This is a genomic window from Saccharothrix coeruleofusca (genome assembly GCF_017876325.1).
Lineage (GTDB): Bacteria > Actinomycetota > Actinomycetes > Mycobacteriales > Pseudonocardiaceae > Actinosynnema > Actinosynnema coeruleofuscum.
The window spans coordinates 1,776,761-1,892,103 of the sequence record NZ_JAGINV010000001.1 but is presented as its reverse complement, the minus strand read 5'-3'; the positions used below and the strand labels follow the sequence as shown (position 1 = coordinate 1,892,103).

The 115,343-nt window shown below is 73.0% G+C and carries 95 protein-coding genes (2 of these 95 running past the window's edge); 49 read left to right on the top strand and 46 right to left on the bottom strand.

Annotated elements, in window-relative coordinates; genetic code table 11:
- The 3 genes in view from JOF41_RS36790 to JOF41_RS08860 are tightly spaced (at most 31 nt apart) and all read left to right on the top strand, a layout consistent with a single transcriptional unit that may run on beyond the window.
- Nucleotides 1–1,277: the 3' portion of an aminotransferase class I/II-fold pyridoxal phosphate-dependent enzyme gene (locus JOF41_RS36790; RefSeq protein ID WP_229796256.1), read on the top strand. The gene continues 706 nt to the left of window position 1, outside the view; the window shows 1,277 of its 1,983 coding nt (coding positions 707–1,983); its start codon lies off the left edge, out of view; its stop codon occupies nt 1,275–1,277.
- Between the two features lie 2 nt (nt 1,278–1,279).
- On the top strand, nt 1,280–2,263 hold the full coding sequence (locus JOF41_RS08865; protein WP_229796257.1) for a UbiA family prenyltransferase: 984 nt from the start codon (nt 1,280–1,282) through the stop codon (nt 2,261–2,263).
- Nucleotides 2,264–2,294: 31 nt separating this feature from the next.
- Nucleotides 2,295–3,554: an FAD-dependent oxidoreductase gene (locus JOF41_RS08860; protein ID WP_307867326.1), complete on the top strand. Its 1,260-nt coding sequence runs from the start codon at nt 2,295–2,297 to the stop codon at nt 3,552–3,554.
- Nucleotides 3,555–3,724: 170 nt separating this feature from the next.
- Here JOF41_RS08860 and JOF41_RS08855 read toward each other — a convergent pair whose 3' ends face one another.
- Nucleotides 3,725–4,717 carry a methyltransferase gene (locus tag JOF41_RS08855; protein ID WP_209617669.1) on the bottom strand — a complete coding sequence of 331 codons (993 nt, stop codon included), beginning with the start codon at nt 4,715–4,717 and terminating at the stop codon, nt 3,725–3,727.
- A gap of 169 nt (nt 4,718–4,886) precedes the next feature.
- On the opposite strand from JOF41_RS08855, the gene JOF41_RS08850 reads away from it, so the two are divergent.
- Nucleotides 4,887–5,720 (top strand): TauD/TfdA dioxygenase family protein, encoded by an 834-nt coding sequence (locus JOF41_RS08850; RefSeq protein WP_189226846.1) that lies wholly within the window; start codon nt 4,887–4,889, stop codon nt 5,718–5,720.
- 42 nt (nt 5,721–5,762) lie between these two features.
- Here the strand turns inward: JOF41_RS08850 and JOF41_RS08845 are convergent, their stop codons facing one another.
- The 3 genes from JOF41_RS08845 to JOF41_RS08835 all read right to left on the bottom strand — a co-directional run bounded on the left by JOF41_RS08845 (nt 5,763) and on the right by JOF41_RS08835 (nt 9,815).
- Nucleotides 5,763–7,022, bottom strand: a complete 1,260-nt coding sequence (locus JOF41_RS08845; RefSeq protein ID WP_307867324.1) for a cytochrome P450 family protein — start codon at nt 7,020–7,022, stop codon at nt 5,763–5,765.
- On the bottom strand, nt 7,019–8,713 hold the full coding sequence (locus JOF41_RS08840; protein ID WP_209617667.1) for a prenyltransferase/squalene oxidase repeat-containing protein: 1,695 nt from the start codon (nt 8,711–8,713) through the stop codon (nt 7,019–7,021). The genes JOF41_RS08845 and JOF41_RS08840 overlap by 4 nt, the downstream gene beginning before the upstream one ends.
- Nucleotides 8,714–8,777: 64 nt before the next feature.
- On the bottom strand, nt 8,778–9,815 hold the full coding sequence (locus JOF41_RS08835; protein WP_189226848.1) for an aminotransferase class I/II-fold pyridoxal phosphate-dependent enzyme: 1,038 nt from the start codon (nt 9,813–9,815) through the stop codon (nt 8,778–8,780).
- A gap of 369 nt (nt 9,816–10,184) precedes the next feature.
- Between JOF41_RS08835 and JOF41_RS08830 the strand changes: the two genes are divergently transcribed.
- From JOF41_RS08830 to JOF41_RS08790, 9 genes are all read left to right on the top strand, one after another.
- Complete coding sequence (locus JOF41_RS08830; protein ID WP_209617665.1) at nt 10,185–11,474, top strand: MFS transporter; 1,290 nt, start codon at nt 10,185–10,187, stop codon at nt 11,472–11,474.
- 125 nt (nt 11,475–11,599) lie between these two features.
- The gene (locus tag JOF41_RS08825) at nt 11,600–12,616 is read left to right on the top strand and encodes an alpha/beta fold hydrolase (RefSeq protein ID WP_209617664.1); all 1,017 of its coding nucleotides are present in this window, start codon (nt 11,600–11,602) and stop codon (nt 12,614–12,616) included.
- 327 nt (nt 12,617–12,943) lie between these two features.
- Nucleotides 12,944–15,232: a hydrogen gas-evolving membrane-bound hydrogenase subunit E gene (gene mbhE, locus JOF41_RS08820; protein ID WP_209617647.1), complete on the top strand. Its 2,289-nt coding sequence runs from the start codon at nt 12,944–12,946 to the stop codon at nt 15,230–15,232.
- Nucleotides 15,229–15,693 carry an MnhB domain-containing protein gene (locus tag JOF41_RS08815; protein WP_229796260.1) on the top strand — a complete coding sequence of 155 codons (465 nt, stop codon included), beginning with the start codon at nt 15,229–15,231 and terminating at the stop codon, nt 15,691–15,693. Before mbhE ends, JOF41_RS08815 begins: the two co-directional genes overlap by 4 nt.
- Nucleotides 15,690–16,136, top strand: a complete 447-nt coding sequence (locus JOF41_RS08810; protein ID WP_189226852.1) for an NADH-quinone oxidoreductase subunit K — start codon at nt 15,690–15,692, stop codon at nt 16,134–16,136. The genes JOF41_RS08815 and JOF41_RS08810 overlap by 4 nt, the downstream gene beginning before the upstream one ends.
- Complete coding sequence (locus tag JOF41_RS08805; RefSeq protein WP_244989544.1) at nt 16,136–17,518, top strand: complex I subunit 5 family protein; 1,383 nt, start codon at nt 16,136–16,138, stop codon at nt 17,516–17,518. The genes JOF41_RS08810 and JOF41_RS08805 overlap by 1 nt, the downstream gene beginning before the upstream one ends.
- Nucleotides 17,519–17,531: 13 nt before the next feature.
- Complete coding sequence (locus JOF41_RS08800; RefSeq protein WP_189226854.1) at nt 17,532–18,020, top strand: Na+/H+ antiporter subunit E; 489 nt, start codon at nt 17,532–17,534, stop codon at nt 18,018–18,020.
- Nucleotides 18,021–18,025: 5 nt separating this feature from the next.
- Nucleotides 18,026–18,295, top strand: coding sequence for an MrpF/PhaF family protein (locus JOF41_RS08795; RefSeq protein ID WP_229796261.1), 270 nt, complete (start codon nt 18,026–18,028; stop codon nt 18,293–18,295).
- Entirely contained in the window at nt 18,292–18,633 is a 342-nt protein-coding gene (locus tag JOF41_RS08790; RefSeq protein ID WP_209617644.1) for a monovalent cation/H(+) antiporter subunit G, read from the top strand. The genes JOF41_RS08795 and JOF41_RS08790 overlap by 4 nt, the downstream gene beginning before the upstream one ends.
- Before the next feature lie 27 nt (nt 18,634–18,660).
- On the opposite strand, the gene JOF41_RS08785 is transcribed toward JOF41_RS08790, so the two are convergent.
- The 3 genes from JOF41_RS08785 to JOF41_RS08775 all read right to left on the bottom strand — a co-directional run bounded on the left by JOF41_RS08785 (nt 18,661) and on the right by JOF41_RS08775 (nt 20,460).
- Nucleotides 18,661–18,951: a DUF3040 domain-containing protein gene (locus tag JOF41_RS08785; RefSeq protein ID WP_209617642.1), complete on the bottom strand. Its 291-nt coding sequence runs from the start codon at nt 18,949–18,951 to the stop codon at nt 18,661–18,663.
- A 12-nt stretch (nt 18,952–18,963) separates the two neighbouring features.
- Entirely contained in the window at nt 18,964–19,467 is a 504-nt protein-coding gene (locus tag JOF41_RS08780) for a TraR/DksA family transcriptional regulator (protein ID WP_209617639.1), read from the bottom strand.
- 243 nt (nt 19,468–19,710) lie between these two features.
- Nucleotides 19,711–20,460 (bottom strand): glucose 1-dehydrogenase, encoded by a 750-nt coding sequence (locus JOF41_RS08775; protein WP_189226858.1) that lies wholly within the window; start codon nt 20,458–20,460, stop codon nt 19,711–19,713.
- A 123-nt stretch (nt 20,461–20,583) separates the two neighbouring features.
- On the opposite strand from JOF41_RS08775, the gene JOF41_RS08770 reads away from it, so the two are divergent.
- Complete coding sequence (locus tag JOF41_RS08770; RefSeq protein ID WP_189226859.1) at nt 20,584–20,982, top strand: winged helix-turn-helix transcriptional regulator; 399 nt, start codon at nt 20,584–20,586, stop codon at nt 20,980–20,982.
- Nucleotides 20,983–21,015: 33 nt separating this feature from the next.
- Here the strand turns inward: JOF41_RS08770 and JOF41_RS08765 are convergent, their stop codons facing one another.
- Nucleotides 21,016–21,882, bottom strand: a complete 867-nt coding sequence (locus JOF41_RS08765; RefSeq protein WP_209617636.1) for a helix-turn-helix domain-containing protein — start codon at nt 21,880–21,882, stop codon at nt 21,016–21,018.
- 245 nt (nt 21,883–22,127) lie between these two features.
- On the opposite strand from JOF41_RS08765, the gene JOF41_RS08760 reads away from it, so the two are divergent.
- Together JOF41_RS08760 and JOF41_RS08755 are read left to right on the top strand one after the other, a co-directional pair.
- Nucleotides 22,128–23,600: an aldehyde dehydrogenase family protein gene (locus tag JOF41_RS08760; protein ID WP_209617633.1), complete on the top strand. Its 1,473-nt coding sequence runs from the start codon at nt 22,128–22,130 to the stop codon at nt 23,598–23,600.
- Between the two features lie 119 nt (nt 23,601–23,719).
- Nucleotides 23,720–24,658: an alpha/beta hydrolase gene (locus JOF41_RS08755; RefSeq protein ID WP_209617631.1), complete on the top strand. Its 939-nt coding sequence runs from the start codon at nt 23,720–23,722 to the stop codon at nt 24,656–24,658.
- Here JOF41_RS08755 and JOF41_RS08750 read toward each other — a convergent pair.
- Nucleotides 24,636–25,790 carry a PucR family transcriptional regulator gene (locus tag JOF41_RS08750; protein ID WP_209617629.1) on the bottom strand — a complete coding sequence of 385 codons (1,155 nt, stop codon included), beginning with the start codon at nt 25,788–25,790 and terminating at the stop codon, nt 24,636–24,638. The two genes, JOF41_RS08755 and JOF41_RS08750, sit on opposite strands and share 23 nt — an antisense overlap.
- A gap of 90 nt (nt 25,791–25,880) precedes the next feature.
- Nucleotides 25,881–26,456, bottom strand: coding sequence for an RNA polymerase sigma factor SigC (sigC, locus tag JOF41_RS08745; RefSeq protein WP_209617627.1), 576 nt, complete (start codon nt 26,454–26,456; stop codon nt 25,881–25,883).
- A gap of 43 nt (nt 26,457–26,499) precedes the next feature.
- On the opposite strand from sigC, the gene JOF41_RS08740 reads away from it, so the two are divergent.
- Nucleotides 26,500–27,216, top strand: a complete 717-nt coding sequence (locus JOF41_RS08740; RefSeq protein ID WP_209617625.1) for a zf-HC2 domain-containing protein — start codon at nt 26,500–26,502, stop codon at nt 27,214–27,216.
- Nucleotides 27,217–27,327: 111 nt separating this feature from the next.
- Here the strand turns inward: JOF41_RS08740 and JOF41_RS08735 are convergent, their stop codons facing one another.
- The 3 genes from JOF41_RS08735 to ccrA all read right to left on the bottom strand — a co-directional run bounded on the left by JOF41_RS08735 (nt 27,328) and on the right by ccrA (nt 30,267).
- Complete coding sequence (locus JOF41_RS08735; RefSeq protein ID WP_209617623.1) at nt 27,328–27,954, bottom strand: DJ-1/PfpI family protein; 627 nt, start codon at nt 27,952–27,954, stop codon at nt 27,328–27,330.
- Between the two features lie 119 nt (nt 27,955–28,073).
- Nucleotides 28,074–28,937 carry a 3-hydroxybutyryl-CoA dehydrogenase gene (locus JOF41_RS08730; protein WP_276515675.1) on the bottom strand — a complete coding sequence of 288 codons (864 nt, stop codon included), beginning with the start codon at nt 28,935–28,937 and terminating at the stop codon, nt 28,074–28,076.
- A 58-nt stretch (nt 28,938–28,995) separates the two neighbouring features.
- Nucleotides 28,996–30,267 (bottom strand): crotonyl-CoA carboxylase/reductase, encoded by a 1,272-nt coding sequence (gene ccrA / locus JOF41_RS08725; protein WP_209617621.1) that lies wholly within the window; start codon nt 30,265–30,267, stop codon nt 28,996–28,998.
- 437 nt (nt 30,268–30,704) lie between these two features.
- On the opposite strand from ccrA, the gene JOF41_RS08720 reads away from it, so the two are divergent.
- From JOF41_RS08720 to JOF41_RS08710, 3 genes are read left to right on the top strand one after another with little or no spacing between them, the layout of a single operon-like run.
- Nucleotides 30,705–34,064, top strand: a complete 3,360-nt coding sequence (locus JOF41_RS08720) for a non-ribosomal peptide synthetase (protein ID WP_209617619.1) — start codon at nt 30,705–30,707, stop codon at nt 34,062–34,064.
- The gene (locus JOF41_RS08715) at nt 34,061–35,185 is read left to right on the top strand and encodes a cytochrome P450 family protein (protein ID WP_209617616.1); all 1,125 of its coding nucleotides are present in this window, start codon (nt 34,061–34,063) and stop codon (nt 35,183–35,185) included. The genes JOF41_RS08720 and JOF41_RS08715 overlap by 4 nt, the downstream gene beginning before the upstream one ends.
- Nucleotides 35,186–35,231: 46 nt before the next feature.
- Nucleotides 35,232–36,215 (top strand): aldo/keto reductase, encoded by a 984-nt coding sequence (locus JOF41_RS08710; RefSeq protein WP_189226869.1) that lies wholly within the window; start codon nt 35,232–35,234, stop codon nt 36,213–36,215.
- Nucleotides 36,216–36,224: 9 nt separating this feature from the next.
- Here JOF41_RS08710 and JOF41_RS08705 read toward each other — a convergent pair whose 3' ends face one another.
- Both JOF41_RS08705 and JOF41_RS08700 read right to left on the bottom strand, forming a co-directional pair.
- Nucleotides 36,225–36,983 (bottom strand): thioesterase II family protein, encoded by a 759-nt coding sequence (locus tag JOF41_RS08705; protein WP_307867322.1) that lies wholly within the window; start codon nt 36,981–36,983, stop codon nt 36,225–36,227.
- On the bottom strand, nt 36,976–38,181 hold the full coding sequence (locus JOF41_RS08700; RefSeq protein WP_229796265.1) for a cytochrome P450: 1,206 nt from the start codon (nt 38,179–38,181) through the stop codon (nt 36,976–36,978). Before JOF41_RS08700 ends, JOF41_RS08705 begins: the two co-directional genes overlap by 8 nt.
- 562 nt (nt 38,182–38,743) lie before the next feature.
- Here JOF41_RS08700 and JOF41_RS08695 point away from each other — a divergent pair.
- The 8 genes from JOF41_RS08695 to JOF41_RS08660 are packed head-to-tail and all read left to right on the top strand — an operon-like array spanning nt 38,744 to nt 51,695.
- Nucleotides 38,744–40,462, top strand: a complete 1,719-nt coding sequence (locus JOF41_RS08695; protein ID WP_209617613.1) for a condensation domain-containing protein — start codon at nt 38,744–38,746, stop codon at nt 40,460–40,462.
- Nucleotides 40,463–40,505: 43 nt separating this feature from the next.
- Entirely contained in the window at nt 40,506–44,162 is a 3,657-nt protein-coding gene (locus JOF41_RS38170) for a type I polyketide synthase (RefSeq protein ID WP_229796266.1), read from the top strand.
- On the top strand, nt 44,152–45,489 hold the full coding sequence (locus JOF41_RS08685; protein WP_209617606.1) for an MFS transporter: 1,338 nt from the start codon (nt 44,152–44,154) through the stop codon (nt 45,487–45,489). The genes JOF41_RS38170 and JOF41_RS08685 overlap by 11 nt, the downstream gene beginning before the upstream one ends.
- Nucleotides 45,490–45,509: 20 nt before the next feature.
- Entirely contained in the window at nt 45,510–46,763 is a 1,254-nt protein-coding gene (locus JOF41_RS08680; protein WP_189226873.1) for a cytochrome P450 family protein, read from the top strand.
- A gap of 31 nt (nt 46,764–46,794) precedes the next feature.
- On the top strand, nt 46,795–47,496 hold the full coding sequence (locus JOF41_RS08675) for an SDR family oxidoreductase (protein WP_209617603.1): 702 nt from the start codon (nt 46,795–46,797) through the stop codon (nt 47,494–47,496).
- 16 nt (nt 47,497–47,512) lie between these two features.
- The gene (locus JOF41_RS08670) at nt 47,513–48,205 is read left to right on the top strand and encodes a thioesterase II family protein (RefSeq protein ID WP_189226875.1); all 693 of its coding nucleotides are present in this window, start codon (nt 47,513–47,515) and stop codon (nt 48,203–48,205) included.
- A 9-nt stretch (nt 48,206–48,214) separates the two neighbouring features.
- A complete protein-coding gene (locus JOF41_RS08665; protein WP_189226876.1) occupies nt 48,215–49,039 on the top strand; it encodes an SDR family oxidoreductase in 825 nt (274 codons plus the stop codon).
- A 19-nt stretch (nt 49,040–49,058) separates the two neighbouring features.
- On the top strand, nt 49,059–51,695 hold the full coding sequence (locus JOF41_RS08660; RefSeq protein WP_209617600.1) for a non-ribosomal peptide synthetase: 2,637 nt from the start codon (nt 49,059–49,061) through the stop codon (nt 51,693–51,695).
- Nucleotides 51,696–52,414: 719 nt separating this feature from the next.
- Here JOF41_RS08660 and JOF41_RS08655 read toward each other — a convergent pair.
- The 10 genes from JOF41_RS08655 to JOF41_RS08615 all read right to left on the bottom strand — a co-directional run bounded on the left by JOF41_RS08655 (nt 52,415) and on the right by JOF41_RS08615 (nt 62,396).
- Nucleotides 52,415–54,100, bottom strand: coding sequence for a dipeptide ABC transporter ATP-binding protein (locus JOF41_RS08655; RefSeq protein ID WP_189226878.1), 1,686 nt, complete (start codon nt 54,098–54,100; stop codon nt 52,415–52,417).
- On the bottom strand, nt 54,097–55,767 hold the full coding sequence (locus JOF41_RS08650; protein WP_209617597.1) for an ABC transporter substrate-binding protein: 1,671 nt from the start codon (nt 55,765–55,767) through the stop codon (nt 54,097–54,099). Before JOF41_RS08650 ends, JOF41_RS08655 begins: the two co-directional genes overlap by 4 nt.
- A gap of 25 nt (nt 55,768–55,792) precedes the next feature.
- Nucleotides 55,793–56,788 carry an ABC transporter permease gene (locus JOF41_RS08645; RefSeq protein WP_189226880.1) on the bottom strand — a complete coding sequence of 332 codons (996 nt, stop codon included), beginning with the start codon at nt 56,786–56,788 and terminating at the stop codon, nt 55,793–55,795.
- Nucleotides 56,788–57,657 carry an ABC transporter permease gene (locus tag JOF41_RS08640; RefSeq protein ID WP_189226914.1) on the bottom strand — a complete coding sequence of 290 codons (870 nt, stop codon included), beginning with the start codon at nt 57,655–57,657 and terminating at the stop codon, nt 56,788–56,790. The genes JOF41_RS08645 and JOF41_RS08640 overlap by 1 nt, the downstream gene beginning before the upstream one ends.
- Nucleotides 57,658–57,871: 214 nt before the next feature.
- On the bottom strand, nt 57,872–58,096 hold the full coding sequence (locus tag JOF41_RS08635) for a GNAT family N-acetyltransferase (protein WP_229796267.1): 225 nt from the start codon (nt 58,094–58,096) through the stop codon (nt 57,872–57,874).
- Between the two features lie 207 nt (nt 58,097–58,303).
- Complete coding sequence (locus JOF41_RS08630) at nt 58,304–59,266, bottom strand: transporter substrate-binding domain-containing protein (RefSeq protein ID WP_209617594.1); 963 nt, start codon at nt 59,264–59,266, stop codon at nt 58,304–58,306.
- 14 nt (nt 59,267–59,280) lie between these two features.
- Nucleotides 59,281–60,063, bottom strand: coding sequence for an amino acid ABC transporter ATP-binding protein (locus tag JOF41_RS08625; protein WP_209617591.1), 783 nt, complete (start codon nt 60,061–60,063; stop codon nt 59,281–59,283).
- Nucleotides 60,060–61,028 carry an amino acid ABC transporter permease gene (locus tag JOF41_RS08620; RefSeq protein ID WP_189226884.1) on the bottom strand — a complete coding sequence of 323 codons (969 nt, stop codon included), beginning with the start codon at nt 61,026–61,028 and terminating at the stop codon, nt 60,060–60,062. The genes JOF41_RS08625 and JOF41_RS08620 overlap by 4 nt, the downstream gene beginning before the upstream one ends.
- Before the next feature lie 105 nt (nt 61,029–61,133).
- Nucleotides 61,134–61,196 carry a putative leader peptide gene (locus JOF41_RS38570; RefSeq protein ID WP_372448523.1) on the bottom strand — a complete coding sequence of 21 codons (63 nt, stop codon included), beginning with the start codon at nt 61,194–61,196 and terminating at the stop codon, nt 61,134–61,136.
- Between the two features lie 159 nt (nt 61,197–61,355).
- Nucleotides 61,356–62,396 carry a LysR family transcriptional regulator gene (locus JOF41_RS08615; RefSeq protein WP_209617588.1) on the bottom strand — a complete coding sequence of 347 codons (1,041 nt, stop codon included), beginning with the start codon at nt 62,394–62,396 and terminating at the stop codon, nt 61,356–61,358.
- Between the two features lie 711 nt (nt 62,397–63,107).
- Between JOF41_RS08615 and JOF41_RS08610 the strand changes: the two genes are divergently transcribed.
- The 7 genes from JOF41_RS08610 to JOF41_RS08575 are packed head-to-tail and all read left to right on the top strand — an operon-like array spanning nt 63,108 to nt 73,591.
- The gene (locus JOF41_RS08610; RefSeq protein ID WP_209617585.1) at nt 63,108–64,877 is read left to right on the top strand and encodes an ABC transporter ATP-binding protein; all 1,770 of its coding nucleotides are present in this window, start codon (nt 63,108–63,110) and stop codon (nt 64,875–64,877) included.
- Between the two features lie 5 nt (nt 64,878–64,882).
- A complete protein-coding gene (locus JOF41_RS08605) occupies nt 64,883–65,902 on the top strand; it encodes a GNAT family N-acetyltransferase (RefSeq protein ID WP_209617582.1) in 1,020 nt (339 codons plus the stop codon).
- Nucleotides 65,899–68,553 carry an aldehyde dehydrogenase family protein gene (locus JOF41_RS08600; protein ID WP_307867320.1) on the top strand — a complete coding sequence of 885 codons (2,655 nt, stop codon included), beginning with the start codon at nt 65,899–65,901 and terminating at the stop codon, nt 68,551–68,553. Before JOF41_RS08605 ends, JOF41_RS08600 begins: the two co-directional genes overlap by 4 nt.
- A complete protein-coding gene (locus tag JOF41_RS08595; protein WP_244989543.1) occupies nt 68,550–70,781 on the top strand; it encodes a thiamine pyrophosphate-binding protein in 2,232 nt (743 codons plus the stop codon). Before JOF41_RS08600 ends, JOF41_RS08595 begins: the two co-directional genes overlap by 4 nt.
- On the top strand, nt 70,778–71,884 hold the full coding sequence (locus JOF41_RS08585; protein ID WP_189226888.1) for a beta-ketoacyl synthase N-terminal-like domain-containing protein: 1,107 nt from the start codon (nt 70,778–70,780) through the stop codon (nt 71,882–71,884). The genes JOF41_RS08595 and JOF41_RS08585 overlap by 4 nt, the downstream gene beginning before the upstream one ends.
- Before the next feature lie 28 nt (nt 71,885–71,912).
- Nucleotides 71,913–72,656, top strand: a complete 744-nt coding sequence (locus JOF41_RS08580; RefSeq protein WP_189226889.1) for a phosphatidylserine decarboxylase — start codon at nt 71,913–71,915, stop codon at nt 72,654–72,656.
- The gene (locus JOF41_RS08575) at nt 72,653–73,591 is read left to right on the top strand and encodes a dimethylarginine dimethylaminohydrolase family protein (RefSeq protein ID WP_307867319.1); all 939 of its coding nucleotides are present in this window, start codon (nt 72,653–72,655) and stop codon (nt 73,589–73,591) included. Before JOF41_RS08580 ends, JOF41_RS08575 begins: the two co-directional genes overlap by 4 nt.
- Before the next feature lie 135 nt (nt 73,592–73,726).
- On the opposite strand, the gene JOF41_RS08570 is transcribed toward JOF41_RS08575, so the two are convergent.
- Complete coding sequence (locus JOF41_RS08570; protein WP_209617577.1) at nt 73,727–74,266, bottom strand: hypothetical protein; 540 nt, start codon at nt 74,264–74,266, stop codon at nt 73,727–73,729.
- Nucleotides 74,267–74,463: 197 nt separating this feature from the next.
- Between JOF41_RS08570 and JOF41_RS08565 the strand changes: the two genes are divergently transcribed.
- The 6 genes from JOF41_RS08565 (at nt 74,464) to JOF41_RS08540 (ending at nt 80,165) form a co-directional block, all read left to right on the top strand.
- On the top strand, nt 74,464–75,372 hold the full coding sequence (locus JOF41_RS08565) for an ABC transporter ATP-binding protein (protein ID WP_372448522.1): 909 nt from the start codon (nt 74,464–74,466) through the stop codon (nt 75,370–75,372).
- Nucleotides 75,369–76,163: an ABC transporter permease gene (locus tag JOF41_RS08560; protein ID WP_189226893.1), complete on the top strand. Its 795-nt coding sequence runs from the start codon at nt 75,369–75,371 to the stop codon at nt 76,161–76,163. The genes JOF41_RS08565 and JOF41_RS08560 overlap by 4 nt, the downstream gene beginning before the upstream one ends.
- Complete coding sequence (locus JOF41_RS08555) at nt 76,163–77,347, top strand: streptophobe family protein (protein ID WP_209617572.1); 1,185 nt, start codon at nt 76,163–76,165, stop codon at nt 77,345–77,347. Before JOF41_RS08560 ends, JOF41_RS08555 begins: the two co-directional genes overlap by 1 nt.
- Nucleotides 77,344–78,033, top strand: coding sequence for a response regulator transcription factor (locus JOF41_RS08550; protein ID WP_209624088.1), 690 nt, complete (start codon nt 77,344–77,346; stop codon nt 78,031–78,033). The genes JOF41_RS08555 and JOF41_RS08550 overlap by 4 nt, the downstream gene beginning before the upstream one ends.
- Nucleotides 78,030–79,493 carry a sensor histidine kinase gene (locus JOF41_RS08545; RefSeq protein ID WP_209617569.1) on the top strand — a complete coding sequence of 488 codons (1,464 nt, stop codon included), beginning with the start codon at nt 78,030–78,032 and terminating at the stop codon, nt 79,491–79,493. The genes JOF41_RS08550 and JOF41_RS08545 overlap by 4 nt, the downstream gene beginning before the upstream one ends.
- Before the next feature lie 114 nt (nt 79,494–79,607).
- The gene (locus JOF41_RS08540) at nt 79,608–80,165 is read left to right on the top strand and encodes a hypothetical protein (protein ID WP_189226896.1); all 558 of its coding nucleotides are present in this window, start codon (nt 79,608–79,610) and stop codon (nt 80,163–80,165) included.
- 46 nt (nt 80,166–80,211) lie between these two features.
- Here JOF41_RS08540 and JOF41_RS08535 read toward each other — a convergent pair whose 3' ends face one another.
- Nucleotides 80,212–81,264, bottom strand: coding sequence for a PaaX family transcriptional regulator (locus JOF41_RS08535; RefSeq protein WP_209617567.1), 1,053 nt, complete (start codon nt 81,262–81,264; stop codon nt 80,212–80,214).
- A gap of 264 nt (nt 81,265–81,528) precedes the next feature.
- Between JOF41_RS08535 and JOF41_RS08530 the strand changes: the two genes are divergently transcribed.
- Entirely contained in the window at nt 81,529–82,473 is a 945-nt protein-coding gene (locus JOF41_RS08530) for an extracellular catalytic domain type 1 short-chain-length polyhydroxyalkanoate depolymerase (protein ID WP_189226898.1), read from the top strand.
- Between the two features lie 95 nt (nt 82,474–82,568).
- On the opposite strand, the gene JOF41_RS08525 is transcribed toward JOF41_RS08530, so the two are convergent.
- The 10 genes from JOF41_RS08525 to JOF41_RS08480 all read right to left on the bottom strand — a co-directional run bounded on the left by JOF41_RS08525 (nt 82,569) and on the right by JOF41_RS08480 (nt 95,485).
- On the bottom strand, nt 82,569–84,143 hold the full coding sequence (locus JOF41_RS08525) for a glycoside hydrolase family 43 protein (protein ID WP_307867315.1): 1,575 nt from the start codon (nt 84,141–84,143) through the stop codon (nt 82,569–82,571).
- Nucleotides 84,144–84,197: 54 nt separating this feature from the next.
- Nucleotides 84,198–85,046: a carbohydrate ABC transporter permease gene (locus JOF41_RS08520; RefSeq protein WP_209617564.1), complete on the bottom strand. Its 849-nt coding sequence runs from the start codon at nt 85,044–85,046 to the stop codon at nt 84,198–84,200.
- Nucleotides 85,043–85,999, bottom strand: coding sequence for a carbohydrate ABC transporter permease (locus JOF41_RS08515; RefSeq protein WP_307867313.1), 957 nt, complete (start codon nt 85,997–85,999; stop codon nt 85,043–85,045). Before JOF41_RS08515 ends, JOF41_RS08520 begins: the two co-directional genes overlap by 4 nt.
- A complete protein-coding gene (locus tag JOF41_RS08510; protein ID WP_189226900.1) occupies nt 85,996–87,261 on the bottom strand; it encodes an extracellular solute-binding protein in 1,266 nt (421 codons plus the stop codon). The genes JOF41_RS08515 and JOF41_RS08510 overlap by 4 nt, the downstream gene beginning before the upstream one ends.
- A gap of 475 nt (nt 87,262–87,736) precedes the next feature.
- A complete protein-coding gene (locus tag JOF41_RS08505; RefSeq protein ID WP_244989542.1) occupies nt 87,737–88,732 on the bottom strand; it encodes a glycoside hydrolase family 6 protein in 996 nt (331 codons plus the stop codon).
- A 50-nt stretch (nt 88,733–88,782) separates the two neighbouring features.
- Nucleotides 88,783–89,754 (bottom strand): CE1 family esterase, encoded by a 972-nt coding sequence (locus tag JOF41_RS08500; RefSeq protein WP_209617560.1) that lies wholly within the window; start codon nt 89,752–89,754, stop codon nt 88,783–88,785.
- 20 nt (nt 89,755–89,774) lie between these two features.
- A complete protein-coding gene (locus tag JOF41_RS08495) occupies nt 89,775–90,965 on the bottom strand; it encodes a glycoside hydrolase family 62 protein (protein WP_209617557.1) in 1,191 nt (396 codons plus the stop codon).
- 506 nt (nt 90,966–91,471) lie between these two features.
- Nucleotides 91,472–92,530 carry a LacI family DNA-binding transcriptional regulator gene (locus JOF41_RS08490; protein ID WP_209617554.1) on the bottom strand — a complete coding sequence of 353 codons (1,059 nt, stop codon included), beginning with the start codon at nt 92,528–92,530 and terminating at the stop codon, nt 91,472–91,474.
- Nucleotides 92,531–92,656: 126 nt separating this feature from the next.
- A complete protein-coding gene (locus JOF41_RS08485; RefSeq protein ID WP_209617551.1) occupies nt 92,657–94,825 on the bottom strand; it encodes an NACHT domain-containing protein in 2,169 nt (722 codons plus the stop codon).
- A 177-nt stretch (nt 94,826–95,002) separates the two neighbouring features.
- Nucleotides 95,003–95,485, bottom strand: a complete 483-nt coding sequence (locus JOF41_RS08480; protein ID WP_189227783.1) for an Lrp/AsnC family transcriptional regulator — start codon at nt 95,483–95,485, stop codon at nt 95,003–95,005.
- 275 nt (nt 95,486–95,760) lie between these two features.
- Between JOF41_RS08480 and JOF41_RS08475 the strand changes: the two genes are divergently transcribed.
- Entirely contained in the window at nt 95,761–96,909 is a 1,149-nt protein-coding gene (locus JOF41_RS08475; protein ID WP_209617548.1) for a Glu/Leu/Phe/Val dehydrogenase family protein, read from the top strand.
- Nucleotides 96,910–96,966: 57 nt separating this feature from the next.
- On the opposite strand, the gene JOF41_RS08470 is transcribed toward JOF41_RS08475, so the two are convergent.
- The 5 genes from JOF41_RS08470 to JOF41_RS08450 all read right to left on the bottom strand — a co-directional run bounded on the left by JOF41_RS08470 (nt 96,967) and on the right by JOF41_RS08450 (nt 102,271).
- Nucleotides 96,967–97,425 carry a hypothetical protein gene (locus JOF41_RS08470; protein WP_189227785.1) on the bottom strand — a complete coding sequence of 153 codons (459 nt, stop codon included), beginning with the start codon at nt 97,423–97,425 and terminating at the stop codon, nt 96,967–96,969.
- Nucleotides 97,426–97,428: 3 nt separating this feature from the next.
- Nucleotides 97,429–99,936: a molybdopterin oxidoreductase family protein gene (locus JOF41_RS08465; RefSeq protein ID WP_209617545.1), complete on the bottom strand. Its 2,508-nt coding sequence runs from the start codon at nt 99,934–99,936 to the stop codon at nt 97,429–97,431.
- Between the two features lie 142 nt (nt 99,937–100,078).
- Nucleotides 100,079–100,648, bottom strand: a complete 570-nt coding sequence (locus JOF41_RS08460) for a hemerythrin domain-containing protein (RefSeq protein ID WP_209617542.1) — start codon at nt 100,646–100,648, stop codon at nt 100,079–100,081.
- A 120-nt stretch (nt 100,649–100,768) separates the two neighbouring features.
- Nucleotides 100,769–101,176 carry a four-helix bundle copper-binding protein gene (locus JOF41_RS08455; RefSeq protein WP_229796439.1) on the bottom strand — a complete coding sequence of 136 codons (408 nt, stop codon included), beginning with the start codon at nt 101,174–101,176 and terminating at the stop codon, nt 100,769–100,771.
- Between the two features lie 27 nt (nt 101,177–101,203).
- Complete coding sequence (locus tag JOF41_RS08450; protein WP_209617539.1) at nt 101,204–102,271, bottom strand: L-dopachrome tautomerase-related protein; 1,068 nt, start codon at nt 102,269–102,271, stop codon at nt 101,204–101,206.
- Between the two features lie 402 nt (nt 102,272–102,673).
- Here JOF41_RS08450 and JOF41_RS08445 point away from each other — a divergent pair, with 402 nt between their 5' ends.
- A complete protein-coding gene (locus JOF41_RS08445; protein WP_209617536.1) occupies nt 102,674–103,423 on the top strand; it encodes an SGNH/GDSL hydrolase family protein in 750 nt (249 codons plus the stop codon).
- A 171-nt stretch (nt 103,424–103,594) separates the two neighbouring features.
- On the opposite strand, the gene JOF41_RS08440 is transcribed toward JOF41_RS08445, so the two are convergent.
- Nucleotides 103,595–104,320: an SDR family oxidoreductase gene (locus tag JOF41_RS08440; protein WP_209617534.1), complete on the bottom strand. Its 726-nt coding sequence runs from the start codon at nt 104,318–104,320 to the stop codon at nt 103,595–103,597.
- A 94-nt stretch (nt 104,321–104,414) separates the two neighbouring features.
- Here JOF41_RS08440 and JOF41_RS08435 point away from each other — a divergent pair, with 94 nt between their 5' ends.
- The gene (locus JOF41_RS08435) at nt 104,415–105,347 is read left to right on the top strand and encodes a LysR family transcriptional regulator (protein WP_209617531.1); all 933 of its coding nucleotides are present in this window, start codon (nt 104,415–104,417) and stop codon (nt 105,345–105,347) included.
- Here JOF41_RS08435 and JOF41_RS08430 read toward each other — a convergent pair.
- Nucleotides 105,305–106,498: an FAD-dependent monooxygenase gene (locus JOF41_RS08430; RefSeq protein ID WP_209617528.1), complete on the bottom strand. Its 1,194-nt coding sequence runs from the start codon at nt 106,496–106,498 to the stop codon at nt 105,305–105,307. The genes JOF41_RS08435 and JOF41_RS08430 overlap by 43 nt on opposite strands.
- A 141-nt stretch (nt 106,499–106,639) precedes the next feature.
- On the opposite strand from JOF41_RS08430, the gene JOF41_RS08425 reads away from it, so the two are divergent.
- A complete protein-coding gene (locus JOF41_RS08425) occupies nt 106,640–107,161 on the top strand; it encodes a MarR family winged helix-turn-helix transcriptional regulator (RefSeq protein ID WP_189227531.1) in 522 nt (173 codons plus the stop codon).
- Nucleotides 107,162–107,334: 173 nt separating this feature from the next.
- Here JOF41_RS08425 and JOF41_RS08420 read toward each other — a convergent pair whose 3' ends face one another.
- Nucleotides 107,335–107,853: a pyridoxamine 5'-phosphate oxidase family protein gene (locus JOF41_RS08420; protein ID WP_189227530.1), complete on the bottom strand. Its 519-nt coding sequence runs from the start codon at nt 107,851–107,853 to the stop codon at nt 107,335–107,337.
- A 50-nt stretch (nt 107,854–107,903) separates the two neighbouring features.
- Complete coding sequence (locus JOF41_RS08415; RefSeq protein ID WP_229796383.1) at nt 107,904–108,320, bottom strand: nucleoside deaminase; 417 nt, start codon at nt 108,318–108,320, stop codon at nt 107,904–107,906.
- 320 nt (nt 108,321–108,640) lie between these two features.
- On the opposite strand from JOF41_RS08415, the gene JOF41_RS08410 reads away from it, so the two are divergent.
- The 3 genes from JOF41_RS08410 to JOF41_RS08400 all read left to right on the top strand — a co-directional run.
- A complete protein-coding gene (locus JOF41_RS08410) occupies nt 108,641–109,693 on the top strand; it encodes a multicopper oxidase domain-containing protein (RefSeq protein ID WP_209617526.1) in 1,053 nt (350 codons plus the stop codon).
- Nucleotides 109,694–109,747: 54 nt separating this feature from the next.
- On the top strand, nt 109,748–113,719 hold the full coding sequence (locus JOF41_RS08405; protein WP_209617523.1) for a ThuA domain-containing protein: 3,972 nt from the start codon (nt 109,748–109,750) through the stop codon (nt 113,717–113,719).
- 80 nt (nt 113,720–113,799) lie between these two features.
- Nucleotides 113,800–115,343: the 5' portion of an OmpL47-type beta-barrel domain-containing protein gene (locus JOF41_RS08400; protein ID WP_244989541.1), read on the top strand. It continues 259 nt past the right edge of the window; only the first 1,544 of its 1,803 coding nucleotides appear in the window; the start codon lies at nt 113,800–113,802; its stop codon lies off the right edge, out of view.

The window sequence follows — 115,343 nt, the reverse complement described above, 5'->3', positions numbered from 1 at the left end:
CCACCGCCGCGCTGGCCGCCGAGGAGCAGATGCGCGCGCAGTGCGAGGCGGTCCGCGCGGAGCGCGACCGGCTGCGCGCGGCGCTGGTGGACTGCGGGCTGACGGTGCCGCCGAGCGCGGGCAACTACCTGTGGCTGCCGCTGGGGGCCGACGGTCCCCCGCTGGTGGAGTTCCTGGCCCGGCACGGCGTCGCGGTCCGCGAGATGGGCGGGCTGGGCGTGCGGGTGACCGTGGGGACGCGGGAGGCCAACGACGCGGTGATCGCCCTGGTGGCGGAGTACACGCGCAAGGGCCTGTCCTCCGGCGCCAGGGCGCTGGTGGCCCGACTGCGCGAAGCCCTGCGCGACGAGTGGCCCGAGCACACCGACCCGGTGCTCGACATCTCCCGCTACGCGCTGCTCACGCCGGGCAAGATGCTGCGCCCGCTGCTGCTCGCCGCCGCGGCGGGTGCGGTGGGGGGTGACGTGGAGCGGGTCCTGCCCGCCGCGCTCGCGGTGGAGTACCTGCACGTCGGGTCGCTGGTGCACGACGACATCATCGATGGCGACGAGACCCGCCGGGGCAGGCCGTCGGTGCAGCACCGCTACGGCGTGCCCGACGCCATCGCCACCGGCGACGCGCTGATGATGCGCACGTTCGGCTCGGTGGCCGCCTGCGTCGAGCGCGGTGTGCGGGCGACGGCGGCGCTGGAGGCGGTGCGCGCGATCTCCGACGCCGGGGTGGACGTCTGCCGCGGCCAGGTGCTGGAGAGCAGGATGGCCGCCGATCCGACGCGCCCGCTGGCGCAGTACCTGACGGTGATGGCGCTCAAGACCGGGGCGCTGTTCCGCGGCGCCTGCCGGGCGGGCGCGCTGCTCGGCGGGGCCGGACCGGCCGCGGTCGACGTCGCGAGCCGCTACGCCGAGCACCTGGGCCTGGCCTTCCAGATCTACGACGACCTGCTGCCCTACCTGTCCGACCCGGCGACCACCGGCAAGTCCGCGCTGAGCGACCTGCGCAACCTGCGGCCCACCTACCCGGTGCTGCTGGCGCACGAGATGGGCGCGCCGGAGCAGCGCGCGCGGCTGGTGGACGCGCTCAGCGGCGGGCTGCCCGCGCAGGAGGCGTTCGCGCAGCTGCGGGAGGTGCTCGACGACACCGGTGCGCTGAAGCGGGCGGTGGAGCACGCCGAGGCGGAGGTGGTGGCCGCGAAGTCCTGCCTGGCCGACCTGCCGCCCAACGAGCACACCGCGATACTCGCCGAGGTCGCGGACCTGTCGGTGGACCGGAGCCGGTAGCCGTGGCGACCTGGCGGGGCACTGTCGAGGCGCACGTGCAGACGTGGCGGCCGTACACGCTGGCCTACCCCGGTGTCGTCGGGTTGGCGGGCGCCTCCGTCGCCGCAGGCACCCCCCAGCCTCGACACCTGCTCGCGGCCGTGGTGATCCCGGTGCTGGTCTGGCTGGGCGGGCACTACCTGGGCGACTGGTTCGACCGGGAGCTGGACGCGATCGACAAACCGCAGCGGCCCATCCCGTCGGGGCGGTTGAGCCCGCGCGCCGCGCTGCTGTCGGCGGTGGCGTGCGAGGTGGGCGCGGCGGCGGTGGCGCTGGCCGCGGGCTGGCGGGTGCTGGCGCTGCTGGTGCTCGGCGTGCTGGGGATCGCCGCCTACAGCCGGGTGTGCAAGGGGCGCGGCATCTCCGGCAACCTGGTGCGCGGCGCGCTGACCTCGCTGGCCGTGCTCGCGGGCGCGGCCTGCGTGCCCGGCGGCCACCTGTGGGCGGCGGCGCCGTTCGCGGTGGTGTTCCTGCTGCACGACGCGGCGTCCAACCTCGTCGGCGCGGTGCGGGACGTGGCGGGCGACCGGGCGGGCGGGTACCGCTCGGTGCCGGTGCGGCGGGGTGTCGCCTACAGCGCGCGGCTGGCCCAGGCGCTCTACGGCCTGGCGCTGACCACGGCCGTGGCGGCGGTGCTGACCCCGCTGCCCGACCGCACGTCCTACCTGGTGCTGCTGCTGGCGGCCACCGCGGTCGGCGCGTGGGCGTTCGGCGGGCTGCTGACCCAGGGCGAGGCCATCACCCGCGAGTCGGCGTTGCGGGCGCACCAGGTGCTGGTGGCAGAACGGCTGGTGCTGGCGTGCGCGGTGACGGCGGCGGGCGCGGGTGTGGCGTTCGCGGTCGCGGTGCTGCTGCCGGTGCTGGTGTTCAGCGTGGTGTCCCAGAACGCCATGCGCGTCCGCCACGAGATCCCCCCTGCCGAGCTGAGGAAGGCGAGCGTCCGATGACCGCGATCGACGACCGGGGACGAGGCGGGGCGTGAGCACCGACGTGGACGTGGTGGTGAGCGGGGCCGGGGTCGCCGGGCTCGCGGCGGCGCACGCGCTGGGCGGGCTCGGTCTGCGCGTGCTGGTGCTGGACAAGCAGCGCGAGATCCGCGCCGTGCCGAAGGGCGAGCTGCTGCAGCCCGGCGCGACGAACGTGCTCGCGGACTGGGGCGTGGCCGACGGGCTGGCCGCCGACGGCGCGCTGCGGCTGTCCGCCTTGGTGGCGCGCGACGCGCGGGGCGCGCCGCTGATGACGATGGACTACCGGGTGCTTCCCACCGAGCGGCCGTGGCTGCTGGTGCACGACTACCACGTGATCCTGGCCGCCCTGGCCCGTGCGCTGCCCGCGTCGGTGGAGCTGCGGCGTGGCGTGGTGGTGCGGGAGCTGGTGCGCGACGAGCACGGGCGCGCGGCCGGTGTGCGCACCGACGGCGGCGACGTGACGGCCGGGCTGGTCGTGGCGGCCGACGGGGTGTCATCGCGGTTGCGTCGCGACGCCGGGATCGGCATCGAGCGCACCGACTACCCGCACCGGCTGGCGGCGTTCGAGCTGACCGGCCAGCCGCTGACCGAGGACGTGTCCACCTACGCGACTTCGCGCGGCCTGGCGATGCGGTACTCGCTGCCCGGCGGACGCGCCCGGCTGTACGTCCAAGTAGGACCGGACGAGCTGCGGCGGGTGGGCGTGGACGCCGCGGCAGGGTGGGTCGACGGCCTGGTGCGCGATGTGCCCGCGTTCGCCTCGCTGCGGGAGGACGTGGTGCGGGCCTGGCCGACGCGGCAGGTGCTGCCGGTGAGCCGCGCGCTGAGCGCGTCGTTGACCGCTGACGAGCTGGTGCTGATCGGGGAGAGCGCGCACGCCGTGCACCCGGCGGCGGGCCAGGGCATGAACAGCTCCATTGTGGACGCGGCGAGCCTGGGCGCGCGGTTGCGCGCGCTCGACGGCGACCTGTCACCGGAGCTGCTGGGGCCGCGGCTGCGCGCGTGGAGCGCGGAGCGCAGGCGGGCGCTGGTGCACGTCGGGACGACCAGCCACAACGCCACCCGCATGATCACCGACCTGTCGCCGTTCGGCCGGGCGATCGGCCGCCGGGCGCTGCGCAAGACCGGTGGGAACCGGCGGTTGAGCTACACGATCATGCACAACATGGCCGGGCTGGGGCAGCACCCGCTCAAGCCGCTGGACCGCCTGCACCAGCTCGGCGTGCTGCCCGATCCCAGGGGTGGGCGGCTGCCGGGCTGGGCGCGGTGACCCGCCGGGTCCGCGAGTCGCGCGTTCGGACACCGCGAATCGCGCGTTCGCGCACCACGAACCGCGCGTTCGGGGAGCCGGGTGGTGGTTACCGGCCCGCGGGGGCACCTCGGGTAGTACTTGCCGACGCGCTTTGGGGTGGAGGTGCCCCGCGGGTGGTGGGGGCGCGGCTAGTGGCGGCACTCCACGACGACCAGGCCGCTGTCCCAGTGGCGGGCGGTGGCGGTGGCGAACCCGGCGCGGGCGGCCAGTGCCGTGAAGTCCTCCGCCGAGCGCTCCCGACCGCCCAGCAGGGTCAACGACTGCAGGTCGAACGACGAGTTGTTCTTCGCGTGCTCGGCTCCGGCCAGCACCTCCACGACCAGCAGGCGGCCCCGGCCGACGGCCTCGGCGGCGCGGGTCATGATCCGCAGCGCGTCCTCGTCGCCCCAGTCGGTGATGACGCGGGAGATCACGTAGGTGTCGTAGCCGGTGGGCAGCGGGTCGAAGAAGCTGCCGGGCACGAACGAGGCGCGGTCCTCCAGCCCGGCCTCCTTCAGCGCGGTGGTGGCGTCCGGCTCCACCGGCGGCAGGTCGAGCACCGCTCCGGTCAGGTGGGGGTTGGCCTTGAGCACCTCGATCAGCAGGGCCCCGGTGCCACCGCCGACGTCGAGCACCCGCCGGGTGGACGACCAGTCGCACTCGGCGGCCACGACCGGACCGGTCTGCCAGGCGTGCACGGCCATGATGCCGCCGAAGAACCGCCGCAGCCCCTCGTCGGCGGCGTAGTCGTCCCAGAACGGGACGCCGTGCACGGTGCCGTAGGCGGATTCGCCGGTGCGCACCGAGTGGGCCATGCCCGCGTAGGCCAGGTCCATCTTCGCGCCGGGGCCCTCGCCGTCCAGCCAGGCGCGCGCCCAGCGGTGGTCCTCGCGCAGCAGGACGCGCGAGACGTCGGTCAGCGCGTAGGCGCCGGGCTCCGGCTCGGCCAGGAAGCCGATGGAGGTGAGGTGGTTGAGCAGCCTGCGCAGGGCGTCGGGGTCGGCTCCGGCCGCGCGCGCCAGCGCGTCGAGCCCTCGGGTGCCGCCGTCGATCAGCTCGGGCAGGCGCAGGCTGACCGCGGCCCGCACCGCGAACGGCGTCACGAGGTCGATCATCCTGGCCAACTCGTCCTGTGCGGTCATTCCGGTGAATTCCCCTCGGTAGCACGGGAAAAAATTCGTCCGACTCGATCCTGACAGCAAGGGACAAGTGGGGTCAACAGCACCGGAAAACATTAAACACCAACCCGGACCGCGCCGTGCGACACGTGCGCGGAATTCAGCGACGCGCATCAGAAGAAAGAGGGACACCATGCCTTTCCAGGTTCGCCCGGTCGCCGGTTCGCTCGGTGCGGAGGTGTACGGCGTCGACCTCGGCGCGGTCGACGACGAGCAGTTCAAGGAAGTCCACGACCTGCTGATGCGCTACCTGGTGCTGTTCTTCCCGGACGCGGGCGGGTTGACCCCGCAGGCCCACAAGGCGTTCGGCAGCCGCTTCGGCGAGCTGGAGGTCCACCCCTTCCTGCCGAAGCTGGCGGGCCACGACGAGATCGTCGTGCTGGACTCCGACCAGGGTGCGCGGGCGGACGTGTGGCACACCGACGTGACGTTCAACCCCAGTCCGCCGATCGCCTCGGTCCTGCAGATCACGCAGACCCCCGAGACGGGCGGCGACACGATGTGGAGCAACCAGTACCTGGCCTACGAGGCGCTGTCGGAGCCGGTGCGGGAGATGCTGGAGGGCACGACGGCGTCGCACCTGTTCGTGCACCCGCAGGGCACCTTCCGCGGCGAGGCCGAGCACCCGGTGGTCCGCACGCACCCGGTGACCGGCCGCAAGAGCCTGTACGTCAACCGCATGTTCACCCGCCGCATCCTGCAGCTGAGCAAGGGCGAGAGCGACGCGCTGCTGGAGCACCTGTTCTCGGTGTCGGAGAGCCCGCAGCGCACCTGCCGCTACCGGTGGGCGCCCGGTGCGGTGGCGGTGTGGGACAACCGGGCCACCCAGCACTACGCGGTCAACGACTACCAGGGGCGCCGGGTGGGGCAGCGCGTGACGGTGCTGGGCGACGAGCCGCGCGGCGCGGAGCCCCGCTGGGCCAGGTACCAGGAGCCCGGCATGTCCGCGACGGCGGTCAAGGACTGAGGGGCCGGTGGTGGCGGGCCGCGGCGGCCCGCCACCACCACCTCAGCCGTTCGCGCGGGGGCCGAGCACGACCGGGAACGTGCGCGGGGCGTGCACGTGGACGCTGCGGCGGAAGGTCAGCTCGGCCGGGTCCGCCGCCGCGCGCAGGTGCGGGAACCGGGCGAACAGGGCGGCCAGCGCGACCTCGCCCTCCAGGCGGACCAGCGCCGCGCCCAGGCACCGGTGGATGCCGTGGCCGAAGGCGAGGTGCCCGGCGGTGCTGCGGTCCGGGTCGAACCGCGCGGGGTCGGCGAACTGCGCCGGGTCGCGGTTGGCCCCGCCCGTGGACAGCATGACCGACGCGCCCCTGGGGATCGGCACCCCGCCGATCTCCAGGTCCTCGGTGGCGAAGCGCAGCGAGGCGTTGAGGGCGGGCGAGAGCCAGCGCAGCAGCTCCTCGACCAGCGACGGCACCTCCGGGGGCGAGGCCAGCCGCTGGCGCGCGGCGGGGTCGGCCAGCAGGGCGCGGACGCTGTTGGTGATGAACACGGCGGTGGTCTCGTGGCCTGCCATGAGCAGCAGCATGGCCATCGCCACGATCTCGACGTCGGAGAGCCGGTCCCCCTCGTCGGAGGCGGTGATCAGCGCGGACAGCAGCGCGTCGTCGGGGGCGGCGCGCTTGGCGGCCACCAGCCCCTCCAGGTAGTCGGCCATCTGCGCGGAGGCGCGCCGCAGCTCGGGCTCGGGGCACTCGTCGATGAGCACGGTCGACAGCCGGGCGAACTCGTCGCGCTCCAGCTCGGGGACGCCGAGCAGCTCGCAGATCACCACCATGGGCAGCACGATCGCGTACCGCGCCACCAGGTCGACCGGCTCGTCCTCGGGCAGGGCGTCGAGCAGCTCGTGCGCGACCGCCTCCACCCGAGGGCGCAGCTCGGCCACCCGGCGGGCGGTGAACGCCTGGGTGACCAGGGCCCGCAGGCGGGTGTGCTCCGGCGGGTCGAGCGAGGTCAGCATGTGCGACATGGGGGCGGGCAGCGCCGGGGGTGCCGCCGCCCGCTCCGCCTCGGGCAGGGTGGACCGCCAGTCCTTGGCCAGCCGGGGGTCGACCAGTCCCGCGCGCACGTCGGCGTAGCGGGTGACCAGCCAGGTCCGGCCGCCCTCGAAGTCGACCTCGCGGACGGGCGAGTGCTCCCGCGCCCAGGCCAGCGCCGCGTGCGGGTCGCGCCAGTAGTCGTCGGTGAACGAGTCCCCTCGCACCGTGCCCGTCATGAGGTCCTCCGCTTCCTGCAGCGTCGAGCTGGACTGGTCGGTGCCGCTCACGACGTCGTGGCGGGCGGGCGGATCGCGTCGCGGTAGCGGCCGAGCGCGCGCAGCGCCATCCCCTGGGCGAACGCGGGGTTGGCGTACCGGCTGACGAACCGCACGTACTCGTGGACGGCCTCCCACGGCCACCCGCCGCCGGGTTCGCGGCGCCGCAGCAGCCAGTCCACCCCGGAGCGCAGCCCGGCCGGGTCGGCGCCCGCCGCCAGCAGCGCCGAGATCGCGTAGCCGGTCTCCTCGACGGTGCCCGGCGCGCCCGCCCCGTCACCCCACGAGCCGTCGGCCAGCCGGGCGCGCTCCAGCCACGCCACCGCCCGGCGGGCCGTGGCGTCGTCCGCCCGCCCCACCCTGACGAAGGTCTCCAGCACGGCCGCGGTGGCCATGGTGTGGTGCCGGTACCACACCGACTCGAAGGCGCCGTCCGGGAGCTGGGCCGACGCCAGCCAGCGCAGCGCCCGGCGCACCCGGCGGTCGTCGGCGGGCACGCCCGCGTCCAGCAGGGCGTCGACGGCCTGCACGGTGGTCATCGGGCAGGGGCCGCTGTTGGCCACCTTGGTGTTGCGCACGCACAGGCCCCAGGACCCTCGGGTGTCCTGCACGCGGGTCAGCCACTCCACGCCCCGCGCGATGGCGTCCGCCTGCTGGTCACCGGGCAGCCTGCACAGCACCGACAGGATCTCGCCCGTCTCCAGGGTCGAGGGCCAGCCCTCGGTGCCCGCCCAGCCCCAGTAGCCCGGCGGGCACCCGAACGCCAGGAACGGGCGGTGCTGCTGCAGGCGCACGAACAGCTCGGCCGAGGCGGTCAGCCGCGGGTCCGCGGCGTAGCCCACCTCGGTCAGGCCGCGCACGGCGTACATCGTCCAGGCCGCGTCCAGCGGACCGGTCTGCCACCAGCCGTCGGGGTGCATCGTGCGGCGGAACCACCGCACGGCGGCCTCGACCATGTCCGGGGCCAGCCCGGCGCGGGCCAGGCCGGTGCAGACCAGGCCGGTGACCCAGGCGTTCTCGCACCACGCGCCGGTCGAGCCCTCGTGCTCGTAGACCTGCCGGACCACCTTGAGCGCGTTGGGCTCGGCCAGGCGGGCCAGCGCCCGCTGCACCGGGTTGAGCGGCTTGTGCCGGACCTGGGCCAGGCCGAGCGCGGAGACCATCGGCAGGCGCAGGTCGAACAGCCTGCGGTACAGCCCCGGCCACAGCGCCAGCTCCAGCGGGAAGCGGCGCATGTCCTCGGGGGCCAGCCAGCCGACGAAGCCGTAGTACTGCCTGCACCAGGCGACGACCTCGGGGTGCGGGATCGCCTCCAGGCCGCCGTGCTCGGCCATCCAGTGCTGCCCCGAGGCCACCTGGGCCGCGCTCCCGCCGGGGTCGACCAGGTGCAGCACGGCGGAGGCGACCGCCGTCGTCCCGGCCTCGCTGGCCAGGCCGGGGACCATCGCCCAGCCGCCGTCGGCGTTCTGGGTGCGCCTGAGCCACCCGGCGCCCGCCGCGATCAGGTCGGCGCTGCCCGCCGGGTCGGCGTGGTGCAGCGCGGCCAGCGCGCCGACCGTGCCCAGCGTCGAGGTCAGGTTGTCCTGGCTGTAGTCGAACACCCCGTCCGGGCGCTGGGCGAGGAACAGCGCCTCCGCGCCCTCGGCGATCGCCTCGTCCAGCACGCCCGTGAACGGGTCGGGGTCGACGTGCACCGACGTCATGCGGAGTCCTCTCCCCCGGCCGAGGTGACCGGGAACTGGTCGGCGGGAGCGCGGCGGCCGGGGGTCACCGGTCGTTGGTCGCGGCGAGCGCGGGCGCGGGCGCGGGCGCCGAGGCGAACAGCGCGGCCGCCCGCAGGACGGCGTCGTTGGCCTCGGGGGTGCCGGTGCTGACCCGCACGCCCGCGCCGCCCGCCAGCACGCGCACCGCGATGCCGTGCTCGGCCAGGTGGGCCACGAACTCCTGGTTGCGCGCACCCAGCCGCAGCCACAGGAAGTTGCCGCCGCTGGGCGGCACGTCGAAGCCCAGCTCCAGCAGCCCCGCCCGGACGCGGTCGCGCTCGGCGGCCACCCGCTCGCACTGCCGCCGCATCCTCGGCCCGGCCGCGAGCGCGGCCACCGCCGCCGCCTGGGCGACGGTCGGCACCCGGTAGAACGGCGTGGTGCGGCGGACGGGCGCGACCACGTCCGCCGCTCCCACCAGGTAGCCGACGCGCAGGCCGAGCAGGCCGTGCGACTTGGAGAAGGTCCGGACCACCACCACGCGGTCGTCGGTCGCGGCCAGCTCCACGGCGTCGGCGACCGCGGCCGGGTCGGCGAACTCCCGGTACGCCTCGTCGACGAGCACGAGGACGTGCGGCGGCAGTGCCTCCAGCAGCGCGCGGAGCCGATCGGCGCCGAGCACCTCACCGGTGGGGTTGTTCGGGTTGCACAGCAGGACGACCTTGGTCTCCGGGGTGACCGCGGCGGCCACCGCGGCCAGGTCCTGCCGGTCGTCGGGCGCGGGCACCGCGACCGGTCGCGCGTGCGCGTTGCGGATCAGCAGGGGGTACATCTCGAAGGAGGGCCAGGTGTGCACCACTTCCGAGCCCGGACCGCAGTGGGCGGCGAGGAACTGCTGCAGCAGCGCCCCCGATCCCGCGCCCGCCACCACCCGCTCGGCGGCGACCCCCAGGTGCCCGGCCAGTTCCGCCGCCAGGCCGTCGGCCAGCGCGTCGAGGGTGAGGTGGACCTGGTCCACCGAGCCCAGCAACGCCTCGCGCACCCCCGGCAACGGCGGCGAGCAGTTCTCGTTCAGGGACAGCTGATGGACGATCCGGGTCACGGGGCCAGCCTTTCCCGGTGCGGCGAAGCGCAATCGGTCGAACTTTTGCGCAGGCAGATCGATTGGCACGCTAACGATCACGAGCCGATCACGTCAAGACCTCCGTCCGGAGCGGGAAGCGGCGCACCTTTAACCGGAAATTAACGACTCCGGTATTCACCGCATCAGCGGTTGACCGATAGGGGTTTGCCGACCAGGATTCCCGTTCCCGCGGCACCGGTCAATACGCGAACGCGCCGCTCCGATTGCCCGATCGGACAGTGACAATCCGGGCCGCGCGGCCGTACGGTGACGTGCCGTCCCCCTTTGACCGCCCACCCGACCGCGACTCCCCGCGCCCGGCCGGGCGCCCGCGAAGGAGGAACGGAAATGAGCGTCGACGCCCCGAGCACCCGACCGGGCGCCACCACGCGGTTCGGCAGGGTCGCCGCCGCGCTGCTGACCTCCCAGTTCGGTGTCTACATCGCCGTCATCACCCCGCTGCAACTGCTGCTGACGCTGCGGCTGACCGGGTTGGCGGAGGACCACGCGGCGGCCACCGACGCCTTCGGGGTGGTCACCGGCCTCGGCGCCGTCGTGGTGCTGGTGTTCACCCCGATCGCGGGCCGGATCAGCGACCGCACGCCGTTCGCCCTGGGCCGCCGCCGCACGTGGATCCTCTTCGGCTCGCTCAGCGGCGCGGTCACGCTGGTCGCCCTCGGCGAGACCACCGCGGTGTGGCAGGTGGTCCTGCTGTGGTGCCTGGTCAAAGCGCTGTTCAGCTTCCAGCAGTCCGCGACGGCCGCCGTGCTGGCCGACCAGGTGCCCGCGCGGCGGCGCGGCCTGGCCTCCGGGCTGCTCGGCCTGGTCATCCCGTTCGCGCCGATGCTCGGCCTGGTGATCGTCAACGCGCTGCCCGCCGGGTCCGCGTCGCAGTGGCAGGCCATCGCCGTGATCGCCGCCGCGGCGGGCATCGCGGCGGTGCTGCTGATCCGCGAGGGCAGGCCCGCGCCGGGCGGGCGCGAGCGCGACGGGCTGGGCGTGGTGCTGCGGACGTTCTGGCTCAACCCGCGCCGCCACCCGGCTTTCGGCTGGGCGTGGTTGGTGCGGTTCCTGATCACCGCCACCTACGCCGCGGGCAGCTACGTCTCGCTGTACCTGATCCAGCGGTTCGGCGTGGGGCAGGCCGAGGTCGGCGGCCTGGTGCTGCTGTGGTCGGTGATCCACGTGCCCGCCGCGGTCGTCGCGAGCCTCGGCGCGGGATACCTGTCGGACGCGCTGCGCAGGCAGAAGCCGTTCGTCGCGGTGTCGGCGTTCATCGGCGTGGTGTCGATGCTGCTGCTGGCGTTCGCGCCCTCGACAACGGTCGTGTTCGTCACCGCGGGTGTCATGGGGATCGGGATGGGCACCTTCCTGGCCGTGGACATGGCGATGTGCGTGCGGGTGCTGCCGGACGGCGCGAACGCGGGCAAGGACCTCGGCATCGTCAACATCGCGAACACGCTGCCGCAGTCGCTGGTCCCGCTGGCCGCGCCGCTGCTGCTGGGGTTGGGCGGGTACACCGCGTTCTTCGGCTTCCTCGCCCTGCTGGGCATCGCGGGCGCGCTGGCCGTGCGACGGGTGCCCGAGATCGGCCAGGAGGGCGGCGCACCCGGCGTCGCCCCGCTGCGCCGCGCCTGATCTGTCCACTCAGCACAGTCCTGTCGGCCCAGCTCATTCACGTCCTCTGTGGACGGATTCGGCGCGTCTTGCGAAAACAGCAAGATCTGTTGCCGCCACCGCGGCCCCGTGGCGAGACTGCCCGCATGATCTCCGCACCACGCGCGGCGGTGGCCGCCGCACTGACCCTGCTGCTCACCGGTACCGCTTCCTGCTCGCCATCGCCCACCCCCGACACTCCCGCGCAAGCCTCCGCGCAAGCCCACGCCCACACCGCGGTCACGCAGGACGACCCGCGTTTCACCGACACCTTCCGGCACGAGTTCGCCGACGTCGACGGCGTCCGGATGCACTACGTGACCGGCGGCAGCGGCACCCCGGTGGTGCTGCTGCACGGCTGGCCGCAGACGTGGTTCGGCTGGTGGCCGATCATGCCCGCACTGGCCGAGCACCACACCGTCTACGCCATCGACCTCCCAGGGCTCGGCGACAGCACCGGCACCCCGACCGGCTACGACAAGGCGACCCTGGCGCGGTACGTGCACACCCTGGTGGCCGACCGGCTCGGCATCCGGGACGCCCGCGTCATCGGGCACGACCTGGGCGCCGCCGTGGCGTTCCAGTACGCCGCCCAGTTCCCCGCCGACACCGCGCGGCTGGGCTACCTCGACCTGCCGCTGCCCGGCCCCGGCATCGACGCGGCCACCTACCGCTCGCTGAGCTGGCACATCGCCTTCCACTCCCAGCCGAAGGTCCCCGAAACCGTGGTCGGCGACGACGTTCGCGAGTACCTGGCGCTGTTCTACCCCCAGGTCTCCTTCGGCGGGACGGCGTTCGGCGGCACCTCGGACCGGTCCCCGTTCACCGACGCCGACATCGACGAGTACGCGCGGACCTACCGCAGGCCCGAGGCGCTGGCCGGGGGCTTCGAGCTGTACCGCGCCCTCGGCAAGGACGTCCAGGACACCCTCGCCGCCGCACCGGTGCGCGTCCCGACCCTGCTCATGGCCGCCCAGGGGCAGATCGACGCGGTCCGGGCCACCGCGGCACCGCGCATGACCGACATCGTGCGAGCGGTCGACGTGCCCAACGCGGGCCACTGGCTGGTCGAGGAGAACCCGGAGTTCGTCACCGACGAGCTGCTGAGCTTCCTCCGGGGATGACGCCGGCTCGCGAGAGGGCGAGGCGGTAGCCCGCCCGACGACCGACCACCCCACTCGGGTGTCATCACATCGGCTCAACGCAGCCGACCGCTGAAGTGGCGGTGCCGGGGGCGCGCCGGGCCGTCGGCACGCGGCGATGAGCAGGATGCGATCGGGGCCGGTAGCGTGCCTGGGCGGAGGCATTCGATCAGCGCGGCGCCCAGGAGGGTGATCCCTGGCCAAGTCGTCGAGGAGAGCGCAAGGCCGAACGACAGGACTTGCCCTCGGCCGCCACGGAGCACCCCGAACTGACCGCGGCGACCGGGAAGCGGACGGGAGGAGTCGCCCGTGGTCGTCATTCGCGGTGGTGCCGCGCCCCCCGGCGCGGGGCAGCGGCACCGGGGGTCTGCGGTGGACTGGCCGGGGTGGCTGGCGTGCGCGGCCGCGCTCGCGGGGTTCGCGCTGTGCCTGCTCGGTTGGCTGGCGGGCGGCGGCGCGTTCTCGCTGCCGTGGGCGCCGAGCCTGGACTTGGAGCTGAGCTTCGCGCTCGACGGCTTGGCCGTGCTCTACGGGTTGCTAGCCACCGGGGTGGGCGCCCTGGTCTTCGCCTACGGCACCCGCTACCTGAGCCTGCACCTGGAGCACCAGCGGCGGCAGGCGGTGGAGCGGTGGCGGTTCTGGCCGTGGATGGCGCTGTTCGCGGTGGCGATGGTGGGCCTGGCCACCGCGCAGGACCTGGTGCTGGTGTTCGTGTTCTTCGACCTGACCGCGGTGTGCTCGTACTTCCTCATCGGCTTCGACCGGGCCGAGCGCGAGGCGCGGACCTCGGCGCTGATGGCGTTGCTGGTGACGGTGGTCGCCGCGGTGGCGATGCTGGTGGCCGCCGTGCTGCTCTACGCGGCCCACGGGACGTTCTCCATCCCCGAGCTGCTGGCGCGAGCGGCCCCCTCGGCGACCACCACCCTGGCGGCGGCGTTGCTGGCGGTGGCCGCGCTGGCCAAGAGCGCGCAGGTCCCGCTGCACTTCTGGCTGCCGAGGGCGATGGCGGCGCCGACACCGGTGTCGGCCTACCTGCACTCGGCGGCGATGGTCGCGGCGGGCGTGCTGGTGATCGGGCGGGTGCACCCGCTGCTGGCCCGCAGCGAGGCGGTGTTGACCGGGCTGCTGGTCGTGGGGGCGGCGTCGGTGGTGGTGGGCGGGGTCCTGGCGCTGCGGCGGGACGTGCTCAAGCAGGTGCTCGCCTACTCCACGATCTCGCAGTACGGCTACGTGGTGATGATGTACGGGATGGGCGGGGCGGCGGGCAACGGCACCGCGGCGTTCTACGTGCTGGCGCACGGCGTGGCCAAGAGCGCCCTGTTCATGACCGCGGGGGCGGTGACGATGGCCACCGGCGAGGACCGGCTGTCCCGGCTGGGCGGGCTGGGCCGCCGCGCGCCGGTGCTCGCGGCGGCGGCCGGGGTGGCCTCGGCGACGCTGGCCGCGCTGCCGCTGACGGTCGGGTTCTTCAAGGACGAGCTGCTGTTCACCGCGGCGCTGCGGCACGGCCCGACGACCGCGGTGCTGGCCGTGGTCGCGGCGGCGCTGACGTTCGCCTACGTCGGCCGCTTCTGGGGGGCGCTGTTCCTGGGACCGCCGCGCGGTCGGGTGGGCTCGACCCCGGTCCTGCTCGTCGCCCCGGTGGTGGTCCTGGCGGTGATCGCGGTGGCCGGGGGTCTGGTGGTGGAGCCGTTCGCCCGGCTGGCCGAGGACGCGGCGGGCGTCTCGGCGGGCGGCCCGGTCGCCCTCTCCCCCACCTACCACCTCGACGCCCGCGCGGAGAACCTGATGGCGCTGGCCGCGTGGGCGGCGGGCGGGGCGCTGCTGGCCCTGCCGCGCGTGGTGGACCGGGTGTCGCGGGCCGTGGCCGTGGCGGGCGAGCGGGCGGGACCGCGGCGGGCCTACGAGATGGCGGTGCACGCGCTCAACCGCGCCTCGACCGCGCTGCACGACCGGGAGGTGCGGGACCTGCGCACCAGCATCGCCGCGGTGCTGGTGCCTGCCGGAGTGCTGATCGGCCTGGCGTTCGCCGCCACCCCCACCGCGGGCGCCTACGTCGTCGGCGCGGTGGTCGGGGCCGACTGGCTGATCCTGCCGCTGCTGGCGCTGGTCGTCATCGCGACCGTGGTGATCGCCGTGGCCAAGGCCCGGCTGGCCGTGGCGCTGGCCCTGTCGGTGGTCGGCTTCGCGCTGGCGGCGGTGTACGCGCTGGTCGGCGCGCCGGACGTGGCGCTGGTGGCCGTCGTGGTCGAGACCATGCTCACCCTGGTCTTCGTCGCGGCGCTGGCCCGGATGCCGCGCGAGGCCCCGGAGCGGGACGCGGGTGCCCCCGCCCGCGTGCGCAGGCGGCGGCGCGACGCGATCGCGGGCGGCGTCGCCGGGGTGGCCGTCTTCGCCTCGGTGTGGGGGTTCCTGTCCCAGCCCGCGCCCGACAGCGTCTCCGCCGAGCACATCCGGCTCACCCCTGCCGCGCACGGCAGCGACGTGGTCACCGTCATCGTCGCCGACTTCCGCGGCCTGGACACCCTGGTCGAGATCACGGTGCTGCTGGTGGCCGTGGTCGGGGTGGCGACGCTGGCGCGGCGGAGGCTGTGGTGAGGCCCGGCGGCCGGGACGGGGCCCCGGACGCGGTGGTCCGCGTGGTCGCCCGGCTGCTGCCCGGCCCGAGCCTGATGGTCGCCGCGGGCCTGATCGCCAAGGGCTACGCCGAGGTGGGCGACGGCTTCGCCGCCGGGGTGATCGTCGCGCTGGCGATCGCGCCGAGCTACGTGGCGCTCGGCGCCGAGGGTGTGGAGGCGGCGCTGCCGGTGCTGCGCCACGCTCCGGCGGTGGCGGTCGGCGGACTGCTCCTCGCGCTGGCGAGCGGGTTCTTCCCGCTGCTGCTGGGCGAACCGCCGGTGAGCCACCGCCCCGCTCCTGGCGAGCACGTGGTCAAGATCGGCGCGCTGGAGCTGTTCACCCCGCTGCTGCTCGACATCGGGGTGTTCCTGCTGGTCGTCGGAGTGCTGACGGTGCTGCTGCACCAGTTCGGCCGACCTCGGCGGGAGGGCGGGCGGTGATCCTCGCCTTCGCCCTCGCGGCGGCCTTCCTGTTCGGCTCGGGCGCCTACCTGCTGCTCAAGCGGGACCTGATCCGGATGGTCGCGGGCATCATGCTGATCTCGCAGTGCGCCGTGGTCACGATCATCGCCGCCAGCCTCGGCCGGGGGCGGGCGGCGATCGCGGTGGCGCCGGGTGACCCGGTCAGCGACCCGCTGCCGCAGGCCCTGGCGCTGACCGCGCTGGTCATCGGCCTGGCCACGGTGGCACTGCTGCTCGCCCTGGTGCACCGGGCGGTCGTGGTGTTCCGGACCGCCGAGCAGGACCGGCTGGCCGCGACCGAGGCCGCCCACGAGGCGGCGCTGGAGCGGGAGCGGCGGGCCGACCGCGAGGAGGTCGGTCCCGCCCCGGAGGAGGCGGGGCCTGCCGAAGAGGAGCCTGCCGACGGGGGGCGGGCGCGCTGATGCTGCTGTCGATCGCCCTGCTCGTGCCCTGGGTGTCGGGCGCCCTGCTGGTGGCCCTGGACGGGCGCCGACGTGCCGTGGCCTGGCTGGCCGTCGTCGCGCTCGCGGCGAACCTGGCGGTGCTCGGCGTGCTCGCCGCCGAGGTGTCCACCTGGGGCGTCGCGCAGGTCGTCACCGGCGGGTGGCCCGTCGGGGTGGGCATCGTGCTGCGGGCCGACGCACTGGGCGTCGCCTTCGCGGCGCTCTCGGTGCTGGTGCTGCTGGCCGCGGCCGCCCACGAGGCGATCGGCGGGGTGCGGTCGCGGACCTTCCCCGGCCTGGTCGTGCTGCTCTCCGCCGGGTTGACCGGCCTGTTCGTCACGGCCGACGTGTTCTCCTTCTACGTCTTCTTCGAGCTGGCCATGACCGCCTCGTACGCGCTGAGCGCCTACGGCGGCAAGCGCCGCCAGCTGCGGGCGGCGCTGGTGTTCACCGCGGTCAACCTGCTGGGCTCGTTCATCTTCCTGCTGTCGGTGGCGGGCGCCTACCGGGTGACCGGGGCGCTGGCGATGGACCAGGTCGCCCAGCGCCTGCTCACCGTCAACCCCAACGCCGCGGTCCTGATCGCCGCCGGGTTCTTCACCGCCTTCAGCGTCAAGCTCGGGCTGTTCCCCTTCCACTTCTGGCTGCCCACGGTCTACGCGGGCGCCCGGCCCGCCGTCGCGGCCATCCTCAGCGGGGCCGTGGCGAACATCGGCTCGTACGGGCTGCTGCGCTTCGGCGTCGCCCTGTTCCCCGAGCAGCTGCGCCTGGCCGGTGTCGCCCTCGTGGTGCTGGGGGCCGCGTCGATCGTCTACGGCGGGGTGATGGCGGTCGCCCGCGGCGACGCCGCCGAGATGCTGGCCTACTCCGCGATCGGGCAGGTCGGGTACGTGCTGGTCGCGCTGGGCGTGGGCGGCCCGGTCGGGCTGACCGCCGCGGTGCTCTACAGCGCGGTCAACTCCTTGAACAAGGCCCTGCTGTTCCTGGCCTCGGGGGTGCGGGGCGCGCTGGTCGCGGCCGCGTTCGCGCTGGGGGCGCTGAGCGTGGCGGGGGTGCCGCCCGCGGCGGGGTTCGTCGGCAAGCTGGAGCTGTTCCGGACCGGGGTCGTGGCGGGCAGCGCCGCCCTGGTGGTGCTGCTGGTGGTCGGCAGCGCGCTGTCGCTGGTCTACCTGTTCCAGGTCTACCAGCGCCGCTTCTGGCGCGCGGACCCGCAGGCGGTGGGAGCGGCGAGCCCGCTGGCCCAGCGGCTGCTCACCGCGGCGCTGGCGCTGCTGGTGCTCGCCCTGGGGGTGTGGCCCGAGCCGCTGCTGGCCTTCAGCGGCCACGCGGTCGAGGCCCTGCTGGCCGGGAACTCCCCATGACAACGGAGGTGTGATGATCGCCCTGGTGCTCCGCGTCGTCGTGCTCACCTCGATCTACCTGCTGGTGCTGACCAGCCTGCGGCCGGGGGACGTCCTCACCGGACTGCTGCTGGCGACGCTGGTCGTGCTCGCGAGCAGGCGCACCGGCCGCGGCGCCCCGTCGCAGCCGGTTCCGCTGCGCCGCAGGCTCGCGGGGGTCCCCGCGCTGGTCGGCGGGACGCTGGTCGACCTGGTCAGCGGCACGTGGCAGACCGCCGTGCGGCTGCTCGGCCGGGGCCCGGCCGAGGGTGGACTCGTCGAGGTCCCGATACCGCCGGGTGGACCGGTCTCGGCCGCGGCCTGGGGGGTGCGCGTCGGGTTCGTGCCGGACACCGTGGTCGTGGAGATCGACGAGGAGCGGGGCCGGATGCTGCTGCACGTGCTCGACGCGCGGAACCCGGCGGCCGTGGTCGCCGCGCAGCACGACTCCTACCAGCGGCGCCAGCGCCGGGTCTTCCCCTGACCGCCGTGCCCGCCTTCATCGTCGTGCCCGCCCTGTTCTGGGTGACGCTGCTGCTGGTGGCCGGTGGCCTGGCGCTGATCCGCGCCCGTGACGTGCTCCAGCGGGTGGTCGCGCTGGACCTGCTGGCGGTGATCGTCATCGCGCTGCTGGCGCTGCTGTGCTTCCTGTGGGGGCAGGCGTACTACTTCGACGCCGCGGTGGCGCTGGCCCTGCTGTCCTTCGTGGCCACCGTGGCGGCGGCCAGGTACCTCGGATCGGGAGGTCCGTTCGGATGATCTCGGTGCTGCTCGACGTGGTCGGCGGTGTGCTGCTCCTGGTGGGCCTGCTGCTGCTGACCATCAGCCTCGTCGGCGTCCTGCGACTGCCCGACACCTACCACCAGTTGCACGCCCAGGGCCTGGCCACCGGGCCGGGGGTGATCGCCGTGCTGGCCTCCTCGATCGCGACCGAGAACGCCACGATCATCACCTTCGCCGTGCTCGCGATCGCGTTCGTGGCGCTCACCTCGCCGGTGTCCAGCCACGCCATCGCCCGCGCCGCCCACCGCCGCCGGAACAGCGCCGGGACCGGCGGCGGGACCGGCGGCGGGATGGACAGCGCGGGCGAGGCGTGAGCGGCGGTCGGCGCAGCCGCGCGCCCCTCACTCGGGGTGCTCTCGCCGGGCGGGGGTGGCGGGGAAGCGCTGGGCCACCCAGACCGCTCCCGCGATGACGCCGAAGGCCAGCGCCCCACTCGGCTCCCCGGTCAGCAGCAGGAGGAAGGCCAGCAGCGCGGCGATGGTGATGATCGCCGCGCCGAGTGACCGGTGCCCCGTCCGAGGTGCCGGTCCGGCCGCGTCGAGGGCCCGGAAGGACCGCTCGAACTCCGGGTCGTCGTCGATCAGCCCGCGTTGGATCTCGTGCAGCGCTTCCTGCTCGCGTTCGCTGAGCACGTCCCCACCTCCTCACGGGTTGCTCGACACCGGGTGCCGGGGTGCCGAGCGGGGTCGGTGCGGGCGGCGGCTGTGGTGGCCTCGTGGTGTCCGGAAGGCCGGGCGCGCGTGCGAGCGGTGCCGCGAGCCCGGACCGGTGGCGGAGCCGTCGGTGTGCGCGGGGCGTTGGCGGCAGTCCAGGCACCACCGCGAGGTGGGGATGGCGCGCAGCAGGCGCACCGGGATGTCGGCCCGGCAACCGCCGCAGCGGCCGTAGTCCCCTGTCGCGATGAGCGCGAGCGCGATGTCGATGTCGGCCAGCGCCTGCCTGGCCGCCTCGGCGACCTTGACCAGGACTTCACGTCGCGCCGCGTCGGCGGCGGTGGGGGCCGGACCGCGGGCGGCCTCCAGCGCGCCGAGCTCGGCCAGCTGCTCCAACCGGAACCGGCGTTGGTCCTCCAGCACCGCGCTCAGCTCGGGCAGGTGGTGGGCGAGGCGTTCGATCGGGGCGGCTTGCGGTGCGGGCGCGCGTGGCATCGTGGCGTCTCCGGGTTCGTCGTGGCGGGCGTTCCTGCGGTGTCGGCCGGTCCCGACCGCGCGGGCCGTCCGGGTCCGGGCCGACACCTCTTCGAGAGCTCAACCGCTCTCAGTGCCAGGATGACGCGAGCGCCACTCCCCCGGCTTGTGCGTTCCCGACAACCACGACCGCACTTCTTGTCCGGGTCCGGCAACCGGCGTGGTACCGCTCCAGCAGCCGATCACCGTCCTGCGCGAGGGGGGTCAGCGGTGCCCGCCGGAAGCGAAGATCACCTCTCCGGTGATGAAGCGGGCGGCCGAGGAGGCCAGGAAGACTGCCACCGGGGCGATGTCCTCGGGCACGCCCAGGCGGCCCAGCGGGATCTCGGCGGCCATCCGCTCGTGGGCGGGGCTGCCGACGAACCCCATGTCGCGGGTTCCCTCGGTGTCCGAACCGGTCGGCGCGATGGCGTTGACGCGGATGTCGCGCACGGCCAGTTCCCTGGCCACGACCACGGTCGCCGCGGTGATCGCGCTCTTGCTGGCGGCGTAGAGCGCGGTGAAGGGCGACAGGGTGGACACCCCCGCGGTGGACAGGTTGATGATCGCGCCACCGTCGGCTTCCGGCGCCGCGGCGAACTCCCGCATCGTCAGGAACGAGCCGAGCACGTTGATGTCGAACTGGCGGTGGAACTCCTGCGGCGACACGGCGTCGAAGGGCGCGAAGGAGTAGACGCCCGCGTTGTTCACGAGCACGTCCACCACGCCGAAAGCCCCACGGGCGGCGGCGAACAGGCTGGACACGTCGGTCGGGGAGGAGACGTCGGCCCGGATCGCGACGGCACGGCCGCCGCCCGCCTCGATCCCGCGCACCACGCGATCAGCGGCCCGCTGGTCGTGGACGTAGTTCACGACCACCGCGGCACCCGCTTCGGCCAGTGCCGTCGCGATGCCCGCGCCGATTCCCCTCGACGCACCGGTGACCAGCGCGACACGACCGTCCAGGGACAGCATTGAGCACTCCTCGTCATGGGTGAACGGCCAGGTTCTCGCCTCGTCAATGGCCCTGACCTGGTCGGTAACGCTAGGAGAGCTCGTTGCTTGTGGGAAGTACGCACTTTTTCGTAACCTGCGGCCATGGATGAAACCCCGCGGCTCGCCACGGCCCGGACCCTGCTCGCGGCCGACACCTTCGAGCAGAACTGCCCGACCCGCGCGGTGCTGGACCACGTGACCAACCGGTGGGCCACCCTGATCCTGGCCGCGCTGACCGCCGGACCGCACCGCTTCTCGGCATTGCAGTCGCGGGTGGCGGGGATCAGCCACAAGATGCTCTCGCAGAACCTGAAGACGCTCGTCGCGTACGGCCTGGTGGACCGCTCCGTCGAGCCGACGGTGCCACCGCGGGTGACCTACCGGCTGACCGGGCTCGGCGAGGAGCTGACCGAGCCGCTGTGCGCCCTGATCCACTGGATCGGACGGCACACCGAGCAACTACTGACCGCGCGAGCGGAACACGCGCTGACGACGTCCTGACCTGGAGCACCGCGACCGGGCCGTCCACTGTGGTCAGACGTGCGCCGGGCCGCCGCTGTCGCCGTCCGCCGCGAGTGGAGCCAGTCGCTGGGTGCCGATCGCGGCCAGCAGGTCGAGCTTGCTCCGGGCGTCGGTGCCCGGACGGGGTGTGTAGACCACGACGCGGAGGTTCGAGTCCTGCGTGGTGAGGGTGTCGGAGTCCAGGGCGACGGCTCCGACCTCGGGGTGCTCGACCACCTTGTGCCCGCTCTGGTGCGCGGCCACCGTCCCCAGCGCCCACAGCTCGCGGAAGCGCGCGCTGCGCGTCAACCGCGCGACCAGCGCCGTCAGCTCCGGGTCGTCCGGGTAGCGGCTGGTGGTGGCGCGCAGGTCGGCGACGAGGGATTCCTCGTACGCGGAGCGCTCGGCCCTGGTGACCCGCACGCGGCTCGGCCCGCCCTCGAACTGGCACAGCAGCATGTTCCGGCCGTCGGCGGACAGCGCGGACGGGTCGCCGAAAGTCGCCGCGAACAGCGGGTTCCAGTGCAGCAGCTGCCAGGTCGCGTCGTAGACCGACAGCGGGTGCCCGACGAGCTGGTCCATGATCCGGTGCACGCTTCCCGGGATCAACCTCGGCACGCGGGCCGGGTCCGCGACGTGGCCCGCGAGGCGCATGAGGTGCGCCTGCTCCTCGTCGGACAGCTGCAGCGCGCGGGCCAGCGCGAGGCACACCTGCGCGGACGGGGTCGCGGCCCGTCCCTGCTCGATCCGGACCACGTACTCGATCGAGATGCCCGCCAGCACGGCCAGCTCCTCGCGCCGCAGCCCCGGAGCACGACGCGGTGAGCTGTGCGCCAGTCCGACCGCGCTGGGCGGGAGGCGATCGCGCCAGGCGCGCAGCGCGGCACCCAAGTCGTTCATGCGCACAGTCTCCCGCACCACCCTCCACCGCTGCCTGGTACCAGCTGTACCAGGAAGATCCTTGGCTGCCACCGCCCGTTCCGGGGCACGACCCTGGGACTTGTGAACCCACCGGACCCCGCGGACACCCCGCCGGACGTGAACGGGCCGCGGCGCGCCGCGGCCGACCGGCTGCCGCGCGGGCAGATGGAGCCGCGCTGACGACCCCCGTCCCTCCACCGGCTCACCTCGACGAAAGGACACCCGTGTCCCAGAGCACGAACCTCCCCGCTCGCCACTGGATCGACGGGAAGTGGACCGAATCCGCGCGGCTCGGCGAGTCCGTCGACCCCTCCACCGGCGCGGTGGTCGGCGCCTTCTACGACGGCGGTGAGGCCGAAGCGCGCGCGGCGGTCGACGCCGCCGCGGACGCCTTCGCCTCGACCGGCTGGGCTCGCGACCACTCCGCGCGGGCGATCGCCCTGGAGCGGCTGGCCGACGCGCTCGCGGCACGCGTCCCGGAGATGGCCGCCACCCTCTCCAGGGAGAACGGCAAACTCCTGCGCGAGACCACGTGGGAGGTCGGCGGTGCCGCGACGTGGCTGCGCTACGCGGCGGCGAGCGCGCGCACCCAGATCGCGGGCCGCGCTGCCGAAGTGGCCCCCGGGCAGTACTTCCGCTCGACACCGGAACCGGCGGGGGTGGTCGGCGTCATCTCGCCCTGGAACTCCCCGGTGCTGCTGACCGTCCGGGCGCTGGGGCCCGCGCTGGCCGCGGGCTGCGCGGTCGTGGTCAAGCTGCCCGCGCAGACCGCGTTGACCAACGAGCTGTTCGCCCAGGCGGTCGCCGCGGTGGAGGAGATCCCGGCGGGGGTGGTCAACATCGTCACCGAGAGCGGCAGCGAGGTGGCCCGCCACCTCGTCGCCTCGGAGCGGGTCGACGTGCTCAGCTACACCGGCAGCACCCCGGTGGGCAAGGTGATCGCCGCCTCCGCCGCGACCACGCTCAAGCGCGTCGGCCTGGAACTGGGCGGGAAGACGCCCCTCGTGCTGTTCCCCAGCGCCGACCTCGACCGCGCCATCCCCGACCTGCTGCGCGCGATCACCCTGATGAACGGGCAGTTCTGCTGCACCGGTTCGCGCGTCCTGGTCCACCGCGACATCGCCGACCGGGTCCGCGCGGCGCTCACCGAAGCGCTTCCCCGGCTGCGGTTGGGCGCCTGGGACGACGACGAGGCCGACCTCGGCCCGCTCATCGACCGCGCCTCGGCGGAGCGGGTCGACGCCATCGTCGAGGAGGCGGCCTCCTACGGCGAGGTGCTGGTGCGCGGTGGGCAGGTCACCGAAGGACCCCTGTCGTCGTCCGGCGCCTTCTACCGGCCCAGTCTGGTGGAGGTCGCCGACACCGATGCCCGCATCGTCCAGGAAGAGGTGTTCGGGCCGGTCCAGACCTTCGAGGTCTTCGACGACGAGGCCGACGCCGTGCGCAAGGCGAACGCCACCCCGTACGGGCTGGCCGCCTCGATCTTCACCGGCGACCCCGCCCAGGCCCGTCGGGTCGGCCGCCAGGTGCGCTCCGGGGTGGTGTGGACCAACACGTGGGGGCTGCTCAGCGAGCACTTCGAGCAGGCGGGCGTCAAGGACAGCGGGTACGGGTACCTGTGCGGACCGAGGGGGATCGAGGAGTTCCAGGTGCTGAAGGTCTACTCCGAGGTCGACCACGCCGAGGCGAGGGGCTGAGCACGTCGCGCGCACGGGCGTCGGGTGGACGGCTCCGTCTTCCCGACGCCCGGCGGATGTGGCGCCGTGGCCCCGCACCCCATGCTGGCCCCATCGCCCGCTGATCCGCTGGAGCACCGATGACCTACGCCTTCGACCCCGAGCTCGCCGCCATGATCCCGATGCTGCCCCCGTCGGTCGGCTTCGACCTGGCCACCCTGCGGGCCCAGGTCGCCAGGATGATCGCCGAGGCGCCCGTGCCCGACACCACCGGCATCCACGTCGAGGACCGCTGCGTCCCCGGCGCCAAAGGCGATCCGGACGTCCGGGTCCGCGTGTACCGGCCCGAGCGGCTCAGCGCGCCCGCCGGGGTCTACGAGGTCCACGGCGGCGGCTTCGTCGCGGGCGACCTGGAGTACAGCCACGCCCGCAACGTGGTCCTGGCGCGCGAGCTCGGCGTCGTCGTGGTGTCGGTCGACTACCGGCTCGCCCCGGAAACGCCCTATCCCGGACCGCTGGAGGACGTGTACGCCGGTCTGGTGTGGATGGCGGGGAACGCCGACGAGCTCGGGATCGACCCGCGGCGCATCGCCATCCGCGGCACGAGCGCGGGCGGCGGTCTGTGCGCGGCCCTCGCGCTGCTGGCCCGCGACCGGGGCGGACCGCACATCGCCTTCCAGTACCTCGGCGTCCCGGAGATCGACGACCGCCTCGACACCCCCAGCATGACCGCGTTCACCGACACCCCGGCCTGGAACCGGCCCAACGCCGTGCGGAGCTGGGACGCCTACCTCGGCCCCGGCCGGGCGGGCACCGAGGACGTGCCGATCTACGCGGCACCGGCCAGGGCGACCGACCTGTCGGGGCTGCCGCCCGCATACGTCTCGGCCATGCACTTCGACCCGCTGCGCGACGAGGACATCGCCTACGCCCTCGCGCTGCTCGCCGCGGGGGTCACCGTCGAGCTGCACCTGTTCCCCGGCACCTTCCACGGTTCCTCGCTCGTGGAGCACGCGGCGGTCAGCCGGCGGGAGCGAGCCGAGGAGATCGCGGTGCTCAAGCACGCCCTCGGGGTGTGACCGCCGCCGACCGCGCGAGCCCGCGCGCGGTCAGGGCGAGCCGGGCGCGGAAGCGGCCGTCCGGCTCGTCCAGGCTCAGGCCCAGTGCGTCCTCGACGTGCTCCAGCCGAGCCGCGACGGAGCTGTGGTGCAGGTGCAGCACCGCCGCGGCCCGCCGCAGGGAACCGTTGCGGCACAAAGCTTCCAGCGCGGCGATGGCCTGGGCGCCGAAGGGCGTCGCCGCCAGGCGGTCGAGTGCGGCGACGTCCGGATCGGCGCGGAGCCGTTCCACGGGCAGGTCGGCCAGCAGCGCGAGCGAGCCCAACGAGCCGTGGTCGACCACGGCCCGTTCGGCGGCCCCCGCGACGGCGAAGCGCAGCGCGGTGCGGGCCTGCGTCCACGACGAGCGGGCGTCCAGGCCGTCCACCGGGCTGCCCACGCCGATCCGCACCCCGACGTCGCGGGGGTCGTGCTCCCCCAGCGCCGCCCGCAGTCGGGCCACTTCGTCGGGCCCGCCGGGACGCGGCTGCAGCAGCACCGCCTGAACCTCTCCGATCGCCGCCGCGCGCAGCCGCCCTCCCGCACGGCCTCGCGAGAACAGGCGAACCACCGCCGCACCGGCCTGCCCTGCGGGCGCGGACACCGCGATCACCCGGACCGGACCGGCGGTGTCGAAACCCAGCAGGCGCAGCGCCCGCGTGCGGTCCTCCGCCGCAGCGCGCTCGGCCAGGACCAGCTCCACCAGACCGGGATCGGCCAGGTGCGGCGAGGTGTCCCGGCGCGGGCGGTCGGCCAGCAGGCGGGCCGCCATGGCGAACCGCTCCAGCACGAGGTCGTCCAGCGGTCGCGCGGGCCCCGGCCGTTCCAGCCACACCCGCCCTGAGCCGTCGAGGTCGACAGCGCCGGACTCCACCGCGCCGAACTCCATCGCGGGAGCGGGCGCGGACAGCTCGCTGCCGTCCTCCCGCATCCGGATCGGCTCGACGCCGGGCAGGACCAGGCCCGCGGGGCATTCCGCGAGGCCCGCCGCGCAGCGCACCAGGGCAGGCAGGCTCGCACGCCCCTCGACCAGCGCGTCGAAGCAGGCGATGACCCGCACCGCGGCCTCGGCGTCCGCGTCGAGTGCCGAAAGGCGCAGCAGAAGCCCTTCCACCGGTGCGATGCTACGCGCGCCCCCAGCGTCGATCACCGGCCGTTCGGGCAGGGCCGCGTTCGGGCAGGGCTGCCCGCGCGGCGCGCCGGTTCAGCCGACCTCGGTGGCCTCGCCGCCGTCCACGGCCCTGATCAGGTCCGCGCGGGCCCGCGCGACGCGGGAGCGGATGGTGCCGACGGGGCAGCCGACGACCTCGGCGGCCTCGGCGTAGGGCAGGCCCAGCACCTGGGTGAGCACCAGCGCCTCGCGGCGCTCCGCGTCCAACCCGTCGAGCAGCATGTTCAGCTCGACGACGTCCTCGAAACCGGAGTCGGCCGCCCTGCGGTCGACCTCCTGCGCCCAGTCCGAGCCCGGTGACAGGCGGGGACGCGACCGCACCATGCGGATGTGGTCGACCACCACGCGGCGGGCGATGACCAGCAGCCAGGTGCGGGCCGAGGAGCGCCCGGCGAAGCGGCGCAGGCTCGGCAGGGCGCGGGCGTAGGTCTCCTGCGCCAGGTCGTCGGCCAGCGCGATGTCGGCCAGGTGGGCGACGAAGCGCCACACGTCCCGCTGGGTGGCGCGGACGAACCGCTCCAGAGCGGCGCGGTTGCCGGAACGCGCTTCGAGCGCCCAGCGCGTCACCTCGTCATCGGGTGTTGTCACGGTTCCGGATCGTAACCACATGACGTTGGGAACTCGTAAGCCGAATGGACCGACTTAGTGGTACGTGGACTGCCAAACCTGCCGTGAAGCGCTCTCGGCCCGCTTGGACGGCGAGGCCGAGCCCGTACCCGCCGCCGAGACGGACGCGCATCTGGCGCAGTGCACCGCCTGCCTCCGCTGGCAGGCGAGCGCACAGGCGTTGACCAGGAGCATCCGGGTCCGGCCCGCGGTGGCGCACCCGGACCTGGTCGGTGCCGTGCCCATGGTCGTCCCACCCCGCCGCGCCGCGCTGGTGCCGCGACCGGCGCTCGCCGCCGTCGCGGTCGTCCAGTTGTGGCTCGCCATGGACCAGGTGCTCGCCGGGACGGGCGCCGAGCACGTCGGGCACGGGGTCTCCGCGCACCTGTTCAACGAGGGCGCGGCGTGGAACCTCGCCCTGGGCATCGGTCTGCTGGTGGCGGCCGTGAACGCGCGCCGCGCCGCCGGTCTGCTGCCCACCCTCGGCGGGTTCGTCGCGGTGCTGCTCGGGTTCTCCGTCAACGACCTGCTCAACGGCACCGCGACCGCCGCCCGCGTCGCCTCCCACCTGCCCCTGGTCGCCGGGCTGGTCCTGCTCTACCTCGTCGCCCGCGCCCACCGCGGGCAGCCGACACCGGGCACCCCCGCCGAGCGGGACCAGGCCCGCCGCGGCGGCTCCGGCGGCGTCGTCCTGCCCCCGCCCGACCGGCGCCGCGAGCGGTCGCGACCCCTGCACCCCACCGCCCACCGACGAGCCGCCTGACCGCGCGGACACCGCCACGGCCACCCGTGCGGACCGGAATCCCCTTCGCCCGGTCCGCACGGGCCTTCCCCGTGGTCCACCCGCCGCACGACCCGGTGCGGCGGGTGGCGTTCAGGCGCGCCAGACGGTGCCGCGGCGCTCGTACTCCATGATGGTCTCCACCCCTTGGGCCAGTTGCGCGCCGAGGAAGCGCTCCACCAGCCACAGCGCCACGTCCAGGCCGGAGCTGACGCCGCCGCCGGTGATCAGGTCGCCGTCGTCGACCACGCGGGCGTTGATGACGTTCGCGCCCTGCGCGGCCAGGTACGCCTTGTCACTGGTGTGGGTGGTGGCGTTGCGGCCCCTGGTCAGCCCCGCGGCCGCGAGCACCGTGGAACCGGTGCAGACACCGACGTGCAGCAGGTCGGCGTCGGCCAGGCGCCGCAGGAAAAGCCGGTCTTCGATCAGACGGCGAACCGCGGAACCCTCGCGGCTGGCCAGACCTCCGCCGGGCACCACCAGGACGTCCGCCTCGTGCGGCGACCACCCCTTGGCCACCTCCAGCCGCGTGCCGAAGTTGCAGGTGATGCCGCCCGGCCGGTCGGGGGTGACCAGCGTGCTGGTCAGCGCGCCGTTGCTCCTGCGCCCGGCGATGCCCAGGACCTCGACCGGGCCCGCGAAGTCCTGCTCCTCCACCCCCTCGAACACCAGCACCTGCACCCGCAGCGGGTTGGCCGCCGACGCCACCGGGGCGGCCATCGCCACACCGCCCACCGACAGCGCTGACGCACGCAGGAAAGTACGACGCTCCACTGCTGACCTCCGAGTCCTCTCGCCTACTCCAGAGGTCGCGCGGACGCCGCCGCCGGTTCCCGGCCTCAGCGTCGGTAGTCGTGGAAGCCCCGGCCGGTCTTGCGGCCGAGCAGCCCCGCGTCGACCATGCGCAGCAACAGCGACGGCGGGGAGTACAGCGGTTCCTTGTACTCCTCGTACATCGCGCGGGCCACCGCCGTCACCACGTCCAAGCCGATGAGGTCGCACAGGCGCAGCGGCCCCATGGGGTGCGCGCAACCCAGTTCCATGCCCGCGTCGATGTCCTCCGCGGCCGCGAACCCGGACTCCAGCATCCGGATGCCCGACAGCAGGTACGGCACCAGCAGCGAGTTGACCACGAACCCGGCGCGGTCCTGGCACCACACCACGCGCTTGCCCAGCACCTCGGTGACGAAGGCCTCCGTCCTGACGCGCGCGTCCTGCGCGGTGAGCAGACCCGCGGTCAGCTCCACCAGCCGCATCGCGGGCGCCGGGTTGAAGAAGTGCGCGCCGATGACCCGCTCCGGGCGCTCCACGCCGCGGGCCAGCGCGGTGATCGGGATGGACGAGGTGGTCGAGGCGATGACCGCGTCGTCGGACTCGACGACGGCGTCGACCTCCTTGAGCACCAGGCGCTTGGCCTCCTCGTCCTCCGGCACCGCCTCGACGACGAACTGCCGGTCGCGCAGCTCCGCGAAGTCGTCGGTGAACGACACGCGCTCCAGCAGGGCGTCGCGGTCCTGTTCGGACAGAAGACCTTTGCGAACCCGGTTGTCGACCGACTTCAGCACGCGAGCCCGCGCCCGGTCCACCGATGGCCTGGCGGACACGACGACGCGCACGTCCAGGCCCGCCTGGGCGCAGACGTCCACGATGCCCGCGCCCATCACACCGCAGCCGACCACACCGACCTGTCGGACTTCTTCCAAGATTGGCTCCTCGCTGAAGGGATCGGCCGCCGCGGCGGGCGGCGACCGGTGTCGCGGGTCAGGTGTCCAGGTCGGTCAGCCCCGGCAGCGGTGCGCCGACCAGTGCGGCCAGGTTGCCCGGCTCCTGGGTGCCCTCGCGCATGTGCTGGTGGGCCAAGCCGATCTCCTCGAAGCCGTAGGTGCGCCCCAGCGCCGGGTCGACCAGCCCCACGTCGACCAGGTCGACGATGGCGCGGCAGTCGCGCGGGTTGGCGTAGTGGCTGCCCTGGAAGCGCTTCTGCCGCATCCAGAGGATGCGCAGGTCGACGTCGCCGATGTAGCCGCTCGTGGCACCGCACAGCACCACCATGCCGCCGGGCGCGCAGACGTAGAGCGACGTGGGCAGGGTGTCCCGGCCGGGGTGCTCGAAGACGATCCTGGGCGACACCTTCTCCCCCAGCACCTCCCAGATGCGGCGGCCGAACGCCCGCACGCCGCGCTGCCACCGCTCCAGTTCCGGTCCCCCGCCTTCGGGCATCGGTCCCCAGTGGTCGAACTCGGTGCGGTCGATGACGCCGACCGCGCCCATGCGCACGCAGTGCTTCTCCCGCTCCGGCGAGGACACCACGGCGATGGCCCGACCGCCGAGCTGGCGCACCAGCTGGCAGGCCATGGAGCCGAGTCCGCCGGATCCTCCCCAGACGAGCACGGGGTCACCGGGCTGGACGGTGTGCGGCGGCCAGCCCGCCAGCTGCCGGTAGGCGGTCGCGCCCGACAGCATGAAGCACGAGGCCTCCTCCCACGTCAGCCGCGCGGGCTTGGGGTGGCACTGGAACTCGGCGACGAGGGTGAACTGGGCGAAGGAGCCCCAGTTCAGCTCGTAGCCCCACACCCGCTGGGTCGAGGAGAACATCGGGTCGCGGCCAAGCCGGATCTCCGGGTCCTCCTCGTCCCAGCGGCAGCCGGACAGCGTGACCCGGTCGCCGACGCGCACGTGCCGCACGCCATCGCCCACCGCCCAGACGACGCCCGCGCCCTCCGAACCGCCGATGTGGTAGCCGGTGTCGTCGTCACCCTTGGCCGCGCGGGCGCCGATGACGTCCACCGGGGTGCCCAGGGCGGCCCACACGTTGTTGTAGTTGATCCCCGCGGCCATGACCGCGACGAGCACGAAGCCGGGCGGCACCTCCGGGACGTCCACCACCTCCGTCCGGAAGGCGTCGATCGGCTGGCCGTAGCGCTCGGGCCGGATGACCGAGGCGTACATGCGCTTGGGCACCACGCCCAGCGGCGGCAGGCTGCCCGGCTCGTACAGCGTGTCCGTTCGAGTCGAAGTCGCCGACTGCGTCACCGCGATCCCCCTCCAGGTCAACGGGAAAACGCTCTCGACCGATTTTCCCGGACCGATGCTAGTGACCGATTGCGCACCGGATTCCCCTCGTCCGGCACGAGTTCGGGTACCCGAACGGCACCGCGCGCACCGTCCTCAGCGGAATGCTTCGTGCGGACCGAAGTGCCCGCAGCATTGCCCGGACACGACGTTGACAGCATTCGCCGGGCACTTTTAGCCTCGCCTGACGCGGGGGATCTGTGCGACTTGCCGGGAGATTTTGCGCAATGGCGCGGAAAGTGCGTCTCCACGGCTCGACGTGTTCCTCGCGTGCCGCCCGCGGTGAACGAGCGGCGGTTTTCCCGGTGGGTCGGGCCGGTCCCGCCCGCCGGTGACCACCTCCAGGCCGCACCGCGCCCGAGCGACAGCAACAGCAGTACCAAGACCCGGAGGTCGGCATGTCACTGGACGAGTACGCCCTGTCGGTCCTCGGACCCACGACGCGCAAGGCGGGGTTCGCCACCGACAGCTTCATCGCGCTCGGTGGTGACTCCCTGCGGGCGATGCGGCTGGCCGCCATGGCCCAGGAGGGACTCGGGCTGCGCCTGTCGGTGGCGGAGCTGCTTTCGTCCACACCGCTGGACACGGTGCTCGCGAACGCGGTCGCCGCCGCGCCCGCTCCCGCCGCTCCCGCCGCTCCCGCCGCGACCGAGCCCGAGGCGCGGACGCCCTCGCTGACGCCGACGCAGCGCGGCATGTGGCTGATCGAGAACGTGCTGGGCGGTTCGACCTACAACCTGGTCTTCACCGCCACCGTGGAGACCGGGTCGGTGGACCGCGAGGTCCTCGGGCGCGCGATCGCGGCCACCACGGCCCGGCACGCCTCCCTGCGCACGTTGCTGCGCGAGCGGGACGGCGAGGTCGTGCCGGTCGTGCTGGACGAGGTCGTGCCCGACATCGTCGACATCGCGCACGACGGACCGGACTTCGACGAGTTTGTCCGCGCCACGGCCGCCGAGCAGGGCCGCGTCCCCTTCGACCTCACCGCCGCGCCGCCGCTGCGCTACCTGTTCCTCACCGGCGCGGCCGGTCGGCAGGCGGTGGTGCTGGTGGCGCACCACGTCCTGCTCGACGGGTGGGCGGTCGGCCTGCTGCTCGACGAGGTGTTCGGCTCCTACCGGGCGCTGGCGGCGGGCGAACCGCTGCCCCTCACCGAACCCGCGCCCACCACGGAGGCGCTGCTGCGCCGCCACGAGCGCGACCGCGACAGCGGCGAGTGGGACCGCCTGGCCGAGTTCTGGCTCAAGCACCTCGACGGCGTTCCCACCGTCCTGGAGGTGCCCGCCGACCGACCTCGCCCGGCCGTGCAGGACCCGGCGGGCGAGCGCGTGCCGCTGGACCTGGGCGGTGAGCTGACGGCGCTGGTCGAGCAGCGCGCCGCGGGCCTCGGCATCACGCCGTTCGCACTGCTGCTTGCTTCCTACGGCCTGGCGCTGAGCCGCTGGACTGGGGTGGAGCGGCTGCTGGTCGGCGTCTCCCTGTACGGGCGGGACACCGCCGAGCTGGCGCGGCTGGTGGCCGTGGCGGGCAACCTGGTCCCGGTGCTGCTGGAGGTGGACGACGACGCGGCCGCGGCGGACTACCTGCGCTCGGTGCAGGAGTCGCTGGCCCGCAGCATCGAGGCGGGCGCGCTGCCGTTCGACGAGCTGGTCACCCGGCTCGGCGTGGAGCGCGGGCTGAGCGCGCACCCGCTGGTGCAGGTCTCGTTCGGCATGCACGACCAGCTGGTCCCGCAGCGCGTCGACGCGGGCGAGGTCGGGCTCCGGATCGAGGAGGGCCACGGTGGCGGCGCCCAGTTCGACCTGTCGCTGCTGTTCGGCCGGTCCCGGCCGACGCTGGGCGCGCAGCTGGAGTTCGCCACGGCGCTGTGGGACGAGGCCGACGCGCGGGCTTTCCTGGCCGACTTCACCTCGGCCGTGCGGGAGCTGGCCACCGAGGACGGGCCGCTGGAGGGCCTGCGCTGCCTGTCCGCCGAGCGGCGGGCGGTGCTCGACGCGCTCAACGGCGACCGCCACGAGTTCCCGGCGGTCAGCGCGGACGAGCTGGTCCGCCGGGCGGCCGAGCGCGCGCCGAACGCCGTGGCGGTGCGGGAGGGCGAGCTGGAGCTGACCTACGCGCAGCTCGCGGGCGCGGCGGCGGAGCAGGCGCGCAGGCTGCGCGAGCTCGGCGTCGGCCGCGGCGACCGGGTGCTGGTGGCGCTGGACCGGTCGATCGCGGAGGTCGTGGCGGTGCTGGGCACCGCGTGGGCGGGCGCCGCGTACGTGGGCATCGACCTGGGTCAGCCCGACGCGCAGGTCCGCCACATCGTGGCCAAGGCCGCGCCGAAGGCCGCCCTGGTCGCCTCCCCGGAGGCCGCCGACCGCCTCGGCGTGCCCGCCTGCGCGACGTGGGAGCCGTCCTGGCGGCCCTCGACCGAGCCGCCCGCCGCCACCGGCCCCGACGACCTGGCCTACATCGCGTTCACCTCCGGCTCCACGGGCCTGCCCAAGGGGGTGGCGGTGCCGCACCGGGCGGTCGTGCGGCTGGTGCACGAGCCCGACTTCGTCCGCTTCACCCCGCAGGACCGGGTGCTGCGCCTGTCGCCGCTGGCCTTCGACGCCTCCACCCTGGAGCTGTGGGGACCGCTGGCGGGCGGCGCGGCGCTGGAGGTCAACCCGCCGGGCCTGACCTCGCCGACCGAGCTGGCCGAGTTCCTGCTCGACCGGGGGGTCACCGTCGCGTGGCTGACCGCTGGCCTGTTCCGGCTGGTCGAGGAGTTCGCGCCCGCCGGGCTCGGCGGCCTGCGGCAGCTGATCACCGGCGGCGACGTGGTGCCGCACGTCCACGTGGCGCGCGCGCTGGAGCGCCACCCCGGACTCGTCATCACCAACGGCTACGGCCCCACCGAGAACACCACGTTCACCGCCACCCACGCGGTCACGTCGGCCGCGGAGGTCGACGGCCCCCTGCCCATCGGCACCCCGGTGCGCGGCACGCGCGTGCACGTGCTGGACCGGCGGCACCGGATCGTGCCGCCGGGCGCGGTCGGCGAGCTGTACGCGGCGGGCGAGGGCCTGGCCGACGGCTACGTCGGCGACGAGGCCGAGACGGCGCGCGGGTTCGGGCGCTTCTCCCCCGACGTGCCGGAGCGGCTCTACCGCACCGGCGACCTGGTCCGGGTCGACCGCGCCGGACGGCTGCGCTTCCTGGGGCGGCGCGACGACCAAGTCAAGCTGCGCGGGTACCGCATCGAGCTGTCGGCCATCGCCGACGTGCTGGCCGAGGACCCCCGCGTGCGCGACGCGGCCGTCGTGGTCACCGACGGGGACAGCGCCGACAAGCGCCTCCTCGCCGCGATCGTCCCGGCGGACCGCGCGGTGGGCACCGACGAGCTGCGCGACCTGGTGGCCGACCGGCTGCCCGCGTACATGGTGCCGAGCCTGTGGGCGGTGGTGGACCGGCTGCCGGTGACCGGCAACGGCAAGGTGGACCGCCGGGCGCTCGCCGCCGTCGCGGCGCCCGCGGGCAAGCGGGCCGAGGAGCCCGAACCGGACCCGCTCGGCGCGGCGCCCGAGCTGTTCGCCCGCGTCCTGGAGCGGAGCGGGCAGCTCAGCGGGGACACCGACTTCTTCACCATCGGCGGCAACTCGATGGGCGCGGTGCGGCTGCTGCGGCTGGTCCGCGACGAGCTGGGGGTTTCGGTGCGGCTGCGGGACTTCCTGCTCGCGCCGACGCCCGCGGGCCTGAACCGGCTCATCGCCGAGGCGGCGCGGTCGTGACCGGGTCGGTCCGCGACGACGTGCGCGGCCTGGCGTGGGACGACGGGCTGGAGTGCTGGGTGGTGTCGGACCCGGCGCTGGCCCGCGTGGTGCTCAACCACCAGGGGTTCTCGTCGCAGACGTCGAAGCGGCTGGGCGAGCTGTACATGACCGAGGAGTCCCGGCGGGAGCACCGGGACCTGACCGAGTTCCTGCGGCTGTGGTTCGTGCACACCGACGGCGCGGAGCACACCGCGCTGCGCAGGCCGCTGCAACGCCTGTTCTCCGCCTCCTACGTCCGGTCCATCGTCCCGCGCGTCGAGGCCATCGTCGACGCGTGCCTGGACGACCTGGCCGCCGATCCCCGCCACGACGCGATCCCGACCGTGGCCGAGGGCGTGTCGGGTCGGGTGATGGGCCACATCGTGGGCGTGCCGCAGGAGCCCGCCGTGCTGCACACGTGGTCCAGGACGCTGTCGGGGTTCATCGCCGCGATGTACCGGCGCGACCACGCCGAGGCCGCGCACCGGGTGATGCTGGAGATGACCGAGGCGCTGGCGGATTCGCCCGCGCTGGCGGGCTTCCCGCGCGACACCCCGGAAGATCGCGCCCGCACCACCGCGACCTGGGCGATGATCCTGTTCGGCGGGCTGGAGACCACGGCCTCGCTGCTGGGGTCCTGCCTGCTGGCGGTGCTGGAGGACCCGGCGCTGTGGGCGCGGGTCACCGCCGACCGGCCGGGCGAGGTGGAGGCGCTGGTCGAGTCGGTGCTGGAGAAGCGGCCGCCGCTGCGCAACGTGGGCCGCGTGGTCGCGCACGACTTCGAGTTCGGGGGCGAGCGGCTGCGCGAGGGCGACCTGGTGCTGGTGTCGCTGGCCGGTGGCGGCCTGTTCGACACCGACCTGTCCGACCTCGCGCCGGTCGCCGAGCGCGGTGACCGGCACCTGGTGTTCGGCCACGGGGTCCACTACTGCATCGGCGCACCGCTGGCCCGGCTGGAGGCGGCGACCGCGCTGCGGCGGTTCGCCCGGCGCTTCCCCGGCGCCGCGCTGGCCGAGAACGCGGTCCAGTGGGGTCCGAACCTCGCCTACGTAGGTTTGGACCACCTGTTCCTCGACATCGGGGCGCACCGGGCACCATGATCGACCTCCGACCGCGGCAGCACACCACGAGGGGGAGCACACCCGGATGAAGTATCGGGAGATCGGCACCGAGCCGCAGCACCGCAGGAAGGTCAGCGCGCTGGCGCTGGGGGCCATGCTGTTCGGCACGGTGGTCGAGGAGGAGCGGGCGTTCGCCGTCCTGGACCGCTACGTGGCGGCGGGCGGCACGTTCCTCGACACCGCCAACAACTACGCGTTCTGGATCAACGGCACCCAGGGCGGGGAGAGCGAGGCGCTGCTCGGGCGGTGGCGGCGCAGCCGGGGCATCACCGACGAGGTGGTGATCGCCACCAAGCTGGCCGGTCGGCCGAAGAAGCCGGGCCGCGACTTCTTCAACCTGGAGGGCCTGGCGCCGCAGGTGATCCGGGAGTCCTCGGCGCGCAGCCGGGAACTGCTGGGCGTGGAGAAGCTGGACCTGCTGTACGCGCACGGCGACGACATGACCGTGCCGCAGCGCGACGTCGTCGAGGCGTTCGCGGGCCTGGTGCGCGACGGCACGGTGGACATGATCGGCGTCAGCAACCACTGGTCGTGGCGGCTGGAGCGGTGGCGGGCCACCGCCGAGGCCGCGAACCTGCCCAGTTACAGCGTCATCCAGTACCACCACACCTACCTGCGGGCGCGCGGCGACGTCCCCGGACGGCGCTCCAAGGACGGCGACCAGGGGCTGTTCAGCGCGGAGCTGATCACCTACCTGCGGGACCGCCCCGAGCTGACGCTGGTGGCGTACACGCCGCTGCTGTCCGGCGCCTACGTGCGGGAGGACCGGCCGCTGGGCGAGCTGCACGACCACGCGGGCACCAAGGCCCGCCTCCGGGCGCTGCACGAGGTGGTCCGGCAGACCGGGGCGACCGCGAACCAGGTGGTGCTGTCCTGGATGATCGGCGGTGACCTGCCGGTCATCCCGCTGGTGGGCGCGTCGTCGGTGGAGCAGCTGGACGAGAGCCTGGAGGCGGTCGACCTGGAGCTGACCGCCGATCAGCGCGCGTTGCTCGACGCCGCGCACTGATCGCGGCGCTCAGCCCGGTCCGGTCAGGGTGGCCGCGATGACGTCGAGGACGCGCGCCACCCCGGCCGGGTCGAAGAAGTGGCCGCCGGACACGGCCTCCAGCGCGAACGGCCCGGTGGTCTCCTCGCGCCAGGCGGCCATCCGCTCCACCGACGCCTCGTGGTCGTCCACGCCCGCGAACGCGCGCAGCGGCACGTCCAGCGCGGGCCGCACCGGCGCGCCGGAGGTGGCCACCACGGTGAGGTCGGCGCGCAGCGCGGGCAGGAACAGCTCCAGCAGGTCCGGTCGCTCCAGCACGATCGACGGCGTGCCGCCCAGGTCGCGCAGGTAGGCGATCAGGCCCTCGTCCGGCTCGTCCCACCCGCGCACCCTGCGGCGCAACGCGGGCGCGGCGCTGGAGGCCACGAACAGCGCGCGTGGACCGGCGCTGGCGCGGGCGCGCAACGCGTGCGCCAGCGCCAGCGCCACCCGCGCGCCCATGCTGTGGCCGTAGCAGGCGAACGGCTCGTCCAGCAGCGGGTCCAGCACCTCCAGCAGCTCCTCGACCAGCGGCCCCATGCGGACGTGCGGCGGCTCGTCCAGGCGGGTGTCGCGGCCGGGCAGCTGCACCGCCACCGTCGCCACGTCCGGCGGCAGCCGGTCCGGCCAGTCCCGGAACATCGCGGCGTTGCCGCCCGCGTAGTGGAAGCACAGCAGCCGGACGCGGGCGGCGCCCGGCCTGCCGTAGTGGCGCAGCGCCCGCCGCCTGCGCACCAGGAGGTCAACCACGGGGCTTCGCGGTGATCGGCACGTGCTTGTAGCCGGACACGAAGTTGGACACCAGGCGCTCGGGCGGGCCCGCGGCCTCGAAGTCCTGGAAGCGGCCCAGCAGCTCCTCGAACAGGATGCGCAGCGTCACGCGGGCCACGCTGTGCCCGACGCAGTAGTGCGGCCCGATGCCGAAGGCCAGGTGCTTGTTCGGCTTGCGGCGCAGGTCGAACGTCTCGGAGTCGGGGAACTCGCGCTCGTCCCGGTTGGCCGCGCCCAGCCACACCACCACCGCGTCACCGGCCGCGATCCGCGTGTTGCGCACCACGACGTCCCTGGTGGCGTAGCGCAGCATGTGGTTCACCGGCGAGGCCCAGCGCAGCGCCTCCTCCACCGCGGTCGTGCCCACCTCCGGCTCGGCGGCCCACTGCCGCAGCACGTCGGAGTCGATGAACTCGGCCATCACGAAGTTCGGCGCGTGCGGCGTGGTGACGTTCGCGCCCAGCAGCAGGCTGTAGCAGTTGGACACGATCTCGCTGGAGGACATGTGCCTGCCCTCGAAGCGGGTGTTGATCAGCACGCTGATCAGGTCGTCACCGGTGTGCTCGCGGCGGAACCGCACCAGGTCCTGGAAGTAGGCGAACAGCTCGCGGTGCGCCATCTGCAGGGTCGCGGACCGGCTGCCCGCGTCCTGGTACTCCGGGTCGTCGGCGGCGATGCAGATCGTGGTGAGCCTGCTCAGCCACGACCAGTCCTGCGTCGGCAGGCCCATCATGGTGCCGGTGACCGACATCGGCATCGCCAGCATGGCCTGGCCGAAGTCGAACACGCCGCCGTCGCCGATCGGCGCGATCAGGTCGCCGACCAGCGAGCGGATCATGTCGCGCCGCCGGTCGACCGCCTGCACCGCCAGCGCCTTCTTCAGCCGTGCCTGCATGACGGTGTGGCGGGGCGGGTCGGTGACCGCGAGCTGCTGGCCGCCCGCCGGGTCGTCCATGCCGAGCAGTTCGAGCATGGTGCCGCGCTCGGAGGTGAACAGCGCGGTGTTGCGCAGGACGTAATCGGTCTCCTTGAAGTGCACCACCGACCAGAACCCGCGCTCGTGGTCGACCTGCGACCACCTCAACGTGTCCAGGCCGCGCAGCTCGCGCCAGACCGCGTGCGCGTCGCCGTCGCTGTACAGGTGGGGGTCGACCAGATCGGTGCCACCTGCGTGCACCGGGCATCCGGAAACGGTTGCATCGTGGACGGGCATGGTCCGGTGTCCTCATCGGTTCTGGGAGAGAGCCGTCCGGCAGACTCCTGGTCGGTGGGCGGTCGGCAGGCGGGCACCGCGGTGTTCGGGCACGCGGCGGGCCGGGCGCGTCGGCGCACCCGTTCGATCGGCTATTGCTTCCGCGCGCGCGTCGTCCGATTTCTTTCGCGCTTCGGTGAACACCACTTCGGGGGCGCGCACCTTATTATCGCGAACAGCGTCCCACCGGTTCGGCGAGCATTGTCGGACCTCTTCACGCGCCCCAGAACTCCCCAGTTCCCGTGCCGCGGGTCGACACCAGGTCGAACCCATCGGTAACGCAGTCAAACACCACGTCCGGGAAATCGTCAACCACTGCGGGCCGGACACTGCGGACCGAGTGTCCACACCGGACGTGGATACCGAAGCCGTGGGTTGACGGGTTCTGAAGGCCGGTCTTACGGTGCGAACGGGTCCACGGCGGAAAGTGGCCTACTCGAGGGCACAGGCCCATTCGTCATCAGGTGGAATACCACTGGGGGAAGTCATGCGATCGGTGCCGGATGCGCGCGCGCCTCGTTCCGGGGCGCACGCACCGCGCGGTCCTGGTTCGGACCGAAGCGACTGGTACCCGGCCACACCCACCCAGCAGGGCATCTGGATCCTGGACCGGATCGAGCGCCTGCGTCCCACGTACCTGCTGCCCAGCGTCCTGGAGTTCACCGGGGCGGTGGACTGCGAGGTGCTGACCGCCGCTGTGGCGCGGGCGCTGGCACGCCACCCCGCCCTGCGCTCGCGGTTCCGGCTGGACGCCGCCGCGCGCCGGGTGGACTACCGCACCGACGGCTCCGCGCCCGAGGTCGGGTTCACCGACGCGGTCGCCGACGGCTGGTCGTCCGGCGAAATCGAGCGGCTGGTGGAGGCGCTGTGCTACACGCCGTTCGAACTGGCCGACGAGGCGCCCGCGCGGGCCGAGGTGATCCGCCTCGGCGAGGACCGCGTACTGCTCGTGCTGACCGTGCACCACATCGTGTTCGACGGGGTGTCCCGGCAGCTGCTGGTGGACGAGATCGGCACCACCTACCGGGCGCTGGTGCGCGGCGTCGAGCCGGAGCTGCCGACGCCGCCGCACCCGGCGGAGGTCCAGGACCGCCCGGAGGACGGCGACGGCTTCGCCGAGCGGGTGGCCGGTGTGGTGGAGCGGCTGCGCGGCGCGCCGACCTCGGTGACCCTGCCCTACGACGGCGACCCGGAGGACCCGGAGCTGTCTATGGTCGGCGCCACCGCGCGGACCACTGTGGACGCGGACGTGACCGAGGCCGTGCTGGCGGTGGCCGCCCAGGAGGGCTGCACCGCCTTCATGGCGGGCGTGGCGCTGCTGGCGGGCACCTTCGCCCGCACCACCGGCCAGACCGACTTCCTGTTCGCGGTTGTCTGGCCCGGCCGCGACGACCCGGCGGCCGCCGACGTCATCGGCATGTTCATGACCACCTTGGTGCTGCGCGTCCGGCTCGACGACGGCACCACGTGGCGGGAGCTGCTGCGCGCGGCGCGGACCGGCGGCATGGAGGCGTTCATCGACTCGGACGTGCCGCTGGACGCGATCGCCGCCGCGCTGGACGCCGACCGCGACATGGCCCGGCCGCCGCTGACCCCGGTCCTGGTCAACCTGGCCGAGGACCCCGCCCCGCTGGAGCTGTCCCCCGGCGTGGTCGGGCACTTCCAGCCGCTGCGCCCCGAGTACAGCAAGTGGGACCTGGCGCTGTTCGTCGGCCTGGAGCGGACCACCGGCCGCGACCGCCTCGAACTGTCGCTGAACCACCCGGCCGCGCTGTTCACCGCGGCCACCACCGCCCAACTCCTCGCCGAGCTGCGCAGCAGCGCGGCCGATCTCGCTCGCGACCCGGAGGACACCGTGCAGAACCAGCCGTCCGCGGAAAAGATCGACCTCGACGACCCCGCCGCCCGGCTGGACCTGGTGCGGTCCATCTGGCGGGAGGTCCTCGACACCGACCAGGTCGACGACGACGTCAGCTTCTTCGACGCGGGCGGCGACTCGCTGCGGCTGGTGATCCTGGTGGAGCGCCTTGGCCAGGCGTCGGGACGGGCGCTGCGGACCGTCGACCTGTTCCGCGCGGGCACCGTGCGCGGGCAGGCGGACCTGCTGGCCGCCCCCGCCGACACCGCGGGCGCGGATCGGGGCAGCAGCCGGGACCGGCTGCTGGGCGCGGTGCGCGGTCGCCGCACCGGCGACGAGCGCCGGTGACCGCGCGCGCCGCCCGCCGCGAACCCGAACGGGAGGACACGAGGTGACCAACGACCAGGGAGCCGACACCGGCGACGCGGTCGCGGTCGTCGGGATGGCGTGCCGCTACCCCGGCGCGAACGACGTCGAGGCGTTCTGGGAGCTGCTGCGCGACGGCGTCGAGGGCATCACCCGGTTCGACGTCGAGGAGCTGGTGCGCGACAAGGGCGCCGACCCCGACCAGGTGCGGCAGCCGAACTTCGTGCCCGCCAAGGGGGTGCTGGCCGACTCCGCCAAGTTCGACTGGTCCTTCTTCGGCTACACCCGCGCCGAGGCCGCGGGCATCGACCCGCAGCAGCGGGTGTTCCTGGAGACCGCGTCGTCCGCTCTGGACGACGCGGGGCTGGACCCGACCCGGTTCGACGGCTGGATCGGCGTGTACGCGGGCGCGGACCGCACGCACACCGGCAGCGGCCGGGAGCTCAGCCCGCTGGAGCGGTTGATCGGGCTGGAGAAGGACCACGTGGCCACGCGGGTGGCGTACAAGCTGGGCCTGCGCGGGCCCGCGGTGACCGTGCAGACGTCGTGCTCCACGTCACTGGTCGCCATCCACATGGCGGTGCAGAGCCTGCTGAACCGGGAGTGCGACGCGGCGCTGGCGGGCGGCGTCGCCGTGGCGCCCAAGGGCGAGTGGGGCTACTGGCACGAGCCTGGCGGACCGCTGTCCGCCGACGGTCACACCCGCCCGTTCGACGCACGCGCCACGGGCACCGTGCCCAGTGAAGGCGTCGGCGTGGTGGTGCTCAAGCGGCTGGGCGACGCGCTGCGCGACGGCGACCGGATCGCGGCCGTGGTGCTCGGCTCGGCGCTGAACAACGACGGCGCGGACAAGATGGGCTACACCACGCCGTCCATCCCCGGCCAGCGCGACGTCATCCGCTACGCGCAGAAGCTCGCGGGCGTGGACGCGGCCGACATCGACTACGTCGAGGCGCACGGCACGGCCACCCCCATCGGCGACCCGGTCGAGGTGCAGGCGCTGACCGAGGCGTTCCGGATGTCCACCGACCGCGACGGCTTCTGCCTGATCGGCGGGGTGAAGGGCAACCTCGGCCACACCAGCGCGGCCGCGGGGGTGGCCGCGTTCATCAAGACCGTCCTGATGCTCGAGCACGGCGAAGTGGTGCCCAGCCTGCACTTCGAATCGCCGAACCCGTTGCTGGAGCTGGAGAGCACGCCGTTCCGGGTGTGCACCGAGCACGCGCCGTGGCCCGACCGGGGCACCCGGCTGGCGGCTGTCAGCTCCTTCGGCGTGGGCGGCACCAACGCGCACGTGGTGCTCCAGGGCCCGCCGCGGCGGCCACCCGCGGCGGTGGAGCCGGGCGGCACGGTGCTCGCGCTGTCCGCGGCCTCACCGGAGGCCCTGCGCCGCCTGCGCGCCGACATGGCGGCCGCGCTGCGCCGTGATCCCGCGCCGGACATGGCCGCGGTGGCGCGCACGCTGGCCGGACGCCGGGCGCACCGGCACAAGCAGGCGTTCGCGGTGTCCGACCACGCGCACGCCGCGGACCTGCTCGCCGCGGCGGGCGACCCGGACGCGCCGCGCCCGCTGGGCAAGGTGGCGTTCCTGTTCCCCGGCCACGGCACCCTGCGGTACAACGCGGGCGCGGCCGCCTACCGGCTGCTGCCGGGGTTCCGCGACCGGTTCGACGAGATCCGCGAAGCGGTGCTGGAGCGGTGCGGCGTCGACCTGTCGCCGGTGGTGGCGCGGGAGGACGGCGGGCCGGAGTGGTTCGACAACGGCGCGCACCAGCAGCTCGGTCTGTTCGTCCTCGGCTACGCGCTGGGCGGGCAACTGCTGGACTGGGGCATCACGCCGGTCGGGATGTTCGGCAACAGCGTCGGCGAGTTCGCGCCCGCCACCCTGGCCGGGGTGTGGTCGCCCGCCGACGCCGCCACCCTGGTCCACGAGCGGGCGCGCGCGGCCTGGGAGCTGGCGCCGCCCGGTCGCATGGTCGCGGTGGCGGGAGCCGCCGAGGAGGTGCTGCGCAGGCTCGGTCCGGACAGCGCGGTCGAGGTGTCGATGATCAGCCGGGGCGGTGTGGTGCTGTCCGGCCTTGAGTCCGATGTGGACGAACTTCTGGCCGGCGAAGCGTTGGCGGGGCTGGACTGGCGCCTGCTGGCGGTGGACCGACCGGGGCACTGCTCCGCCCTGGCGCCCGCCGCGGCGGTCCTGCGCGACCTCGTCGCGGACCTGCCCGCCAAGCCCGCTGCGCTGCCGCTGATCTCCGACACCACCGGCACGTGGGCCGATCCGGCCGCGGTGGGCGAACCGGAGTACTGGGCCGCGCAGCTGACCCGGCCCGTGCTGCTGGACGCGGGCGTGGAGACCCTGCTCGACGCGGGCGTGGACACGTTCCTGGAGCTGGGACCCGGCGCCTCCATGCTGGGCACGGTGCGCTGGAACGGGCGCTGGGACGGCAACCGCACCGCGCTGCCGCTGCTGGGCCGGGCCGAGGACGGCGACCTGGGCCTGCTGCGGGCGCTGGGCGCGCTGTGGGAGCGCGGGCTCGACGTGCTGGGCGGGACCGCGCTCGCGCCACCCGCCGGGGCCGAGCCGCCGCCGCGCGTGTCGCTGCCGCCGCACCCGCACCTGGGCGAGGACCCGGACGGGGACCGGCCGGTGGGGGCCGTGTCCCCGATGCGCGAACGCCCGGCCGCGCGGGTGGGCGGTGACTCGGTGCGCACCGTGCTGGAACAGCTGTGGGCCACCGCGCTGGACCGCCCGCCCTCGTCGGAGGCGGACCACTTCTACGCCCTGGGCGGCGAGTCGCTGATCGCGCTGAACATGATGAGCCGCCTGCGGGAGCGCACCGGCGTCGTGGTGTCGCTGGCCGAGTTCTCCCGCGAGCCCACGTTCGGCCGCCTGCTGGAGCTGGCCCAGCGGAACCGGCCCGCGGCACCGGAGGCGCACCTGCCGGTGAGCGCGGTGCGGTTGCGGGAGGGCTCGGGACGCCCGCTGTTCCTGGCCGCCGACGCCGTCGGCACCGCGATCAGCTACCAGGCGCTGGCCGACCGGCTCGACGCGGACCGCCCGGTGTACGGGTTGGAGCCCGACCCGGCCGACCGCACGCGCCGATCCGTGACGCGGATCGCGGCGCAACACCTCGACGCGGTGCTCGCCATCCAGCCGGAAGGCCCTTACACGCTCGGCGGGTGGTCCTTCGGCGCGGTGGTCGCGCACGAGATGGCGCGCCTGCTGGTCGCGCGCGGCGCGGTGGTGGACGTGCTGCTGTGCATCGACGCCTTCATGCCCGGCAGGCTCGGCGTGCCCCTCGGCCTGGACCCGGAGTTCCTCTACAGCCACGCCGCCTTCCAGGTGGCGGGCGTGCTGAACCTGGGCGAGGTCGGCAGGCGGATGCGCCGCAACCCCGCGCTGCGCAAGCTCTTCCTGGACAAGGCGCGGGTGCTGGCGCCCTACCGGCCGCGGCCGGTGGACTGCCCGGCGGTGGTGTTCAAGGTCGGTGTGGACGCGACCGCCGCGCACCGGCTCACCACCAGGTTGACCCCGCTGTACGGCGGCGGCGTGCGCGTGCTCCCGGTGCCGGGGAACCACTGGTCGGTGCTGACCGAGCCGCACGTGCGCAAGCTCGCCGATGATCTGCTCACCACGTTGGCCGGCGCAGAGCCGGCGCGGAATGAGGTCGTGGATGTCCGCTGAACCGCGCGAGGGCGACACAACCGCGCAGACCCCGGTGTCGGGAGCCGCGACGGAGACGATCACGGAAACGCCTCCGGAAGCGCCTCCGGGCACGCCCTCGGAAGCACCCCCGGACCGGCCGCTGATCAAGAACCGGGACTTCCAGGCGCTGTGGAGCAGTGAGGCGTTCGCCGCGGTGGGCAAGGAGACCGCCGAGATCGCCTACCCGCTGCTGATCCTGGCCACCACCGGGTCCGCGCTGTACGCGGGCGTGGTCGGCTCGGCGCAGCTGATCACGGCCAGCGTGATGTCCATCCCCGGTGGCACGCTCGCGGACCGGCTCGACCGCAGGCTGCTGCTGGTGGGCTGCAACCTGGTCCGGGTGGCGCTGCTGGCGCTGTTCAGCGTGCTGATCTTCACCGACAGCACCAGCATGCCGGTGATCTTCGCGATCGCGGTGGTCTCGGCGACCTGCTTCGGCCTGTCGCAGCCCGCCGGCATGGCCGCGATCAAGGCGCTGGTGCCGCCGTCCCAGCTCACCCAGGCCACCGCGCAGAACCAGATCCGCTACTTCGGCGCCACCGTGGCCGGGCCGCCGATCGGCGGCGCGCTGTTCGGGGTGGCGCGGGCGTTCCCGTTCCTGGCCGCGGCGGTGTCGTTCCTGATCTCCAGCGCGCTGCTGCTGCTCGTGCGCAGGCCGATGCAGAGCGCGCAGAGCCGGGCGGCCAAGGAGAAGGGCGGCACGGCCGAGGGGTTCCGGTTCCTGTTCAAGCAACCGATCCTGCGCCCGCTGATCATCTGGATCATGGGTTCGAACATGGCGTTCACCCACTCCGGCGTGTTCCTCGCGCTCATCGCGACCGCGCAGGGCCGGGGCGCGTCGGAGTCGTTCATCGGCGCCACCCTCGCCGTGGCGGGGCTCGGCGGGCTGTTCGGCTCACTGGTCGCCGGGTGGGTCTTCCGGAAGGTCAAGCCGTCGGTGATCGTGCTGTGCGGCGCGTGGATCGGTCCGGTGGTGGCGATCCTGCTCGCGGTCGTGCCCGGCGTGATCCCGCTGGGCGTCATCGTGACCCTGGTGTTCATCCGCGGGCCGATCATCAGCACGCTGTTCCTGTCCTACCTCGCCGCCGTCGCCCCGGACAAGGTCCAGGGGCGCGTGCTCGGCGCGGTGTTCTTCATGTCCATGAGCGCGGCGCCCATCGGCGTCTTCCTGGTCGGCGCGGTGTTCGACCTCGCGGGTCCGACGTGGGTGTTCATCACCATGTGCGCGATCTCGGCGGTGGCCGCCCTGCCCACCTTGACCAAGCGCATCCGCACCCTGCCCGCACCCGAAGCCGTCGCCGTATGACCGTCATCGGAGGAGAAGCCATGAGCACCGAAGCGCAGCCGGGCGTGGACCACGAGACTCTCCCCCCGGAGTTCTTCACCGACCCGGCCTACCCCAACGGCCACGCCGACAACGCCCGGCTGCGGGACAAGTGCCCGGTGCACCGGGTCAACCACCCGATCGGGGCCGAGGCGTACGTGGTCATGGACTACGAGACGGTGGCGGGCTCGTTCACCGACCCCCGGCTGTCCAAGAGCGTGGACAACGCGCCCGCGTGGTGGCAGGACCTGCTCAAGGACTCCAGCCCGACGCTGATCCGCAACATGCTCACCGCGGACCCGCCCAGGCACACCCGGCTGCGCAAGCTGGTGGCGCAGGCGTTCACCCCGCGCAAGATGAAGGCGTTGCGGCCGCGCATCCAGCAGACCGCCGACGACCTGATCGACGCCTTCAGCGACGGCCGGGCCGACCTGTTCACGGAGTTCGCGATCACGCTGCCGCTGAAGGTGATCTGCGAGTTCCTCGGCGTGCCCTTCGAGGACCGGGACAAGCTGCAGGAGTGGGGCCTGCTCCTCAGCGGCGCGCCGTACGCGACCGAGGAGGAGAACCGCAGGCTCAAGTGGGCCAGCGACAGCATCGAGGAGTACCTCAAGGACCTGCTGGCCGCGCGCCGCGCGGGCGAGCTGGGCGACGACCTGGTCAGCACGCTGATCCGGGCCGCCGACGAGGACGGCCGGTTCACCGACGACGAGCTGGTCTCCACGCTCATCCTGCTGATCAACGCGGGCCACAAGACGACCGCGTACACGATCAGCAACGGCATGGAGGCGCTGTTCGCCAACCCGGACCAGCTGGAGCTGCTGCGCGCCAATCCCGACCTCGCCCCCAGCGCGATCGAGGAGTTCCTGCGCTACCAGCCGCCGGTCTACCGCGGCACGCTGCGCGTGGCGGCCCAGGACATGGAGCTGGCGGGCGTGCGCATCGCCAAGGAGTCGTTCGTGCACCTGATGATCAGCTCCGCCAACCGCGACCCGAAGGTGTTCCCGGACCCGGACCGGCTGGACATCACCCGCACCGGCAACCGGCACTTCTCCTTCGGCCACGGCGCGCACTTCTGCCCCGGCTCCCCGCTGTCCCGCCTGGAGGGCGAGATCGCGTTCAACACCCTGCTGCGCAGGCTGCCCGACATCGCGCTCGCCGTGCCCCGCGAGGAGCTGCCGTGGCTGTACGACAACTCCGTCGGCCGCGGCGTCAACAGCCTGCCGATCACCTACACCACCAAGCTGCCCCGCTAGTTCTCGACCGCACAACCGTTTGGAGCACCGCATGACCGACATCCCCGTCACGCTGATCACCGGTGGTGGCAGCGGCATCGGCGCGGCCACCGCGCGGCAGCTGCTCACCAAGGGGCAGCGGGTGGCCGTGGTCGGCCGCGGCCGGGAGCGGCTGGACCGGTTCGCGAAGGAGGTCGGCGAGCCCGACGCGCTGCTGACCATCCAGGGCGACGCCGGGGACTGGGAGCTGGTCCAGTCGGCGGTGGCGGGCACCCTGGAGCGGTTCGGCAGGCTCGACGCCGTGGTCGCCAACGCGGGCTGGGCCACCCACGACGACATCGCCGAGGGCGACCCGGCGGGCTGGCGGGAGATGGTGCTGACCAACGTGCTCGGCCCGGCGCTGCTGATCCGCGCCTCGCTGTCGGCGCTGAAGGAGACCAAAGGCCGGATCGTGCTGGTCGGCAGCGTCGCCGGGCACGCCTACGCGGCGGGCAACATCTACGGCATCACCAAGTGGGCGGTGACCGGGCTGGCGGAGAACACCCGCAGGCAGGTCACCGGCGACGGCATCGGGGTGACGCTGGTGTCGCCGGGCCGCACCGAGACGCCGTTCTGGGACGAGTTCGGCTCGCTGCCCGACGGCAACCTGCTGTCGGCCGAGCAGGTGGCCGACTCGATCGTGTTCGCGCTGGCGCAGCCCGCGCCCGTGGACATCAACACCATCATCGTCAGGCCCATCGGCCAGCCCGTCTGATCAGGGGGAACCAGCAGTGAAGACCGCACTGGTGTGCCTGCCGTTCGCCGGGGCCGGAGCCTCGTTCTTCCGCCCGTGGGCGGCCCACGCGGGTGACCGGCTGGCGGTCGTGCCGCTGCAGCTGCCCGGTCGGGAGCGGCTGATCGACGTCGAGCCGCACCGGGACGCCGTGGTGGCGGCCGACGAGCTGCTGCCGGACCTGGTGCGGCAGCTCGACGGCCTGACCGAAGTGGCCCTGTTCGGGCACAGCCTGGGCGCGGTGCTCGCCTACGAGCTGGCCCACCGGGTGGCCGCGCACCCGGACCTGGTGCTGCGCCACCTGTTCGTCAGCGGCTCGCCGGAGCCGAGCACCCAGCGGCCCCGGCGGGCCACCGGCCTGCCCGACGACGAGTTCCTGGCGCGGGTGTCGGAGTTCGCCGGGTTCCGGCACGAGGCGCTGGAGGACCCGGAGATGCGCGAGCTGATCCTGCCGACGCTGCGCGCCGACGTGGAGATGCACGAGAACTACCGGCCGAGCACCGCCGACCGGCTGCCCGCGCCGGTCACCTCGCTGCGGGGGTCGGACGACGCGCTGGTCAGCGCCGTCGAGGCGGCCCGCTGGTCGGAGGTCGCGGGCGCCGGGTTCGAGTACGTGGAGGTGTCCGGCGGGCACATGTACCTGACCGAGTCCGCACCCCAGCTGCTCAAGCTGATCGACGCCGCGGTCTAGGGGGCACCGATGAGGTTGACCGGGAAGGTCGTCGTGATCACCGGGGCGGCCCGCGGCATCGGCCGGGCCACCGCGCTGGCCTGCGCCGCCGAGGGCGCGGACCTGGTGCTGCTTGACGTGTGCGGGGATCTGCCGGGCGTGCCGTACCCGCTGGGGTCGGCCAGCCAGCTGGAGCACACCGCGGCGCTGTGCCGGGACCGGGGCGCGTCGGTGCTCACCGCGAAGGCCGACGTGCGCGACACCGCGTCGGTGCGGGGAGCCGTGGCACTGGCGGGCGATCGCTACGGCCGGATCGACGCGGTGGTGAACAACGCGGGCATCGCCGCGCCCTCGGGCAAGACGGTGCACGAGATCACCGAGGACGAGTGGTCGCTGATGCTCGACGTCGACCTGTCCGGGGCGTGGCGGGTGATCCGGGAGGTCGGCAGGAGCATGAGCGAGCAGCGCTCGGGCAGCATCGTGAACATCGCCTCCACCGCCGGGCTGGTCGGCTACCGGCACTTCGCCGGGTACGTGGCCGCGAAGCACGGGCTGGTCGGGCTGACCAAGGCCGCCGCGCTGGACCTAGCGCCGATGAGGGTGCGGGTGAACGCGGTGTGCCCCGGCAACGTGCGCGACGCCCCCGACGCCGAGGGCCGGATGCTGCGGGAGATCGCCCGCGCGCTGGACGTCCCGGCGGAGGAGCACGTGGCCGCCTTCACCCAGTCGCAGCCCATGAACCGGTTGGTGGAGCCGGAGGACGTGGCCGGGGCCGTGGTGTTCCTCGCGTCGGACGACTCGGCGCAGGTGACCGGATCGGTGCTGACCGTCGACGGCGGCTTCACCGCGCACTGACCACCGACCAGGAGGACAAGTGTTCCCAGGCGCCCGATGCCACGCGCTGCGCGTCCGGCTCGCCACCGCGGTCCGCGCCGAGGCGCTGACCGGACCCGCGAACTCCCCGCTGTGGGTGGAGGACGTGCCCGCCTCGTCGACCGAGCCGATCGCGCGGCGGCGGCTCGCGGTCGAGATCGGCAGGCACACCACCGACCTGCGGTGCACCCTGCTGCGCTACCGCGACGGCCTCGCGGACCTGGTGCTGGTGGCGGACCGGGGTTTCCTGGACGCGGCCGGACTGCGCGCCGTGGCCGCCGCGCTGACCGGCGCGTCCCCGGCGGAACCACCGGCGGTGTTCGCGAGGGCCGAGGTGGCGCCGGTCGCCGAGGCCGGGCTGCCGGACTGGGCCGCCGCCCACGGCGTGGTGGACGCGGGCGCGGTCGAGCTGGTCCTGCCGCCGGAGGAGGCGGGCGACGCGGACAGCTGGCGCACCGCGCTGGCGATCGCCCTGGTGCGCTACGACTCGGTCGACTCCCCCGGCTGGGCGGTCGTCGGCACCGACCGGGGCGCGCTGCGGGTGACACCGGGCACCGCCCCGGAACCGACCGGGGAACCGGCCGCCGCCGGACTGCTGGTGTCCGATGTGGACTTCGGCGCGGACGAGTACCGCCCGTGCCTGGCCCCGCCGCTGCCGCTGACGTTCTCGGTGTGGCGTCAGGACGGCACGACGCGGTTGCGCTGCGACCACCGGGCCGGTCGGCTCTCACCGGCGCAGGTCGAGCAGTTCACCCGGCACTTGGCGCACGTGCACCGCCAGGTGCGGGCGAACCCCGGCCTGGCCCCCGACGAGGTGGAGCTGCTGGACGCGGCCGAACGCGACCGGGTGGCCGCTCTCGGTGTCCCGGACCGGCCCCTGGACACCACCCCGACGACGATCGACGCGGCGTTCCGCGCCGTCGCGACACGCACGCCGGAGCAGGTGGCGCTCACCGACGGCCAGGTGCGCTGGACCTACCGCGAGCTGGACGAGCGCGCGGGGGCGGTGGCCGCCGGGCTGCGCGCGCTGGGCGTGTCCGACGGCGACCGGGTCGGGGTGTGCCTGGAGCGCACCGCCGAACTGGTGGTCGTCCTGCTGGGCGTGCTCAAGGCGGGTGGCACCTACGTGCCGACCGACCCCGCCTACCCCGCCGACCGGCTGGCCCACACCGCGCGGGACGCCGACCTGCGGCTGGTCGTCACCCGGCTGCCGGAGTTCCCCGCCACCGGCGCCACCTCGGCCGTGACGCCGGACGAGGTCGTCGCCGCCGGTTCCGAGCCCTTCACCACCGCCACGACACCCGACGACGCCGCGTACGTCATCTACACCTCCGGGTCGACCGGCCGCCCCAAAGGCGTGGTGGTGCCGCACCGCAACGTGATCGCCCTCGTGGACGCGACGCGGCCGGAGTACCGGCTCGCGCCGTCGGACGTGTGGACGCTGTTCCACTCCAGCGCCTTCGACTTCTCGGTGTGGGAGATCTGGGGCTGCCTGCTCACCGGCGGCACGCTGGTGGTGGTGCCGTACTCGGTCTCCCGCGACCCGCTGGCGTTGCGGGACCTGCTGGCGGCCGAGCGGGTCACCGTGCTCAGCCAGACGCCGTCGGCGCTCGCGCAACTGCTGGACGTGCGGCACGAGGACCTGGCCGTGCGGCTGGTCGTGCTGGGCGGCGAACCGCTGGACGCGCGGGTGCTGCTGCCGTGGTTCGACGCGCATCCCGAGTCGGCGTGCCGGGTGGTGAACATGTTCGGCATCACCGAGACCACCGTGCACGTCACGCACCAGACGGTCACCCGCCGCGAGGCGCTGGCCGGGTCGCGGTCGGTCGGACCCGCCCTGCCGGGGTGGCACCTGTACGTGGTGGACCCGCAGGGGCGGTTGGTGCCGCCGGGAGTGGCGGGCGAGGTGTGGGTGGGCGGAGCCGGGGTGGCCGAGGGCTACCTCGCCAAGGACGAGCTGACCGCGCAGCGGTTCACCGCCGATCCCGCGCGACCGGGCGGCCGGGTCTACCGCTCGGGCGACCTGGGCAGGCTGCGGCCCGACGGCGCGCTGGAGCACCTGGGGCGCATCGACAGCCAGGTGAAGGTGCGCGGCTTCCGGATCGAGCTGGACGAGATCCGCGCGGTGCTGCTGGAGGACCCGGTCGTGCGCGCGGCGGCCGTGGTGGTGCGCCGGGACGACCCCCGTGACGCGGCCACCACCCGGATCGACGCCTACGTGGTGCTCGCTGAGGGCGCTCCACGGGAGACCTCGGGCGTGCGCGGGCGGGCCGCCGCGATCCTGCCCGACTACATGGTGCCCAGCACGGTGACGGCGCTGGACGCGCTGCCGTTGACCACCAACGGCAAGCTGGACGCGGCGAAGCTGCCGCCACCGGTGGTCACGGCGAAGCCGGTCGACGCCCCCACCGGCGACGACGACCTGGCGGCCAGGCTGCGCGAGGTGTGGGGCGCGGTGCTGGGCGTGCCGGTCGGGCTGGACGACGACTTCTTCGAGCTGGGCGGCAACTCCCTGTTCGCGGTGCGCATCGGGGCGCGCATGCGCGAGGGCGGGCTGCCGACGCTGCACCTGCGCGAGCTGTACCGCCACCCGACCATCCGCTCCGTGGTCGCCGCCATCGGCAACCAGGACAATTGACCAACGCGGTGGACGGCGCGCTCGCGAGCACGCCGTCCACGCTCACCGACCGGTGCCCGAACGGGCTTCGGCGGCTTGGGCGGTCCGCGCCAGCAGGAGCATCCCCACCGGCTTGCCGAGGGTCGGGCTGCGGCCCACACCCGCCGCCCGCCCCCAACACGGTCTTCAACGAGGAAAAGAGCTTCTCCGTCTCGGCGCAACTACTCAGTCCACTCCGGACATAGTGGAGCGCCGCTGGTCCGCAACGGCCTACTGCCGGCCCGGCAGCGCGACTACCCGGCCCGCCGCCGGTCCACTGGATCGTCCTATCCCCGGCGAGTCGAACCTCCAGAACCCCTGAGTTCAACACTCAGGACGCACACGCCCGCCCCCGGTGTCACCCACCCATGGGCGTGTCGGGCATGTCGCCCCCGCGAGTCGCGCGTTCCGGCACCACGAACCGAACGTTCGGACACCCCGACCCGCACTTTCGCGCCTTGGCCCGCGCCTCCCACGCGCCGGGTAGTAGTTACCGGCCCCCACACACCCCTCGGGTAGTACTTGCCGACGCATCTGGGCGCGCGCGAAGCGCGCGCAGCGGGGACGGCGCGACCCGCTGTCCTTGGCGACCTGCCGCGCGGCGCGCACACCCTTTGCTGGATAACCCAACCCCAACGCCCACCTCACCGTGCCCCAACGCGCGACTCGCGGTGTCTGAACGCGCGACTCGCGCGGGGGCATCACGGTGCTTGGAGCTCCAGCCACGCCTTGCGGCGTTCCCGCTGGCGGGCGGGGTCCGCGACCGGCGCCGCCGCCAGCAGTCGCCGCGTGTACGGGTGCAGCGGCTCTGCCAGCACATCGCCCGCAGGACCGGTCTCCACGACCCGGCCGCGGTGCAGCACCGCCACCCGGTCGGCCAGCCGCTCGACCACCGCCAGGTCGTGGCTGATGAACAGGCAGGCGAACCGGAGTTCGGCCTGCAGAGCGCGGAACAGGTCGAGCACGCGGGCTTGGACGGACACGTCGAGCGCGCTGGTCGGCTCGTCGGCGATCAGCAACTCCGGGTCCAGCGCGATGGCGCGGGCGATGCCGACCCGCTGCCGCTGCCCGCCGGACAGCTCGTGCGGGTAGCGCTCGCGCAGCGACGCCGACAGCCCCACCGCGTCCAGCAGCTCGTCCACTCGGCGGGCGAGTTCGGCGCCGCGCAGGGAGGTGTGCAGCAGCAACGGGGCGGCGACGCTGCGGGCGATGGTGGCGCGGGGGTTCAACGAGGACGCGGGGTCCTGGAACACCACCCCGATTCGGCCCCGCACCCGCTTGGCCGCGCGGCCGCGCAACCGGGTCAAGTCCTGCCCCGCCAGGCTGACCGCGCCCGCCGCGGGCTTGATCAGCCCGGTGACCGCGCCCGCGATGCTGCTCTTGCCGGACCCGGACTCCCCCACCAGGCCCAGCACCTCGCCGCGCCCGATGTGCAGCCCGATGCCTTCCACCGCCCGGAAGCGGCCGTAGGCGACGGTGAGACCGGTCAGCGCGAGCACCGGGTCCTCCCCTGGCCGGTCCGGGACCGACAACCCGGGGGAGGTCACGGCCACGTGCGCGCCGCGGGCCACGACACCGGGCGAGATCTCGACGGCACCGGCCGGTTCGGCGGGCGGCGGGGCGCTCAGCGAGATCACCGAGTCCAGCAGCGACCGCGTGTACTCGTGGCGGGGCGCGGCGAACACCTCCGCCACCGGCCCCTGCTCGACGACCCGCCCCTCGCGCATCACCACGACCCGGTCGGCCAGGTCCGCCACCACGCCCATGTCGTGCGTGATCAGCAGGATCGCCGCGCCGAGCCTGCCGCGCAGGTCCCTCAGCAGCTCCAGGACCTCCGCCTGCACGGTCACGTCCAGCGCGGTGGTGGGTTCGTCGGCGATCAGCAACGACGGCTCGTTGGCCACCGCCATCGCGATCACCACCCGCTGCAGCTGCCCGCCGGACAGCTCGTGCGGGTACTTGCGCCGCGCGTCGGCGGGCAGCCCGACCAGTGACAGCAGCTCCACCACGCGCTGCCGGGCCTGCGCCGCGGTGCGGTCGTCGTGCGCGCGGACGACCTCGGCGAGCTGGTCGCCGACGCGGAACACCGGGTTGAGCGCGGTCATCGGCTCCTGGAACACCATGCCGATCTCGTTGCCGCGCACCGCTCGCAGCTGCTCGCCGGACAGCGTGAACAGGTCCCGCCCGGCCAGCAGCGCCCGGCCGGTGACCGTCGCGCCGCCGGGCAGCAGGCCCAGCAGCGACATCGCGGTCACCGTCTTGCCGGACCCCGACTCGCCGACGACGGCGAGCACCTCCCCCGCCGCCAACGAGTAGCTGACCTCGTCGGCGACGGGGGCGTCGAACGCCACGGAGACGTCCTCCAGGCGCAGCAGTGGTGAGCTCACTTGGCGATGCCGGCCTGGAGGTAGTTCGGGTAGGCGGGGAAGTCGGCGATGTAGAAGTTGGCGACCTTGGAACCGCGCAGGAACGAGTTGCGGGTGTAGATCAGCGGCACGACCGGCGAGTCGGCGAGGATCCTGCGGTCCAGCTCCACCCACTTCTTGCCCGCGGCGACCGGGTCGACCTCGCTCTGCGCGGCCTCGATCAGGCGGTCCACCTCGGGGTTGCGGTAGCGGGACAGGTTGTACCCGCCGCCGCCGACCTCCGAGGAGGCGAACAGGGGCTGGATGTTGGCGTTGGCGCTGGGGAAGTCCGGCTGCCAGGAGCCCAGGGTCAGGTCGTAGGTGGGGTTGGCGGCCTGGCTGGTCTCGGCGGTGTAGGCGTCGGGGTCGAGGACCCGGATGTTGGTCCTGATGTTCGCCCTGGCCAGCGCGGCTTGGAGCGCCTGCGCCTTGGCCGGGGCGTCGTTGCTCTTGGACACCACGAAGTCCAGGTTGTCCAGGCCGTTGGGCAGCCCGGCCTCGGTGAGCAGCTGCTTGGCCTTGTCCACATCGCCCGCGGGCTGGGTCGGGTAGAGGTCGAACTGCTCGCGGCCCGCGATGCCCTGGGTGATCAGCGTGGTGGCGACATCGCCCGCGAGCTGCGCGCTGCCCGCCGAGGCGATCTGGAAGGAAGTCTTGTCCACCGCGTACTGGAACGCCTGGCGCACCTTGGGGTCGGTCAGCTTCTCGGTGTTGATGGCCAGGTAGGCCAGCGCGCCGGTCCTGGAGGTGACCAGCCGCTGCTTGGCCGAGGCGTTGCCCTGCAGCTGGGCCAGCTGGGCGGGCGAGGCGAAGGAGGAGCCGAACGCGGTCCTGTCGTCACCGCTGTCGGCGACCAGCCGCTGCGAGACCACGGAGGCCTCCTGGCCGAGCTGGAACACGACCTCGTCGGGCAGGCCGCCGCGGATCTGGTCGGAGCCCTTGTCCCAGTTGGCGTTGCGGGTCAACCGGACCTGGACACCGCGCTGGTAGGAGGCGATCTGGTAGGGGCCGGAGGCGACGGGGTGCTCGCCGTAGTCGGGCTCGGCGCCCTTGCCCTCGGGCACCGGCGCGAACGCCGGGGTGCTGGTGATCCACGGCCAGTCGCCGTAGGGGCGGGTCAGGTGGAACACGATGGTCTTGTCGTCCGGGGTCTGGATGGAGTCCAGGCGCTTGCCCTCGAACGGTCCCCGGTAGTCCGCGCCGCCGACCAGCAGCTGCTTGTGGTAGCCCAGCCCGCCGGAGAAGGCAGGGGCGTAGGTCCGCTCCACGCCCCACTTGACGTCCTGGGCGCGGATCGGGCTGCCGTCGCTGAACTTCAGCCCCTCCTTGAGGGTGAAGGTCCAGGTCTTGCCGCCGTCGGAGGCCGTGCCGGTGTCGGCCAGGTCCGGCACCACTTCGACCTGCTCGCCCTCGGCGTTGAGCCAGCCGGTGAGGCGGCGGTGCACGTACCCCAGCGAGGTGATCGGCAGGCTGCTGCTCTTGGCCGGGTCGTAGTTGACCGTCTGCCCCTCGCTGAGGATGCGCAGCGTGCCACCCTGCTCCGCCTTGGCGGCCGCGTTCTGCGCGGCCCCCTGGTCGTTCGCGCCGCACCCGGCGAGCAGCGCCACCGCCGCCGCGATCGGGACGAGCTTGCGCACTTGCTTGGACATCATCTCTTCTTCTCCTGCGGGGACGTCAGGTCAGACGGGCTCGTGGGTCGAGCGCGCCGTAGCAGAGGTCGACCAGGGCGTTGGCCAGGACGACGAGGAAGGCGGCGAACAGCGTGCAGCCCAGCAGCAGCGGCAGGTCGCGCTGGTTCACCGCGTCGATCAGCAGGCCGCCCAGACCCGGCATGCTGAACACCCGCTCGGTGATCACCGCGCCGCCGAGCAGCGAGCCGAGGTCGATGCCGAACACCGTGACGACCGGCAGCAGGACGTTGCGCAGCGCGTGCTTGCCGATCACCGAGGACTCGGGCAGGCCGTTGGCGCGGGCGGTGCGGATGTAGTCCTCGCCCAGCGTCTCCAGCATCTGCGCGCGGGTCAGCCGGAGGTAGAGGGCGGCCTGCGCGAACGCCAGGACCAGCCACGGCAGCACCAGGTGCCAGGCCCAGTCGACCGGGCTGTCGGTGAACGGCACGTACCCGCCGACCGGCACCACGTCGAGGGTGAACCCGAGGACGAGGATGCCCAGCAGCCCCACCAGGTACACCGGGGCGGACACGCCCGCGACCGAGGCCGCGAGGGTGATCCGGTCCCAGGCGGTGCCCCGGCGCAGCGCGGCGAGCACCCCGGCGCCCACGCCCGCCACCACCCACAGCACCGCCGCGCCGAGCGCGAGCGAGAAGGTGACCGGGAGGCGTTCGCCGATGAGCGTGACCACGTCGGTGTTCTGCTGGAACGAGTAGCCGAAGCACGGCGCCCCGCAGTGGATGGAGGTCGCGCCGACGCCGAAGGTGCGCCCGGTCACGATGCCGCCGAGGTAGTCCAGGAACTGCCGCCACCACGGGTCGTCCAAGCCCATGAACTCCCGCGCCAGCGCCAGGTTCTGCTCGGTGCACGGGCGGCCGCAGGCCAGCTGCGCCGGGTCGGACGGCACGAGGTAGAACACCACGTAGGTGACGAACACGACGACCAGCAGCACCAGCAGGGTGCCCGCGATCCGGGACGCGGTGAACTTGAGGGCGCGCATCAGCGTCGCACGTCCGTCTTCGGGTCGAGGGCGTCGCGCAGGCCGTCGCCGAACACGGTGAACGCCCAGGTGGCCAGGAACAGGGCGATGCCGGGGAAGAACAGGAACATCGGTTCGGTGGACACCCAGTCGACCGCCGTGCTGATCGTCCGCCCCCAGCTCGGGGTGGGCGGCGGTATGCCCACGCCGAGGAACGACAGCGCCGCTTCCAGTCCGATGTTGCCGGGGATGGACAGCGTCGCCACCACGATGATCGGCGCCCACAGGTTCGGCAGCAGCTCGGTGCGGAACACCTGCCACGGGCTCGCACCGAGGATGCGCGCGGCCGAGACGAAGTTCCGCTTCTTCAGCGTCAGCACCTGCGCCCGCACGATCCGGGCGATGGAGGGCCAGCCGAAGAACCCGATCACCAGGACGAGCAGCAGGGGCCGGGACACGTGGCCGGGCACCACCGCGCCGAGGGCGATCATGAAGATCAGGTAGGGGAAGCCGAGGAAGACGTCGGCGGTCCAGGTGACGACCCGGTCCACCCAGCCACCCCGGTAGCCCGCGGCGGCCCCGACCAGGGTGCCGAGCACCACCGAGACCAGCGTCGCGGCCAGGCCGATCAGGAACGACGTGCGCGCGCCGTGCACCACGATCGCGAACAGGTCGCGCCCGGTCAGCGGTTCCACGCCGAACCAGTGCTCCCCGCTCACCCCGCCGAGCGCGCCCGCCGGACCCCCGGTCCGCGGGTCGAGCGCCTCGGTCCGGTAGCTGTAGGGGTCCTGCCCCTCGATGGCGGTGAGCAGGTCGGCGGCCACGGCTGCCAAGCCGAGGACGGCGATCGTGACGGCGCCCGCGAGCGCCCAGCGGTCCCGGCGCAGCATGGCCGCGACTGCCCCGCCGACTGACCTGGCGGGGATCGCGATGGGGTGGGACACGGTGACCTGCCTCGAAGTGGGTGAATGATCGGCACGATAGGCAAATTCACCCGATCGATGGTCAACTCCCACCATGTGGAACAACGGGCCTGCTCGGCCGGCGGTCCGGCGCACCAGACAGCGAGCAGCAGGCCCTGCCGAGAACAGCCGACCGCGCGCCTCACGAGCGCGGCGAGCGCTCATCGCCGTTCCCGCGCTCCGGCACGCGGACGACGACGATCCGGGTTCGGCGGCGCAACCGGAAGCCCAGCGCCTCGTGCAGTCGGATCGCGGCGGTGTCGCTCAGCGACGCGTGCAGGAACGGGATGTCGCCTCGGGAAATGGCTCCGGACACCACGGCGTGCACCTCGGTCCAGCCGGGTGGGCACAGGCGTTCACCGGCCAACACCACCAATCGGCCGCCGCGGCGGATTCCCGGGTACCGCCCCATCTCGGTGGTGCGCGGCAGGAAGGGGCCGAGACCGGTGCGCGCGACGAGGAGGCGACGGCACAGCGAGGTTCGGCAGCGCCACCGATCAGAGCCGTGAGGTGGCGCCAATCCCCCGGCCAGGGTCGCCCAGCACGTGCCGGACGACCCGGTCCTCGGCGGTGGTCACGTGTTGTCCAGGGGCAGACCGGGCGGGTTGACCTCGGACTTCGCCACGGCCTCACGGCCGAGGTGCCAGGCGTCGAGCCACTGCCCGTACTGGCCGCCCGCGATCAGGTGGTTGATCGCGTCGGCGAGCGGTTCGACCAGGCCGTTGTCCTTCTTGGTCGTCGCGGCGATCAGGCCCTGCAGCGTCTGGCCCGCACCGGAATGCGTACCCGCGAGCTTCTTCGGATTCGGGGTGTTCCTGCTCTGCTCGACCTGGTAGAGCACACCGGGGCTCGGTCCGAGGTAGGTGTCGATCTGCCCGGAGTTGAGCGCGAGCTGCGCGGCGTTGATGTCGGGGTAGTACTGGATGGTGAAGTCCTCGCCCTCGGCCCGCAGCCTGGCCTGCCACTCCAGCAGGATCTTCTCCTGGTTGGTGCCCTTGCCCACGGAGGTCCTCCGGCCTGCCAGCGCGCGGTGATCGCCGTCGAAGGTCCACGGGTTGCTCTGGAGGGTCTCGAAGGCCAGGTCGTCCCGCCGGTAGCTGGCGAAGTCGTACTTCTCCTTGCGCTTCTCGGTGTCGGTGGTGTTGGAGAAGCCGACATCGGTCCGCCCGCTGTCGATCCCGACGAACAGGTTCTCCCACGTCGCGTTGTGGAACTCGGGTTCGAGGCCGAGCACGCCCGCGACCAGCCGCGCCAGGTCCGGCTCGGAGCCGGTGAGGGTCTTGTGGTCGGTGCCGACGAACTGCAGGGGCGGGCTGCCCGCGGGCAGCGCGCCGATGCCGACGTCGAGCTTGCCGCTGTCGCGGATCTCCTTGGGCAGCTTGGCGCGGATTTCCTCGACCACCTCCACGGTGATCTTCGCTTCCGCGGCCGCGCCGTTGGCGAGGGCGACCCGGTGGACGTGCTGGTCCGCGACGGCGTCATCGCCGCGATCGGCTCCCCCGAGGACGGCGGCGCGGAGGACGGGGGAACTGGACATGGCTCTCCTGTCGTTCAGAGGACCTTGCTGAGGAATTCCCTGGTGCGGGTGTGCCGCGGTCGGTCGAGCACCTGGCTCGGCGCGCCCCGCTCGACGATCCGGCCGCCGTCGAGGAACACCACCTCGTCGGCGACCTCGCGGGCGAACGCGATCTCGTGCGTCACGATGATCAGGGTGGTGCCGGTGCCCGCCAGGTCCTTGATCACCGACAGGACTTCGCCGACCAGCTCGGGGTCCAGCGCCGAGGTCGGCTCGTCGAACAGGATCACCTCCGGGTGCTGGGCGAGGGCGCGGGCGATGGCCACCCGCTGTTGCTGGCCGCCGGACAGATGACGCGGGTAAGCGCCCTCCTTGTCGGCGAGACCGACGGCGGCCAGCAGCGACCTGGCCCGTTCGAGCGCCTCGGTCCTGGTCGCGGCGCCGGTCGCGACGGGCGCCTCGGCCACGTTCTCGACCGCGGTCAGGTGCGGGAACAGGTTGAAGTTCTGGAAGACGAACCCGATGCGCCTGCGCTGCGCCAGGATGGCCCGCTCGGGCAGCTCCTTGAGCCGGTCGCCCTGCTCGCGCACCCCGATCAGCTCGCCGTTGACGCTCACGCAGCCCTGGTCGAGCTGCTCCAGGTGGTTGATCGCGCGCAGCAGGGTCGACTTGCCGGATCCGGACGGTCCGACGATGACGGTGACCGTCCCCGGCTCGACGGTCAGGTCGATCCCGTCGAGGACGGTGTGCGCGCCGAACGCCTTGACCGCGCCGCGCACCTCGACCGCGGCCGGGCGGGCACGGCGGTCCGCGCTCATCGCCGCACCGCCACCCGCGCGCGCAGGTCGGCGAACCCGCCGCGCAGTCGTTGGAGCGGGGTCGGCGGTGGCGTCCGCACCGCGCCGCGCGCGAACCGCCGCTCGACGTAGTGCTGCACGACCGACACGGCGCTGGTGAGGATCACGTACCACGCGGTGGCGACCAGCAGGAGCGGGACGATGTCGCCGGGATAGGTGCTGCCGAGGCTTTGCACGGTGCCGAACAGGTCGAGCAGCGAGACGTAGAACACCAGCGAGGTGCTCTTGACCAGACCGATCAGCAGGTTGACGTAGTTGGGCACGATCGAGCGCAACGCCTGCGGCAGCACGATGCGGCGGAACCGGCGGTGGCGCGGGATGCCCAGCGCGGCGGCGGCCTCGTGCTGGCCCTGGTCGACCGAGAGGATGCCCGCCCGCACGATCTCCGCGGCGTAGGCGGACTCGTGCAGGGTGAGCCCCAGGATCCCGATGACCGTCTCGGACGCCAGCGCGGTGACCCCGAACGTGACGAACGCCGGTCCGAAGGGAACACCGAGGCTCAGCGTCTGGTACAGCGCGCTGAAGTTGTAGAGGAACAGCAGCAGCACGATCAGCGGTGTGGAGCGGAACAGCCAGGTGTAGGCCCAGCTCACGGCGCGCAGCACCGGGTTGCGGGACGACCGCGCCAGCGCCAGCGCCGTGCCGCCCACCAGCGCCAGCACCGCGCTGACCGCCGTGACGTGCAGCGTGATCAGCAGTCCGTCGAGGACCACCGGTTGCCAGAACCAGTACGCGAAGCGGTCCCACTGGTAGAACGGGTTGGTCACCAGCCCGTGCACCACCTGGGCGAGCACGACCAGCACCGCGGCGGTGGCGACCCAGCGGCCGGGGTGGCGCAGCGGGATGACGGGCCGCGCGGCGGGAGCGGCGGGCGGCTCGAACGAGGCGTCAGCCGGGGAAACGTTGGTGTGCGCAGGTGAGGACACGATCGGTGCCAGCCTTCACGCGAGCGACGGGTGATGCGGTCGTGATGGGTGGATGACGCCGGTCGAGTCGTGCCGGCCCAGGCGGAGGTGTTCCTCGGTGGTGGTTCAGCGGTGACACAGCGCGCTGGAGACGCGCAAGAGGTCGACGTGGCGCCGGGAGCACAGCACGAGTCCGTCGTGGTAGCGCCACGCCACCACTCGCCGACTGGTGCTCACCGGCCGCTCCACCGTCTCGTGCCGACCCGGACGGGTCGAAGCTACGAAGCGCTGGCGATCGGTGTCAACGGATCCCACAGTGTGGCGCACGTGCGGCAAGCCGAAGGCCGACTACCCGGACAGGTCCACAATGGACGTCGTGTTGGCACCGCTGGTCCGCGCGGTCGGTCGCGGCCCGACGGGGGCGGCGGGCGCGGTGGGTGCGGCGGGACGGGCTTCCTGCGGGAACCGCGCCGTCAAGCGGATTCGCGCGCGATTTTCGGCTCCGCGTCGGAAGTGGTCGTGGGCGCACCTGCCGAACTCCGCCACGAGGCGGCTCTCGTCGTCGGCGCGGGCCGCCAGCACGACCCGGCTCGGTTCGACCCCTTCCAGCGGGATGGCGGTGAGGTCGGGGGGGAGCGCTCCGTCGACACAGGCGGGGACGATGGCCACGGCTTGCCCAGCGAGGACGAGTTCGATCTTCTCCTCGACGGCGCTCACCAGGGGGCCGTCGGGCACCGGACGGCCGTCGGGTCGGGGGTCGATGCGCCAGAAGGCGTTCATCGCCGGGTCCGCCATCCGGGGCAGGGGTTCGCCCGCGATGTCGTCGAGGGTGACGAACGGCCTGCCCGCCAACCGGTGGTCGGCGCGGACCAGCAGCGATCGCGGTTCGTCGCACAGGGGTGTCACCCGTAACTGGTCGGCTTGGAGCGGTAACCGGGTCACCACCGCGTCGACCCGGTGGTCCAGCAGCGCGGGCCGCACCTCCTCGTGGCCCAGGAGCAGGGTGTGCACCTGGGTGTCGGGGTGCGTGCGGCGGAACTCGCGCACGACCGGGGCGACGACGACGATCGCGGTGTGGCCGATGGTGATCCCGTGGGGGTGGGAGGCTGCGTGGGTGTGCGCGGCGGCCAGGTGGGCGGAGCGCAGCAGCGCCCTGGCGCGGGGGAGGAAGACCTCGCCCGCTTCGGTGAGCCGGGCGCCCTGCGGGGTGCGGTCCAGCAGGCGGGCGCCCAACTGCTGTTCGAGTCTGCGGATCTGTCTGCTCAACGACGGCTGAGCGATGCGCAGGGCCGTGGCGGCGCGGCCGAAGTGCCGGTGCTCGGCGACGACGGTGAAGTACCGCACCACTCTGAGGTCAAGATCGGCTGCTGACGCTGGGTAATCGGACATAGCTCCACCGTAGCCCCCTATAAAAGTCCGCCCGGCCGTCAAGACGCCGCCGGTTCCCGCCGCACGGCGGCGAAAATCCCCGGCCCGCCGCGACAACCGGCCTGAGCTGCGGCGATAACCGAAGTGCATCGCCATGCGGATCGGATCTTGGACGCGGTGCCGACCTGACGGGAGCGTGGAATCACGGACCCCTGCCGTCCCACCGCCGTAACGGTCCGAATCACGTGGTCCCGTTCGAGGAGTACCCATGCGACTGCACGTCGCCCACCGGCCGGAGATGCCCAAAAGGGCAACGACACTTATGGCAAGAATTCGAGACCGTGCCCGCTTTTTCCTCCCCTCCTACCCCCTTGCGGAGTCGTCCCGGCAGGGCCGAACGTAGGTGTGGCAGCGCTTCCGCCCTGCTCGGCCGCCGGTTCCCGCAACGGGCCGCCGCGCTGATGCCGTCGCAGGGGGGAACTGATCCGCTTTCGCGGTGATGTGCGGTCTGGACCAATCAGGCTTGGAAAACGAAGTCCCGCCCGACGTGGCGAACACCTCTGCCCCGCATTCGAGTGGTGATCAACGGACTCGCCCGCGATCACCGAGCGCTCGGCACGGGAGAAATGACCTGCCGGGCGCTTCCACCCCGGCGCGGACCGTCACGTGTTCGAAGCGCGGGCACGAGCGGACAACGCCTGCCGGGGACGGCGCTATTTCGAGGAGACGATTTTGGAGCCCGACACGGCGACGCGGCCGATGACGTCCGCGCTGTCCCTGCGCCACTGGCTCGCCCCGCACCGGGGGCTGCTGGCCGTGGTCCTGGTGCTCGAACTGGGCGCTCGCGCCGCGGCGCTGATGCAACCCCTGGCGGCGCGCGAGATCGTCGACGGCGTGGCGGCCGACGCGGACCTGACCGGGCCGATCGCCGTGCTCGGCGGGGTCGCGCTCACCGGGCTCTGCCTGAACTACCTGGGCTACTACCAGCGGGGCAAGCTCAGCGAGCGGTTCGTGCTTGGCATCCGCCGGGCGATGGCGCGGCGGATCATCGGCGCTCCGGTGTCCCGCGTCGAGGCCCACAGCACGGGCGACGTGCTCTCCCGCGTCGGCGCGGACACCACCCTGGTCCAGCAGACCACCGTCAAGGCGCTGGTGGACCTCGTGGTCGTACCGCTCACCGTGGCCTCCGGCATCGTGCTGGTGCTGCTGATCGACCTGTTCCTGGGCACGATCGTGATCACCCTGCTCACCGCCGCCACCCTCGCGGAGGCACGGGTGTTCCGGCGGGTGGCGCTGGACACCGAGCACGCGCAGGAGCACGTCGGCGCGATGACCTCCGTGGTGCAGCGCATCCTGCTCGCGTTCCGCACGGTCAAGGCGTCGCGGACCGAGCAGGCCGAGACCGCGTCGTTCGACCGGCACGCCGACGCCGCCTACCGGGCCAACGTGCGGGCCGCGCGCACCGGCGCCCTGGCCGACACCGTGGCGTACGCGGCCGTTGACTTCACCTTCCTGGTCATCCTCGCGATCGGTGTGCTGCGGGTCAGCGCGGACGCGATCGGGGTGGGCGACCTGGTCGCGATCCTGCTGTACGTGGTCTACATCCAGGAGCCGGTGGAATCGCTGACGGGCTCGGCGAGCCGCCTGTCGGAGGGGCTGGCCGCCCTGCGCCGGATCACCGGGCTGCTCCGGCTGCCGCAGGAGGCCGAGGCGCTGCGCGTGGTCGAGCCGCGTCCCCGCGGCCCCGTCGTCTCGGACGTTCCGCGCTCGGTCCGGCTGGACGCCGTGTCGTTCGGCTACGAGGACCGGCCGGTGCTGCGGGAGGTCTCGATCTCGGCTCCGGTGGGGGTGACCGTGCTCGTCGGCTCGTCCGGAGCGGGCAAGACGACACTGCTCAGCCTGGTCGAGCGGTTCGTCGAACCGGACCGGGGCCGCATCCTGCTCGACGGGGTGGACATCCGCGACCTCCCCCTGTCGGAACTGCGCGCGCGCATCTCCTACGTCCAGCAGGAAGCGCCGCTGCTCGGCGCCACCGTTCGCGAGGCCGCGGCCTACGGCACGACCGGGGTGAGCGAGCAGCGGCTGGAGCAGGTCCTGGAGTCGGTCGGACTCGCCGAGTGGGTGTCGGGCCTGCCCGACGGGTTGGACACCGAGGTGGGTGAACGCGGCGTGGGCATCTCCGGCGGTCAGCGGCAACGCCTCGCCGTGGCCAGGGCGCTGGCCCGCGACAGCGAGGTCCTGCTGCTGGACGAGGCGACCTCGCAGCTCGACCCGTTCAACGAGCGGCTCCTGGTGAAGTCGCTGACCAGGCAGTACCGGGACCGGATCATCATCGCGGTCACCCACCGCATGCAGCTGGCGCACGAGGCGGATCAGGTGGTCATGCTGCGCGGGGGCGCGGTGCACGCGCGCGGCAGGCACGACCAGCTGCTGACCGATCCGGCTTACCGGGAACTGGTCGCCTCCCCGGAGCCGACCATCCACAACGGACAGATGAGGTGATCGGCGTGCCCGAGGAGTACCTCTGGCGACCGCTGCGCCCGGCGGACGGCGTCGAGTGGGAGCGCTTGGTGCTCGCGTTCGACCTGGACGACCGACCGGTGACCGAGACGACCGCGGCCGAGTTCGCCCAGACGCTGGCCAGCGGGAAGCTGGTGCCCGAGCGCGACACGGTCGGCGTGTTCCGCGACGGGCTCATGGTGGGGTTCGCCGCGGTGCTGGTCGACCGCACCGCCCAAGGCGACTGGCGGTGCGAGATGCAGGGCTGCGTGCACCCGGACCACCAGCGGCGGGGACTGGGGACGCGCCTGCTCGACTGGGCGCACGGCAGGGCGCTCGCCCGCGGTGCCACGGCCACCGGGCAGCGCCGCGAGGTGCGGGCGTGGTGCGCCGAGCACAACGGGACGCACGAGAAGATGCTGCGGCGCCTCGGCCTCCGGCCCACCCTGTGGTACTACGAGATCTACTCCCGCCTCGACCAGGTCTCCCCGCTGACTCCGCGCGCGCTGCCCGAGGGGCTGCGGATGGTGCCCTACGACCCCGCCCTGGACGAAGAGGTCCGCTCGGCGCACAACGCCGCGTTCGTCGGCCAGTCTGAGGACGGCTACGTCGACCACGAGCGCTGGCGGCGCCAGTTCACCGGCAGCCCCACCTTCCTGCCGGAGATGTCCCTGCTCGTGCTCGACCGGGACGACGCGGTGCGGTCGTACCTGCTGTGCTACTCCTTCGAGTCCGGTTCGCCCGCACCGGGGCAGAAGGACATCTACGTCGGCTACATCGGCACACCGCCGGGGATGCGGGGCCGCAGCCTCTACCGGTCGCTGCTGGCGGAGAACGACCGGATGGCCCGCGAGGCCGGTTACACCGGGACCGCGTTCAGCGTCAACACCGCCAACCCCACGGGGGCGCTGCGCCTGTTCGAGTTCCTCGGGGTCTACGACCCGCGACGCGACCAGCGGGCCTGCTGGGTCTGCTACGCCAAGGACATCAGCACACCGGTCGTCGCCGCGCCGGAGGTGGCCCGGTGAGGTCGTCGGAAGCGGCGCTGCTGGCCGAGCGGTCCAGCACACCGGAGCTGTCCCGCGCCGACGTCGAGTCGACCGCCACCGGGGTCGCCGCGGTCCTGCGAGCACGCGGGGTGCGCACGGGTGAGCGGATCATGGTGTGCGGGGACAACTCCGCCGAGTACGTCATCGTCCTGCTCGCCCTGGTGCACCTGGGCGCCTCGATCGTTCTGCTGGACCACCTCCAGACCCCTGGGGAGCTGCGTCGCTGCGCCGAACTGGCCGGGGTCCGGTGGGTCGTCACCGACGCCGACGACGACATCGTCCCCGCCGCCGACCGAGCGACCTTCGCCGCGCTCGTCGCCGAAGGCGCGCACTCGGCCGGTGGCGGCGAGCCGTTGTCGACAGCCAGGTGGTACGCCCAGCCGGACGGGCTGATCACCTGGTCCTCCGGCTCCTCCGGCCCGCCCAAGGGCGTCGTCCGCTCGGGCAAGTCCTTCCTGGACAACATCGCGCGCACGCGGCGTCGGATGGGCTACCGGGCCGACGACGTGCTGCTGCCCCTGCTGCCGTTCTCCCACCAGTACGGCCTCTCCCTGGTGCTGGCGTGGTGGCAGACCGGCTGCCTGCTGGTCATCACCCCGCACCGCCGCGTCGACCACGCGGTGGAACTCGCGGGTCGTTCCGGCGCCACCGTCCTGGACGCGACGCCGATGACCTACCGGACCGTGCTGAACCTGGTGCGGCAGCGACCGCACCTGCTGGCGGCGCTGCGCGGGGTGCGCATGTGGTGCGTCGGCGGCAGCCCGCTGGACCGCGGGCTCGCCGAGCGCTTCCAGCAGGTCATCGGCCGTCCCCTGCTGGACGGCTACGGCAGCACCGAGACCGGCAACATCGCACTGGCCACGCCGACCGAGCCGGTGGGCTGCGGGCTCCCGCTGGACGGCGTGGAGGTCAGCGTGCGCACCGAGGACGGCCGCGAGGCCGAACCGGGTGAACTGGGACAGGTCCTGGTGCGCTCCCCCGACCTGACCAGCGGCTACCTGGCGGCCGGTGGTGGTATCACCGCCCTGCCGCCGGGGCCCTACCGCACCGGCGACATCGGCTACCGGGACGCGGACGGCCACCTGTTCGTGCTGGGCCGGTACGGAGCGGTGCACCGCATGGGCCACACCCTCTACCCGGAGGCGCTGGCCCGCAGGGCCTCGGAGGGCGGCGCGCCGGTCGAAGTGGTGCCGGTCGACGACCCCGACCGGGGCAGCCAGCTCGTGTTCGTCGTCGCCGACCCGCAGGAGCGGGACAGCCGGTACTGGCGGGCGCGCTTCCAGGCCCTCATGCCCGCCTACGAGCAGCCCAACCGCGTCGTCGTCGTGAAGGGAATGCCGTTGAACAACAATGGGAAACCGGATTCCGCGCAGCTGGCCCGCCTGGCGGGCCGCACGGTGGCGAGGTCGCCGGTCACCCCTCACCCACCGGTGCCGTTCCCCGAGCGGGTCGAGGCGTTGCGCGCGGTCGCGCGGTTCATCCGCGACAACCCCGAACCGCTGCTCGACGTCCTGTGCGAGATCTCGCCGCACAAGGCGGCCCGCGTCGAGCTGGGCAGCGCGCTCGCCGCGCTGGATGGCGCCGAGGACGAGGTCGCCACCCACCGGCCGGGCGGCCTGTCGCGGCTGGCGGTGTTCATGTCGTCCAACGTCCTGTGCTACTCCTACGTGCTGCACCTGCTGATCCCGCTGCTCTACACCGAGCGCGTGACCTTCCGCCCGTCGGCGAAGGTCGCCGACACCACCCGGCGGCTGCACGAGCTGCTCGCGCCGGTGCACCGGCTGCCGGTGGAGATCAGCCCGCTGTCCCAGCGGCGGTTCGTCGAGGGACCGGTCACCACCGCGGACGTGGTCGTGTTCACCGGCACATACCGCAACGCCGAGCAGATCCGCGCGCAGCTGCGCCCCGACCAGCTCATGCTGTTCTTCGGCCAGGGCGTCAACCCGTTCCTGGTGCTGCCGGGCGCGGACGTCGAGCTGGCCGTGACCGACGCCATCCGCATCCGGATGCTCAACAGCGGGCAGGACTGCTTCGGCCCGGACGTGTTCCTGGTCGCCGACAGCGAGGCCGAGCGGTTCGTCGGGCTGCTCACCGAACGGCTGACGACCCTGCGCTACGGCCCCTACCGCGACCGGGATGCCGACTACGGACCGCTGTTCTACGACAGCGCGCTGGAAACCGCGACCGAGTACCTGCACCGGCACCGCGAGCACATCGTCCACGGTGGACGGTTGGACCTGCGCGAGCGGCACCTGGAGCCCACGGTCCTGGTGCGCCCCTCCGATCTGAGGCTCAAGCTGGACGAGCTGTTCTCGCCGATCTTCAACGTCGTCGTGCACACCGACCCGGAGCAGCTCCGGTCGTTCCTGCGCACGCCCCACCTCAACGACCGGGCGATGGCCGCGATGGTCTACGGGCAGGACAGCGCGACCACCGAGCTGCTGTCCAGGCGGCACCTGGTCTGCGTGAACCGCACCCTGCTCGACGTGGACGACGGGAACAAGCCCTTCGGCGGGTACGGCGTCGTCGCCAACTACGCCGCCTACGGCGGCAAGCGGGTCGCGGAGCCGCTGCTGATCTCCAAGGCCGTCGCCGACCACCTGCCCGTGGCCGCGGAGGCCGCGTCATGACCTCGTTCCCGGGCGCGTGGCACGCCGCCGCCGACTACTTGCGGTGCGCCGGGGTGTCGACGTTGTTCGGCCTGCCGGGGGACGACCTCGCCGTGCTGCGCGCGGTGCGGGACAGCGGTCTGCGCATGGTCCTGTGCCGCGACCAGCGCAACGCGGCGTTCATGGCCACCGGGTACGCCCTGCAGTCCGGCGGACCCGCGGTGTGCGTGGTGGGCAAGGGCCCGGCCACGGCGAACGCGGTCACCGGCCTGGTCGAGGCGCGCGCTTCCGGCGCCCCCGTGGTGGTGCTGGCGGGCGGCACCGCCGTCGAGCGGCGGGGCACCGGCGCCTTCCAGGAACTGGACCAGCTCGCGGTGGTGGCGCCGCTGGTGAAGTGGGCGCACCGGGTGGACCACGCCGACCGGGTGGGCCCGGCGTTGGAAAAGGCTTTCCTGGTGGCCACCTCGGGTGCACCGGGTCCGGTGTACCTGGAGTTCCCCGACCACCTCACGGCCACCCCGGTCCGGGTCAGCAGGCCGTGGGCGTCGCACCGGGCCGCGCTGCGGGCGCCCGCCGCCGCGCCGCTGACCGCGGAGGTCGACCAGCTGATCCGGGCCAGCCTGCGCCCCGTCGTGCTGGTGGGCGGCGGGATGCGGCACCACAACGGCGAGGGCGTGGTGGAGCGCTTCGCCACGACCGTGAGCGCGGCGATCTTCTGCACGGCTTCCGGTCGGGGCGCGGTCCCGGAGCGGCAGGCGCTGTTCTGCGGCCTGTCCGGGCTCTACACCCCGCCCGGCACCGAGCGGCTGTGGCAGGAGGCGGACCTGGTGATCGCGGTGGGCAGCAGGCTCGAGGAGACCGCCACCACCGGTTGGCCGGAGCGGATCGGCTCGGAGGTCCCCGTGGTCCAGGTCAACGTCGAAGCCGCGGAGCTGTCCACCGAGTACGGCGGGCACCGGGTGCTCGGCGACGGCGCGGCGACCTTGGCGGCCTGGACCGAGGCGCTGGCCGGGCAGCCCCCGCGCGAGCCCTGGCTGAGCACCGTCGCCCGGTGCCGCGACCGCGCCGCCGCGCTGGCCGAGTCGGCGCTGGCGCGCATGAGGACCGACGAGCACGTCCACGTCGCCGAGGTGCTGGCCGCCGTCGAGGCGGTGACGCCCGCCGATCGCGTCCTGGTCCAGGAGAACGGGCTGCAGGACATGTGGTCGTACTTCTCGCCGTACTACGTGTGCGGTGAGCGGGGAGGCAGCGTGGTCCCCTCGGAGCAGACGGCCCTGGGCTTCGGCGCCGCCGCGGCGGCCGGGGTCCGGCTGGCCGCGCCGGACCGCCCGGTCGTCGCCTTCGTCGGTGACGGCGCGTTCACCCTGTTCCACGCCGATCTCGCCACGGTGCGGCGGGAAGCGGCGGGCGTGCTCTACGTCGTGCTGCGCAACGGCGGCTACGGGTGGCTGCACGCGCAGCTCGACCGCAATGGTCTGGACCCGGTCCGCTACCCGTTCGCCTCCGATCCGCCGCCGCAGGGCCCCAGGGTGACCACGAGAGCGGAGCTGGAACCGGCGCTGCGGCGGGCGTGGGCGGCCTGCGCGCGGGGCGAGGTCGCGGTGGTCGACGTCGACGTCCGCCTCACCGACACCCCGCCCGGCATGGACGACCTCCACGGCGAGTTCCCCGCCGTGCCACCGCGCACCGGCCTGGCCCTGGGCGCGACGGTCCCCTGGCGCCCCGTCGCCGGCCTGGTTCCCGCGCAGTACCCCTCCACCACCGCCGCGGTCGGCGGGACGCTGGCCGCGGCCCTCGCCGCCGTGCCCGACGACGTCGCGCCGGAGGTCCCCCTGCTGGTCGTGGCGGACGCCTACAGCAAGTGGGCCGCGCGCCGGTTCGCCCGCCGCTGCGCGAGCACCGAACGCCAGGTGCGCCCCTCCGACTCGACCGGGCTGGAGACCTCCGAGCTGATCAGGGCTTTCGCGATCAGCCACGGCTGGCGCGGTCGCTGCCACCTGGTCGCGGGCCTGGGGGCCGAGCGGGTCCTGGCGCTGGCGGAGCGCTTCGCCGCCCGCGGCCCGGTGCTGGTCTGCGAGGTGACGCCGCTGGACGAGGACGCCCTCGGCGATCCGGGGTGCGCGGTCGTCGCCCTGGCGATGACCTCGCCCTCGGTCGCGGACCTTCCCCCGGTGGAGGCGGACGCGATGCCCGGCGCGCTGCTGGCCGCGCTGGCGCGGCGGTCCTCGACGGCGGGGGTGCCCGCATGAGCGCGACGGTGATCACCGGCCTGGGGTTGGTCACCCCGTTCGGTCGCGGCCTCGACGTGTTCTGGACCGCGCTGCGCGCCGGTCGCAGCGCCCTCGCGCCGCCGAGGCGGTTCGCGGCGCCACCGCACGAGGGGGAAGCCGTGGGGGAGGTGCCCACCGATGCCGTGGCGGGTGTTCCCCGCAAGCAGGCATACCTCGACGCCGCCGTGGTCGAAGCGCTGTCCTCGGCTGGTCTGGCCCGGCTCCCCGAGAGCGCGGTGGTCGTGCTCACCGGCCAGGCCCCCGGCCACGAGGCGGGGTTCGGCGCCGACTGGGCGGAGTTCGTCGGACCACCGGTCCAGCCGCACGAGGCAGGCAACACCGCCCTGCTGACCCACGCCTGTGCCTCGGCCGTGTTCGGCCTCGGGTTCGCCCGCGACGTCATCGACGCCGGGCTGGCCGATGTCGTGCTCGTCGCGGGCGGCACGGCGCTCAACCACTACGAGTACGCGAGCATGCGCGCGGTCCGGGCGATCAGCACCACCCCCGCGCGCCCGTTCGACCGCGGCAGGTCCGGCATCTCGCTGGGCGAGGGCGGCGGCGCGATCGTGCTGGAGGCCGAGGACCACGCGGCGCGGCGGGGTGCGGCGACCGACCTCGTCGTGGCCGGGACCTGCTGCCGGGTCGGCACCGGGAAACCCACCGCCTCCGACCCCGCCCTGATCCAGGACTGCGTGGAGGCGGCGCTCGCCGACGCGGGACTGGACAGGTTGGACCACGTGCACGCGCACGCCACCGGCACCACCCAGGGCGACAGCGCGGAACTGACCGCGCTGGAAGCCGTCGCGGCCGGGCTCGGGCTGCACGACCTGCCGGTGAGCTCGCACAAGGGCGCCATCGGCCACCTGCTGCACACCTCCGGCTTCCCCGCCATCGCCGCGGCGGCCATGGCGCTGCGCATCGGTGAAGCGCCCCCGACCGCGGGGCTGACCGACCCCGAACCCACCCGGCGGCTGCGGCTGGCCCCCGGCGCGATCCCCACCACCGGTCGCCGGGTCGCCGCCGTGACCAGCTTCGGGTTCGGCAGCAACAACGGCACCGCCGTGCTGACCCGCGAGCACTGACCGACGATCCGACGAACGAGACGAGAACATGGTCAAATCACTGCGCGACTGGGTCGCCGACGACGTGGCACCGGTCCGGGACAAGTCGATCCCCTGGCTGTCGCAGCACCACTTCTTCCGCGACCCGATCCGGCCCGTGCGCGTCGACCCCTCCTACTTCTTCTCCCCCGCCGACGGCGTCATCCTCTACCAGGACGTCGTGCGGCCCGACGGCCCGGTCATCGACATCAAGGGCAGCCCGTACACCGTGCGCGCGGCCCTGCGCGACGAGTCCTACGCCGCCACCAGCCTGGTCATCGGCATCTTCATGACCTTCTACGACGTGCACATCAACCGCGTCCCCTACTCCGGCAGGCTGTCCTACCGGGAGCTCAGCGCGATCGACACGATCAACCGCCCCATGCTGGACATGGAGAAGGGACTGGTCGACGAGCTGCGGATCAGGGCCGACGCCACGGACTACCTGTGGCACAACCAGCGGATGGTCAACCGGATCGACGTCCCCGCCCTGCGGCAGTCCTACTACGTCCTGCAGATCGCCGACTACGACGTGGACTCGATCACCCCGTTCGCGCTCGGCCAGAACCGGCCCGTCGGGCAGGGCAAGCGGTTCTCCCAGATCCGCTTCGGCTCGCAGGTCGACCTGATCATCCCCCTGTCCGACCACTACGACTTCGTCCCGCTGTGCGAGCCGGGATGCCACGTCGAAGCAGGCAACGACGCGCTGGTGCGCGTGGTGCCGACCCAGGCGACGAAAGGACCGCGCCCGTGACCGCCCCCGTGGACCGCCCCCTCAACCCCACCCAGTTCGACGTGCCCGCGTTCCTGCTCAACGCGCCGTTCTCCTACTCCACCGAGGTGCCCAACAACGTCTGGATGGAGGAGATCGCCGAGGAGGAGCGACGCCCGGACATGCGCAGGGCGATGCCCCAGTTCCTCGCCCTCTACCGGTACCTGGCCGCCGAGAGCCTGGTCTACCTGCTGCCCACGCCGCGCTTGAACGGGTTGCAGGACCTGGTGTTCACCGCGAACCTGGGCATCGTGCTGGACCACCTGCCCGACCGGAACACGGTGGTGCTGGCCAACTTCAGCTCCCCGCCGCGCGTCGGCGAGACCGAGGTGGGCAGGCGGTTCTTCGAGTCGATGGGCTACCGGGTGGTGGTGCCCGAGACGAAGTTCGAGGGCGAGGCCGAGCTGAAGCACCTGCACGACAACGTCTACGTCGGCGGGTACGGCCTGCGCTCGCAGCCGGAGACCTACGACTGGTTCGAGCGCTCCTACGACATGACCGTGGTCAAGGTGGCCATGACCGACCCGCGCCTCTACCACCTGGACTGCCTGGTGTTCCCGATCACCCGCGAGCAGACGCTGGTGTGCACCGAGGCGCTGGACCCGCAGGACCTGCGCCTGCTGGAGAAGCACACCGAGGTCATCGACGTGTCCACCCGCGCCGCCTATCCGGGGCTGTGCAACTCGGTGCGCCTGCACAACATCGTCCTCAACGCCTCGCACATCCACGACCTGCGCGCGGGCACCGAGGAGTACCAGGCCGAGCTCGCCAAGAACCGGGAGCTGGAGGACATCGCGAGCCGTCTCGGCTTCGAGGTCGCCCTGATCAACCTGAGCGAGTTCGCCAAGGGCGGCGCCATGCTGTCGTGCATGGTCATGCACCTCAACCGCCACTCCTACCGGTTCACCCTCCTCTGATCGTCCCCGCCCGCTCGGGAACCCCATCAGCCCACGAGGAGGCGGCCTGCCGCCGCGGCCGCCTCCTCGATGTAGGGCGGCAGGCACCGGACGGCCTCGTCGTCGACGCCAGGAGGTCCCGGCGGTCGCACCCCGTCACACCGTGTTCAACTCGGCCAACCTGGCCAGGATTCGCGGCGCCAGCTCCGACGGTGCCAGGCGGTAGTCGACCCAGCGGTCGCGGGCGTCGGGCTTCATCGAGGCGTAGAACCTGTACCGGTCCCTGCTCGTCGGCCTCCCCGCGCCCGCGGCGTACACCTGGCTGGGCACCAACCACGCGGTCATGATCGCGCCGCGGTCGACGTCCACGGCGATGAACAGCATGTCGAGGTTCGGACGGGGCCGGAAGGTCTGCGCGCGGACGAACGCCACGAACGTCTCCGACCGCACCCTCTTGCTGTCCGACATGCGCGCCTTGACCTGCACGGCCAGCGTCGCGCTGCTGTCCCGCCGGTTGAACACCAGGTCCACGCCCTCGTCGTCGACCAGAGAGGTCGACACGTTCAACTCACCCCGCGACGCCAACATGCACGACGCCGCGACGAGGTACTCCGCGGCCTTCCCCATCCGCCCCGCCGACGGCGACCTGTCCGGCTCGTCGTCAACACCGTCGGCACCGCCGTTGTCCTCGGTCATGACACGACATCATCCGGCACGTCCGCCCTTGCGCGCGGCACGGGGCGGGGCGGCACCCGGTCCGCAGGCGACCGCCGGATCTGGGTGTTCCCTGTGAATGCGCCGCCGCGACCGCGGTCAGGGGCCGGATTCCCCCGGTTCTCACAGGAACTCCCAGTGATCGATCAGGTCGGGTCGCCACTCTCGGCACCATGACGATGATCGACGTGCGGGGGCTGACCAAGCGGTACGGCCCCGACACCGTGGTGGACGACTTGTCGTTCACCGTCGAGGCCGGACAGGTGACCGGGTTCCTCGGGCCCAACGGCGCGGGCAAGTCCACGACCATGCGGATGATCCTCGGGCTGGCCGCGCCCACCAGCGGCTCGGCCACCGTCGGCGGACGCCGCTACCGCGACCTGCCCGCGCCGCTGACCGAGGTGGGCGCGCTGCTCGACGCGGGCGCTGTGCACGGCGACCGGAAGGCCCGCGACCACCTGCTGGCGCTGGCCGTCGGCAGCGGACTGCCCCGGCGCCGGGTGGACGAAGTGCTCGCGCGAACCGGGCTGGAGGGCGTGGCGGGCAGGCGGGCGGGTGGCTTCTCGCTCGGCATGCGGCAGCGGCTGGGCATCGCGGCGGCCCTGCTCGGCGACCCGCGGGTGCTGATCTTCGACGAACCGGTGAACGGGCTCGACCCCGAGGGCATCCGCTGGATCCGGGGCTTCATGCGCTCCCTGGCCCGCGAGGGCCGTGCGGTGCTGGTCTCCAGCCACCTCATGAGCGAGATGGCGCAGACCGCCGACCACCTGGTCGTGATCGGCCGCGGCAGGCTCGTCGCCGACACGAGCGTGAGCGAGTTCCTGCGCGGCAGCGGGGAGGGCACGGTGCTCGTCCGCACCGGTGAGCCCGCCGCGTTCACCCCCCTGCTGACCGCGGCGGGCGCCACCGTGCGGGAAGGGCCCGAGTCGTCGCTGGTGGTCTCCGGCCTGACCGGCGAGGAGATCGGCAAGCTCGCCGCGTACCACGGCGTCGCGCTCAGCGAGCTCACCCCGCGCCGCCCCTCGTTGGAGGACGCCTTCATGGAGCTGACCAGGGACAGCGTCGAGTACCGGGGGGTGACCGCGTGAACGGCGTCGCGCGGCGGGCGCGGTTCGGCCACACCCTGCACGCGGAGTGGGTGAAGTTCCGCAGCCTGCGCTCCACCTGGTACATGCTCGTCTGCCTGTTCGCGGTCGGGCTGGGCGTCATGGCCCTGGCCATGGGGCGGGCGGGCGAGACCTACCGGGGCGCGTCGGCTGCCGAGCGGCTGGCGTGGGACCCGACGAACCTCAGCCTGACCTCGTACCTGGTGGCCCAGCTGATCATCGGGGTGCACGGCACGCTGGTCGTCACCTCCGAGTACGCCACCGGGCTGGTGCGGACGTCGCTGGCGGCCACGCCGCGCAGGCACCGGCTGCTCGCGGCCAAGGTGGTGGTGACCACCGCCGTGGCCGTGGTGGCGGGCCAGGCGCTGATGTTCGCCGCTTTCCTGCTCGGCCAGGCGCTCCTGGCCGCCCAGGACGTGCCGAACGCGGCGCTGGGCGATCCCGGCGTGCTCTCCGCCGTGGCGGGCGGCGGGCTCTACCTCTCGGCGATCGCGCTGCTGGGGATCGGCCTCGGCACGATCCTGCGCGCCACGGCGGGCGCGATCGCCACGTTGGTGGGCATCGTGTTCCTGGTGCCCGCCCTGTCCGGTCTGCTCCCCTCGTGGCTGCGGGGTCTGCTCGACTTCTGGCCGAGCCAGGGCGCCGCGGCGGTGTTCACGACGGTCCCCGACCCCGCCCACCCGCACCCCTGGCTGAACCTGGGCGGCATGTGCCTGGGCATCGCCGCCGTGCTGGCCGCCGGGTTCGTCCTCTTCCACCGCCGGGACGTGTGATGGCGGCGTGGCGTGACGTGCTCCGGGGTGCCGCGGCGGCGGTCGCGGCACTGGCGGGCATGGCGGCCGTGGCCACGGCCGGGCTGGCGCTGCTGGACGCGGGGCGGATCGGCGGGTTCGGCGGGCTGACGGCGGCCGTGGTCGCCTTGGCCGTGGGCGGCTCGGCGGAGTTCGACGCGGTGCGGGCGGGTGACCTGCCGCTCGTGGTGCGGGGCGGCGTCGGCGTGGTGCCGTTGGGGGTCACGCTGGTCGGCACCGTGGTGCTGGGGTGGCTGCTGCTGCGTCACCGGGACGGGTTGCTCGTCCGTGGGGCGGCGGCGGCCGTGACCTTCCTCGCGGGTGTCGTGGCGGTGGTGGCGGCGGCTCGGGGCGCGGTGACGCTGCCCGGTGGTGGGGCGGCGCTACCCGGCGGTGCGGCGGCGGGTGGCGGGTCCGGTGTCTGCGGGCTTCCCGAGGTGGGGCCCTTCGGCCGCGGTGGGTCCGTCGGCGCGCTCGATGTCGGGTTCTCCGTGCCCCTCTGGCCGACGTTGGCCGGTGCGGTGGCTTGGGTGTGCGCGGTCGTGGGACTGTGCTGGCTGGTCGTGCGGTTCCGGATCGCGGTGCGCGGTGCGCTGCGGGTGGTGGGCGGGCTCAGCGCCGTGTGCCTGCTCGCCGCGTGGGCGGCGGGTGGAGCGATGGCGGTGGGCGGTGTCCTGCTGGTGCTGCCGCTGGTGGTTTTCGGGGTGCTGTCGCTCGGCTTGGGCGTGCCGTGGGCGGTGAGGTCGGACGGCCCGCTCTCGTGCGTCCTCGACGGTGTCGCGCCTCCCGCGCCAGGCGGGTCGCTGACGTGGGTGGCGTCGGCCGTGCTGCTGGTCCTGGGCATCGTGGTCGCACTGGCCGGTGCGCGGGACGGTGGGCCGCTGCGCCGTGCCGCGCGCGACGGCGCGGTGACGAGCGCGGTGGTGGGCGTGCCGCTGGGCGTCCTGGCGTTGCGGGCCGGGGTGTCGGTGGAACTCGGCGTCGGCGCCTTCGGGTTCTCGTTCCCGCTGCTGGAGGCGTGGGCGGCGACGAACCCCCTGGCCGCGCTGGGAATGGGGTGCGCGGGCGGCGCGGCGGCGGGCTTCGCGGGCAGCCTGCTCGTCCGGGGTGCCCTCCGGTGGGCGTCCGTATCCTGGCCCGCGTGGAGGAACCGGAGCGGGCGATGACGCTGCTGGTGGTGGACGACGAGCCCACCGTGCGGGAACTGCTGTCCGCGACGCTGCGCTTCGCCGGGTTCCGGGTGACCTCCGCGTCGACCGGGGCCGAGGCGGTCGCCTCGGCCACCGCGCAGCCGCCCGATCTGGTGCTGCTCGACGTGATGCTGCCGGACGTGGACGGGTTCGAGGTGGTCCGGCGGCTGCGCGAGCAGGGCGCGCGGGGCCGCCGGGGGCCGGTCCCCGTCCTGTTCCTCACCGCGCGGGACCGCCAGGCCGACAAGGTCGCGGGCCTGTCCCTGGGGGCCGACGACTACGTGACCAAGCCGTTCGACCTGGAGGAGCTGATCGCCCGCATCCGCGCGATCCTGCGCCGCACCTCGGGTCCGCGAGCGGGGGTGCTGGTGGTGGGCGCGCTCGCGCTCGACGTCGAGGGGCACCGGGTGACGCGGGCCGGGCTGCCCGTCCGCGTCTCCCCCACCGAGTTCCGGCTGCTGCGCTACCTGATGGAGAACGCCGGGCGCGTGGTGTCCAAGGCGCAGATCCTGGACCGGGTGTGGCGCTACGACTTCGGCGGCGACGCGGGCATCGTGGACACCTACATCTCGTACCTGCGGCGCAAGGTCGACACCGAGGACCCCAAGCTGATCCACACCGTGCACGGCGTCGGGTACGTGCTGCGGGAGCCCTCGGGATGAGGCGCGTGCTCGGCCGGTTCTCGCTGCGGGCCAGGCTCCTGCTGCTCACCGCGAGCCTGCTGCTGGCCGGGCTGGGCCTGGTCGGCGCGGTCGTGTCCGACCAGCTGGAGCGCTACCAGCTCGGCCGGGTCGACGCCCAGCTGCGCTCGTTCGGCGAGATCATCGCCCACGCCCCGGCCACCGCCTCCGTCCGCCCCCTCGACACCGCGGACCGCCCCGACCTGCTCGATCCGGCCCTGGAGGTGATCGGCGCCCCCTACCTGGTGCGCCTGGACGAGAACGGCGCGGTGGCGGGCGGTCTGCGCTCCAGCGGGCTGGACGACGCGACGCTGCCCGCGTCCGACGAGCTGCGCACCGTGCCCACCAACGGCGGCCCCGTCGACCTGCGGGCCGCGGACGGCTCGGGGCGGTGGCGCGCGATCGCGCGCCACGTCGCCGGGTGGGACGGCACGGTCGTCATCGCCGCACCGCTGGCCGAGGCAGACGCCACCACCGCCCGCCTGCGGACGACGAGCCTGGTCAGCGGCGCCGTGCTGCTCGTGCTGCTGACGGCGGTCGGCTGGTTCGCCCTGGGCCGGGGTCTGCGGCCGCTGCGCCGCATCGAGCACACCGCCGCCGCGATCGCCGACGGCGACCTCACGCGGCGCGTGCCGGGCCTGGCCGCGCCCACCACGGAGGTCGGTCACCTGGCGGCCTCGCTCAACACCATGCTCGGCCAGCTCGAACAGGCCTTCGCCGACCGGGCCGCGTCCGAGGCGCGCATGCGCACGTTCCTGTCCGACGTCAGCCACGAGCTGCGCACCCCGCTGTTCGGCATCAAGGGCTCGACCGAGCTCTACCGGATGGGCGCGCTGCCCGAGCGCGCCGACGTGGACGAGGCGATGCGCCGCATCGGCCACGAGGCCACCCGGCTCACCGCCCTCACCGAAGACCTGCTCCTGCTCGCCCGGCTGGACGAGGCGCCCGAGACCCAGCTCGACCGCGCCCCGATGGACCTGCGCACCCTGGCCAACGACGCCCGGCACGACCTGCGCGGCCTGGACCCGTCCCGCCCGGTCGAGATCACCGGTCCCGGCGGAGTCGGGCCACCGGGCCCCGCCCCGGTCCACGCCGACGAGGACCGCCTGCGGCAGGTGGTCGCCAACCTGATCGGCAACGCCGCCACCTACACCCCACGGAGCAGCGCGGTGCGCATCGGCGTGGGCACGGCCCACGGCCGCGCCGTGCTCGAAGTGGCGGACGAGGGCCCCGGCCTCACCGCCGACCAGGCCATGAGGGTGTTCGACCGCTTCTACCGCACCGACCGCTCCCGCAACCGCGCGGGCGGCGCCAACACCGGACTCGGCCTGGCCATCGCCCGCTCCCTCGCCCGCGCCCACGGCGGCGACGTCGAGCTCGACACGGCCTTGGGCGAGGGTGCCTGCTTCCGCCTCACTCTGCCCCTGCTCGGCGGGCACTGAGCACCCCCTCCAGCAACGCGCAATTGTGCGGAGAAGGGACTAACCCGTTGGAGCGAATCGGGTAACGGTTGGCGCAACCCCGCTGACATCATCCGTGACACAGGGGTGGTGACCATGACTCAGGACTGGAATCAGTGGTCCAACGTCCAGGGTGACGGGAACAACGTCTTCCAGGGCAAGCGCGACGTCCGGGTGAAGCACATCGGCGCCAAGACCAACAAGTTCAGCTTCAAGGGGCTCGGGCTGCCCGTGCTCGTCGTGGCGGTCGTCGCGGGCGGCGGGTTCGGGGCGTACCAGATCGCCACGGGCGGCACGAGCGGCACGGCGAACGCCGCCGAGGCCGTCGGCACGTGGCGGTTGGAGCGGTCGGGCAGCGTGGGCGACATGCCGTCGGTGCTCACCGTGGACCAGGGCGGGGCGTTCGACCTGAAGATGACGGTGGAGTGGAACTTCCCGAACTTCGGCGGCGACCGGATGCCGCAGCCGCAACTGCCTTCGATGGGGTGGCACTGCGCCGGGACGACGGCGGCGGAGGGCGACCACCTGCTGTTCAGCACCACTTCCGGGCCCTGCGGCGCGATGCCCGGCCGGGTCGTCGGCAACCGGATCGATCTCGACTTCACGTCCGACCAGGGCAAGCAGACGCTGTCGCTGATCAGAGCGGCCGGGTGAGCAGGCCCGCGTCAGCAAGTACTACCCGAGGTGCCCGCGCGGGCCGTCAACTACCACCCGATGCCCCGAACGCTCGGCTCGCGGTGCGTGAGCGCTCGGCTCGCGGTGTCCGGACGCGCGACTCGCGGTCCGCGGGGGTCGGCGCGCAGTCCAGCAGGTCGGCGACGGTGTGGGCTCGGATGAGGGTGGGCGGGTCGGTGGTGAACCCGCCCGCGACGGCTCGCACGTGGTCCTGCGCCGGGGCGGCCAGGCCGTCGTAGACCGCGGCGAACAGGTCGCGGGCTGGTTCGCGCGGCCATCCCGGCGGGAGCAGGTCGAGCGGCAGCCGGGGGTCGAGGTAGGGCAGGCGGCGGTAGGTGTCCATGACCTCGGTGCGGGCCCGGACCGCCTCGGCGCCGGTGATCCGGGCGGCGCGGATGTCGGGCAGCAGCGGGCTCCAGCGCTGGAGGAAGGCTTCGTACTGGCGGGCGATGGCGGTGGTGTCCCAGGCGTCGACGGGCTTGCGACCGATCCCGTCGAGTTCGACGTGGTCGGCGCGGAAGACGGTCACGCCGCCGGGTGCCAGACCGACCAGCCGCGCCTTGGCCTTGTCGGTGAGGTCGTGGGGGGAGATCCAGAGGCCGTCGTAGAGGGGGGCGAACCCGAGCCAGCGCAGCCGACCGCGCAGCTCGCGCCGCTGGGTGGCCTCGTCCTGGGGCAGCGAGAAGGCGATCAGGGTCCACCGCCGGTCCCACGGGCCGGTGTCGGTGGCGGTGGCGGCGATCGCCCGACCGCCCGCGGTCAGCACCGAGGCTGCGGCCTCGGTGAGCCGGTAGGAGCTGTTGCGGCCCCGCCTGCTGCCTTCCAGCACACCGCGGCGGGCGAGGCGGCTGATGGTGGTGCGCGCGCCCGCGTGGCTGACACCCGCCTCGGCGAGCAGGGCCACGATGGCGGCCGACGGCAGCCAGGCGCGGGTGCGCAGGGTGTAGTCGGCCAGCAGGGTGACCGCCAGGCCCTGCGGTGAGTTGCCGGTCTGCCGCCTGGGCAGCAGGACGGGTTCGACCGCGTCGCCGGGGAAGTCGCCGGGGAAGATCTCCTCGATGTCGTAAGGGCTCGTCACGGCGGCTCCGGCGTGGCTGGGCAGGCGGTCGCACCGACTGTAATCGGCTCCAGCCGGATCGGGTCCGCCCACCGAGACCCTTGGTTGACAGTTTCCCGACCGAGGTACAAGCTAAGTGTCACATGTCGGGTGCTGGCCCCGATCCGGCGACAGCCCCCGACGGGCACCTGCGCGCGTGGCCCTGCCTCCCCCGCACCGCGGTCGCCCACCACCGCCGCCGCCCCTCCCCCATCCGGTCGTGCGCGGAACAAAGGAGTCGAGCGCATGAAGATCAGAGGAAGTCTTCCCCTCGTCGCGGTGGTGTCGTTGCTCGTCGGCGGCTTGGCCGTCGCGACTCCCGGCTCCGCGTCCGCGGCGTCGCTGACCGAGGTCACGAACTTCGGCAACAACCCCGGCAGGATGCGGATGCACGTCTACGTGCCGGACACCCGCCCGACCAATCCCGGGATCGTGGTGGCCATGCACGGCTGCGGCGGCTCGGGCCCCGGTTTCTACTCCGGCAGCGAGTTCGCCTCGCTGTCCAACCGGCACGGGTTCATCGTCATCTACCCCAGCGCCCAGCAGCAGGCCGGGTTCGGCAACTGCTTCGACACCTGGTCCGAGGCCGCCAAGCGTCGCGACGGCGGCAGCGACTCGGTGTCGATCGTGTCCATGGTGAGGCACGTCCAGCAGCAGTACGGCGGCGACCCCGCCAAGGTCTTCGCCACCGGGTCCTCCTCCGGCGGCATGATGACCAACCAGATGCTCGCCCTGTACCCGGACGTGTTCAAGGCAGGCGCCGCGTTCATGGGCGTGCCCTTCAACTGCTTCGCCAACGCCGCCGACTACCCGCCGGGCAGCAGCCGGTGCACCGGCAGCGGGGGCGCCAACCGCACCCCGCAGCAGTGGGGCGACGCGGTCCGGCAGGCCTACCCCGGCTACAGCGGCACCCGTCCGCGCGTCCAGCTCTGGCACGGCACCGGGGACACGCTCGTGCCGTACTCCTTGCTGCAGGAGGAGATCGAGCAGTGGACCAACGTGTTCGGCCTGAGCCAGACGCCGAGCTCCACCGACACGCCGCAGAACAACTGGAACCGCCGCCGCTACAACGACTCCTCCGGCACCACGCTGGTGGAGGCGTACAGCATCCAGGGCGCCGGGCACTCCCTGCCGTCGTCGGGCATGGCCGCGCAGGCCATCGCCTTCTTCGGCTTGGACCGCCCCGCCTGACCGGGGGCAGCGCCGCCTGACCGGCGGCGCGCCGCAACCCGGTTCGCGACGCCCCGGCCGCTTCCGCCGCCGGGGCGTCGCGAGCGCGCGGTCACTCACGAGCCTCGCGGCACATCGAGCGGTTCGTGGTCGAACCAGTCGAACCACGCGGTGCCCTCGGTGACGTACATGCCGATCACCCGCCCCGTGAATCCGGTGGCGACCTCTGTGGACAGATACCTGCCGTCGAGTTCGGCCAGCGGCAGCGGGTCGTCGCCGACGTGGAAGGCGATGAAGTCGGGCGCGGCGACGTGCAGACCCGACGGCTCCCCCTCGGCAGGCGGCCTTTGCGCGGCGGGTCGGGTGGTGATCGTCAGGACCAGCGGGCCCGGCGGCACGGGGCGCGTCGCCGTGCTCTGGCGCAGGGGACCGATGCGGGCGATGACGCTGACCTGCCCGTCGGCGACCTCCAGGTCGTAGTGGTGGGCCTCGTCCATGCGCACCGACAGTCCCGCCCGGCCGGAACCGGGGTCCAGCCGGACCGCGGTCCGGCTGTCCTGGTGCCGCTGCCGCCGCCCGACGAAGGTGCACCCCGGTCGGTCCAGAGTGGAGCCGGTGGCGCGCAGGGTCAGCCACCCCGGCCGCTCGGTCAGCGACCACGCGTCCTCCGGGCGCGACCGCGGCGAGATCCACCGGGGCGCGAGGACCGGCGCGTCGAAGTCGTCGCGCACGGGCTCGACCTCCAGCGGTCGAGGGGGGCCAGGTGCCCTCTCCCGCAGGTTGACGGGACCGACGTGCGGCCAGCCGTCCTCCCAGCGCACGGGGGTGAGGAAGGTTTCGCGGCCCAGCACGTGGAAACCGGGGCTGTACCCGCGTGGCCGGGTGCCGAGCAGGATCATCCACCACTGGCCGTCCGGGGTGGTGACGAGGTCGGCGTGGCCGGTGCTCTGGATGGGCTGGTTGGTGCTGCGGTGGGTCAGGACGGGGTTGTTCGGGGCCGCTTCCCACGGACCGCGCGGTGACCGCGCGCGCGCCACGGCCACGGTGTGACCGCGTTCGGTGCCGCCTTCGGCGATCACCAGGTACCACCACTGCCCGATGCGGTACAGGTGGGGCGCCTCGGGCCACTGCAACCCGGTTCCCGCCCATGCCGGGAACGGTCCCTCCAGCACCTTCCCGGCCTCGGGGTCGACGCGGGCGATCCGCACGCCGTGGAAAGCGGGTCCGTCGGCACCCGCGAAGGCGCACCAGCAGTTGCCGTCCTCGTCCCACGCCAGGTCGGGGTCGATGCCGGGCAGGTCGATCCACACCGGGTCGCTCCAGGGCCCTTCGGGCCGCTCCGCGGTGACGATGAAGTTGCCGCCGTGCGAGACGTTCGTGGTGATCAGCCAGAACCTGCCGTCGTGGTGGCGGATCGTGGGGGCGTAGATGCCGTCGGAGGCGGCCGCGTCGGGCGGCAGCGGCAGCTGGGACGGCCGGTCCAGGACGTTGCCCAGCTGCCGCCAGTGCACCAGGTCGCGGCTGTGGAAGATCGGCACGCCGGGGAAGTACTCGAAGCTGGAGCACACCAGGTAGTAGTCCTCGCCGACCCGGCACGCGCTGGGGTCGGGGTGCAGGCCGGGGATGACGGGGTTGTCGTAGTACCAGTCGTCCGCCCGGGATTCGGGCAGCCGGTCGTCAGGGGTGTGCACGGGTTCTTCTCTCCGGGATGTCGTAGGAGGAGCGGGCGGCGGGTGCGCGGCGGCCTACCCCTTGAAGGCGCCTTCCAGGATGCCCGCGACCATGCGCCGCCCGACCAGGACGAACAGCGCGACCAGCGGGACGGTGGCCATGAACGAGCCCGACATCGCCAGGCCGAGGTCGACGTCGTAGCTGTTCTGCAGCGCTTTGATGGCGATCTGGGCGGTGTAGCGCTCCGGCGACTTGAGCACGATGAACGGCCAGAGGAAGTCGTTCCACGCGGTCACGAAGCCGAACAGGCCGAGCACGAAGGCGGCCGGGCGCACGATGGGGAAGGCGATGCGCCAGAACACCTGCCAGCTGTTCGCGCCGTCGATGCGGGCCGCCTGCATCAGCTCGTCGCTGATGGTGGCGGTGATGTGCTGGCGCATCCAGAAGATGCCGAAGGCGCTGGCCAGTCCGGGCACCACCAGTGCCTGCAGGGTGTCCACCCAGCCCAGCTCGGACATGATCATGTACTGCGGGATGACCGAGAGCTGCGTGGGCACGGTCATGGTCAGCAGGACGATCAGGAACAGGACGTTGCGGCCGGGGAAGGCCAGCTTGGCGAAGGCGTACCCGGCCAGCGCGCACAGCACCGCCTGGCCCACGCCGATCGCGGTGGCCACGAACAGGCTGTTGAGCAGCGCCTGCACGAACGGCACCGTCTCCATCACCAGGCCCGCCAGCGCGAAGAAGTTGCCACCGGGCACGACCTCGGGCGGCATCTGCGTCGCGGTCGCGGTGTCGGTCGTGGCCACGATGAACATCCAGTACAGCGGGAACAAGCACGCCACGGTGGCCGCTGACAGCATCAGGTAGGTCCACCAGCGGACCCGGCCGTGGCGCCGCGAGCGCGGCGCGGCGGTGCTCACCGGTCCGCCCTGATCCGGCTGGACAGCAGGTAGTTCACCGCGGCGATGGCCACGACCATGACGAACAGCGCGACCCCGACCGCCGAGCCGTAGCCGAACTCGAACTGGCCGAAGCCCTGCTCGTAGAGGAACAGCGTCAGCGTCTGGCACTGCCGCACCGCGCCGCAGGTCAACGGTGCGCCGGTGGCGATCAGCAGCGGCTCGGTGAAGATCTGCAGGCCGCCGATGGTGGAGGTGACCACGGTGAAGATGATCACCGGTCGCAGCGACGGGACGGTGATGTGGCGGAACCGCTGCCAGGCCCCCGCGCCGTCGATCGCCGCGGCTTCGTAGATCGCGCGCGGCACCGCTTGCAGCGAGGCCAGGTAGAGCAGCGTGGTGTAGCCGAACCACCGCCAGATCACCATCGTGGCGATGAGGACGTGACTGCCCCAAGTGGACTGCACGAAGTCGATCGGCTGCACGCCCACCAGGCCCAGCAACCAGTTGAGCAGCCCGTAGTCGCGGTCGAACAGCTGCACGAACACGATCGCGGTAGCCGCCACCGAGGTCACGTAGGGCACCAGCATCGACATCCGGAAGAACAGCGCGAACCGCAGCCGGGCGTGGTTGAGCACGTGCGCCAGCACCAGGGCCAGCAGCAGCTGCGGGATCGTGGACAGCGCCCAGATGCTCACCGTGTTGCCCGCGGCGTTCCAGAACCGGGGGTCGCCGAACATCCGGGTGAAGTTGTCCACGCCGATGAACACCTGGTCGCCGATGGGGTTCCAGTCGAACAGCGCGACGTAGAAGGTGAAGGCGAAGGGGAACAGCCCGAAGACGGCGAAGATGGCGAAGAACGGGGCGATGTAGGCGTACGGCGCCAGGCGCTCCCCCAGCCCGCGGTAGGTCCGCGGGACCGGGGGCGGCGGGGCCGGGCGCACCGGGGCGAGCGTGACGGCCACCGCGGTCACCCGCCGATGGCGGTCTTGATGTTGCGCACCGCGTCGTCCCACGCGGTGGCCGGGTCGCCGCCGCTCTGCTCGACGTTGGTGATGGCGTTGAGGAACTCCTGGCCGATGGTCGCGCTGTCGGGTCCGATGTAGAACGGCTTGAGCCCGAGCACCGCGTCGGTGTAGATCTTGCCGGTCGGCGCGTCGGAGAAGAACGGGTCCTTGGCGTCGGCGAGCTTGGGGTCCTGGTAGACCGAGGGGGTGGAGGGCAGCGCCCCGACGCGGGTGAAGTGCTCCAACTGCCCCTGGGGGGACTGCATCTCCTTGATGTAGTCCCAGGCCGCCTGGGGGTTCTTCGCGCGCTTGGGGATGGCCAGGTAGCTGCCGCCCCAGTTGCCGGAGCCGCCGGGGATCTTCGCGATGTTCCACTTGCCGTTGGTGTCGGGTGCGGTGCTGCGGATGGTGTTGAGCATCCACGACGGTGCCGACACGGCGGCGTACTGGCCCTGCGCCATGCCCGCGCTCCACGCGCTCTCGAACGAGGACTGCCCGGCGGTGATCCCGGCGGTGGCCGCCTTGATGCCCAGCTCGAACGCCGCCTTCACCTGCGGGTTGGTCTCGTAGACCAGCTTGCGGTCCTCGCTGTAGTACTTCTCCGAGACCTGGTTGACCGCCTGGTAGAACACGCTGGTGGCCGCGTTGTCGGTGAACGCCTTGCCGGTGGCCTGCTTGTAGCGCTTCCCGGTCTCGATGAACGCGTCCCAGGTCGGCCACAGCGCGCTCACCGCCTCCGGGTCGGTGGGCAGCCCGGCGGCGGCGAACAGGTCGGTCCGGTACGCCACGGCCATGCCGCCCACGTCGGTGGGCACGCCCAGCACCTCGCCGTCCTTGGCCACGCTCTGCTTCCACACCCAGTCCAGGTAGTCGCCCGCCATGTCGTCCGCGCCCAGCGTGCGCAGGTCCACGAAGTTCTGCGGCTGCTGCACGAACTGCGGCAGGTTGTCGCCCTGGATCAGCACCAGGTCCGGCACCTTGCCGCCTGCCAGCGCCGTGGTCAGCGCCTGCGCGGTCTCCACCGAGGTGCCCACCTCGGTCAGCTTGACCTCCACGTCCGGGCGTTTGGCCCGGTAGGCGTCCACGGACAGCTTCTGGTTGATGGCCGCGAACGACCAGAACTCGAACGACTTGCCGTCCCCGCCCCCGCCACCACCGGCGCCGGGCGTGCAGGAGGTGGCTAAGACGAGTGCCGCGACGGCGAGCAGCAGGGGCGGGCGGAGGGTCACGTCGTGTCTCCCAGGGGTGCGGGCAAGCGACGCAGCGATCGCTCGAAAGTTTCGGCATTGACTCCGATTGTTAGCGCTCACGACGGTAAGCCGCGTCACATTCGCCGTCAAGGACAAGCCGCCGGGACTACTGCGGGACCATCCCGCGCGTCACGCTGCCGAAAGTACTTTCGTCAATGATCGAGCGATCGGCAATCGATGTCTGTTCCGCTGCCGCGTCGCGGGCACCACGTTCCACGACGTGCGAACCGGCCGAGCATCAAGTCGACAGGGTTTCGTATCTCCGAGACTTGTTAGCGCGAACAAGCCCGCGGGTGCGCACAACTCGTCCGCGTCGGGGCGGACGATCGGGGGAGGTTCCCCGTCCGACGGAGGCGATGGGGCCGGACGGGGAACCGCTTCGGGACGGGCGCGGGGTCGGGCGCACGCGGTGCCGCTGCTGATCAACGCCACCGGCCGCCGACCACGCGCTGGGTCACCGCCCGGCCGAGGCCGGGGCGTCGCTCGTGCTGGTCGACCTCCTCGCGGTCGCCAGCTCGTACGCGCGCTGCGGCACGAACTGCCCCGCGGGCGCGATGCAGCCGTCCGCCTCGCCGGGCAGCTTGACCCACAGGAACGCCTCGATCTGCCCGTCCCCGGTGTTCCTGGTGCTGGGCGTGCCGATCGCCCGGCCGGGCGGGTCGCACCACTCCTCGCCCAACGGGCCGTTGCCGTTGCGGCTGGTGTCCACCACGGCCTTGAGCCTGCCGTTGCCCAGGGCGTTGAGGATGGCCTTGGCGTAGGCCACCTCGTCGGAGGTGGTGCGGTAGTTCGACACGTTGGTGGCGATGCCGTCGCCGCTGTTGGCGACGTCGGCCCCGCGCAACCTGTTGGCCGCCTCCGACGGGCTCAACCACGCGGAGTTGCCGATGTCGAAGTAGACCTTGGCCTGCGACGAACCGGCCTTGAGCTTCCTGCCCGCGTAGGCCATCGACGCCATGGTCTCGCGCTGCTGGTCCGCGCTCTGGCAGTTGCTCATGATGGGCAGCACGTCGGGTTCCAGCACGATGGCCGCCGGGCGGCCCGCCAGGCCCGCCGCGACCTCGTCCACCCAGGCCCGGTAGGCCTGGTGCGAAGGCGCTCCGCCGCCGCTGGCCCCGCCGCAGTCGCGGTTGGGGATGTTGTAGACCACCAGGATCGGGATCTTCCCGGCCGCCGCGGCCGCGCCGACGAACGAGCTGATCTCCGAGCGCACCGCGGAGGTGTTGGTGGTGGTGTACCACCGGGCCTGCGGCACCGAGGCGATCCGGTCCCGGATCACCGGGGTGCGGGAGTCGCCGGGGTTGGCCGCGACCCACCGCGCGCTCGAACTGGAGGGGTCGACGTAGAACTCGGAATCGGCGGCGTGAGCGGTCGTGCCGCCGCCCACCGCCAGTGCCGCGACCCCGACCACGGCCGAGAGGACGGACGTGGCGCGCTTGCCCCGCTTCATCGGATCTCCTTTCCCGGTGCGGGTCGTGCGTGGTGGACGAGCAGGCGCGCTCAGCGCCGCGCCGCTTCCGCGACGGTGCTCGGCGGGGTGCTCTGGAACTGCGAGAAGAACTTCCAGACCTCGCCCTTGGTCCAGGTCCTGGCGCCGTTCTCGCAGTTGCACCCGTCCACCGGGCCGGGGGTGTGACCGCCGTCGAACGCGGCCCACACCACGGGGTACCCGGCCCGACAACCGGTGTACGCGGTGACGATGTGGGTCAGGCTGCCCGAGGTCGGTTCGCGCGGTGTGGTGGCCGCGCAGCCGTTGTTCCGGACGAACCTGTCGCGCAGCGACCGCCCCTGGGAGATGTTGAGCACCGTGTCGCCGATGCCGTGGATGCCGAGGTAGGCGATGGGTTGCGACCCCCCGTTGCAGCCGCTGAGCTGCGCGCCCGCGAACACCGCCACCGCCCGGAAGACGTTCGCCCTGCCGCACGCCAGCGAGTAGCTCATGCCGCCGCCGTAGCTGAAGCCGGTCGCGAAGCGCAGCGTGGTGTCGACGCACAGAGCGGCGTCGATCCGGGTGATCATGTCGTCGACGAACCTGGTGTCCTCGTCGCCGGTGTTGGGCCAGGCGTTGTTGAGCCCTTGGGGCGCCACGAGGATCGCGCTGTTGGCGGACAGCTCCTGCTGACCGTAGTAGGCCCACGAGGCGCCGCTGCTGCCGCCCGTGGCGACCTCGTTCGCCGTGCCGCCCCACCAGTGGAAGGCGAAGATCAGCCGGTAGGGACGGGCGTTGTCGTAGTTGTCGGGGACTTTCAGGACGAAGTTGCGGCTCTTGCCGCCGCTCTGGATCGTGTGCGTGCCGCTGGTCAGGCCGGGGGCCTTGCCGCACCCGGCGGTCGACGCGGCGGCGCCGACGCCGGTGGTCGACGAGGTGGCCGACGCGGTGTCCGCGAGGGCACCGCTCACCGCCGTGCCGGTCGTGGTCGAGACCACGAACGCCGCGGCGGCGACGGCCCCCGCTAAGGACCTGTGCCTCATCATTGGACTCCTTCGGTGGGTCAGCAGGTGGAATTGGTCTGGGTCAGCAGTCCCAGCCGCCAGGGCAGCCGGTTGTACTCGCCGTCCGCACCGGGATCCAGCCCCTGGTAGAGGTAGCGCAGGTTGCAGGGGCTGATCTCCATGGTCTGGTCGACGTTGGTGCGCACCACCTCGCCGTGGCTGATGTCGCGGGTCCAGGCGCCGTCGGGGAAGGTGACGTTGTTGGCGCGGGCGAACGGGTTGTCCTCGGTGTCGGCCAGCGCCGTCCACGGCCCGGTGATCGCCGGGGCGGTCCAGGAGCGGAACCAGCGGCGGCCGTCGGAGCCGATGGCCTCGTGGATCAGCAGGTACTGGCCGCTGCCCCGGATCTTGTAGAGGTTGGCCGCCTCGAACAGCCGGTACCTGTCCGCGTCCTGCATCGCGATGACGGTGTTGGTGAACCCGTTGGGGAACTGCGAGAGGCTGGTCTCCGACCGGTACAGGTGACCGTTGTCGTCACTGGAGAACAGGTAGCACTTGGCGCTGTCGCAGATGTTCCAGAAGTCGACCCAGTAGCCGTCGCCGATGTTGTCCTGGATGATCTTCGGCATGCCGTCCGCGTAGAAGTTCTTCGGCGCGGACCACCCCTGCGGGTTGGCGATGTCGCGGTTGGTCGAGTAGGAGGCGTTCGAACCGGTCTGGTAGATCAGGTACCACAGCCGTTGCGGGGCGAAGTAGAACACCTGCGGCGCGGCCTTGTAGCCGCCGCCGATGGCGGTGCGGTCCAGGTAGTGGTGCGTCGCCGACGACGCCTGCGACCAGTCGGCGAAGCTGGTGTACATCAGGTTGTAGCCGTCGGTGTAGGTCGAGGCGAACACGTGGTAGCGGCCGTTGTGGTAGACGACGCTCGGGTCCTTCACCGCCACGTTCGGGTGTGTCGCGTCGGGTTTCGGGCTGATCAGGATGCCGCTGGAGGACCACCGGAAGCTGCTGGGCAACGAGCCCGCCGCCTGCCGGGGCGCGGTGGTTGTCGTGGTGCTCACCCCTTCGGTGCACGGCGTGCTGTTGGAGTCGCCTTGCCACCGCGCGGGTGCCGCGTGGGCGACCGAGCACTCCACGGCGGCGGAGGCGGGCGTCACCACCGCTGTGAGCGCGGAGACCGCCGCGAGGGGCACGACGACCGCGACGGCGAGCCTGGACCGCCGCGACGGGAGATGCCGTAGCAGAGACATGGTCATCCTTCATCGGTGGATCGGGTGGTCGCGGACCTGTGCGGGCGGCACGACGCGCACCGGACCGGCGCGGTCACGGCGTCACAGGTCGGGTGGGAACCCGCCTCGCCCTCAGCGGGGGCGGGCGCGGTTCGGCGCGGTTGGTGCCGCTGGAGTTCGTCGCATCGGTGTTCCCATCGTCATCGTTGACGGCGGTCGCGGCGGCGGTCCTCGACCGGCGCGGGGCACGGCCCCGGCGGTGCGGTCTTGATCGCCAGTCAATGTAGCCAGTGGCGCTGCGACAGGTCAAAGCTAAAAATGTGAGCGCTAACTTTAGCTGGTTTCGGCTCGAATCGTGTCGAATGCCGTTCGATGAGGTCACATAAGGCCAGCTAGAAGCGATACAGTGCGAAGTTGCTCCGTTCAGCCCATTGAACAGCACCTTTCCTCGGAGTGGTGTTGTGAGCGTGAACAACAGCAGGTGGCGGGCAGGCCACGCGCCGAGGGGGCCAACGCGGAGAAGTCGACTACGACGCGCGCACCGCTTTGACCGACTCCCCACGCCGCAGCGGCATGGGAACGCGGTGGACGACGGGCGCGCCTCTGGGCCGCGACCGCTGCTCGGCGGCGGCGAAGAGCACCTCCACCGCCTTCGCGCCGAGCTCGTGGTGGGGCAGGGCGACGGTGGTGAGCCTGGGCCGCACCCAGGAGGCGATGGGGTGGTCGTCGAAGGACACCACGGAGACGTCGTCCGGCACGGACAGCCCGGCTTCGGCCAGCGCCTGGTAGGCGCCGAAGGCCAAGCGGTCGTTCAAGCAGAGCAGCGCCCTCGGGCGGTAGCGGCGCAAAATCTCCCCGGTGGCGCGGTAGCCGTCCTCGGGCATCCACTTCGGACACCAACGCGCGCTCACCTCCTCGACCCCCGCACCGCCGAACACCTGGCGGATGCCGACCAGGCGCTCGGTCGCGGCGATGCTGTTGGGCGGCACGTCGTCCAGACCGGGGCCCGCGCCGACCAGGTGGATCCCCTCGCGGTGCCCGGCCTCGACGAGGACCTGCGCGGCGGCGCGGCCCGCGCCCACCTCGTCGGGCAGCACCACGGGCAGCGACGAGCACGCCGCGGGCAGGGCGTTGAGCAGCACCGCCGGACCTCGGTCCAGCCCCTCGGGCACGCCGACCACCCTGGTGTACATCGCGGCGAAGACGATGCCCTCGACCTGGCGGTCGCGCATCGCCTCGACCAGCGTCCGCTCCACCTCGGGATCGCCGCCGCTCTCGCCGAAGAACAGCATGGAGTCCCGCTGGTGCGCGGCTTCCAGCGCGCCCCTGATCATGGCGCCCGCCAGCAGCGAGGAGGCGACGGTGTCGGACAGGAACCCGATCGTCCGCGAGCGCCCGGCGCGCAGGCCGACCGAGAGGGTCTTGCGCCGGTACCCCAACTCCTGGGCGGTCGAGCGCACCCGGCGCTCGACCTCTTCGGAGATGCGCAGGTCCCTGCCGCGGCCCGCCAGCACGAGGGAGACCGTCGTGGTGGAGACCCCCGTCGCCTTGGCCACGTCGGCCAGCGTGACACGTCGTCGACCCACCGCGGTCCTCCGTCCTCAATGGACGCCCGCCGGGCAGGCAGCGGGTCGCACCACATCGAAACCACCGGATGCTAACAAGTTCCCGCTGGTGCGCGGGAGAACCAGCTGGTGCCGGACGCGCCGCGGCTACCGGTCGGCGCGATCCGCGGCGGCCAGGTGGTCGCGCAGCCGCGCGTGCCGGAACTGGTAGACCCCGCCCGCCTGCCTGAGCACGCCCCGCTGGTGCGCGTCGGCCAGGAAGGCCATCACGGCCCAGGGCAGGCGCCCGGTCAGCGGGAGCCACAGCCGGGCGAGCAGCCACGGCCCCCATGACGTGACGAACAGCGCCCAGATCAGCATGCCCAGCACGGCCAGGGTCAGGAAGCCCGCGAACCACAACCCACTGGTGAACACCACGTCGAAGGGCACGCCGAACGCGGGCTCGAAGGCGATGCGCATCATCAGCCAGAACACCGCCGCCCCACCCACCCCCGCCACGAGTCCCTGCCGCAGCGCGGTGCGCCGGTCGGTGCGCAGGAACTCGGCCGGACTGGTGATCTCGGTGGGTTCGACCGGGGCGCCCAGGGCGTGGACGAAGGCGACCACGGACCACACGCCGAAGCCGGCGAGCAGACCCGCGGCGAGGCCCACCGGGACGACGTTCCCGCCCCGGCCGAAGACCGACGCCGTGAGCCCGAACAGAACACCGCCGCTGGTCCAGACGGCGAGCCAGGCCGCCGTGTGCTTGCTCCGCAGGCCGCGGGCGAGCTGCCCGGCGATGTGGCGGAGTCGACCGCGCAGCCGCAACCGCAGGCGGGCGGGCGACGGGCGGATGCCGCGGCCCTGCCCGACGATCGCACCCCCGACCGCGCCGCAGACCACGCCCGCCACCAGCGTCGCGATCACCCACGCGCGCTGTCCGGCGGGATCGGGCCAACGCCCCGCCCACACGGCGAAGCCCGTGCCGAGCCAGGTGGCCGCCGTGATCACCAGCCCGGCCGTGACGCCCACGACGACTCGGGGCACCGCCAGCACGAACCGCCACCAGGCGATGTCGTGGGTTCCGCTGCGGTGCAGGTGGTGGGCCAGGAACCGCAGGTGCCCCGCCACCCGCGACGTGCCCGCGCCCGACGCGCGGCCGGAGTACACGGCGGGCAGGAACCCGGCGAGCAGGCGGTCCTCGATCACCTCGCGGGTCGTCCGGGAGTCCCGCCCGTCCAGGGCGAGCAGTTGCGCCGGGTCGGCGTCGGTGTCGCTGAACATCGTCCTGGCCATGGCGACCATGAGCGGCGTCGAGAGCACTTCCGCCAGCGCGCTGCCGGTGCCCGACCGCCGCAGGTGCTCCAGGACCGGGTGCCACTTCGTGCGGGAACCGCTCAGCTTGCGCGTCGTGAGCGGCAGGTAGCGGTCGAGGTCGTCGACCGTCAGCGCCTCCAGCCGCACGACCGCCGCCGCGGTCAGCACGTCCGAGGCCGCGACCGCTTCGCGGAACTCGCGCGGCCTGCTGGTCAGCAGGAACTGCTCCCCTGGGCGCACCTCGGCGTTGATCCTGGTGATCACCTCACCGCGCAGGCCCTCGGTGACCTCGTCCAGGCCGTCGAGGACCGGCAGCACGCGCCGGGTGGCGAGCAACCGCGCGGCGAGGGTGCCGTCCGCGCCGTCGGATCGCGCGAGCACCGGGTAGTTGGTGACGAGCTGCTCGGCGAGCCAGTCGCGCAGGGGCACCAGCGCCGGGTTCCAGGACCCCAGCGGGAAGATCACCGGCACGGGCTCCCCGGTCGCGCGCTCGCGCTCCTCCAGCAGCGTCAGGGCGAACCTGGAGGTCAGGACGGTCTTGCCCGAGCCCGCTTCGCCCAGCACCACCAGCCGTCGCGACGGCACCCGGCGGAACGCGTCGACGACGTGGTCGCCCCGGCCGTCGAGGACCAGGGGCGTGCTGTCGTCGGGGGTGCCGTTGATGTTCTGCCAGTGGTCGGCCACGTCCTCCTCGGCGTTCACCCACCGGAACGGCAGCGGGAACGGGTCGTGCACGTGCCGGATCTGCTCCTCCGACTCCCACTGCCTGCGCACCGCGTCCGCGATGACGTCCGCCACGGCGTCGAGCCGGTCCGCCGAGCCCTCCGGCACCGCGGTGCGCCGCGCCTGGCTGACCGAGAAGTAAGCGGTGTAGAGGGTGACCGGCAGGCTGAGCACGGCGATCACCATGCTGACCACGCTGGCGATCTTATCGCCCCGCTCCAGCCCTCCTTCGGCCAGCAGCAGCACCAGGCTGGTCACCACCGCCGAGCAGAACGCCAAGCCGCTGAGGGCAGCCACCACTCGCCTGGCGGATAACCGCTGCACTCGCCTCAACCCACTCTCCCGGATCAACGCCCCGCAGATCATGGCGCATCGGCGCGCCCTCGTGTGGCGCGCAGCGCCAATCCGCCGACGAGTCGATCACGCGATCGCCCCGGAACCGCTCGCCCGCCCCTGACCGCCCGGACCTACCGGTCAGGTGGGCCGCGGCGCCGCGGCGGGCGCGGGCAGCGGGGCCAGCACGGGGTTGTGGGCCCGCTGGTAGATCACCGAGCTGCGGAAGCTGACGATCTCGCGCCGCTTGCTCAGCCGGTCGACGAGGAAGGCGTGCAGGTGGTCGAGGTCCTGGACGGCCACGTGCAGGAGGAAGTCGTCCCCACCCGCGAGCACGAAGACGGTGAGCACCTCGGGCATCCCGCCGACGGAGTCCTTGAAGGTGTCGATCACCGCTCGGCTGAGGGGACGGACCTGGACCGCGATGAAGGCCTGGACACCGCGGTTGAGGGCGACCAGGTCGATTTCGGCGTGGTAGCCGCGGATGACCCCGCGGCGGGTCAGGGCGCGAACGCGCTCCAGGCAGGTCGACGGGGCGATGCCCAGCTTGCGCGCCAGCTCCCGGTTGGACTGCCGCGCATCCGACTGCAAGTGCTCGATGATCGCCGAATCAAGTTCGTCCATCCGGCCATCTTCCCATGGGTTCCGATCACTTGATCGGAAGTGAAACCGCTCAGCCGTCCGAATGGCTAGTTTTAGAGCTGATCACCGGCTCTTTGGAGGGGGTATCGGTCGCTTCGCCGGCCAAGGTGGTTCTGGCGGTCCGCTCGGGCCCCGACGTGGGCGGGTGTCGAACCCGCACCCCGTTCCGGCGCCCAGCGCCTGCCGCTGCTCGGTTCGGGCACGTGACGCCCCGACCCGCTCCTCCCCCGCGAGTCCACACCCAGGAAGAGGACCTCATGACCGCGCCAGTGCCCGCCCACCGGCCCGCCGCTGCCGCCGCGCGGCCGCTCACCGCCGAGCGCGTCCGCATCGAACGCGGTCGGCGTTCGGGGCAGACCGTCATCGTCAGCGTCGACTCGACCCGGCTCGGACCGGCGCTGGGCGGCTGTCGCGTCAAGACCTACCCGAGCTGGCGCGACGGCTTGGACGACGTGCTGCGGCTCTCGGCCGCCATGACGGAGAAGGCCGCGTTGGCCGGTCTCGACCACGGCGGGGGCAAGACCGTGGTCGCCCTGGACGGGTCGACCTCGGCCGACTGGACCGGTGCCCGGCGGGCGGACCTGCTCGCCGACGTGGCCGAGGTCGTCGAGGGCTTCGGCGGCGACTACATCACCGGCCCCGACATCGGCACCAGCCCGGAGGACATGGCCCTGCTGTGGAGCGGCACCCGGCACGTGCTGTGCCGCCCGGAGAGCGCGGGCGGCAGCGGCGACTCGTCGATCCCGACGGCGCTGGGCGTCACCAGCGCGATCGAGGCCGTGTGCGCTCACCTCTGGGCCGGTCGCGACCTGTCCACGCTGCGGTTCTCGCTCATCGGTCTGGGACACGTCGGCGCGGTCGTCGGCGATTGGCTGGCCGCGCGCGGCGCCGAGCTGACCGTGTCCGACATCGACCCCCGTCACCGGGCACTGGCCGAGCGCTGGCGAGCCACCTGGGTCACGCCGCGAGAGGCGCTGCTGCGGGAGGTCGACGTCGTCGTCCCGTGCGCGGTCGGGGGCATCCTCACCCCGGACAGCGTGGCGCGGCTGCGCTGCCGCGCCGTGGTGGGAGCGGCGAACAACCAGCTCGACCACGCCTCGACGGCGGACCTGCTGCACGAGCGCGGGGTGCTGTGGGCGCCGGACACCATCGTCAGCGCGGGCGGCATCATCGCCTCCGTGGCCAGGGAGCTGCACGGGGCCACCCGCGTCGAGGCGGAGCGGCGCGTCCGCGGCATCGGCGACCGGCTCGCGGGTGTGCTGGCCGATGCGAACACCAGGGGCACCACACCCCTGCGGGCCGCCCGTGATCTGGTCGACCGGCGACTGCGGAACTCGTCCGGGGAACGCCCGGACGGCCCCGCGGTCGGTTGGGCGCAGGCCGCGGCCGCACCGGATCGGCCGTGACGACCAGGAGTCGACCGCGCTCGGTCCGCGGCACGCGGAGCAGTGCCGGATCGCGGCTCACCCGGCCGCGATGAGGGCTTGGGGCGCGGCCTGCTTGATGCGGGTGCGCAGCCAGGTCAGCTGGCGGGCGGTGTCCTGCTCGCGGGAGTTGACGACGTCGAGCAGCTCCCGGTCGCGCAACCCTTGTGCGGCTTGGCCGACGACGGTCCAGGTGATGTCGGTCAGGCTGGCCAGGGTGTAGAGGTCCTGGAGGTCGCGCAGCAAGCCGACAGGACCGCCGCGGGTCGATTCCAGCCCCGCGGCGTGCAGGCGTTCGGGCTCGTCCTCGCGGTGCTCGCCGTAGCGCCGCACGACCGGGGCCAGCGCCTCGGCCTGCTGGTCGGCGAGGTCGGCGAGGACCTGGCAGGTGTGCCGCACGTCGGGTTCCTCGCCGTGGCCGCGACCGACCTCGCGGAAGGCGTCGGCCAGCGTGGTCAGCGAGGTGTGCAGCAGTCCGAGGTAAGTGGCCAGGTGCACGGTTCAGCCCTTCGGCGCGGCGTGCGGCAGCACGTTCGGGGTGCGGTCGGGGACGGGCGGCGGCGCGGGCGGGTCGGTGGGCGCCACGTCCTCGCGCACGTCGTCATCACCACGGGTCGGCACGACGCCCACCGAGTCCTGAGGGGCGGACGCGGTGGTGGTGGGCGCGGGCGCGGGGCCGGTGGCGCCTGCCAGCCTGGTCACCCGCACCGCGCTGATCTTGAACAGGGGTTGTTTGGACACCGGGTCCCACTCGGTCGGCGTCAGCTCGTTGGCCGCGCGCGCGTGCTGGTCGCCCTCGGTGTCCCAGTAACCGTAATGGAACGGCAGGAACACCACCCCGTCGCGGCCGCGCCCGACGCGGGCAGGAGCCTCGACGCGGCCACGGGGTGACTCGACGCGCACCAGATCGCCCTCGGCCACGCCCAGGGCGGCGGCATCGGCGGCGGACAGCTCCACCCACGGTTCGGGCGCGGCGCGGCGCAACTGCCGGGAGCGGCCGGTCTTGGTGCGGGTGTGGAAGTGGTAGACCGTGCGCCCGGTGGTGCACAGCAGCGGGTACTCGTCGTCGGGTTGTTCCGGCGGCGGCGCGTAGTGGGCGGTCTTGAGGAACGCCCGGCCATCCGGGCGTCGCGCCTTGTACTGCTCGGCCGAGGTGGTGCCGCCGGTGAGCAGGTCGTGGCCGTAGTCCTCGCACACCTCGGGGTGGGTGGGGAACACGCCGTCGGTGTAGAGCCGGTCGCACCCGTCGGGGTGCTCTTCGTTGCAGGGCCAAGGGATTCCGCTGCCACCGCGCAGCTTGGCGTAGGACAGCCCGGTGTAGTCGCACAGCCTGCCGCGACTGCACTCCCGCCACGCCTCGAACGCGCCCTCGGGGTCGGACCACTTGATCAGCGGCGCGCCGTCGCGGTCGCGGAAGTCCATGCGGCGGGCGTAGTCCAGGAAGATGTCCAGGTCGGCGCGGGCCTCGCCGGGCGGCTCGACGGCCTTGTCCGACAGGTGCACGGTGCGGTTGACGTTGGTGAACGTGCCCTGCTTCTCACCCCACAGCGCGGCGGGCAGCACCACGTCGGCGTACTCGGCGGTCTCGGTGCGGAACCCGTCCTGCACCACCACGAACAGGTCCTTCTTCGCCAGGATCTCCCGCACGCGCGGCAGCTGCGGCAGCGACACCGCCGGGTTGGTCGCCGAGATCCACAGGAACCTGATCGAGCCCTGCTCGGCGTAGCGCCAGATCTGCATCGCGTGCGTGGGCGGGGCCCAGTGCGGGATGGTCAGCGGGTCGACGTTCCACAGCCGCGCCAGCTCTCGGACGTGCTCGGGGTTGTCCCAGTTGCGGAAGCCGGGCAGGTCGCCGTCCGCGCCGCACTCGCGGGTGTTCTGGGCGGTGGGCTGGCCGTTCATCTGCAGGATGCCGCAACCCCGGCGGCCGATCAGCCCGCGCAGCAGGTGCAGGTTGTTGACCTGGCAGGCCGCCGCGGTGGCCTGGTGGGACTGGTAGAAGCCCTGCAGCACGGTGGACAGCACCCGCTCCCCGGTGCCGAAGATCCGCGCGGCCCGGCGCAGGTCGGCGGGGTCGACGCGGCAGATCCCCGCCACGTGCTCGGGCGTGTACGGCTCGACGGTGGCGGCCAGCTCGTCGAAGCCCAGCGTGTGCGCCTCGACGTAGTCGCGGTCCACCCAGCCGTTGGCGATGACCTCCCGGACCAGGCCGTTCATCAGCGCCTGGTTGGTGCCCGGCAGCGGGGCCAGGTGCACTCCCCCGGACTCCGACGCCGCCTCGGCCACCTTCGTGCGCCGGGGGTCCACCGCGACGACCACCGGCCGGTCCGGCCCCGCCAGGCGGTCCAGCACGCGGGCCCACAGCACGGTCTGGGTCTCGGCCATGTTGTGCCCGAACAGGAACAGCGCGTCGCAGGAGTCGATGTCGGTGTAGCTGCCGGGCTGGCCGTCGGAGCCGAAGCTCTCCTTCATCGCCGCCGCGGCGGTGGCGGTGCACAGCCGGGTGTTGCCGTCCATGTGCGGCGTGCCCAGTCCCGCTTTGCCGATCACCCCGAGGGTGTAGTACTCCTCCAGGAACAGCTGCCCGCTGGTGTAGAAGCCGTGCGACAGCGGCCCCGTCTCCGCCAGCAGCTCGCGGGAGCGCCGCACGACCCGGTCCATCGCGGTGTCCCAGTCGGTCTCCATCAGCCTGCCGCCCTCGCGCACCAGCGGGCGGGTCAGCCGGTCGCGACCGGCCCACTGCCACGAGCCGTACAGGCCCTTGGGGCCCAGCCGTCCGTGGTTGACCACGTCGCCCGCGCGGCCCCGCACGCCGACCATCCGCCCGTTCTTGACCGCGATGTCGCAGCCGCACCCGTTGCTGCACAGCACGCACGCCGACTGCACCCAGCGGTCGACGTCCGACTCCGCCAGCCCGGCGTCCAGGTGCAGGTCCACCCGCACCGGCCACGGGGTGTCCTTCGCGTGCGGGGTGCGGGTGCCCCAGATGTCCGCGATCCGATCCGCCATGCGTCCCTCCGTCGCCCCGGTGTGACCAGCGTGTCGGCTACCCACCGCGACGGCTGTCAACCACGCGGCCGGTGCCGGGGCCTGCGAGGGTGGTGGTGTGACCGGTGGCAGGCGGACCGGTCACGTCCGGCTCGTCCCCGCCTCAGCTGTTGCGGCCGGACAGCGCGTCGCGCAACCGGTCGATCAGGCCCGTGCCGGGGTTGAGCAGCAGGTTGGCCGGTGGCTTGTCCGGGGCCGCCGGGTGCGGCCGGGTCGGGGCGACCTTCTTGGCCGCGATCACCTTGCGCCCCAGCTCCTGCAGGTCCTCGGCCGAGCAGCGGGCCGCGAGCTGGGGCAGCAGGTCGGACTCCTCGTCCTGGATGTGGTGGCGGATCTCGCGCATGAGTTCGCCGAGCAGTTGGTCGAAGCGGGGGTCGGTGGGCTCCAGGCCCTCCAGCTCCTTCATCACCAGCTCGGCTTCGGCGTGCTCCCGCAGCTCGTGGTCGGCCACCTCGTCGCCGTTGGGCAGCACCTTCCGGGCGGCCGGGTACATGAACTGCTCCTCGGCCACCGCGTGGCGCACCAGCTGGGTGATGACGTGGTCGGCCAGGGCACGGCGGTGCTCGGGGGTGCCCTGCCCCCTCTCCAGCTCGTCGAAGACCCGCTCGACCTCCCGGTGGTCGGCGGTGATCACGCGGATCAGGTCGGTGTCGTGCTCACGCGCGGCGGTCACGGGAACCTCCTTGGGAAATCGGGTCACCGCCGTCTACCCCGTGCCGGGCCCGCCAACCAGCCGCCACCCGATCGGACCTGCCGCAGCCGCTCGACGGTGTGAGCGGGCGCCACGGCCGCTTCAGCCGATGACGGCGAGCAGGTCGCGGCAGGCGGTCTCGCACGCCCGGCACGCCTCGGCGCAGATGCGGCAGTGCTCGTGCATGTTCGCGTGCGCGCCGCACTCGTCGCCGCAGGACTTGCACGCCATCGCGCACGCCTCCAGCAGCGCCCGGCTGATGTTGGCGTCGTAACCGGTGTGCCGCGACAGCACCCGCGCGGTCGCCGCGCAGATGTCGGCGCAGTCCATGTTGGTGCGCACGCACTTGGTCAGCTCCGCCACCGAGCTCTCGCTCAGGCACGCGTCCGCGCACGCCGTGCACGCCTCGGCGCACGCGATCAGCGCGTCGATGGCCCCCGCCAGCTTCACCCGGTCCAGGGTGATCTCGGCGGGGTAGGTCTCCAGCATCGGCATCGTGGTGGTGGTCAACGCGGTCACTCCTCGTCTCGGGGCGTGCTACCGCAGCCGGACGGGTCCGGCGTCGATGGGCACGCGGAACAGGTGGTAGGGCTTGCGCCTGCGGTCCTGCCCGCCCTGGTAGTTCGCCTGGCGGTGCAGCTGGTTGGCGGTGACGTACAGGTAGCCCTCGGCCACCGACATCGTGTCCGGCCACAGCAGCCGGGGGTCGTGGGCGACGGTCTCGAACGTGCCGTCGGGCAGCCTGCGCAGCACCGCGTCGTGCTCGTAGTCGGTCAGGTACAGCCGCCCCGCGTCGTCGGTCTCCAACCCGTCGGAGCCCCCGCCCTTGTCGCCTTCGTCGACCACCTGCTCGCCCACCTCGTCGTCGGGCAGCGAGCGGTCCAGCAGCGCCTGGGTGGGCACGCTGTACCAGTGGCGCGAGGCCAGCGGGCAGTAGACCAGCCGGGTGCCGTCGGCGGTGATGGCGATGCCGTCCGCGCCCATCGACACCGGCTTCGGCTCGCCGTCGGCGGGGCGCTCCAGCAACGGGGCGCCCTCCACCACCGGGCGGAAGACCTCCAGGGGCACGGCCTTGGTCGACGGGTGGTCGTGCAGCCGCCGCCACGACTCGCCGCCGGCCAGGTCGACCACGATGATCCCGTTGGGGCCCGAGCCGGCCGAGTCGGTGATGTAGGCGACGCCGGCATCGCCGCGGCGCAGGTCGAAGCGCACGTCGTTGAGGTAGGTCGTCTCCAGCGCCACGTCCGGCGGGAAGGTGATGACCCGCTCGACGGTGTCGGTGCTCAGGTCCACGCACACCAGCTTCGGCCCGCCCGGTCTCGTCGGCCGGAACAGCGGGCTGCCGGTGTCGAGCACCCACAGCCGGTCGGCGGGGTCGACCACGACGCTCTGCACCGACACGAACGCGTTCGCGTCGTCGTCCGAGGAGGGCGAGTTCCACCGCTGGTCGGGGAACGGCACCTCCCGGCCCTCGCGCAGCTCCACCACGGTCGCGGGCACCTCGTCACCCCACCGGGGGAAGTTGACGAAGATCCGGCCGCCGTGCGACACGCTCACCCCGGTCGGCATGGGACCGGTGAACTCGTGCACCACTTCCAACGCCATGCGGAAACCCCGCTTCCTCGGTCGGCTGGTGACGGAACCGCCACGTTCCCGGCGACCGTCGCCGTCCCGCTGGTCCGGTACCCGCGCTCGCACCCCCGAAACGCCGATCCGCGATGTGCCGAGACGTCCTCCCTGCCCGCACAGGCACAGCGGGCCCGTACTCCCGGTCTCGCCGCTCCGCACACCGGGCCAAGCGCAGCGGCGGCAGATCCGGCCGCCGCCCTGTCCCGCTGCCCGGCCGCAGGCCCGCTGCCTGCCTGATCGGCCTGATCGGCGCGGGCCACGCCGCCTTGTGCTCACTCCGAGTCGAGTGAGTTCGTACGCATAACACTTTCGGGTGGCGACCAAACGGGTGATGATCACCGGCATGATCGTGATCATCTCCAGGGCGGGCGGCCGCGCATGACCACCCGCCGCCTGCTCGTGCTCCTGCCGCTCGTGCTCCTGCCGCTCGTGCTGCTGCTCCTGCCCGGCGCCCCGCCAGCCGGTGGCGCGGCGACCACGGCCTGGTGCCAGTCGCTGGCCGCGGGCGCGCCCGTGGTCGACGTGCTCGGCGACTCGGTGGCCCGCGGCGACCGCGCCGACGACGAGCACCGCTGGCCCCTGCTGCTGCAGCAGAGCCTGGTGGCCGACGGCCACCCCGGCGCGCAGGTGTGGTCCGGCGGCGCGGTGGCGGGCTCGACCACCGCCGACTTCCTGCCCGGCGGGCCGCAGCACGGCCACGTCGCCTTCACCCGCCACCGCCCCCCGCTGATCATCATGAACTGGGGCATCAACGACTGGCTCCAGCGGGTGCCGGTGCAGACCTACCGGCAGCAGTTCCAGGCGATCATCGACGAGGTCCGGGGCTACAGCCCCGACAGCCTCATCGTGCTGCTGCACAGCCCCTGGGTCTACCACCCGCGCTACACCGCCGAACTCGGCCCCCAAGCGCCCTACGGCGAGGCGATGCGCGACCTGGCCCTGACCAACAACCTGCCGATGATCAACCTGGAATGGGCTTTCCCCGGCGACAACCGCTGGGGCGGCTACCACGAGGACCTGGTCCACCCCAGCAACGCGGGCAACAACACCATCTTCGGCATCGTCCGCGAAGTCGCCATGCAGTTCTGCTCCCCGCGACGACCCGGCGGCCTGCCGCAGGGCGGCTGACACGCCACCGGACACCACGGCGACCAGCAGGCGGGAGCATCTCCTGCCCGCCCTCGCCGGCGATACGCCTGGTGCGGAAGGACGATCAGGCCGGAGGCGCGAGACCCCTCGGGGTGCGGGAACCCGTTCTGCGCGTCGACGACGAGAACTGCGGTGGTGGACGCGGCAGTCTCACCAGGGCACGGCCCCGGCGTCCTCGAACAGCCCGCCGCTCGGGCCGTCGTCGGGCAGCGTGGCGAGCCGGATGGCGATCCTGGCCCCTTCCTCGGCGGTGCTGGGGCCCTGGAAGTCGTTGAAGTCGGTGGCGACGTAGCCGGGGCAGGCGCCGTTGACCTTGATGCCGGTGCCTGCCAGCTCCCTGGCGTACTGGACGGTGATCGCGTTGAGGAACGTCTTCGACGGCGCGTAGGCCCCGCTGGGCCCACCCAGGTCGACCTCCGGCGCGGTCTGCAGGGTCAGCGAGGACAGGTGGCTGGACTGGTTGACGATGCGCGGGTGCGCGGAGCGGCGCAGCAGCGGCAGCATCGCGTTGATGACCCGGACCACGCCGATCACGTTGGTCTCCACCACCGCCCGCAGGTTCTCCGGTGTGACGGTCGAGGGCGCGTCCGGCCACACCCCGGTGATGCCCGCGTTGTTGACCAGCACGTCCAGCCGCCCGGCGCGCTGGTCGACCAGCGCGGCGGCGGCCGCGACGCTCGCGTCGTCGGTCACGTCCAGCGGCACTCCGAACGCGTCGACGCCCACCGCCCGCAGCTTCGCCACGGCGTCCTCCCGGCGGTGTCCGTCGCGCGCGCCGACGCCGACGCCGCAGCCCAGCGCGCCGAGGCCGGCCGCGATCTCGTACCCGATTCCCTTGTTCGCACCGGTGACCAGCGCGATCGTCCGTCCGCTCATGCCGTTGATCGTGGCCGGGCACCGGCGCGGCACCAACACCGCCCGGATCAGGCAGCGATACCCGACGGGTATGGATCGGCGCTAGCCTGGGCCGGTGGAGGCACGGGAGTTGCGGTACTTCGTCGCGGTCGCCGAGGAGTTGCACTTCGGCCGGGCCGCCCAGCGCCTGGGCATCGCCCAGCCACCGCTGTCGCGGGCGATCACCCGGTTCGAGCGGCGGCTCGGGGTCGCGCTGCTGGAGCGCACCAGCCGCAGGGTCTCGCTCACCGAAGCGGGGTCGGTGCTGCTGGCCGAGGGCCGGGCGATCCTCGGCGCGATGGCGGCCGCGGAGCGGCGCACCCGGCGGGCCGCGACCAGCAGGCCCTCGCTCGTCCTGGCCACCAAGGCGGGTGCCTGCGGGGACCTGCTGGCCGAACTGCTCGACGCCTACGCCGCCGAGCCGGGCGCCGTCGCCGTCGACCTGCTGCTGTGCGAGTCCCAACCCCAGCGCGAGCTGCACGACGGCCAGGCCGACGTGGCGCTGCTGCACCAGCCGTTCGACTCCACGGCCGGGCTGGACACCGAGATCCTCAACACCGAGGGGCAGATCGCCATCCTGCCCTCCGCGCACCCGCTCGCGAGCAGGGCCCGCGTCCGGATGGCCGATGTCGACGCCCTGCCCGACCTCCCGCCCGCCCGCTGGCCCCACCCCGACGGCGGCTACCCCGACGGCCCCGGCCCGGAGGTGCGCAACCAGACCCAGCTCTTCCAGCTGATCGCGCTGGGCCGCACCACCGTGGTCATGCCCGAGTCCAGCAGCGCCAACCTGGTCGACGGCCTGACCGCCGTGCCGGTGCTGGACGCGCCCGCCGTGACCACGGTCATCGCCTGGCCGCCGCACAGCCGCTCACGGGCGCTGGCCGACCTGGTCCGCACGGCCACCGCCCTGGCGGAGTCCTCTGTGGACGACTCCGGTCCATTGAGGACCGACGAGCGGGGGAACGGTCACCCGGCGCTGGCGAAGGTCGGCAGCGTGAGCGCCGAGTAGGCGGGCCGCTCCACATCGCCGGGCATGGCCGAGAGGGAGCGCAACCTGGCGTTGCGCTCCGCCAGCGCCTCGGCGGTCGGGGGGATCAGGGTGCCGCTCCCCTCTTCGACGAGGGCCTGGTTCATCTCCACGTACCCACGCGTGCCGCGTTCGTAGGCGTCGAACGCCTCGGCGTGGCCGTGCTGGCGGGCGAGTTCGCCCGCCAGCACGTAGGCGCCGACCAGGGCCAGACTCGACCCCTGCCCGGTGAAGAACGAAGGGGCGTAGGCGGCGTCGCCGACCAGGGCGACCCGGCCGCTGGACCACCGGGGCAGGCGGATCTGGCTGACGACGTCGAAGAACAGGTCGTCCGCGGCGCGCATCGCGGTGAGCATCCTCGGCACCTGCCACTCGTCGTCGGCGAACACCGAGCTGATGAGGTCGCGCTGCGCAGCGGGATCGCGGAAGGCGTCGAAGGGCGGCTCGGGGCGGGTGAAGCTGAGGAAGCCGTGCACCTCGTCGCCGTCGCCCGCGGCGTAGAGGGCGGCGGAGCGGCCAGGGCGGTTCCAGAGCACGCCCTCGTGGGAGAGCCCCAGTTCATTGGGCATGGTGAACCCCGCGAAGCAGTAGCCGAGGTAGCGGTGGAACCGCTCCTCGGGGCCGAAGACGAGTTCGCGGGTCGACGAGTGCAGGCCGTCGGCCCCCACGACGAGGTCGAAGGTCCGCCGTGCACCGCTGCGGAAGCCGACGTCCACACCGCGGTCGTGCTGGTCGAGCGCGGAGATGGAGTCGTTGAATAGGAATTCGACGTCGTCGCGGACGGCGCCGTAGAGGACCTTGGTGAGGTCCCCCCGGGGCAGTTCCACGTCGTCGCCGTCGTCGCCGACCGTCGTGGCGGTCGGGAGGGAGGTGACGGGACTGCCGTCGGGGTCGAGGAAGGTGATCCTGCGCGTGTCGACGTGCGCCTCCCGGAGCCGGGGCAGGACCCCCATCCGCCGGACGACCTCCACGGCGGTGCCCCGGATGTCGACGGGGTACCCACCGCCGCGGGGTGCGCCCGCCTTCTCCACGACCGTGACCTCGAAGCCGTGACGGTTGAGCCAGAAGGCCAGCGCCGGACCGGCGATGCTGGCCCCGGAGATCAGGACCGAGCCCTTGGACGAGGTGTTCACGCGTGCTCCTCCCCGGTCGGACGCGCACGGCGGCCGACCAGATAGCTAAGTCAGGTATCCTTTTTCGCGGCGCACCGGCGCCTCGCACCCGTGCCACCCCTGACAACTATATACCTAACTTAGGTATCGAAGTGAGTTGAGATGAACGACACACCGGCTCGGCGGTCGGCCGAGGAAGGCGAACCCGGAGTCGACCTGCTGGCGGTGCTCCCCCGCCTGACGCAGCTCAGCGGCATGCTCAACCGCAGCCGCCTGGTCGAGCGGGCGATCGACCACGCCGGGATCACGCTGGACCGGCCCGCGCTGTCGGTGCTGATCGTGCTGCACATGGCGGATCAGCCGCTGCGCATCGGCGAGATCGCCAAGCGCATGCAGGTCGTCGGACCGCACGTCACCCGCCAGCTGCACGAGCTGGAGCGGCGCGGGCTGGTGCGCCGGGTCGTGGACCCGGACGACCAGCGGGCGCGCCTGGTGGAGCTGACCCCCGAGGGGGCCGGACTGGCGGGCCGCTACCTGCGGACCATCCTCGGCTGGCTCACCGACGCCCTCGCCGACTGGTCCGAAGAGGAGCGCCGGACCTTCGGCCGCCTCCTCGCGCGGTTCGCCGACGACCTCACCGCCCGGCTGGCCGCCCTCGACGACGGGGAGCCGACCGCCCCCTGACGCGCGGGCGGGGTCGGTGCGGCGCGCGCACCGCGCCGCATCGACGACAGGCAAACGCTGTCCTGCCCGGTGTCCGCCATCGCCTCCGAGGTGCGCGGGGCGGACCGCGGCGCCGTCGCCCCCCACTCCGCGACCGCGTGGCGGGGGGCGGGCCTAGGGCGAGCGGGGCGCGGTCAGCTGGGGAGGAGCTTCGCGACGTCGGGGGCGTAGACGGTCATCCAGTGCGGGTGCAGCCGGTAGTAGACGACATCGTTGTCCCAGTCGAAGCCGTCCTCGCCGTAGAAGTCCTTGAAGTAGGCCAGCAGCTCCGGCCAGTCCGCGGCGGGCTCGCCGTCGCGGGGGTTGAGCACCTCCACCGCGCCGTGCGTGAACACGCCGAGGTCCTCGCCGCGCAGGTGCGCGGCGCTGACGGCGGGACGGGCGGCGAGGTGGCGCGCCTTGGCCGCGGTGGGCGCCGTGCCGAAGTGCCACTTGCCGTGCAGGAAGTGCCCGTCCACGGCGCTGACGCGCGGCTCGCCCTTGGCCGTCACGGTGGACACGGCCAGCGTGCACATGCCGGTCAGGACGCGGGTGAGCTGCCGCGCGGTGATCGTGCTCTCGGCGACGATCGAGCGGAGGTGGGCGGTGGAGCGGGACAGGGAGGCGTCGAGCAGGGACTGGAGCGCGTCGAGTTCTTCCGCCGTTTCACGCATGGGACCACCATAGGCAGGACCGGGTCGACCGCCGCACCGATCGCCGCGCGCTAGGGGTAGTAGCCCTGGACCGGAATCTTCGCCTCGTCGTACAGGTGGGGCCCGTCGGCGGGCACCTCGCGGAAACCGCCGGAGGTCTTCAACCCGTCGAGCTGGTCGGTCGACAGCGCGAACACCACGCGCCCGATCCCCGAGCGGGCCAGCGCCCCCGCGCACATCCCGCAGGGCTGGCAACTGGTGTACATCGTGGTCCCCGCCGCGGTGGCCGCGTCCAGCGACCGGGCCGCCCAGCGGGCCAGCTTCAGCTCCGGGTGGGCGGTGATGTCGTCGTCGGTCAGGCTGGAGTTGCGCTCCTCCGCCAGCACCGCCCCGTCCGGTCCGACCAGCAGCGACCCGAACGGCGGGTTCCCGCCCGCCCGCGCTTCGGCCGCCAGCGCGATGGCCCGCCGCAGGTGCTCTTCGTCCACCGGAACTCCTCCCACGCCGGTCACCACGTGGTCGAGGCTACGACCGGAACGCGGGACGCGGCCAACCGCATGACAAAGGATTGTCCTGCAGCTACTCCGTTCGGACCTTCACTTTTGTCGAAAACGTTCATAAGTTACAGGAGATCAACGCAAAAGTTACGCGATCAAGTGCGAAAGTGGCCCCCTGCCCCCTACGCCTCGTGGCCGATCTCCCTTCGGCGCCACCGCGAACGCGATCACCCCGCCGAACCGTGGCGCCGCGCCGAGTGCGGCTTCCCGCACTCCGTTCGGACCAGCCCCGTCGAGCCGGATGGAGAAGTATGGACGAACACGCCCAGACCGGGTGGTTGAGCAGGCTCATCTCCCGCCGCGCGGTGCTGACCACCACCGCGGTCGGCCTGACCGCTCCGGCGGTCGCGACCTCCGGCTTCGTGGCACCGCGCAGCGCGGCCGTGGCGCAGGCCGGAACCGTCAAGAAGGTCACCATCTACGCCGAAGCGCTGCCCGGCAACCTCTACGGCTACGGCCTGGAACCCGGCAAGGCCACGATCCCCGGCCCCACCCTGGAGGTCTACGAGGGCGACACGCTGGAGATCACCCTGGTCAACAACACCGACCGGCGGATGTCCATCCACCCGCACGGCGTGGACTACAGCACCGACTCCGACGGGGCGCCGCTGAACAACTCGTTCAACAACCCCGGCGAGACCCGCGTCTACACGTGGCGCACCCGCGAGATGACCAGCGCGGGCGGCGGGAGCAGGCGGTTCATGCCGGGCAGCGCGGGCTACTGGCACTACCACGACCACGCCATGGGCACCGACCACGGCACGCTGGGCATCGCGCGCGGCCTGTACGGCGCGCTGGTCGTGCGCCGCCGCGGCGACCTGCTGCCGGACAAGCAGTTCGTCGTGGTGTTCAACGAGATGTCGATCAACAACCAGGTCGCGCCGAACACGCCGATCTTCGAGGCCGACCTCGGTCAGCGGGTGGAGTGGATCGCGATCGGCCACGGCAACCAGTTCCACACCTTCCACCTGCACGCCCACCGCTGGGCCGACAACCGCACGGGCATGCTGGAGGGCCCCGCGGACCCCAGCCAGGTCATCGACAACAAGGACCTCAACCCCGGCAGCTCGTTCGGCTTCCAGGTCATCGCGGGCGAGGGGGTCGGCCCCGGCGCGTGGATGTACCACTGCCACGTGCAGACGCACTCGGAGACCGGGATGTCGGGGATCTTCCTGGTCCGCAACGCGGACGGCACCATGCCCGCGGGCGCCCAGGAGGCCATCGACCGCTTCCGGGGCCACCCGCACGGCTCGGCGGACCCCGGCGCGGCGACGGCGCCGACCCAGCAGCACGGTCACCACTGACACGCGCGACCACCGACACGCGGCCGACACGGCCCGCCAGCGAAGGAGTTGGGGATGGGCAGAGGGTTTTCTCCAGGAACACGCCGCCGAACAGCTCGGGCACTGCTGGCGGTGACCGCCGCGGCGGCGGTGCTCGGCGGGTCCCTCATCTCGACCTCCGCCGCCGCCGCACCCGCGCCCCCGGTGGCCGCGGCCCCGTCCACCGCCGCGGCGGGCGTCTCGGTCCTGGTCTTCCACGGGCCGGTGGCGCGGCAGGAGGACCCCGTCGCGCGCGCCGCGGCGGTGTTCCGCGAGATCGGCGCGGCCAGCGGCATCACCGTGGAGGTGTCCTCCGACCCGTCGGTGTTCACCGCGCGCGGGCTGGCCGGGTACCGCGGCGTGGTGTTCCTGTCCGCCGAGGGCGGCGAGCTGAGCGGTGATCAGGAAAGCGTTCTCCAGAACTACATCAGGGGTGGCGGCGGTTTCCTCGGCGTGGCCGACGCCGCCAAGGCGCAGCCCGACTCGACCTGGTTCACCGGGCTGATCGGCACCCGGCCGTTCACCGGCGACACCACCCCGGAGGCGGTGTCCGCGGTGGCGGCCAGCGCGGAGAACCCGCCCAACGAGACCAAGGAGAAGCTGACCGACGGCGACAGCCGGACCAAGTGGCTGGCGCGCACCCCCACCGCCTGGGTCTCCTACCGGCTGGGCACCGCCGCGGCGGTCAACCGGTACGCGCTCACCTCGGCCAACGACTCCCCCGGCCGCAACCCGCGCGACTGGACGTTGCAGGGCTCTTCGGACGGCACGACCTGGACCGACCTGGACCGCCAGAGCGGCCAGGTCTTCGACGAGCCCTTCCAGACCCGCACGTACCCCATCGCCACCCCCCGGCCGTTCCAGCACTACCGGCTCAACATCACCGCCAACTCCGGGGAGCCGCTGACCCAGCTGGCCGACCTGCGGCTGCTCGCGGGCGACCCGACCCCCGCGCCCACGCCGGGGGTCAACCGGGCCGAGGTCAACGTGCTGGACCGGCAGCACCCGGCCACCAAGGACCTGCCGCTCAACGTGACCATGACCGACCGCTGGTACAACTGGGCCCCCAACCCGATCGGCACCGTGCACACCGTCGCCCAGGTCGAGGAGTGGGGCTACGACGCGGGCCGGGGCGCCAACGGCCCCTTCCACCCGGTGTCGTGGTGCCGCGACTACGAGGGTGGCCGGTCCTTCTACACCGGCATGGGCCACACCGAGGCCAGCTACGGCGAGCAGGCGTTCCGCGCGCACCTGACCGGCGCGCTGAAGTGGACCACCGGCATGGTGCGCGGCGACTGCCAGGCCACCATCGCGGCCAACTACAAGGTCGAGCGGCTGACCGCGGCCAACCAGCAGGGGCAGCTGGACCAGATCGGCGAGCCGCACGGCCTGACCGTCGCACCGGACGGCACGGTGTTCTACGTCGGCAAGGCGGCCTGCCCCAGCGGTCCGGTGGTCCCGTGGACCGACCCGAAGGTCGGGCTGGGCTGCGGCACGATCCACCAGTTCACCCCCTCGACCAAGCAGGTCAAGCTGCTGGCCACGCTGCCGGTGATGGGCAACCGCGGCAGCGGTTCGGAGCTGGTCAAGAACGAGGAGGGCCTGCTGGGCATCGTCCCCGACCCGCAGTTCGACCGCAACGGGTGGCTGTACATCTACTGGATGCCGCACGACACCGTGGACCGGGAGAAGCGCACCGGCAAGCGGACCATCTCGCGGCTGACCTACGACAAGGCCACCCAGAGCATCGACCTGGCCACCCGCAAGGACCTGCTGCAGTGGACCGTCCAGCAGCACAGCTGCTGCCACGCGGGCGGCGGCATGGCCTTCGACGCCAAGGGCAACCTCTACGTCGGCTCCGGTGACAGCAACTCCTCCGAGGGCTCGCAGGGCTACTCCGGCAACAACTGGACCGCCGAGTGGCAGGGCCTGTCCTTCCAGGACGCCCGCCGCACCGCGGGCAACACCAACGACCTCAACGGCAAGATCATCCGCATCCACCCCGAGCCCGACGGCACCTACACCATCCCGCAGGGCAACCTGTTCCCGCCGGGCACCGAGAAGACCCGCCCGGAGATCTACGTGATGGGCGTGCGCAACATCTCCCGGTTGCAGATCGACCCGGTCACCCAGTGGCTGACCGCCGCGTGGGTCGGACCGGACGCGATCGCGCCGAACCCGGAGCTGGGCCCGGCGAAGTACGAGACCGCGACGATCATCACCGAGGCGGGCAACCACGGCTGGCCGTACTGCATGGGCAACAAGCAGCCCTACCGGGACCGCAGCAACACCGACGCCACCCAGCTGACCGGTTGGTACGACTGCGACGCGCCCAAGAACAACTCACCCCGCAACACCGGCCTGGTGGACCTGCCGCCGGTGAAGAACAACATGATCTGGTACTCCCCCGGTGGCGGCGGTCCGGTCTTCCCGCCGCGGCCGGACGGCATCCCCACCTACAAGGCGGCCGACGCCACCTACACCCAGCCCTACCTGACCGGCGGCAGCCAGGCCGTGATGACCGGCCCGACCTACCACCGCGAGCTGGTCGACACCGCCAGCGGCGTGGCGTGGCCGCAGTACTGGGACGACAAGTGGTTCATCGGCGACCAGAGCAACTCGGCCAACCGGATCGCGGTGACCGTCGACCCGGCGGGCGTGCCGAGCGCGGCCGCCCCGGCGTTCGCCGAGACGCTGCGGGCGATCATCCCGCCGGGCACCGGCGGCAACCAGCTCTACAGCTGGATGGACGCCAAGTTCGGCACCGACGGCGCGCTCTACCTGCTCGACTACGGCGGCGGGTTCTTCACCCTGCACCCCAACCAGAAGCTGATCAGGATCACCTACCAGGGCGGGGCCAGCACGCCCGCGCCCGCACCGGCCTCGGTGGCCGTGCAGGACAAGCCGCTGACGGTCGCGTTCACCGGGTCGAAGTCCGGCGGCGTGTCCCACCGCTGGGACTTCGGCGACGGCACCGGCTCCGCCGAGGCCGACCCCCGGCACACCTACGCCAAGCCGGGCACCTACGAGGCCAAGCTGACGGTGTCCTACGCCGACGGCGAGACGCACACCGTGCCGTTGAAGGTCGACGTCGGCTGCGCCGTGCCCGACGACCGCGACTCGGTGTGGCTGGGCGGGGTCGACTCCGGTGTGCCCAACAAGCCGGTCGGCGGCGGCTGCACGGTCAACGACCTGGTCGACGACGAGAGCTCGTGGGCCGACCACGGCGCGTTCGTCCGGCACGTCACCGCGGTGGCCGACCGGTTGCAGCGCGACGGCGTGATCACCGCGCGGGAGAACAGCGCCCTGGCGCGCGCCGCGGCGCGCTCGGACGTCGGCACGGCCGCCAACACCGGCTACAAGCCGATCTTCGACGGCACCGCGCAGTCGCTGCTGGGCTGGACGCAGGCACCCTCCGGGTCGTTCTCGATCCAGCCCGACGGCGTGCTGCGCTCCTCCGGCGGGCTGGGCATGCTGTGGTACTCCGATCAGCAGTTCGGGGACTTCTCGCTGCGGCTGCAGTTCCGCGACTCCTCCCCCGACGGCGCACGCGCCAACAGCGGTGTGCTCACCAGGTTCCCGGACCCGCGCACCCCGCTGGACCAGCGACCGCCGGACAGCTGCGGCACCGTGGGCAGCGCCCGCACCTCGCCCGCGTGGGTGGCCATCTTCTGCGGCCACGAGATCCAGATCTACGACGGCGAGACCGGCGAGACGCAGAAGACCGGCTCGGTGTACAACTTCGACCCCGTCGGCCTGCCCGGCTCCGGCGCGACCCCCAAGGGCGTGTGGAACGACTACGAGATCCGGGTGGTCGGGCAGCACTACACCATCATCCGCAACGGCGTGGTGATCAACGAGTTCGACAACGCACCGGGCAAGCAGTCCTCCCGCGCCGGTGACCCGCCGACCGACCTGCGGCAGTTCGCCGCCGGTTTCCTCGGGCTGCAGAACCACGGCACCAACGACGTGATCGATTTCCGCAACATCCGGGTGCGGTCGCTGTGACCGCCGGGCGGGTGGGCACGCGGGTGGGCGTGCCCACCCGCCCGCCGCACCCGGTCGCCCGCGCTCAGGGAAGGTGCTCAATGTCCCGACGTCCGATCGCCGCGCTGGCGGGCGCGCTGCTGGTGCTCTCCGCGATCACCGCGCTGCCCGCCTCCGCCGCTCCCCCGCCCGCGCCCGTCGCCGCCCAGGTGCTCACGTGGACCGCGGACAACGACATCACCCGCTACAAGTCCGCGCCCACCACGGCGGTGGCGGGTGCGACGACCATCGTGTTCGAGAACAGCGAGGCGACCGGCAACACCACCGGGATGTCGCACACGCTGACCTTCGACACCGAGACCCCCGGTTACAACCACGACGTCCCGGTCAACATCCTGGCCAACCCGTTCGACCCCGAGAACGGCAGGCACGAGGTCGACGTGGTGCTCACCCCCGGCAAGTACCGCTACTACTGCGCTATCTCCGGGCACAGCACGATGGTCGGCGAGTTCACCGTGGTCGAGGGGGGCGGCCAGGACACCACCCCACCGGCGGTCTCTGCCGAGGTGACCGGTCCGCGCGACGTCAACGGCGACTACCTCGGCTCCGCCACGGTCGCGGTGTCGGCCTCCGACGCCCAGTCCGGGGTGGCGCTGGTGGAGTACCAGGTCGACGACACGGGGTTCGAGCCCTACACCGAGCCGGTCCGGGTCACCGCGATCGGCGACCACTCGGTGCAGTTCCGGGCGACCGACGAGGCGGGCAACACCTCACCGGTCGGGTCCGTGCGGTTCCGGGTGGTCGAGCAGCCCTCGGACACGACTCCACCGACGGTGGCACCGGAGGTGGCCGGGACCAAGGACGCCAACGGCGACTACGTCGGCAAGGCCACGGTCACCCTCACCGCCACCGATGCCGACTCGGGGGTCCGCACCACCGAGTACAACCTCGACGGCGGCCCCTGGACCACCTACACCGCCCCGGTCGAAGTCACCGCGCCCGGCTCGCACATGGTCCACTACCGCGCCACCGACAACGCGGGCAACACCTCACCGGAAGGCATGACCGCCTTCACCATCGCCGCGAGCGACACCACCCCGCCCGACGTCGAGGCCGCCGTGACCGGCGACCGGAACACCGACGGCGACTACGTCGGCAAGGCCACGGTCACCCTCACCGCCACCGACACCGGCTCCGGGGTCCGCACCACCGAGTACAACCTCGACGGCGGCCCCTGGACCACCTACACCGCCCCCGTCGAGGTCACCGCGATCGGCAGGCACACCGTCCATCACCGGGCGACCGACAACGCGGGCAACACCTCCCCCGAGGGCGCGGTGGAGTTCACCGTCGCGGAACGCCCCACCGAGGACACCACGCCGCCCGAGGCCAACGCCACCGTGACCGGCGACCGGGACTCCGGGGGCAACTACCTCGGCAGCGCGACGGTGACCATCACCGCCACCGACAGCCAGTCGGGGGTCGGGGTCGTCGAGTACAAAGTGGACGATGCCAGCTGGACCCCTTACACCGCGCCATTCGCCGTCACCGCGCAGGGATCGCACACCGTCCGGTACCGCGCCGCCGACAGGGCGGGCAACAGCACGCCGGAGAAGTCGGTCTCCTTCACGGTCGTGGCCGCGGG

What these genes read in the sequence shown, in the direction of transcription:
- JOF41_RS08805 (WP_244989544.1), top strand. Translation starts at nt 16,136, where the DNA reads ATGCTGCTGTCGATCGCCCTGCTCGTGCCCTGGGTGTCGGGCGCCCTG.
- JOF41_RS08710 (WP_189226869.1), top strand. Translation starts at nt 35,232, where the DNA reads ATGAAGTATCGGGAGATCGGCACCGAGCCGCAGCACCGCAGGAAGGTC.
- JOF41_RS08645 (WP_189226880.1), bottom strand. Translation starts at nt 56,788, where the DNA reads ATGCGCGCCCTCAAGTTCACCGCGTCCCGGATCGCGGGCACCCTGCTG.
- JOF41_RS08480 (WP_189227783.1), bottom strand. Translation starts at nt 95,485, where the DNA reads ATGGACGAACTTGATTCGGCGATCATCGAGCACTTGCAGTCGGATGCG.
- JOF41_RS08830 (WP_209617665.1), top strand. Translation starts at nt 10,185, where the DNA reads ATGAGCGTCGACGCCCCGAGCACCCGACCGGGCGCCACCACGCGGTTC.
- JOF41_RS08465 (WP_209617545.1), bottom strand. Translation starts at nt 99,936, where the DNA reads ATGGCGGATCGGATCGCGGACATCTGGGGCACCCGCACCCCGCACGCG.
- JOF41_RS08640 (WP_189226914.1), bottom strand. Translation starts at nt 57,657, where the DNA reads ATGCTGCGCCGGGACCGCTGGGCGCTCGCGGGCGCCGTCACGATCGCC.
- JOF41_RS08675 (WP_209617603.1), top strand. Translation starts at nt 46,795, where the DNA reads ATGACCGACATCCCCGTCACGCTGATCACCGGTGGTGGCAGCGGCATC.
- JOF41_RS08540 (WP_189226896.1), top strand. Translation starts at nt 79,608, where the DNA reads ATGACTCAGGACTGGAATCAGTGGTCCAACGTCCAGGGTGACGGGAAC.
- JOF41_RS08780 (WP_209617639.1), bottom strand. Translation starts at nt 19,467, where the DNA reads ATGCCACGCGCGCCCGCACCGCAAGCCGCCCCGATCGAACGCCTCGCC.
- JOF41_RS08440 (WP_209617534.1), bottom strand. Translation starts at nt 104,320, where the DNA reads ATGAGCGGACGGACGATCGCGCTGGTCACCGGTGCGAACAAGGGAATC.
- JOF41_RS08445 (WP_209617536.1), top strand. Translation starts at nt 102,674, where the DNA reads ATGACCACCCGCCGCCTGCTCGTGCTCCTGCCGCTCGTGCTCCTGCCG.
- JOF41_RS08825 (WP_209617664.1), top strand. Translation starts at nt 11,600, where the DNA reads ATGATCTCCGCACCACGCGCGGCGGTGGCCGCCGCACTGACCCTGCTG.
- JOF41_RS08800 (WP_189226854.1), top strand. Translation starts at nt 17,532, where the DNA reads ATGATCGCCCTGGTGCTCCGCGTCGTCGTGCTCACCTCGATCTACCTG.
- JOF41_RS08420 (WP_189227530.1), bottom strand. Translation starts at nt 107,853, where the DNA reads ATGCGTGAAACGGCGGAAGAACTCGACGCGCTCCAGTCCCTGCTCGAC.
- JOF41_RS08685 (WP_209617606.1), top strand. Translation starts at nt 44,152, where the DNA reads ATGTCCGCTGAACCGCGCGAGGGCGACACAACCGCGCAGACCCCGGTG.
- JOF41_RS08425 (WP_189227531.1), top strand. Translation starts at nt 106,640, where the DNA reads ATGAACGACACACCGGCTCGGCGGTCGGCCGAGGAAGGCGAACCCGGA.
- JOF41_RS08410 (WP_209617526.1), top strand. Translation starts at nt 108,641, where the DNA reads ATGGACGAACACGCCCAGACCGGGTGGTTGAGCAGGCTCATCTCCCGC.
- JOF41_RS08565 (WP_372448522.1), top strand. Translation starts at nt 74,464, where the DNA reads ATGATCGACGTGCGGGGGCTGACCAAGCGGTACGGCCCCGACACCGTG.
- JOF41_RS08530 (WP_189226898.1), top strand. Translation starts at nt 81,529, where the DNA reads ATGAAGATCAGAGGAAGTCTTCCCCTCGTCGCGGTGGTGTCGTTGCTC.
- JOF41_RS08505 (WP_244989542.1), bottom strand. Translation starts at nt 88,732, where the DNA reads ATGAAGCGGGGCAAGCGCGCCACGTCCGTCCTCTCGGCCGTGGTCGGG.
- JOF41_RS08595 (WP_244989543.1), top strand. Translation starts at nt 68,550, where the DNA reads ATGACCTCGTTCCCGGGCGCGTGGCACGCCGCCGCCGACTACTTGCGG.
- JOF41_RS08850 (WP_189226846.1), top strand. Translation starts at nt 4,887, where the DNA reads ATGCCTTTCCAGGTTCGCCCGGTCGCCGGTTCGCTCGGTGCGGAGGTG.
- JOF41_RS08765 (WP_209617636.1), bottom strand. Translation starts at nt 21,882, where the DNA reads ATGAACGACTTGGGTGCCGCGCTGCGCGCCTGGCGCGATCGCCTCCCG.
- JOF41_RS08650 (WP_209617597.1), bottom strand. Translation starts at nt 55,767, where the DNA reads ATGTCCAAGCAAGTGCGCAAGCTCGTCCCGATCGCGGCGGCGGTGGCG.
- JOF41_RS08630 (WP_209617594.1), bottom strand. Translation starts at nt 59,266, where the DNA reads ATGTCCAGTTCCCCCGTCCTCCGCGCCGCCGTCCTCGGGGGAGCCGAT.
- JOF41_RS08405 (WP_209617523.1), top strand. Translation starts at nt 109,748, where the DNA reads ATGGGCAGAGGGTTTTCTCCAGGAACACGCCGCCGAACAGCTCGGGCA.
- JOF41_RS08775 (WP_189226858.1), bottom strand. Translation starts at nt 20,460, where the DNA reads ATGCTGTCCCTGGACGGTCGTGTCGCGCTGGTCACCGGTGCGTCGAGG.
- JOF41_RS08755 (WP_209617631.1), top strand. Translation starts at nt 23,720, where the DNA reads ATGACCTACGCCTTCGACCCCGAGCTCGCCGCCATGATCCCGATGCTG.
- JOF41_RS08545 (WP_209617569.1), top strand. Translation starts at nt 78,030, where the DNA reads ATGAGGCGCGTGCTCGGCCGGTTCTCGCTGCGGGCCAGGCTCCTGCTG.
- JOF41_RS08840 (WP_209617667.1), bottom strand. Translation starts at nt 8,713, where the DNA reads ATGACGTCGGTGCACGTCGACCCCGACCCGTTCACGGGCGTGCTGGAC.
- JOF41_RS08570 (WP_209617577.1), bottom strand. Translation starts at nt 74,266, where the DNA reads ATGACCGAGGACAACGGCGGTGCCGACGGTGTTGACGACGAGCCGGAC.
- JOF41_RS08585 (WP_189226888.1), top strand. Translation starts at nt 70,778, where the DNA reads ATGAGCGCGACGGTGATCACCGGCCTGGGGTTGGTCACCCCGTTCGGT.
- JOF41_RS08550 (WP_209624088.1), top strand. Translation starts at nt 77,344, where the DNA reads ATGACGCTGCTGGTGGTGGACGACGAGCCCACCGTGCGGGAACTGCTG.
- JOF41_RS08500 (WP_209617560.1), bottom strand. Translation starts at nt 89,754, where the DNA reads ATGAGGCACAGGTCCTTAGCGGGGGCCGTCGCCGCCGCGGCGTTCGTG.
- JOF41_RS08625 (WP_209617591.1), bottom strand. Translation starts at nt 60,063, where the DNA reads ATGAGCGCGGACCGCCGTGCCCGCCCGGCCGCGGTCGAGGTGCGCGGC.
- JOF41_RS08495 (WP_209617557.1), bottom strand. Translation starts at nt 90,965, where the DNA reads ATGTCTCTGCTACGGCATCTCCCGTCGCGGCGGTCCAGGCTCGCCGTC.
- JOF41_RS08855 (WP_209617669.1), bottom strand. Translation starts at nt 4,717, where the DNA reads ATGACCGCACAGGACGAGTTGGCCAGGATGATCGACCTCGTGACGCCG.
- JOF41_RS08695 (WP_209617613.1), top strand. Translation starts at nt 38,744, where the DNA reads ATGCGATCGGTGCCGGATGCGCGCGCGCCTCGTTCCGGGGCGCACGCA.
- sigC (WP_209617627.1), bottom strand. Translation starts at nt 26,456, where the DNA reads ATGTGGTTACGATCCGGAACCGTGACAACACCCGATGACGAGGTGACG.
- JOF41_RS08680 (WP_189226873.1), top strand. Translation starts at nt 45,510, where the DNA reads ATGAGCACCGAAGCGCAGCCGGGCGTGGACCACGAGACTCTCCCCCCG.
- JOF41_RS08735 (WP_209617623.1), bottom strand. Translation starts at nt 27,954, where the DNA reads ATGGCCGCCCCGGTGGCGTCGGCGGCCAACCCGCTGCGGGTGCAGGTG.
- JOF41_RS08615 (WP_209617588.1), bottom strand. Translation starts at nt 62,396, where the DNA reads ATGTCCGATTACCCAGCGTCAGCAGCCGATCTTGACCTCAGAGTGGTG.
- JOF41_RS08450 (WP_209617539.1), bottom strand. Translation starts at nt 102,271, where the DNA reads ATGGCGTTGGAAGTGGTGCACGAGTTCACCGGTCCCATGCCGACCGGG.
- JOF41_RS08580 (WP_189226889.1), top strand. Translation starts at nt 71,913, where the DNA reads ATGGTCAAATCACTGCGCGACTGGGTCGCCGACGACGTGGCACCGGTC.
- JOF41_RS08665 (WP_189226876.1), top strand. Translation starts at nt 48,215, where the DNA reads ATGAGGTTGACCGGGAAGGTCGTCGTGATCACCGGGGCGGCCCGCGGC.
- JOF41_RS08475 (WP_209617548.1), top strand. Translation starts at nt 95,761, where the DNA reads ATGACCGCGCCAGTGCCCGCCCACCGGCCCGCCGCTGCCGCCGCGCGG.
- JOF41_RS08720 (WP_209617619.1), top strand. Translation starts at nt 30,705, where the DNA reads ATGTCACTGGACGAGTACGCCCTGTCGGTCCTCGGACCCACGACGCGC.
- JOF41_RS08790 (WP_209617644.1), top strand. Translation starts at nt 18,292, where the DNA reads ATGATCTCGGTGCTGCTCGACGTGGTCGGCGGTGTGCTGCTCCTGGTG.
- JOF41_RS08555 (WP_209617572.1), top strand. Translation starts at nt 76,163, where the DNA reads ATGGCGGCGTGGCGTGACGTGCTCCGGGGTGCCGCGGCGGCGGTCGCG.
- JOF41_RS08770 (WP_189226859.1), top strand. Translation starts at nt 20,584, where the DNA reads ATGGATGAAACCCCGCGGCTCGCCACGGCCCGGACCCTGCTCGCGGCC.